General features: G+C 61.6%; 102 protein-coding genes and 1 tRNA gene (1 of these 103 only partly in view). 66 read left to right on the forward strand and 37 right to left on the reverse strand.

Going from position 1 to position 113,574, the window contains the following annotated elements; translation table 11 throughout:
* On the forward strand, nt 1–291 hold a 291-nt coding region (locus CHEJ32_RS27395; protein ID WP_034658278.1), incomplete at its 5' end, for a hypothetical protein.
* A 94-nt stretch (nt 292–385) separates the two neighbouring features.
* Here CHEJ32_RS27395 and CHEJ32_RS24500 read toward each other — a convergent pair.
* Both CHEJ32_RS24500 and CHEJ32_RS24505 read right to left on the reverse strand, forming a co-directional pair.
* Nucleotides 386–2,245 carry an FUSC family protein gene (locus tag CHEJ32_RS24500; RefSeq protein WP_051469612.1) on the reverse strand — a complete coding sequence of 620 codons (1,860 nt, stop codon included), beginning with the start codon at nt 2,243–2,245 and terminating at the stop codon, nt 386–388.
* 478 nt (nt 2,246–2,723) lie between these two features.
* Complete coding sequence (locus CHEJ32_RS24505) at nt 2,724–4,148, reverse strand: alpha/beta hydrolase (protein ID WP_084032775.1); 1,425 nt, start codon at nt 4,146–4,148, stop codon at nt 2,724–2,726.
* A 411-nt stretch (nt 4,149–4,559) separates the two neighbouring features.
* On the opposite strand from CHEJ32_RS24505, the gene CHEJ32_RS0111300 reads away from it, so the two are divergent.
* Nucleotides 4,560–6,068, forward strand: a complete 1,509-nt coding sequence (locus tag CHEJ32_RS0111300) for a catalase (protein ID WP_028033973.1) — start codon at nt 4,560–4,562, stop codon at nt 6,066–6,068.
* Nucleotides 6,069–6,200: 132 nt separating this feature from the next.
* On the opposite strand, the gene CHEJ32_RS27710 is transcribed toward CHEJ32_RS0111300, so the two are convergent.
* The gene (locus CHEJ32_RS27710) at nt 6,201–10,718 is read right to left on the reverse strand and encodes an ATP-binding protein (RefSeq protein WP_028033974.1); all 4,518 of its coding nucleotides are present in this window, start codon (nt 10,716–10,718) and stop codon (nt 6,201–6,203) included.
* Between the two features lie 2,833 nt (nt 10,719–13,551).
* Between CHEJ32_RS27710 and CHEJ32_RS27715 the strand changes: the two genes are divergently transcribed.
* From CHEJ32_RS27715 to CHEJ32_RS0111370, 8 genes are all read left to right on the forward strand, one after another.
* Complete coding sequence (locus tag CHEJ32_RS27715) at nt 13,552–13,923, forward strand: hypothetical protein (RefSeq protein ID WP_028033976.1); 372 nt, start codon at nt 13,552–13,554, stop codon at nt 13,921–13,923.
* 349 nt (nt 13,924–14,272) lie between these two features.
* A complete protein-coding gene (locus CHEJ32_RS0111335) occupies nt 14,273–15,049 on the forward strand; it encodes a sulfite exporter TauE/SafE family protein (RefSeq protein ID WP_028033978.1) in 777 nt (258 codons plus the stop codon).
* 117 nt (nt 15,050–15,166) lie between these two features.
* Nucleotides 15,167–16,558 carry a class II fumarate hydratase gene (gene fumC, locus CHEJ32_RS0111340; protein ID WP_028033979.1) on the forward strand — a complete coding sequence of 464 codons (1,392 nt, stop codon included), beginning with the start codon at nt 15,167–15,169 and terminating at the stop codon, nt 16,556–16,558.
* A 119-nt stretch (nt 16,559–16,677) separates the two neighbouring features.
* Complete coding sequence (locus CHEJ32_RS0111345) at nt 16,678–17,061, forward strand: DoxX family protein (RefSeq protein ID WP_028033980.1); 384 nt, start codon at nt 16,678–16,680, stop codon at nt 17,059–17,061.
* Between the two features lie 209 nt (nt 17,062–17,270).
* The gene (locus CHEJ32_RS24520) at nt 17,271–17,996 is read left to right on the forward strand and encodes a TVP38/TMEM64 family protein (RefSeq protein ID WP_051469615.1); all 726 of its coding nucleotides are present in this window, start codon (nt 17,271–17,273) and stop codon (nt 17,994–17,996) included.
* Nucleotides 17,993–19,420, forward strand: a complete 1,428-nt coding sequence (locus tag CHEJ32_RS0111360; RefSeq protein WP_028033981.1) for an NAD(P)/FAD-dependent oxidoreductase — start codon at nt 17,993–17,995, stop codon at nt 19,418–19,420. Before CHEJ32_RS24520 ends, CHEJ32_RS0111360 begins: the two co-directional genes overlap by 4 nt.
* A 48-nt stretch (nt 19,421–19,468) precedes the next feature.
* Complete coding sequence (locus CHEJ32_RS24525) at nt 19,469–20,992, forward strand: ATP-binding protein (protein ID WP_051469616.1); 1,524 nt, start codon at nt 19,469–19,471, stop codon at nt 20,990–20,992.
* Between the two features lie 240 nt (nt 20,993–21,232).
* Nucleotides 21,233–21,309 (forward strand) — tRNA-Arg (locus CHEJ32_RS0111370).
* Between the two features lie 515 nt (nt 21,310–21,824).
* On the opposite strand, the gene groL is transcribed toward CHEJ32_RS0111370, so the two are convergent.
* From groL to CHEJ32_RS0111390, 3 genes are all read right to left on the reverse strand, one after another.
* Complete coding sequence (groL, locus tag CHEJ32_RS0111380; RefSeq protein WP_028033982.1) at nt 21,825–23,459, reverse strand: chaperonin GroEL; 1,635 nt, start codon at nt 23,457–23,459, stop codon at nt 21,825–21,827.
* 59 nt (nt 23,460–23,518) lie between these two features.
* Nucleotides 23,519–23,815, reverse strand: coding sequence for a co-chaperone GroES (gene groES, locus CHEJ32_RS0111385; RefSeq protein WP_028033983.1), 297 nt, complete (start codon nt 23,813–23,815; stop codon nt 23,519–23,521).
* A gap of 155 nt (nt 23,816–23,970) precedes the next feature.
* Nucleotides 23,971–24,609, reverse strand: coding sequence for a DNA-3-methyladenine glycosylase I (locus CHEJ32_RS0111390; protein WP_028033984.1), 639 nt, complete (start codon nt 24,607–24,609; stop codon nt 23,971–23,973).
* A gap of 237 nt (nt 24,610–24,846) precedes the next feature.
* On the opposite strand from CHEJ32_RS0111390, the gene CHEJ32_RS0111395 reads away from it, so the two are divergent.
* Nucleotides 24,847–25,653 (forward strand): L,D-transpeptidase, encoded by an 807-nt coding sequence (locus CHEJ32_RS0111395; protein ID WP_028033985.1) that lies wholly within the window; start codon nt 24,847–24,849, stop codon nt 25,651–25,653.
* Between the two features lie 92 nt (nt 25,654–25,745).
* Here CHEJ32_RS0111395 and glcF read toward each other — a convergent pair whose 3' ends face one another.
* From glcF to CHEJ32_RS24530, 5 genes are all read right to left on the reverse strand, one after another.
* A complete protein-coding gene (glcF, locus tag CHEJ32_RS0111400) occupies nt 25,746–27,077 on the reverse strand; it encodes a glycolate oxidase subunit GlcF (RefSeq protein WP_028033986.1) in 1,332 nt (443 codons plus the stop codon).
* Nucleotides 27,078–27,083: 6 nt separating this feature from the next.
* The gene (locus CHEJ32_RS0111405) at nt 27,084–27,458 is read right to left on the reverse strand and encodes a DUF4870 domain-containing protein (protein WP_028033987.1); all 375 of its coding nucleotides are present in this window, start codon (nt 27,456–27,458) and stop codon (nt 27,084–27,086) included.
* A gap of 39 nt (nt 27,459–27,497) precedes the next feature.
* Complete coding sequence (locus CHEJ32_RS0111410) at nt 27,498–28,706, reverse strand: FAD-binding protein (RefSeq protein ID WP_028033988.1); 1,209 nt, start codon at nt 28,704–28,706, stop codon at nt 27,498–27,500.
* A 2-nt stretch (nt 28,707–28,708) separates the two neighbouring features.
* Nucleotides 28,709–30,205, reverse strand: coding sequence for an FAD-linked oxidase C-terminal domain-containing protein (locus CHEJ32_RS0111415; protein ID WP_028033989.1), 1,497 nt, complete (start codon nt 30,203–30,205; stop codon nt 28,709–28,711).
* A gap of 123 nt (nt 30,206–30,328) precedes the next feature.
* Nucleotides 30,329–31,681, reverse strand: coding sequence for a DUF3422 family protein (locus CHEJ32_RS24530; protein WP_034658281.1), 1,353 nt, complete (start codon nt 31,679–31,681; stop codon nt 30,329–30,331).
* Nucleotides 31,682–31,857: 176 nt separating this feature from the next.
* On the opposite strand from CHEJ32_RS24530, the gene CHEJ32_RS0111425 reads away from it, so the two are divergent.
* Genes CHEJ32_RS0111425 through CHEJ32_RS0111445 form a run of 5 tightly spaced genes read left to right on the forward strand, consistent with a single transcriptional unit; the run spans nt 31,858 to nt 36,351 of the window.
* Nucleotides 31,858–32,703: a FadR/GntR family transcriptional regulator gene (locus tag CHEJ32_RS0111425; protein ID WP_028033990.1), complete on the forward strand. Its 846-nt coding sequence runs from the start codon at nt 31,858–31,860 to the stop codon at nt 32,701–32,703.
* Between the two features lie 4 nt (nt 32,704–32,707).
* Complete coding sequence (locus tag CHEJ32_RS0111430; protein WP_028033991.1) at nt 32,708–33,487, forward strand: (Fe-S)-binding protein; 780 nt, start codon at nt 32,708–32,710, stop codon at nt 33,485–33,487.
* Entirely contained in the window at nt 33,487–34,923 is a 1,437-nt protein-coding gene (locus tag CHEJ32_RS0111435; RefSeq protein ID WP_028033992.1) for a LutB/LldF family L-lactate oxidation iron-sulfur protein, read from the forward strand. Before CHEJ32_RS0111430 ends, CHEJ32_RS0111435 begins: the two co-directional genes overlap by 1 nt.
* A complete protein-coding gene (locus tag CHEJ32_RS0111440; protein WP_028033993.1) occupies nt 34,920–35,597 on the forward strand; it encodes a lactate utilization protein in 678 nt (225 codons plus the stop codon). Before CHEJ32_RS0111435 ends, CHEJ32_RS0111440 begins: the two co-directional genes overlap by 4 nt.
* Nucleotides 35,587–36,351: a metallophosphoesterase family protein gene (locus CHEJ32_RS0111445; protein WP_028033994.1), complete on the forward strand. Its 765-nt coding sequence runs from the start codon at nt 35,587–35,589 to the stop codon at nt 36,349–36,351. Before CHEJ32_RS0111440 ends, CHEJ32_RS0111445 begins: the two co-directional genes overlap by 11 nt.
* On the opposite strand, the gene CHEJ32_RS24535 is transcribed toward CHEJ32_RS0111445, so the two are convergent.
* A complete protein-coding gene (locus tag CHEJ32_RS24535) occupies nt 36,332–36,514 on the reverse strand; it encodes a hypothetical protein (protein ID WP_156936679.1) in 183 nt (60 codons plus the stop codon). The genes CHEJ32_RS0111445 and CHEJ32_RS24535 overlap by 20 nt on opposite strands.
* 207 nt (nt 36,515–36,721) lie before the next feature.
* On the opposite strand from CHEJ32_RS24535, the gene CHEJ32_RS0111455 reads away from it, so the two are divergent.
* From CHEJ32_RS0111455 to yihA, 7 genes are all read left to right on the forward strand, one after another.
* Nucleotides 36,722–37,360 carry a hypothetical protein gene (locus tag CHEJ32_RS0111455; RefSeq protein ID WP_028033995.1) on the forward strand — a complete coding sequence of 213 codons (639 nt, stop codon included), beginning with the start codon at nt 36,722–36,724 and terminating at the stop codon, nt 37,358–37,360.
* A gap of 31 nt (nt 37,361–37,391) precedes the next feature.
* Entirely contained in the window at nt 37,392–38,138 is a 747-nt protein-coding gene (locus CHEJ32_RS0111460) for a 16S rRNA (uracil(1498)-N(3))-methyltransferase (protein WP_028033996.1), read from the forward strand.
* An 83-nt stretch (nt 38,139–38,221) separates the two neighbouring features.
* Nucleotides 38,222–39,595, forward strand: a complete 1,374-nt coding sequence (locus tag CHEJ32_RS0111465; protein WP_028033997.1) for a glutamate--cysteine ligase — start codon at nt 38,222–38,224, stop codon at nt 39,593–39,595.
* Between the two features lie 297 nt (nt 39,596–39,892).
* Complete coding sequence (gene rpmH, locus CHEJ32_RS0111470; RefSeq protein ID WP_028033998.1) at nt 39,893–40,027, forward strand: 50S ribosomal protein L34; 135 nt, start codon at nt 39,893–39,895, stop codon at nt 40,025–40,027.
* Between the two features lie 24 nt (nt 40,028–40,051).
* Entirely contained in the window at nt 40,052–40,414 is a 363-nt protein-coding gene (gene rnpA, locus CHEJ32_RS0111475) for a ribonuclease P protein component (RefSeq protein ID WP_028033999.1), read from the forward strand.
* Between the two features lie 8 nt (nt 40,415–40,422).
* Entirely contained in the window at nt 40,423–42,249 is a 1,827-nt protein-coding gene (gene yidC, locus CHEJ32_RS0111480) for a membrane protein insertase YidC (RefSeq protein ID WP_028034000.1), read from the forward strand.
* 47 nt (nt 42,250–42,296) lie between these two features.
* Complete coding sequence (yihA, locus tag CHEJ32_RS0111485; RefSeq protein ID WP_034658287.1) at nt 42,297–42,971, forward strand: ribosome biogenesis GTP-binding protein YihA/YsxC; 675 nt, start codon at nt 42,297–42,299, stop codon at nt 42,969–42,971.
* Between the two features lie 82 nt (nt 42,972–43,053).
* Here the strand turns inward: yihA and msrB are convergent, their stop codons facing one another.
* Nucleotides 43,054–43,563 (reverse strand): peptide-methionine (R)-S-oxide reductase MsrB, encoded by a 510-nt coding sequence (msrB, locus tag CHEJ32_RS0111490; protein WP_028034002.1) that lies wholly within the window; start codon nt 43,561–43,563, stop codon nt 43,054–43,056.
* A gap of 148 nt (nt 43,564–43,711) precedes the next feature.
* Here msrB and argB point away from each other — a divergent pair, with 148 nt between their 5' ends.
* Entirely contained in the window at nt 43,712–44,605 is an 894-nt protein-coding gene (gene argB / locus CHEJ32_RS0111495; protein ID WP_028034003.1) for an acetylglutamate kinase, read from the forward strand.
* Between the two features lie 45 nt (nt 44,606–44,650).
* Here argB and CHEJ32_RS0111500 read toward each other — a convergent pair whose 3' ends face one another.
* Nucleotides 44,651–45,406, reverse strand: a complete 756-nt coding sequence (locus tag CHEJ32_RS0111500; protein WP_028034004.1) for a GGDEF domain-containing protein — start codon at nt 45,404–45,406, stop codon at nt 44,651–44,653.
* Between the two features lie 93 nt (nt 45,407–45,499).
* On the opposite strand from CHEJ32_RS0111500, the gene CHEJ32_RS0111505 reads away from it, so the two are divergent.
* Nucleotides 45,500–46,201, forward strand: a complete 702-nt coding sequence (locus tag CHEJ32_RS0111505) for a pyrimidine 5'-nucleotidase (RefSeq protein ID WP_028034005.1) — start codon at nt 45,500–45,502, stop codon at nt 46,199–46,201.
* A 3-nt stretch (nt 46,202–46,204) separates the two neighbouring features.
* Here the strand turns inward: CHEJ32_RS0111505 and CHEJ32_RS0111510 are convergent, their stop codons facing one another.
* From CHEJ32_RS0111510 to CHEJ32_RS0111530, 4 genes are all read right to left on the reverse strand, one after another.
* Nucleotides 46,205–46,411: a hypothetical protein gene (locus tag CHEJ32_RS0111510; protein WP_028034006.1), complete on the reverse strand. Its 207-nt coding sequence runs from the start codon at nt 46,409–46,411 to the stop codon at nt 46,205–46,207.
* An 85-nt stretch (nt 46,412–46,496) separates the two neighbouring features.
* Nucleotides 46,497–47,456, reverse strand: coding sequence for a copper chaperone PCu(A)C (locus CHEJ32_RS0111515; protein WP_028034007.1), 960 nt, complete (start codon nt 47,454–47,456; stop codon nt 46,497–46,499).
* Nucleotides 47,457–47,510: 54 nt separating this feature from the next.
* Nucleotides 47,511–47,903: a hypothetical protein gene (locus tag CHEJ32_RS27125; protein WP_156936680.1), complete on the reverse strand. Its 393-nt coding sequence runs from the start codon at nt 47,901–47,903 to the stop codon at nt 47,511–47,513.
* Nucleotides 47,904–47,968: 65 nt separating this feature from the next.
* Nucleotides 47,969–48,826 (reverse strand): LOG family protein, encoded by an 858-nt coding sequence (locus CHEJ32_RS0111530; protein ID WP_028034009.1) that lies wholly within the window; start codon nt 48,824–48,826, stop codon nt 47,969–47,971.
* Between the two features lie 166 nt (nt 48,827–48,992).
* Here CHEJ32_RS0111530 and dapD point away from each other — a divergent pair, with 166 nt between their 5' ends.
* The 4 genes from dapD to CHEJ32_RS0111550 all read left to right on the forward strand — a co-directional run bounded on the left by dapD (nt 48,993) and on the right by CHEJ32_RS0111550 (nt 52,113).
* Nucleotides 48,993–49,847 carry a 2,3,4,5-tetrahydropyridine-2,6-dicarboxylate N-succinyltransferase gene (dapD, locus tag CHEJ32_RS0111535; protein WP_028034010.1) on the forward strand — a complete coding sequence of 285 codons (855 nt, stop codon included), beginning with the start codon at nt 48,993–48,995 and terminating at the stop codon, nt 49,845–49,847.
* Nucleotides 49,848–49,853: 6 nt separating this feature from the next.
* Complete coding sequence (locus tag CHEJ32_RS0111540) at nt 49,854–50,222, forward strand: DUF805 domain-containing protein (RefSeq protein WP_028034011.1); 369 nt, start codon at nt 49,854–49,856, stop codon at nt 50,220–50,222.
* A 101-nt stretch (nt 50,223–50,323) separates the two neighbouring features.
* Nucleotides 50,324–51,511 carry a succinyl-diaminopimelate desuccinylase gene (dapE, locus tag CHEJ32_RS0111545; protein ID WP_028034012.1) on the forward strand — a complete coding sequence of 396 codons (1,188 nt, stop codon included), beginning with the start codon at nt 50,324–50,326 and terminating at the stop codon, nt 51,509–51,511.
* Nucleotides 51,511–52,113: a hypothetical protein gene (locus CHEJ32_RS0111550; protein WP_028034013.1), complete on the forward strand. Its 603-nt coding sequence runs from the start codon at nt 51,511–51,513 to the stop codon at nt 52,111–52,113. Before dapE ends, CHEJ32_RS0111550 begins: the two co-directional genes overlap by 1 nt.
* A gap of 33 nt (nt 52,114–52,146) precedes the next feature.
* On the opposite strand, the gene truA is transcribed toward CHEJ32_RS0111550, so the two are convergent.
* From truA to def, 4 genes are read right to left on the reverse strand one after another with little or no spacing between them, the layout of a single operon-like run.
* A complete protein-coding gene (truA, locus tag CHEJ32_RS0111555) occupies nt 52,147–52,914 on the reverse strand; it encodes a tRNA pseudouridine(38-40) synthase TruA (protein WP_028034014.1) in 768 nt (255 codons plus the stop codon).
* Nucleotides 52,915–52,916: 2 nt separating this feature from the next.
* Nucleotides 52,917–53,423, reverse strand: coding sequence for a GNAT family N-acetyltransferase (locus CHEJ32_RS0111560; RefSeq protein ID WP_028034015.1), 507 nt, complete (start codon nt 53,421–53,423; stop codon nt 52,917–52,919).
* Entirely contained in the window at nt 53,420–54,358 is a 939-nt protein-coding gene (gene fmt, locus CHEJ32_RS0111565; protein ID WP_028034016.1) for a methionyl-tRNA formyltransferase, read from the reverse strand. The genes CHEJ32_RS0111560 and fmt overlap by 4 nt, the downstream gene beginning before the upstream one ends.
* Nucleotides 54,359–54,385: 27 nt before the next feature.
* Complete coding sequence (gene def / locus CHEJ32_RS0111570; RefSeq protein WP_028034017.1) at nt 54,386–54,916, reverse strand: peptide deformylase; 531 nt, start codon at nt 54,914–54,916, stop codon at nt 54,386–54,388.
* Between the two features lie 113 nt (nt 54,917–55,029).
* Here def and CHEJ32_RS0111575 point away from each other — a divergent pair, with 113 nt between their 5' ends.
* Complete coding sequence (locus CHEJ32_RS0111575; RefSeq protein WP_028034018.1) at nt 55,030–56,295, forward strand: DNA recombination protein RmuC; 1,266 nt, start codon at nt 55,030–55,032, stop codon at nt 56,293–56,295.
* A gap of 262 nt (nt 56,296–56,557) precedes the next feature.
* On the opposite strand, the gene hisG is transcribed toward CHEJ32_RS0111575, so the two are convergent.
* The 3 genes from hisG to hisS form a co-directional block, all read right to left on the reverse strand.
* Nucleotides 56,558–57,250 (reverse strand): ATP phosphoribosyltransferase, encoded by a 693-nt coding sequence (gene hisG / locus CHEJ32_RS0111580; RefSeq protein WP_028034019.1) that lies wholly within the window; start codon nt 57,248–57,250, stop codon nt 56,558–56,560.
* Entirely contained in the window at nt 57,247–58,368 is a 1,122-nt protein-coding gene (locus CHEJ32_RS0111585; RefSeq protein ID WP_028034020.1) for an ATP phosphoribosyltransferase regulatory subunit, read from the reverse strand. The genes hisG and CHEJ32_RS0111585 overlap by 4 nt, the downstream gene beginning before the upstream one ends.
* 214 nt (nt 58,369–58,582) lie before the next feature.
* On the reverse strand, nt 58,583–60,061 hold the full coding sequence (gene hisS / locus CHEJ32_RS0111590; protein ID WP_028034021.1) for a histidine--tRNA ligase: 1,479 nt from the start codon (nt 60,059–60,061) through the stop codon (nt 58,583–58,585).
* A 187-nt stretch (nt 60,062–60,248) separates the two neighbouring features.
* Here hisS and CHEJ32_RS0111595 point away from each other — a divergent pair, with 187 nt between their 5' ends.
* The 4 genes from CHEJ32_RS0111595 (at nt 60,249) to CHEJ32_RS0111610 (ending at nt 66,178) form a co-directional block, all read left to right on the forward strand.
* On the forward strand, nt 60,249–61,109 hold the full coding sequence (locus CHEJ32_RS0111595; RefSeq protein WP_028034022.1) for a TIGR01459 family HAD-type hydrolase: 861 nt from the start codon (nt 60,249–60,251) through the stop codon (nt 61,107–61,109).
* An 8-nt stretch (nt 61,110–61,117) separates the two neighbouring features.
* Nucleotides 61,118–62,107 (forward strand): bifunctional riboflavin kinase/FAD synthetase, encoded by a 990-nt coding sequence (locus CHEJ32_RS0111600; RefSeq protein ID WP_084032776.1) that lies wholly within the window; start codon nt 61,118–61,120, stop codon nt 62,105–62,107.
* Between the two features lie 297 nt (nt 62,108–62,404).
* On the forward strand, nt 62,405–65,362 hold the full coding sequence (gene ileS / locus CHEJ32_RS0111605) for an isoleucine--tRNA ligase (RefSeq protein ID WP_028034024.1): 2,958 nt from the start codon (nt 62,405–62,407) through the stop codon (nt 65,360–65,362).
* Nucleotides 65,363–65,494: 132 nt separating this feature from the next.
* The gene (locus CHEJ32_RS0111610; RefSeq protein ID WP_084032777.1) at nt 65,495–66,178 is read left to right on the forward strand and encodes a hypothetical protein; all 684 of its coding nucleotides are present in this window, start codon (nt 65,495–65,497) and stop codon (nt 66,176–66,178) included.
* Between the two features lie 27 nt (nt 66,179–66,205).
* Here CHEJ32_RS0111610 and CHEJ32_RS0111615 read toward each other — a convergent pair whose 3' ends face one another.
* Nucleotides 66,206–66,637, reverse strand: coding sequence for a nucleoside deaminase (locus CHEJ32_RS0111615; RefSeq protein ID WP_051469617.1), 432 nt, complete (start codon nt 66,635–66,637; stop codon nt 66,206–66,208).
* Between the two features lie 196 nt (nt 66,638–66,833).
* On the opposite strand from CHEJ32_RS0111615, the gene CHEJ32_RS0111620 reads away from it, so the two are divergent.
* The 5 genes from CHEJ32_RS0111620 to CHEJ32_RS0111640 all read left to right on the forward strand — a co-directional run bounded on the left by CHEJ32_RS0111620 (nt 66,834) and on the right by CHEJ32_RS0111640 (nt 72,988).
* Nucleotides 66,834–68,492 (forward strand): pseudouridine synthase, encoded by a 1,659-nt coding sequence (locus tag CHEJ32_RS0111620; RefSeq protein WP_028034027.1) that lies wholly within the window; start codon nt 66,834–66,836, stop codon nt 68,490–68,492.
* A gap of 147 nt (nt 68,493–68,639) precedes the next feature.
* Nucleotides 68,640–69,200, forward strand: coding sequence for a 16S rRNA (guanine(966)-N(2))-methyltransferase RsmD (gene rsmD / locus CHEJ32_RS0111625; protein ID WP_028034028.1), 561 nt, complete (start codon nt 68,640–68,642; stop codon nt 69,198–69,200).
* Nucleotides 69,201–69,289: 89 nt separating this feature from the next.
* The gene (locus CHEJ32_RS0111630; protein WP_028034029.1) at nt 69,290–70,651 is read left to right on the forward strand and encodes a pitrilysin family protein; all 1,362 of its coding nucleotides are present in this window, start codon (nt 69,290–69,292) and stop codon (nt 70,649–70,651) included.
* Nucleotides 70,648–72,003, forward strand: coding sequence for a pitrilysin family protein (locus tag CHEJ32_RS0111635; RefSeq protein ID WP_245261070.1), 1,356 nt, complete (start codon nt 70,648–70,650; stop codon nt 72,001–72,003). Before CHEJ32_RS0111630 ends, CHEJ32_RS0111635 begins: the two co-directional genes overlap by 4 nt.
* 97 nt (nt 72,004–72,100) lie before the next feature.
* Nucleotides 72,101–72,988, forward strand: a complete 888-nt coding sequence (locus CHEJ32_RS0111640) for a patatin-like phospholipase family protein (RefSeq protein WP_028034031.1) — start codon at nt 72,101–72,103, stop codon at nt 72,986–72,988.
* 296 nt (nt 72,989–73,284) lie between these two features.
* Here CHEJ32_RS0111640 and CHEJ32_RS0111650 read toward each other — a convergent pair whose 3' ends face one another.
* Entirely contained in the window at nt 73,285–75,084 is a 1,800-nt protein-coding gene (locus CHEJ32_RS0111650; RefSeq protein WP_028034032.1) for a monovalent cation:proton antiporter-2 (CPA2) family protein, read from the reverse strand.
* Between the two features lie 265 nt (nt 75,085–75,349).
* On the opposite strand from CHEJ32_RS0111650, the gene CHEJ32_RS0111655 reads away from it, so the two are divergent.
* The 6 genes from CHEJ32_RS0111655 (at nt 75,350) to lpxK (ending at nt 81,009) form a co-directional block, all read left to right on the forward strand.
* Entirely contained in the window at nt 75,350–76,687 is a 1,338-nt protein-coding gene (locus CHEJ32_RS0111655; protein WP_028034033.1) for a TldD/PmbA family protein, read from the forward strand.
* A complete protein-coding gene (locus tag CHEJ32_RS0111660) occupies nt 76,674–77,474 on the forward strand; it encodes a 3'(2'),5'-bisphosphate nucleotidase CysQ (RefSeq protein ID WP_028034034.1) in 801 nt (266 codons plus the stop codon). Before CHEJ32_RS0111655 ends, CHEJ32_RS0111660 begins: the two co-directional genes overlap by 14 nt.
* 127 nt (nt 77,475–77,601) lie before the next feature.
* Complete coding sequence (locus CHEJ32_RS0111665; RefSeq protein WP_028034035.1) at nt 77,602–77,853, forward strand: DUF4170 domain-containing protein; 252 nt, start codon at nt 77,602–77,604, stop codon at nt 77,851–77,853.
* A 60-nt stretch (nt 77,854–77,913) separates the two neighbouring features.
* Entirely contained in the window at nt 77,914–78,657 is a 744-nt protein-coding gene (locus CHEJ32_RS0111670) for a lysophospholipid acyltransferase family protein (protein ID WP_084032778.1), read from the forward strand.
* Nucleotides 78,654–79,973 (forward strand): lipid IV(A) 3-deoxy-D-manno-octulosonic acid transferase, encoded by a 1,320-nt coding sequence (gene waaA / locus CHEJ32_RS0111675; protein WP_028034037.1) that lies wholly within the window; start codon nt 78,654–78,656, stop codon nt 79,971–79,973. The genes CHEJ32_RS0111670 and waaA overlap by 4 nt, the downstream gene beginning before the upstream one ends.
* Nucleotides 79,974–79,977: 4 nt before the next feature.
* Entirely contained in the window at nt 79,978–81,009 is a 1,032-nt protein-coding gene (gene lpxK / locus CHEJ32_RS0111680; RefSeq protein ID WP_028034038.1) for a tetraacyldisaccharide 4'-kinase, read from the forward strand.
* Nucleotides 81,010–81,031: 22 nt separating this feature from the next.
* Here lpxK and CHEJ32_RS24540 read toward each other — a convergent pair whose 3' ends face one another.
* The 4 genes from CHEJ32_RS24540 to queF form a co-directional block, all read right to left on the reverse strand.
* Nucleotides 81,032–82,189, reverse strand: a complete 1,158-nt coding sequence (locus CHEJ32_RS24540; RefSeq protein ID WP_051469618.1) for a diguanylate cyclase — start codon at nt 82,187–82,189, stop codon at nt 81,032–81,034.
* A 177-nt stretch (nt 82,190–82,366) separates the two neighbouring features.
* A complete protein-coding gene (locus CHEJ32_RS0111690; RefSeq protein ID WP_028034039.1) occupies nt 82,367–82,594 on the reverse strand; it encodes a DUF2093 domain-containing protein in 228 nt (75 codons plus the stop codon).
* A gap of 63 nt (nt 82,595–82,657) precedes the next feature.
* Nucleotides 82,658–84,517 (reverse strand): DNA mismatch repair endonuclease MutL, encoded by a 1,860-nt coding sequence (gene mutL / locus CHEJ32_RS0111695; RefSeq protein ID WP_028034040.1) that lies wholly within the window; start codon nt 84,515–84,517, stop codon nt 82,658–82,660.
* 50 nt (nt 84,518–84,567) lie between these two features.
* Nucleotides 84,568–85,029 (reverse strand): preQ(1) synthase, encoded by a 462-nt coding sequence (queF, locus tag CHEJ32_RS0111700; protein ID WP_028034041.1) that lies wholly within the window; start codon nt 85,027–85,029, stop codon nt 84,568–84,570.
* 174 nt (nt 85,030–85,203) lie between these two features.
* On the opposite strand from queF, the gene CHEJ32_RS0111705 reads away from it, so the two are divergent.
* Nucleotides 85,204–86,391, forward strand: coding sequence for a glycine C-acetyltransferase (locus CHEJ32_RS0111705; RefSeq protein ID WP_028034042.1), 1,188 nt, complete (start codon nt 85,204–85,206; stop codon nt 86,389–86,391).
* Nucleotides 86,392–86,412: 21 nt separating this feature from the next.
* The gene (tdh, locus tag CHEJ32_RS0111710) at nt 86,413–87,447 is read left to right on the forward strand and encodes an L-threonine 3-dehydrogenase (RefSeq protein ID WP_028034043.1); all 1,035 of its coding nucleotides are present in this window, start codon (nt 86,413–86,415) and stop codon (nt 87,445–87,447) included.
* A 124-nt stretch (nt 87,448–87,571) separates the two neighbouring features.
* Here the strand turns inward: tdh and CHEJ32_RS0111715 are convergent, their stop codons facing one another.
* Nucleotides 87,572–87,907, reverse strand: a complete 336-nt coding sequence (locus CHEJ32_RS0111715) for a TIGR01244 family sulfur transferase (RefSeq protein WP_028034044.1) — start codon at nt 87,905–87,907, stop codon at nt 87,572–87,574.
* Nucleotides 87,908–87,936: 29 nt separating this feature from the next.
* Nucleotides 87,937–88,731 (reverse strand): 3-oxoadipate enol-lactonase, encoded by a 795-nt coding sequence (gene pcaD / locus CHEJ32_RS0111720; RefSeq protein WP_028034045.1) that lies wholly within the window; start codon nt 88,729–88,731, stop codon nt 87,937–87,939.
* Between the two features lie 630 nt (nt 88,732–89,361).
* Here pcaD and CHEJ32_RS0111725 point away from each other — a divergent pair.
* The 6 genes from CHEJ32_RS0111725 to CHEJ32_RS0111750 all read left to right on the forward strand — a co-directional run bounded on the left by CHEJ32_RS0111725 (nt 89,362) and on the right by CHEJ32_RS0111750 (nt 95,810).
* Nucleotides 89,362–90,123 (forward strand): sugar phosphate isomerase/epimerase, encoded by a 762-nt coding sequence (locus CHEJ32_RS0111725; RefSeq protein ID WP_028034046.1) that lies wholly within the window; start codon nt 89,362–89,364, stop codon nt 90,121–90,123.
* Entirely contained in the window at nt 90,123–91,271 is a 1,149-nt protein-coding gene (locus CHEJ32_RS0111730; protein WP_028034047.1) for a Gfo/Idh/MocA family protein, read from the forward strand. The genes CHEJ32_RS0111725 and CHEJ32_RS0111730 overlap by 1 nt, the downstream gene beginning before the upstream one ends.
* Nucleotides 91,268–92,311 carry an L-glyceraldehyde 3-phosphate reductase gene (mgrA, locus tag CHEJ32_RS0111735; protein WP_028034048.1) on the forward strand — a complete coding sequence of 348 codons (1,044 nt, stop codon included), beginning with the start codon at nt 91,268–91,270 and terminating at the stop codon, nt 92,309–92,311. Before CHEJ32_RS0111730 ends, mgrA begins: the two co-directional genes overlap by 4 nt.
* 101 nt (nt 92,312–92,412) lie before the next feature.
* On the forward strand, nt 92,413–93,471 hold the full coding sequence (locus tag CHEJ32_RS0111740; protein WP_028034049.1) for a sugar phosphate isomerase/epimerase: 1,059 nt from the start codon (nt 92,413–92,415) through the stop codon (nt 93,469–93,471).
* 14 nt (nt 93,472–93,485) lie between these two features.
* Nucleotides 93,486–94,676, forward strand: a complete 1,191-nt coding sequence (locus CHEJ32_RS0111745) for a Gfo/Idh/MocA family protein (RefSeq protein WP_028034050.1) — start codon at nt 93,486–93,488, stop codon at nt 94,674–94,676.
* Nucleotides 94,677–94,802: 126 nt separating this feature from the next.
* Nucleotides 94,803–95,810: an aldose epimerase family protein gene (locus CHEJ32_RS0111750; protein WP_028034051.1), complete on the forward strand. Its 1,008-nt coding sequence runs from the start codon at nt 94,803–94,805 to the stop codon at nt 95,808–95,810.
* Between the two features lie 8 nt (nt 95,811–95,818).
* Here the strand turns inward: CHEJ32_RS0111750 and purU are convergent, their stop codons facing one another.
* A complete protein-coding gene (gene purU, locus CHEJ32_RS0111755; RefSeq protein WP_028034052.1) occupies nt 95,819–96,679 on the reverse strand; it encodes a formyltetrahydrofolate deformylase in 861 nt (286 codons plus the stop codon).
* Nucleotides 96,680–97,135: 456 nt separating this feature from the next.
* On the opposite strand from purU, the gene CHEJ32_RS0111760 reads away from it, so the two are divergent.
* The 5 genes from CHEJ32_RS0111760 to CHEJ32_RS0111780 all read left to right on the forward strand — a co-directional run bounded on the left by CHEJ32_RS0111760 (nt 97,136) and on the right by CHEJ32_RS0111780 (nt 101,471).
* Nucleotides 97,136–98,074, forward strand: a complete 939-nt coding sequence (locus CHEJ32_RS0111760; RefSeq protein ID WP_028034053.1) for a sugar ABC transporter substrate-binding protein — start codon at nt 97,136–97,138, stop codon at nt 98,072–98,074.
* Nucleotides 98,075–98,186: 112 nt separating this feature from the next.
* A complete protein-coding gene (locus CHEJ32_RS0111765; protein ID WP_028034054.1) occupies nt 98,187–99,203 on the forward strand; it encodes an ABC transporter permease in 1,017 nt (338 codons plus the stop codon).
* Nucleotides 99,204–99,212: 9 nt separating this feature from the next.
* Nucleotides 99,213–99,989, forward strand: coding sequence for an ATP-binding cassette domain-containing protein (locus CHEJ32_RS0111770; protein ID WP_028034055.1), 777 nt, complete (start codon nt 99,213–99,215; stop codon nt 99,987–99,989).
* Between the two features lie 56 nt (nt 99,990–100,045).
* Nucleotides 100,046–101,050 carry an inositol 2-dehydrogenase gene (iolG, locus tag CHEJ32_RS0111775; protein WP_028034056.1) on the forward strand — a complete coding sequence of 335 codons (1,005 nt, stop codon included), beginning with the start codon at nt 100,046–100,048 and terminating at the stop codon, nt 101,048–101,050.
* Nucleotides 101,051–101,210: 160 nt separating this feature from the next.
* Nucleotides 101,211–101,471, forward strand: coding sequence for a DUF1344 domain-containing protein (locus CHEJ32_RS0111780; RefSeq protein ID WP_028034057.1), 261 nt, complete (start codon nt 101,211–101,213; stop codon nt 101,469–101,471).
* Between the two features lie 53 nt (nt 101,472–101,524).
* Here CHEJ32_RS0111780 and CHEJ32_RS0111785 read toward each other — a convergent pair whose 3' ends face one another.
* Nucleotides 101,525–102,646 carry a Gfo/Idh/MocA family protein gene (locus CHEJ32_RS0111785; RefSeq protein WP_028034058.1) on the reverse strand — a complete coding sequence of 374 codons (1,122 nt, stop codon included), beginning with the start codon at nt 102,644–102,646 and terminating at the stop codon, nt 101,525–101,527.
* An 89-nt stretch (nt 102,647–102,735) separates the two neighbouring features.
* Here CHEJ32_RS0111785 and CHEJ32_RS0111790 point away from each other — a divergent pair, with 89 nt between their 5' ends.
* From CHEJ32_RS0111790 to iolB, 6 genes are all read left to right on the forward strand, one after another.
* Nucleotides 102,736–103,572: a MurR/RpiR family transcriptional regulator gene (locus CHEJ32_RS0111790; RefSeq protein WP_028034059.1), complete on the forward strand. Its 837-nt coding sequence runs from the start codon at nt 102,736–102,738 to the stop codon at nt 103,570–103,572.
* A gap of 115 nt (nt 103,573–103,687) precedes the next feature.
* A complete protein-coding gene (gene iolC / locus CHEJ32_RS0111795; RefSeq protein WP_028034060.1) occupies nt 103,688–105,607 on the forward strand; it encodes a 5-dehydro-2-deoxygluconokinase in 1,920 nt (639 codons plus the stop codon).
* On the forward strand, nt 105,604–107,427 hold the full coding sequence (gene iolD / locus CHEJ32_RS0111800; RefSeq protein WP_028034061.1) for a 3D-(3,5/4)-trihydroxycyclohexane-1,2-dione acylhydrolase (decyclizing): 1,824 nt from the start codon (nt 105,604–105,606) through the stop codon (nt 107,425–107,427). The genes iolC and iolD overlap by 4 nt, the downstream gene beginning before the upstream one ends.
* Nucleotides 107,428–108,327 carry a myo-inosose-2 dehydratase gene (iolE, locus tag CHEJ32_RS0111805; RefSeq protein WP_028034062.1) on the forward strand — a complete coding sequence of 300 codons (900 nt, stop codon included), beginning with the start codon at nt 107,428–107,430 and terminating at the stop codon, nt 108,325–108,327. It begins immediately after the preceding gene.
* A gap of 20 nt (nt 108,328–108,347) precedes the next feature.
* A complete protein-coding gene (locus CHEJ32_RS0111810; RefSeq protein WP_028034063.1) occupies nt 108,348–108,554 on the forward strand; it encodes a hypothetical protein in 207 nt (68 codons plus the stop codon).
* A 10-nt stretch (nt 108,555–108,564) separates the two neighbouring features.
* Complete coding sequence (gene iolB / locus CHEJ32_RS0111815; RefSeq protein WP_028034064.1) at nt 108,565–109,380, forward strand: 5-deoxy-glucuronate isomerase; 816 nt, start codon at nt 108,565–108,567, stop codon at nt 109,378–109,380.
* 17 nt (nt 109,381–109,397) lie between these two features.
* Here iolB and CHEJ32_RS0111820 read toward each other — a convergent pair whose 3' ends face one another.
* Nucleotides 109,398–110,813 carry a mannose-1-phosphate guanylyltransferase/mannose-6-phosphate isomerase gene (locus CHEJ32_RS0111820; protein WP_028034065.1) on the reverse strand — a complete coding sequence of 472 codons (1,416 nt, stop codon included), beginning with the start codon at nt 110,811–110,813 and terminating at the stop codon, nt 109,398–109,400.
* A 352-nt stretch (nt 110,814–111,165) separates the two neighbouring features.
* On the opposite strand from CHEJ32_RS0111820, the gene CHEJ32_RS0111825 reads away from it, so the two are divergent.
* The gene (locus CHEJ32_RS0111825) at nt 111,166–111,783 is read left to right on the forward strand and encodes a DUF2161 family putative PD-(D/E)XK-type phosphodiesterase (protein WP_084032779.1); all 618 of its coding nucleotides are present in this window, start codon (nt 111,166–111,168) and stop codon (nt 111,781–111,783) included.
* Here CHEJ32_RS0111825 and CHEJ32_RS24545 read toward each other — a convergent pair whose 3' ends face one another.
* Entirely contained in the window at nt 111,784–112,254 is a 471-nt protein-coding gene (locus CHEJ32_RS24545; protein ID WP_051469619.1) for an OsmC family protein, read from the reverse strand.
* Nucleotides 112,255–112,597: 343 nt separating this feature from the next.
* Here CHEJ32_RS24545 and CHEJ32_RS0111840 point away from each other — a divergent pair, with 343 nt between their 5' ends.
* Nucleotides 112,598–113,574, forward strand: partial view of an ABC transporter substrate-binding protein gene (locus tag CHEJ32_RS0111840; protein ID WP_028034067.1) — the 5' portion only. 541 nt of this gene lie beyond the right edge of the window; only the first 977 of its 1,518 coding nucleotides appear in the window; it begins with the start codon at nt 112,598–112,600; the stop codon falls past the right edge of the window.

Below are 113,574 nucleotides of genomic sequence, written 5' to 3' on the forward strand. Positions count from 1 at the left end.
GGCACCGGCTCCGCCTTCGCCGAGGAATGGCAGACCTCCTCGGCGCATCTGGGCATCCTGCGCGCCGACCTGCACCTGATCAAGAGCTGGGACCTGCTCCTGGAAGGCCGCGTCCTGCACATGCCGGAGGCCGAGACCACCGACTATGGCGCGCTCGCCGCGCTCTACCGCCATGTCGGCAACAATTTCAAGGTCGGCGTCGGCTACAATTTCGGCCGCTTCTCCGACGACTTGCGCGACCTAACCCTCGACGACGAAGGCGTCTTCCTGAACATCGTCGGGAAATTCTGAAGCAAAACCGCCCTTCGCCACTGCGCGGAGGGCGGCCTTTTTCGCCGCCTCCGAATGGATGTGGTGTAAGCGCAAATGCCTGATCGTGTTCGCACTATCTTGCGGCAGGTACCAGCGAGTTGCCCAGATTTCGGATCTCGGTTTCCAGAAATCCCGGAAGCGGGCCGATCTCTGCGGGTTTGCTCCCCCGCCGAATGGCGGTTTCGATGTCATCCACTGCCCGCCGGACCTGGCGTTCTCCATCAGGCCCGAAAAGCCTGCGCGCAACCTCTTCCCGGGAGCGTTCGTCACCAGCGCCCTCGATTGACCAACAGGCCGAGAGCACGCGATAGGCGAGCCGCTGTGCCGCGGCCACCGCAGGCCACATCTGCTCGGCGATCCTGCGATGCGCCGGAGTGGCGCCGACACCTGCATCATAGGCCTGGAGCAGCGCGATGGTGCGGTGCTGGAGGTCACGGCGTGCGCGCCGGGCGGCCGTGGATGTGACGCGTCCTTCGGCGGCATAACCGATCGTCGCTTTGAGCACGGTCAACAGGGAGACGAGTTCCTGTGGTATGCGTACGGCGACAGAGCGCGGCGTCGTCAGCACCAGGACCAAAAGCCCGATGGCGCAGCCAATGGCGGTATCGACACCGCGCACCCAAAGGACATGCGATATATCCGGAAGCTGGTGCCCGCCCGATGCGATCGTCAGGGCTGCCGCTGTGATGAACACGACGGCAAGGGCGTAGTTGCGGATCACGCAGATCTCGATGACGAATTGCAGGAGCATCAAGGTGAGCACCAGCCACAGTCCTTCAGGATGGATCGCGAGGATCGCGCCTGCCAGAAGGAGACCGACGATGGTCCCGCTCATCCTTTCTATTCCACGCTGCAGGGTTCGCATCCAGTCGAGCCCCTGGTGCAACATCAGGACGGCAGCCGCCATCGTCCAGTAGGCGCGTTCCAGCCCCATCGCCTCGCCGACGAGGCCTGCCATTGCCGTTGCCACGCCGACCCGTGCCGCCACCAACATGGAGGGGGAGGATGGATGCAGCTCCTTGAGAAGAGAGCTTAGAAGCCCATGGTGGCCGAGCGGAACATGGTTGGGATCGGTGCGCTCCAACTCAACTCTCGTGTCCCTCGCCTGGATGGCGAGCAGGCGCGCCCTGCCGGCTATGTCGGCAAGCAAGGTTTTGTCCGCGGGGGCGGTAGCGATAACGCCGGCGAAGAGCAGATGCAATTCCCGATTGATCGAACGCAGGCGGCTTAAGGTGCCGCTTGGACGCGGCTGTGCGGGTTGATGCGTCACCAGCATCGTCCAGGAATTGTGCATGGCAAGCGCCGCCGCGTGCCGGGCGGCATCCTCGGCAGGCTGCCCGACGGTCTCCACATAGGCTGCGATTGCTTCGGCCGCCGCCGCGACGGCCGCCCGTTCCGGTCCCCTGGGGGAGACGAGGGCGCCCACCATATGGGCCAACCATGCAAAAGTGCCGCCGGCCAACACGAGCAGGCCGATCTGGATGACGGATAGGTGTTCCACCGGCATGGCCGTTCCCGCCGCGCAGGCGACCGCAAACATATAGGCTCCAGGGGGACCAATCCGCAGGGCGTTGCACAGGAACGTTGCCGCCATCGCAATGAAGACAATGGCCGGTATGACCAGAAGCCGTATTTCCGCCGCGAGGCCGAGAGCCACCGCCAGGGCAAAGGACAGGGCGATCGCAGCAAGATAGACGGCGCGGTTCAGATAGGGGCGGTCGTTGCCGTAAAGGGCCGTGAACGAGCCGATCGTGGCCATCAGCCCCGCGGTAATGTCGCCGAAAACCCATCCTGCCAGCACAGGCGCACCCATGCAAATGGCGGCGCGTATCGCAAACGGCCAGCGACGGGCGGCGGGGCGCCATTGGAACAGCGTGCCGAGGTGAAAGGAAGGCGAGGGCGGTGCCGGTGGTACTGGCGCGATTCGGTTCATTCCCCGACTGCTTTCATGGTCCGGATCCTCATAGGTGATGGTGCCTATTGCACAAAATATCGCTGCGCTGGCCGAGGACCAAGTCGTGTCCGACTTCACCTTATTCGGCAAGCCCCCCCACCATGGATGCCGCCTGCCAAATAACTGCGCCTGCAGTCCAGAGTAAATTTCGAGAGTTTTTGTCGCATATTATTGAATATCTGGATTAATATCATAGATATGCAGAGTAATTAAAGAATGTGGTGGAGAGAATGTCAGAGACAAGAAAAGAAAGTCGGCAGGACCGTACGGATCGGATCGCGAGAGAGCTTATCAGTTCCGAGCGACGCGCGCGAGAGAACAAGACGGCCCGGCTTCGTGCGTTACGCAAAGAAATGGAAGAGAGGGCCGCCAAGACGCCGTGAGCCGTGTCGCTGTGTTACTGTTGGCGGGCAGGTGGACCGTGCCGCCATCGCAATCGGCAAGCGAATTCCAATGATCATCTACAATAGAGATCGCCAAGCGGAATATTCGGATATCGAATATAGTCGACCACCTTATCGTCCACGCAAGGCACGTCTTCAATCAAGACAAAAGAATGCCCGTTCCCGTCTCTCGTGATCAAGGGGCTCTCGAACGCCGCCGACATTTTGACAGCATTGCCATAGGGTGTCGTGGGGTCGCCTGTCTGACTGACGAATAGGAGCGGTGGCAGGCTCTTGTCTCGCCGCGGTATATGGGGGGTGAACTGGGCTTCGAACGGCCATGCCGAGCAGGGATCGTCGTTCGAAGGATCAGGATCATCTTCAAGCGCGGCGAATGTACCAGCAAGGAAAGGAAGCGCCGGCGTAGAAGACAATCGCCCATAATCTGCGCAGGTGATCACCATCTGCGCCTTGGTTGCTTCCTCCGCGCCAAGACTATCCATCAGCTCTTCGGCTGTTTCGTCGATGACGGATCCGTCTCCAAGCTGCGACAGGAACTGCGCAAGCTCGCTCCAATTGGCTTCAGAATATAAAGCGCTCATGGTGTAAGTGTAGATTTCAGCTGCCGTGACGGTTGTGCCGTCTGAACGAAGGATATCCCCCCGCTCGGCGCTCGCTAGGATGGAGCGATAGGTGGCGGTCGCGTCTGCAGGAGATGCCGATAACGGGCAATTGCCAGTGTTGGCGCAGTATTGAGCGAAGCGGTAAAAGGACAAATTGAAACCGCGAAGCTGGTTCGTGAACATCGTCGCATAATTTTCTGAAAGGTCGACGACACCGTCCAGAACCATTGCGCGAACATAAAAAGGATAGCGCTCCGCATAGAGTTGGGCGACCATCGTGCCATAGGAGTAAGCGACTAGGGTAATCTTCTCGTCACCGAGCGCCGCGCGGATGTCATTCAGGTCATCCACTGCGTCGAGCGTCGAAAGCTCGGCCAGGAAGGCTTTGTCCATGGACGTCAGACACGCTTCCATCGATTGCCGCGAATAGCTGGGCACGTCCGGCTTGGTATTGCAGACGATTTTAGGCTCGGAGCGACCAATGCCGCGTGGATCGTACCCGATGATATCGAAGCTCGCACGCAACCGCGTCATTGCATCGGATTGGGTCAAAGAAAAGTCCAGGCCGGACTGGCCGGGGCCACCCGCCACCAGTATTACCGAGCCTTTCGCCTCCCCAGTGGCAGGAAGTTTGCTCAAAGCCAGCCTGACGGATTCTCGCGACCGCTGATTGCCATAGCGTTGCATGGGAACATCCAAAGTACCGCAGACGACATCCTGTGATGCGGCCTCGGGAAACCAGTCGGCGGGGCATTCGCTCCAAGCGATGGAGCGAACGGCGGTCGGTGGAGATTCGCCGGCATAGGCTCCCGGTAGAAGCGCCGTACTGGATATAATTAAAATAGTGGCTATATAAGAATAAGTGCAATTCTTCATGGGTGCGCTCTGATGTAATCGAAACTAATATACTTATAGAATTAGAAATACCAGATGAATAACAGAGCGGTGAATATCGATAAATATAGTGAGATCTTGAACGAATTCACTCAAGAGCCCCTGCCTCCGCTGTCGAGCGCCCGCATCGACGGTTAGGGCTTCGGAGATTTCCGGAGCGGGCACTCGGGAGGCCGGGCATCAACGTCTTCATCATCTCGCAGGAACAGGTTGCCTGGAACGAGGGGAGGGCAGCAGACGGCGGATCCTGCGTCATTCGCCGGAAGATGTGGGCATGCCACTCCTTGTGCTCTATGGTCTTCCCTATGGAATGGGAGGAGCATCGGCGCCCAAATTCAAGCGCAACCGGCCGAACCATGGCCGTTTCTTCCTTAACTTGTCAGGAGGTATTCCATGTCAGATCCACATAATTCCAAGGACATCCGGGCGATGGCCTCCACCACCGGCTCGGGAGCTCCAGCGCCAAGCGATCGCAATTCGCTCACCATCGGCCCGGACGGTCCAATCCTGTTGCACGACGTGCACTTCCTCGAGCAGATGGCGCATTTCAACAGGGAAAAGGTTCCCGAGCGTCAGCCCCATGCGAAGGGTGCCGGCGCTTTCGGCGTGTTCGAAACGACGGAAGACGTATCAGCCTATACCAAAGCGGCGCTGTTCCAGAAGGGTGTTTCGACCGAGATGCTGGCGCGCTTCTCGACCGTTGCCGGTGAGATGGGCAGCCCCGATACGTGGCGCGATGTCCGTGGCTTTTCGTTGAAATTCTATACCAGTGAAGGCAATTACGATCTGGTCGGCAACAACACGCCGATCTTCTTCGTCCGCGATCCGATGAAGTTTCCTCACTTCATCCGCAGCCAGAAGCGGCTCCCTGACTCCGGCCTGCGCGACAATCACATGCAATGGGACTTCTGGACGAGCAATCCCGAAACCGCCCACCAGGTGACCTATCTGATGGGTGAACGTGGCCTGCCGCGCACCTGGCGGCACATGAACGGCTATGGTTCACACACCTATATGTGGGTCAATGCGAGAGGTGAGAGGTTCTGGGTCAAGTACCATTTCCACACCAATCAGGGCATGGAATTCTTCAGCAATGAAGAGGCCGCCGCCATGGCCGGCATCGATGCGGATTTCCATCGCCGGGACCTGTTCGATGCGATTACGCGCGGTGAACATCCGAGCTGGACGCTCTCGGTGCAGATCATGCCCTATGCCGAAGCCAAGACCTATCGAATCAATCCCTTCGATCTGACCAAGACCTGGCCCCATGCAGATTATCCGCTGATCAAGGTGGGCACGATGACGCTCAACCGAAATCCGGAAAACTTCTTCGCTCAGATCGAGCAGGCGGCGTTCTCGCCGGGCAATACGGTTCCCGGTATAGGCCTTTCCCCGGACAAAATGCTGCTCGGCCGTGCCTTCGCCTATAATGACGCCCAGCGTAACCGGATCGGCACCAATTTCCACCAGTTGCCGGTGAACCAGCCCAAGGTTCCGGTGAACACCTACATGTTCGACGGCCAGATGGCTTATCACCATAGCGGCAACGCGCCGGTCTATGCTCCCAACAGCGGGGGCCGCAGCTGGGCGGATGCAAGCGGACCGATGGCCGATGGGTGGGAGGCCGATGGCGAGATGGTGCGCAGCGCCTATACCCTGCGCAGCAATGACGATGACTTCACACAGCCGGGCATTCTCGTTCGCGAAGTCTTCAACGACGAACAACGTGCAAAGCTTGTCGACCAGGTCGCTGGAAGCCTGCTGGGCGGCGTGCGTGAACCGGTGCTGGGTCGCGCGTTCGACTATTGGAAGAGGATCGACGCCGAGGTCGGCAGCCGCATTGAGGAGAAGGTCCGCAGGGGAAGCGCGGCGAGACCAGCCGAGGGCATGGGCGAAGGCTGATAGTCAGACCGACCGGTGAGGGTGGGGGATTTGCTCCCACCCCGCCCTTTTTCTCTGACGGGCATACCGAAAGATGCTGTGGTCTTATGTTGCTGTTTCGGTAGCTACAACCCCCGGCCCAGAAAAGTCTCGTCAAGCGTTCCGGTCCAACAGATCTCTGACGCGCGTTGCCAGCTGTTCAAACGTGAAGGGCTTGGAAATGAGTTGTACACCGGCATCAAGGCGGCCTTGGTGTACGATCGCGTTGCGCGAATAGCCTGTCGTGAACAGAACCTTCAAACCGGGTCGTAATTCCGCGGCCGCATCGGCAAGCACGCGGCCGCTCTTCCCGGGCAGCACGACATCGGTAAACAGCAGGTCCACGCGCTGCTTGGATCGCAGGATGGCAAGCGCGGTATCGGCTTCAGGTGCTTCGAGGACGGTATAGCCGAGCTCCGAAAGGATCATGGTGCTGTAAGCGCGCACCTCGTCATTGTCTTCGACGACGAGGACAACCTCACCCTCACTGCTCGTCGGCACCCCGAGTTCGGTTGAGCCGGTCTGGCCATGGCTATCGCCCGTATAACGGGGAAAGTAGAGCTTGACCGTCGTGCCTTGGCCGACCTCGCTGTAGATCGTCACATGGCCGCCGGACTGCTTTACGAAGCCATAGACCATGCTGAGCCCAAGCCCGGTGCCGCGGCCGGGTTCCTTGGTGGTGAAGAAGGGCTCGAAGGCGCGGGCAAGAACATCCTTCGGCATGCCCATACCCGTATCGCTGACCGCGATCATCACATATTGGCCGGGTATGACCTCCGCATCCGTGGCGGTGTAGGTCTCGTCGAGTGCGGTGTTGGCGGTCTCGATCGTCAGCTTGCCGCCTTCCGGCATGGCATCGCGGGCGTTGACCGCAAGATTGAGGATCGCGCTTTCGAGCTGGTTCTGGTCTACCTCCACCGTCCACAACCGCGGCGCCAACACTCCTTCGAGCTCGATCTGCTCTCCCAAGGTCCGGTGCAGGAGCTCGGTCATCTCGCGAACCAAGAGATTGAGATCGAGAGCCTTGGGCTCGAGCGGCTGACGTCGCGAGAAGGCGAGCAGCCGTCCGGTCAGGTTTGCCGCCCGCTGGGCACCCTGTAGGGCCATTTCCACGGCCCGAGCAATGCGTACATGGTCGCCAGGTTTGCTGCGCCTTATCGTATCGAGCCCGCCGATGATCACCGTGAGCAGATTGTTGAAGTCGTGAGCGACGCCGCCCGTGAGCTGGCCGACGGCTTCCATCTTTTGCGATTGCCGGAGCGCTTCTTCCGCCGCCGCACGGCGCGCCACTTCCTCGGCGACACGTTCCTCCAGGTTGGCATTGAGCGCCTGCAGCTGGGCTTCCGCCCGCCGGCGCTGCTGAAGTTCGCGCTCCGCAGCCTGAAACAGGCGGGCATTGTCCAGAGCTATGGCCGCTTGGCTGGCGAGAGCGACGACACGCTCCTCAGCCACTTCGTCGAATATGTCGGGCTTGGAGTGCCCGAAAAACAACCCTCCAAGAACCTCGCCCGTCCGGGATTTGACGGGAACGGCGAGATAGCTGCAAACCGGAAGGTGGCCTTTCGGCATGCCGTAGTGAGGGGCCATCCGGCCATATCGAGGATCTTTGGTAATATCGGGGGAGCGTACGACCGCTGCTCCTGTGAATGTGGGGGCGAAGATGTCGGTGTTGCGCGGCATCGGATATTTTGCGAATGCCTCGCGCGGGGCTCCGGACAGGGTATAGAGCGTATATCGCTCCCCTTGCTCGTCGATGACATTGTAGAAGAAGGCGCCAAACTCGGCGCCGGTGATTTCCACCGCCGCATCGGTGATCGTCTGCACCAGCCTGTTCTGATCCAGATCTCCGGAGATGGAGGTGGCAGCGCGATTGAGGATCGCGAGGGCGTTTGTCTGCTCTTTAAGGGCCGCGCTCGCTGCCTTTTCCTCGGTCACGTCGATGACCACGCCGGCCATCCTCTTGCTGCCATTGTCGTCGGTTTCCACACGGCCCCGCGCAATGACGACACGCTCGGCGCCGGAGCCATGAACCCGGTATTCAGCCTCATAGGGTTCGCCGGTTTCGACCGAGCGCCCGAGGATTGACAGAACCCGGTCCACATCCCTCCGGTCGATCGCTTGTAGAAAAACATCGAGCGGAAGGCCGGCCTCGGCATCCGCCTTGGCTACCCCGAATACTTCCACCAGCGGTCCCTGGATCGCGAGCCGGTCACTGTCCACTGACCATTCGAACACCGCGACGCGTCCAGTGGAGAGCGCCAGCGACAAACGATCCTGTGTCATCAGGTACCGCTGCTCGCTTCTAAATACCGCGCGGTTCGCCTCCCGCCGGATCTCGGCCATTTGGATGTTGGAATGCACACGGGCCAAGAGCTCGCGTGCGGCGAAGGGCTTGATCAGGTAGTCGTCGGCTCCCGCTTCCAGCCCTTCCACCTTCGCTTCTTCGCCCGCGCGAGCCGAGAGCATGAGTATGGGCACGTCTGCGAGCGCCGGGTTGCTGCGAGCCCGTTTGAGCAATCCAAAGCCATCGAGCTTGGGCATCATGACATCGGTCAGGATCAGGTCCGGCTTTCTCTGCTGCGCGATTTCAAGCGCAGCCTCGCCGTCGCCAGCCAGTTCGACCGTGTAGCCTTGTGCCTGCAGCAGGCGGGAGACATAGGCCTGCATGTCGGCATTGTCATCGGCGAGCAGCACGCGCTTGCCTGCGCCCGGCGTGGTGGGATCCTGGCCTGCGATCGCTCCCAGTCCTGCCGTTGAAAGCTCGCCCTGCATCTCCATCGTGGGCGCGGTATCAGGCAGCCACCGCAGCGCCTCTTCAACAAATTCGTGTGCCTTTACAATGTCGATTTGCTCAGAGCCCTCAAGCTGCACACGCTCCGGCGGCAGGTGCTTGTGGCCGAACGGCAAGGAGATGATAAAGGTCGTACCGGCGCCCGGCGCGCTTTCGGCGGCGATCTGACCGCCATGCAGCTTGACGAGCTCCTGGACCAGTGCCAGGCCGATGCCGCTGCCCTCGAAGCTTCGGCCTTGCGCGCCCTCGATCCTCTGAAAGCGCTCGAAAAGCTTGGGCATTTCGCTTTCGGGAATCCCGATGCCCGTGTCGCGCACTTTCACCACCGCGAAGCCGCCGTCGCTTGACGGTTCCACCGAGACGCGGATTTCGCCCTCGAGCGTGAACTTGAAAGCATTCGAGAGGAGGTTCAGCAAAACCTTCTCCCACATCTCGCGATCGACAAAAACAGGCTCGGGCAGCGACTGACACTCCAAGGTGAGCGTCATCCCGGCCTTCTCGATCGCCGACCGGAAGCTGGAGGCGATTTCGGCGCTGAATTTCGCCAGATCGGTCGCCTGATAAGTCGCTCGTACCCTGCCGGCTTCGATCCGGGCAAAATCGAGGAGGCTGTTCACAAGACGGAGCAGGCGGGTTCCGTTCCGATGGGCAAGCTCCGCCTGCTTGCGCATCTCCTCGGCCGAGGCGTCACTCGCCAGGAGTTCCTCAAGCGGGCCCAGCATGAGCGTCAGCGGTGTGCGGAATTCGTGGCTGACATTGGAAAAGAATGCGGTTTTGGCGCGGTCGAGCTCGGCCAGGGCCTCGGCACGACGCCTTTCCTCTTCGTAGGCGTCGGCATTGGCCACGGCTGCCGCTATCTGGCCGGCGGCCAGTCCGAGAAACCCGCGGTAGCTCTCGTCGAACATGCGGTAGGGATTGAGGCCGACGATGAGAATGCCCGACCGGCCGGATTCGCCGGAAGCCGGAACGGCAAGAGCGACCGCCGTTGTCGTTGCACGGTCCCAAGCGCCGCCGGGGGCCGCCCCACCAAAGATGCCGCCGATGTCATCAACCAGGACGGGTTCGTGCTTCTGCAGAACTTCCGCTATCGGCCAGGGAGATGAGCTGTCGATGGACAGCGTGCTCGGCGCGGCCGAATGACATGCGGCCAACCCGCAGGAGGCGGTCAGCTCCGCGGTGTCCCCGTTCGGCGCGACCATGTAGAGCAAGGCAAAAGTAAGGTCATGCGGATTTGTATTCAGTGCCGCGATACCGCGCTGGCAGGCCTCTTTCCATGAACGAGCGTCCGCGGTCTGCGCCGCGAGTTCACGGAGGAGCTTGAGCTGGCGTTCGCCGATCACCCGCTGGGTGTCATCCGTATTCGCGCATATGATGCCGCCAGGCGTGCCGTCGTCATCCGGGATGGGGCTGTAGGAGAAGGTATAATATGTCTCTTCCGGGTAACCGTGGCGCTCCATGATCAGGAGCTGCTCTTCCACATAGGTGCCTTCTGCGCCGCCCATGGCGGTGCTGAGCATGGGCTCGATGTCCGGCCAGATTTCCCGCCAGACCTCGGCCGTCGGTCTGCCGAGCGCCCAAGGGTGCTTTCCGCCGATGATGGATCGATATGGATCGTTATAGAGGTAGATCAGCTCCTTACCCCAACCGATCCAGATCGGCTGCCGCGACGTCAGCATGATCCGGACAGCGGTTTTCAGACTTTGCGGCCACGTTTCGGGGTGCCCGAGCGGGTTTCTTGTCCAGTCATAAGCGCGAATAAGAGCGCCCATCTCGCCGCCGCCGGACAGAAAACCGGGCGCGTCCATCCGAGGGCCGGCAGCAAGAAGCTCAGGGTCTCTCATGCTCATCTTGTCTCACGTTCGCTGCGGGATTCGCGATCGACATGCAGCACGCATTGCAAGCAAAGCCGGAAGAAGGGGGCGAAATTTCCTCCGTCTGAAAGAGGTTTTGATATGCCCGGTCTGCCCCCAAACGACGCTGCCGCCATAACCGCTTTGAGGCTGAGGATGTACCTCGCTCGTGCAGATTTCTGCAACGGGAAAGGCCTTCTGCCCACGCAAATGGATGCCGGGAATTGCACGCTTGGCTCTCTCATCGATTGCTTTGGCTATTCTGCCTGGCGTTCGCCTTGGCCCCACCGCCTAGCACCGCGAGCAGGTCTCTTGGACACGAACTCGCTTTCGTCCTCAGCAAATAGAAAGCGCACCCTTCCAACCCCATTGCCACCTCCCGATATGGTGCCATTGGGCGGCACCTGCAGCTTGACCGCTGCCTAACTCAAACTCGCTCACCCTCGACTCGACGTCGCGTCCGGCAGCGCTCTGGCTTCCCGTTCGCAAAGAGCAGGATCCTTGCCGACCAGCAGATCGAATTTCGCCCACGCCACAGCGTTTACGAACGCTCAAGCTTTCAAATCGTTCCAACGCGCAAGATGCAAAGACGCCGCCGAGGAGCTGTCGTGCGACAGGGAAATCTCCATGACGGCGCGGAAACGGCCGCAGCAAGGATCTATAACTATGGCTTAAGGCCCGACTGATTCCAGAGAAATGCGCAAACCGCTCCAAGCCGCAGGGGGTATAAACACAAATAGAACCGAGACCATGCTGCTCGCAGGTAGTGAAGGGCCCTCGAAACACCAACTTGGGCGCGAGTTATTTTATATTAGCCCCCTGGAAGTCGGACGCCGAGGACATTGGTGATGACCATGCAGTCACATCGGCGGGGAATGCCCAAGCGGCTTATCTTGCTATACGCCTCGGCTGGAGTTTTGACTTGTGGCGGAACGCTTGCCCAGCAGGGGGAGGATCCACCCTTATCTATAGCGAAAACGGTCTCAACGCGCGATGGCACCTCCAGTTGGGTCTCAACGCAGTAAGCGAGCGCGACCTATTCTGGATCTTTCGGAGACGATCGCTCGGGCGTCCGGTTTCGATCCCGGTGCTGACTGGCTGGAAAGCTACATAAAGCCCGGCCTCAGCTTTGACCAAACGCTCGGCAATGGCTCTGTCCTATACGGCAAGATCTCCGGTGTGGCTCCCTACACCGCGGGGGACCGCTGCGTTCGACGCTGCGGACACTGGCAGGATCACGCTTGAGGAAGGCTATTTCGGCTACCGTACCTCAGCGACCGAACCTCCCACCTTCGACTTTTCCATCGGGCCTCGCGAATTGCGGCTTGGAAGCGGGATGCTGATAGCGAACGGTGGCGCCAGCGGTTTTGAACGAGGTGCTCTCAAATTCGGACCGAGAAAAGCTTGGGAGAATGCGCTTATCGGGCGCATATCCGGGCGGGGGAGTGAGCGGAACGGCCTTTTACCTCGGTCCGAACGAGCTTCCTTCGAGCGACGGGGCGAATGAGATCGCCGGGGTGGATCTCCGTTACGATGATCCTGGCGGTGGTTAACTCGCGGGCACCTACCTCAAAGTTCTGCGCTCCACATCCGTATATCCGCAGGCAGCACCAGGCGGTATCCGGCCACCATCCATCCTGCCAGACGGGCGAGAGGGTACAAGTGCAGTGAACTTCCATGCGAAGACCAGCCCGTTCAAGGCGTCTTCAAAAATTGGTTTGTGACGGGAGATTTCGCCTACCAATGGAACGATGACATTGACATGAACGCATGGGCCGGTCGTATCCAGATTGGGCACAGCTTCGAGGCGAAGGCTTGGTCGCCAGTGCTCACCTATTCGTATGAGACCTTTTCGGCGACGATCCCGACACGGCCGCCTTAGAGCGGTTCGACCCGCTATATGATGAAGGATCACCGGGGGCTTGGGCGACCGGATCAAAGTCGTCCATGGTGTTCATCAACTCGAACGTCCAGGCGCATGAGCTCGCCTTGCGTCTACGCCCGACGGATCGCGATACCGTCACATTGCGGTATGCTCACCGGGCCAACGAGCTAAGCAGTCCTGTGCAATTTTGGCCAAGCGACCCGCGTGGAAACGTCCGGAAGCACCGTGAACGTCGTATCAGGCGTAGTGGACGCGCATCTCGCGGACGACATCTTCCTTGAATACAACCGGATCATAAATCCGAACACGTTCCTCATCGCAGGGGTGAGCGTATCTTTCCCTGGGAAGGCATCAGGGAGATCATCGATGGAGAAGCTCCCCGCTGGCTAGGAGGATTCGTGAATGTCGTCGTCAGCTTCTAAGATCGCCATTCTGGCCGGAGGAATCATGATGTCCGTTTGCGCAGGATCGGGGGGCACTCTCTCAATCAAATCCCCTTTCCGCTAAAGAATCGGATCCGAAGGTCTTAGGATGGATGCACGGGTTTCCGCCGCCAGAAGACAAGATTATCACTCATGACTCCGTTTTTTCAGCTTTCCGCGGCTGCGTTGGTCGGTCTGCCACATTCGCGAACTGCTGCCGACACAGGAAATCAGCAGGGGGCTCGGTGCTCCTGCGCCGCTCGATTATCTAGCGGCGCAGTTTGCTGACGAACGGGAAGCGATAGATGCGCTCACTTTCACTCCGCTAGAGAGCGATGTGAAAATGACGTGGAGGGAATCCCTTGATGCGAATTACACGGATGGCATTCTCATCCTGCATCGAGGGCAGGGCAGGCTTTGACCGAACTTGCGTCGGAACGTCTGTGGCGTCCGATGGGGCGGAACAGGACGCCTATATGACCGTAGACGCCAAAGGGGTTCCATTTGCAGGAGGGGGTTGAGCGCGGGTCTCAGAGATCTGAGACGGCTGGGCCTTGCTCTGCTCAACGAAGGCGTAATCAATGGTAAGCGGTTGTTTCCCGCAGAAGTGGTTCGCAAAATCCGAAAAGGCGGCGATCCGGAGAAATTCGGGACGGCTTACCCGGCACTGGTCGGCGGAAGTTATGCGAGGATGTGGTGGAAATATCCAGGCGAGGACGGGATATTTGCCGCGGGGGGCGTGCATGGGCAGACCATTTATGTGGACCCCAGTACCGAAATGGTCATTGTCCGTTTTGCTTCATTCCCCCGGGCCGAGAACTCGCTGATCGATCCGACCTCGCTCCCGGCCTTCCGCGCGGTTGCCGACTATCTCAAAGCAAAGGGTTGAACCGCCTGCCGCAGGTCACCGGATCAGACTGCTGATCGGGTAACCGCGCCGCGAGCTTTCCAGCACAGCAACTGCTTGTGTTCGAGACTCAATCCGGCGCCGTTGACGGTGACTTGGCCCCAGTTTGCTTGCGCACGAAGGCGGCCTGCGACGAGATCGACCATGGTGCTGCTAAACCGAAGGCCAGGTTCAGCGACTACAAAGGGTGGCTCGAGAGGCTGCGGCTTTGTCTTCGGATGGTGCGAAAGGAAAAATGATTCCGCAGTTGAGTTGCGCGAGGAAAAATCAGAGCCTTACGTAGGACATGTCCTCCGACTAGTTTACACCGCTTCGCCAGAGGGGGAACTTTGTGCAGGATTTTCTTCTGTTCGCTGCCGTTGGCTTTCTAGCCCAGATCATCGACGGCGCATTGGGCATGGCCTATGGCGTGGTGTGCTCAACCGTTCTCTTAAGTTTTGGTGTTCCGCCGGCCCATGCTTCGGCTTCGGTTCATGCGGCTGAACTTTTCACTACGGCTGCTTCCGGCTCGGCTCATCTTTATCATCGCAACATCGACTGGCGTCTCTTTGCCAGGCTTGCCCCTTTCGGGATCATCGGCGGTTGTCTTGGCGCCTATGTGCTCACTTCCTTCGAAGGAAATGCCATAAAGCCCTTCGTGACGACCTATCTGGCGCTTGTGGGCTGCTGGCTCATCTTCCGGTCGTTTCGCAAGATCCCCTCCAACCCCGTTCCGACCAAGGTGGTCGCTCCCCTCGGAGCGGTTGGCGGATTTCTCGACGCCGCCGGCGGCGGCGGATGGGGACCGATCGTGACCACCGGCCTTTTGGGAGCCGGCGCGCCGCCCCGCTATGTTATCGGAACAGTGAATGCGAGCGAGTTCCTGGTCGCCACCGCAGTCTCCCTGAGCTTCCTCATCGCGCTTCTCACCGGGCACTGGGAAGCTGCCGGATCCTATCTCGAGCACGCGGCCACAATTGCTGGATTGATCTTCGGCGGCATCGTCGCTGCCCCCTTTGCGGGCTGGATCATAAAATCGGTCAAGGAACGCCTGCTTCTGCGCGCGATCGGCTGCCTCATTGTGCTTCTGGCCAGCTGGCAGACCGCCCAAATCCTCGGATTGGCGTGACGAACGCCAGTTCCCTTCGAGTTTAATCGATCCAATAGACTTGCGGCCTGTCTTAGGGGTTTGCAAAAGCGGCACCGCTGGCGCATATGGCCTCAGCATGGATGGGAGCGATACCGCATGACGAAGACCCGCATCGAAACAGACACCTTTGGCCCGATCGAAGTGCCCGCCGATCGCTATTGGGGAGCGCAAACGCAACGCTCGCTCACGAATTTCCGCATCGGCGTGGAAAAGATGCCGGTTCCTCTCGTGCGCGCCCTCGGTATCGTCAAGCTCGCGGCTGCGGAAGTGAATATGAGCCTCGGCAAGCTCGATCCCAAGCTGGGCGAGACGATCGTCGCCGCCGCGCGCGAGGTCGTCGACGGAAAGCATGACGCCGAGTTTCCTCTGGCGGTGTGGCAGACCGGTTCCGGCACGCAGTCGAACATGAATGCCAACGAGGTGATCTCCAATCGCGCGATCGAGATGCTCGGCGGCGAAATGGGCTCCAAAAAGCCCGTGCATCCGAACGATCACGTCAATATGAGCCAGTCCTCAAACGACAGCTTCCCGACGGCTATGCACATTGCAGCCGCCCGCGAAGCCGCCGGGGAACTGCTGCCTGCGCTCGACTATCTCACCGCCGCGCTGGAAGAAAAAGAGCGGGCGTTCGGTGACATCGTGAAGATCGGCCGCACTCATACGCAGGACGCGACGCCGCTGACGCTGGGCCAGGAGTTTTCCGGCTATGTGGCCGCGCTGAAGCTTGGACGCAAGCGCATCGAGGAGGCGCTGCAGGACGTTCACGCACTTGCCCAGGGCGGCACTGCGGTGGGAACCGGGCTCAACGCGCCGAAAGGTTTCGACAAAGCTTTCGCGGAACGGGTCGCCGCCCTTACCGGCCTGCCCTTCCGCACCGCAGACAACAAATTCGAGGCGCTGGCGAGTCACGGTGCGCTCAACGCCTTCCACGGCACGCTCAATGCGCTTGCGGCCGATCTCTTCAAGATCGCCAACGATATTCGCTTCCTAGGATCCGGCCCCCGTTCCGGGTTGGGTGAACTCAAGCTGCCCGAAAACGAGCCCGGCTCCTCCATCATGCCCGGCAAGGTGAACCCGACGCAGGCGGAAGCGCTCACAATGGTGGCCACGCAGATCATGGGCAACCAGACAACGGTCAGCGTGGCCGCAAGCCAAGGTCATTTCGAGCTCAACGTCTTCAAACCCGTCATCGCCAACGCCGTGCTGCAGTCGATCCGCCTCCTTTCGGATGCGATGCGCTCGTTCACGGACAATTGCGTGAAGGGCATCGAAGCGGACGAGGTTCGGATCGCCGAGCTGATGCAGCGCTCGCTGATGCTGGTGACGGCACTGGCCCCCGTGATCGGATACGACAATGCGGCGAAGATCGCCAAGAGCGCCCACAAGAACGGAACGACGCTGCGTGAGGAGGCCTTGAAGACCGGGCTTGTGACCGAGGAGGATTACGACCGCATCGTCCGTCCGGAGAACATGATCTCGCCGGGCTAGGATGGGCGGGTTTGGCCGGCTGGACTTACGAAACACAGTGTCAATGACACGACGGTAGCTCTGACCAGATGGCCATCTTATCTACCCGTCATGATTCCTTGCTAACGGGCTAACATCACATGTCAGACAGCGCACTCGTCCTTCTCGGCCGCATCTTCCTGGCGGTCATCTTCATCTTCTCCGGTTTTGGGAAGCTCACAGCGATCGGAGGAACGGCCGGCTATTTCGGTAGCCTTGGCCTTCCCGTCCCGACGCTCACGGCGATTGTCGTCGGGCTTGTCGAACTCCTCGGCGGCCTTGCCATTCTCATCGGCTACCAGACGCGTATCGCCGCCATTGTTCTGGCGGTATTCACACTGGCCGCCACCCTGGTGGCGCATATGAACCTCGCCGACCAGATGCAGCTTCTGATGGCGCTGAAGAACCTTGCCATCGTCGGTGGCTTCCTGGCGCTCGCCTCCCGCGGCGCCGGACGTCTCTCGCTCGATGGACGCGGCGCATAAGCAAAAGCCGCATCAACAGTTCTTGGCCCGCCTCAGGCGGGCCTTTTGTTAACAGTGGCTCCAAAGCTCAACTAGCGGCGACCAACGGCGGTCCCATCATCAAAACGCGGTGATCCGAACCGAAAGCCGGTTGCCGCCTGCAAGCCAAAAGGCCGATACCAGGGCACCAGAAATCAAACCGGCGGAGACGCGGTAAGGAGGAAGGCTGAATGCCATGGCGTTTCGTGCCTCTCGGGCTCATCGTCCTGGTGCTGATACTGGGCTATGTCCTTGGCTGGCATGAGCACGTCACGCTTTCAGCCCTGATAGACAGCCGCGCCGCACTCCAGGCCAAGATCGAAGCGCATCCGCTTCTCTCCGCTGTCGGCTTGATAATGGGCTACGCGTTCGCGACGGCAATTGCATTTCCCGCGGCAGCTTTGCTGACCATCGCCGCAGGTTTCCTTTTCGGATGGCTTGTCGGGGGAACGCTTGTGATCATCGGGGCCACGGCCGGTGCCACGGCCTTGTTCCTGGCGGCTCGCACTGCCTTCGGCACCTTGCTGCGCAAGAGAGTAGGCGGGCGCGCCGCCGAATTCGCCAAAGGCTTTGAGGAAGGCGCTTTCGGATATCTTCTCGTGTTGCGGCTGGCGCCGATATTTCCCTTCTGGCTGGTCAACATCGTTCCAGCTTTCTTTCGTGTCCCTCTCAGGATCTTCGTCGCCGCCACAACGCTGGGCATCATTCCGGCCACCTACGCCTATGCCTATCTGGGGCAAGGCCTCGAAAGCGCTCTCCTTTCGGCATCGGCTGCTGGACGGCAGGTCGAACTGCATGATCTTATCACCCGGGAACTCACCCTCTCCCTGGGTGGACTTGCAGTTGTCGCAGCGCTTGCGCTCATCATAAAGCGAAGGGTCGCGGAGGCGAGCCACACACCGAATGAAGGAAGATGACCTCAGTCCTTAAGCCGGACATATGCGTGATCGGAGGCGGCCCCGGCGGTCTCACTGTGGCGGCCGCTGCGGCGTCGTTCGGCGTTCCTGTCGTTTTGGTCGAACGTGGGAAAATGGGCGGTGATTGTCTGAACTATGGCTGCGTCCCATCGAAGGCCCTTATCGCTGCGGCAAGGCATGCGCACGACCTTTCCCACGGAGAAGCGTTGGGCATTGCCAATCTACGCCCAGCAACCGATTTCGGCCGGGTAGCCGCGCATGTCGAGCGCGCGATCGCGGCCATCGCGCCAAACGACTCCAAGGAACGCTTCACCGCGCTCGGCGTGAAGGTCATTTCAGCGGAAGGCCGCTTCAAGGACCCGCGAACGCTCGTCGCCGGGGATCACGAAATCCTCGCCCGTCGTTTCGTGATCGCGACGGGTTCTTCTCCAGCCATCCCCTCGATCCCCGGCATCGAAGGCGTGCCTTTTCTCACCAATGAGACGGTCTTCGAATTGAAGCAGACGCCGGAGCGGCTGATCATTATCGGTGGCGGCCCGGTGGGCCTGGAGCTTGCGCAGGCGCATCGCCGCCTTGGCGCAGAGGTCACGGTAATCGAGGCCGGCGCAGTGCTCGGCAGAGAGGACCCAGAACTCACAGCCGCGGTGAAGCAACAGCTTCTCGACGACGGGGTCAATATCCTCGAGCATGCCGAGGTCACGCGGCTGGAGAGGCTTGGCTCATCCCATATACGCGCCTTTGTGAGTGACGGGAAAGACATCCGCGGCATCGAAGGCTCGCATCTCCTGGTCGCCGTTGGGCGAAAACCGAATATCGATGCGCTGGACCTTCAAAATGCGTCTGTCGCCCATGACGAGAGCGGCATAAAGGTGTCCGGCAAGCTGCGCACGACGAATCCCCGCATCTATGCTATCGGCGACGTGGCCGGGGGGCCGCAATTCACGAATGTCGCAAACCACCATGCGGGGATCGTCATCCGCTCCGCCCTGTTCCGGCTGCCGGCGAATGCGACGCATGACCTGGTTCCAAGAGTGACCTTCACCGACCCCGAACTCGCCCATATCGGCTTGACGGAAGCGCAAGCTCGGGAAGAGGGCATGCGGGTAACGGTGCTGCGGTCAGCCTTTTCCGACAACGATCGCGCAGAGGCCGAGGGACAGACCAACGGGTTCATCAAACTCGTCATCGGCAGGAATGGGCGCATCCGGGGCGTATCGATCGTTGGCCGGGGCGCAGGCGAGATGATGAACTTCTGGTCCCTGGCGCTGTCGAAACGCATGACGCTTCGCGACATCACAGCCTATATCGCTCCCTACCCCACATTGGGGGAGATTGGGAAACGTGCCGCCTACTCCTATTTTACGCCAGCAACACAAAACTCTATCCTGCGTGGAATAATACGGTTTTTACGCCTATTTGGATAATGATCGGCGCGTGGCGGGAAGCGCCATCCGCATGACACGGAAAAAAGAATGGCCGAGGAGAAGCGTCAGGAGGGGGATAGGACCGAACTGGACGCGGGCCGCTCGGTGCCGCTGACGCGCGGACTTTCCACCAAGCTTCTCCTTCTAACGATCCTCTTCGTGATGGCGGCGGAAGTGCTGATCTTCATTCCTTCGGTCGCCAATTTCGGTCGGCAGTGGATGGAACAGCGCTTGCGGGAAGCGGCCATCGTCGGTCGTGTCCTTCTGGACGGAAAAGCGGATGGCCTCAGCCGTGAAGCAAGCAATGACGTCCTCGTGACCGCAGGCGTGAGCGCGATCGCGGTGCGTGACGGGGACACCGCCCGCCTGCTGGTGGTCTCTCACATGCCGCCCGCCGTCGATGCGCATATCAATTTCGATGAATTCGACGCTTTGCGGGCGGTCCGGAGAGCATTTGACACGCTGTTTTTCGGCGGAGACCGGATACTGAGAATCTACGGCCATGTGGGGCAGAGCACGGCGCAATACGAGGTCATCCTCCCAGACCGGCAACTCCGTTCGGCAATGCTGATCTATGCGCGGAACGTGGCGGCGATCTCGCTCCTCATCTCGCTCTTCACGGCCACGCTCGTCTTCTATGCGATCGACAGGATCATGATCGGGCCCGTCAGAGCCATGACCCGCTCCATGCTGGCCTTCGGCGCAGCACCCGACAATGCCCAACACATCATCGAACCGGAAGATCGCGGCGATGAAATCGGCATTGCGGAGAGGGAGCTTGCGGAAATGCAGAAGGCGCTGCACAGGACGCTTGGTGAGCGAAAGCGGCTTGCGGAACTCGGCTTGGCGGTTTCCAAGATCAATCATGACATGCGCAATATGCTGGCATCGGCCCAGCTTATTTCCGACCGCCTCGCGATGAGCGCCGACCCGACCGTGCAATCCCTCGTGCCCAAGCTGGTCCGCATGCTTGACCGGGCCGTTTCCTACTCACAAGGCGTCATCGCCTATGGCCGGGCGCAGGAGGCTCCACCGTCCCGCCGTCGCCTCCGCCTCGCACAGCTCATCGACGATGTCCACGCGAGCCTTGCGATCGATCCCTTAAGCGGCATCGAATTCATCAACGAAATCGATCCGCTGCTGGAAATCGACGCGGATGCCGACCAGCTCTTCCGGGTTCTCTCCAATCTTTGCAGAAACGCCGTCCAGGCGATGGCTGGAGAGGCGGATGCCGCGCTGGTGCGGCGGCTGACCATCTCTGGAGTGCGGGAAGAGCGAGCCGTTCGCATTTACATCGCCGATACCGGTCCGGGCCTGCCGCCGAAAGCCCGGGAAAACCTATTCACAGCCTTCCGCGGTTCGGCGCGAATCGGCGGCACGGGTCTTGGGCTCGCAATCGCACAGGAACTGGTGCGTGCGCATGGTGGAGAGATCGAGCTTGTGGAAACAGGCAGCGGGCGCACGGTGTTTTGCATCTCCATACCGGATGGCCAGACCCTTGAAGATTCCCGCAGTGCAGCGCGAGTGGGCGATGCAGAAGGAAGCGTTCCCGACAGGCAGACCGCTCACTAGAACTCCATTTAAGCGCGGCAATTGCGCCTTCCTTCTCGCTCGAGCCTGTTTGCCGGATCACTTTCCTTCCCAGCAGGCTGCTCTCGTCGACCCATTCCGGACTTCAACCACAGGCAATTGATCCAAACCGAGAAAAATCGAATTTGAGCGCTTGCTTTTGCGTTTCTCAGTCGTTAGGTAAGCGGCGTTCCGCCGTTGGGGCTTGTCCCCTTGGGGGTATCCCGCCACTTGATGGCATGCGCGCCCGTAGCTCAGCTGGATAGAGCACCAGACTACGAATCTGGGGGTCAGAGGTTCGAATCCTTTCGGGCGCGCCATTTCAGTACAGAACTCTGAACGCCGAACGCGGCCAATTGCCCACTCCAACCGGCGATCGGCATATCTCTCTCCCAGCACTACAAGCATGTTATCCGGACTCGGAGATCTGTAGGTCGGCCGGATGTTCGCGGTCGCATTTCGTCAAGTTCGCGGCGATCGGTGACATTGGCGAACAGTCTCCAGCCGCTCTCCAGTGGAGCAAACCTTCCGTATGGATCGGGGGTCCCTGCCGCTGTACTTGCTCTGCCGGCCTGCGCCGAGCAGTGGCGATAGGTCCCGCCTCGCTGCCCCTTCAATGCGGAGCGTCATTGCGCCCAGCACTTCGAGCAAAGCAGGGCTTCTGGTCAGTCGCGTAGGACCCAGCCTGAAGTAGCCCGATCTGCGGTGAGCACTGGAGCGGCTGGGGTGGCGAGCATTCCCGCGGGAAAGGCTTCCGGAGCTTGGCGCGATTGCGTCGCTCAAAGAAAAAGGGCGGCATTTCTGCCGCCCTTCCGTATTCAAACAATCTGGCTTCTTAGAAGTCCATGCCGCCCATGCCGCCGCCCGGCATGGCAGGAACCGGGGACTCCTTCTTGGGGAGCTCGGCGATCATGGCTTCCGTGGTGATCAAGAGGCCGGCAACCGACGCTGCATCCTGCAAGGCGGTGCGGACGACCTTCATCGGGTCGACGACGCCCATGGAGATCATGTCGCCATACTCGCCCGTCTGGGCGTTGTAGCCGAAGGTGGCGGAGTTGTCCTCGAGGATCTTGCCTGCAACGATGGACGCTTCCGCGCCGGCATTCGAAGCGATCTGACGGCAGGGGGCCTGGATGGCGCGGCGAATGATGTTGATGCCGGCTTCCTGGTCCGCATTCTCGCCCTTGGCCTTGATCTCCTTGGAGGCGCGCAGCAGAGCCGTGCCGCCACCCGGGACGATGCCTTCCTCGACCGCGGCGCGGGTAGCGTTGAGCGCGTCGTCGACGCGGTCTTTCTTCTCCTTCACCTCAACCTCGGTCGCACCACCGACGCGGATCACCGCGACGCCGCCAGCGAGCTTGGCAAGACGCTCCTGCAGCTTCTCGCGGTCGTAATCGGAGGTGGTCTCCTCGATCTGCGACTTGATCTGGGCGACGCGGCCCTCGATCTCGGACTTCTGACCAGCGCCGTCGACGATGGTGGTCGTCTCCTTGGCGATGGAAACGCGCTTGGCGCGGCCCAGCATGTCGAGCGTGACGTTCTCGAGCTTGATGCCGAGGTCCTCGGAGATCACCTGGCCGCCGGTCAGGATCGCGATGTCCTCGAGCATGGCCTTGCGGCGGTCGCCGAAGCCGGGAGCCTTCACGGCGGCGATCTTCAGGCCACCACGCAGCTTGTTGACGACGAGCGTGGCGAGAGCTTCGCCCTCGACGTCCTCGGCGATGATGAGGAGCGGACGACCCGACTGGACGACAGCTTCAAGCACCGGCAGCATGGCCTGCAGGTTGGAAAGCTTCTTCTCGTGCAGGAGGATGTAGGCCTCCTCGAGTTCGGCCACCATCTTCTCGGGATTGGTGATGAAGTAGGGCGAAAGATAGCCGCGGTCGAACTGCATGCCCTCGACCACTTCGAGTTCGGTCTCGGCGGTCTTGGCTTCCTCGACCGTGATCACGCCCTCGTTGCCGACCTTCTGCATGGCCTCGGCGATCATGTCGCCGATTTCCTTCTCGCCATTGGCCGAGATCGTGCCCACCTGGGCGACTTCCTCGGAAGTCTTGATCTTCTTGGCGGCCTTGGTGAGGTACTCGACCACATCAGCAACGGCGAGGTCGACGCCGCGCTTCAGGTCCATCGGGTTCATGCCGGCGGCAACCGCTTTGGCGCCTTCCTGCACGATGGCCTGAGCGAGAACGGTGGCCGTGGTGGTGCCGTCACCGGCGATGTCGTTGGTCTTCGAGGCGACCTCGCGGACCATCTGGGCGCCCATGTTCTCGAACTTGTCCTCAAGCTCGATTTCCTTGGCGACCGTCACGCCGTCCTTCGTAATGCGCGGGGCGCCGAAGGACTTGTCTAGCACGACATTGCGGCCCTTCGGGCCGAGGGTCACCTTCACCGCATCGGCGAGGATGTTGACGCCGCGCAGCATGCGCTCGCGGGCATCACGGGAAAATTTTACGTCTTTTGCAGCCATGTTGATTACTCCTGGCTTCGGGCGAAGCCCTTGTTTCTGTCAGTGGGTGACGGCTTCGATCAGCCGATGATGCCCATGATGTCGGACTCCTTCATGATCAGGAGGTCCTGGCCGTTGAGCTTTACTTCCGTGCCCGACCACTTGCCGAACAGCACGCGGTCGCCCGCCTTGACATCGAGCGGAACGAGCTTGCCGCTCTCATCACGCGCACCGGGGCCGACGGCGACGACTTCGCCTTCTTGCGGCTTCTCCTTTGCGGTGTCGGGGATGATGATCCCGCCGGCCGTCTTTTCCTCGGATTCGACCCGGCGAACGACCACGCGGTCATGAAGCGGGCGAAAATTCGTGCTGGCCATGTTACTCAACCCTTGATTAGGATAATGAATTAGGCTTCCCTCCGTCCCTGAGGCCGGAGAATTCATTTAGCACTCATTGCTCGAGAGTGCTAACAGCAATCGAGATAGTCAGGATGGGTGCTTGAGTCAAGCGCAGGGGATTTCTTCCCGTGGCGCTAGACGGGGCGGCGAAAACGCTTCCGTTCGCTTTCCACCTCCTCGCGGAAATGACAGCCTTCGATATGATCATTGACCAGGCCCATCGCCTGCATGAAGGCGTAGACGGTGGTGGGACCCACGAAAGTCCACCCGCGCTTCTTGAGATCTTTGGAGATACGGGTCGAGATATCGGTCTTGCCGAGCGTCCGAAGCGTCGCATAATCGAGCGCTTGCGGTCGCTCTTCGGGGCTTGGCTCATGCCGCCAGAAATAGCTGGCTAGAGAGCCCTCCTTCTCGCACAATTCGATTGCCCGGCGCGCATTGTTGATCGTGGAACGGATCTTGCCGCCGTGGCGGATGATGCCCGGATTGGTCAGAAGCCGATCAACGTCCTCTTCCGTGAACCGAGCGACCCGTTTGAAATCGAAGCCGTCGAACGCCTCGCGGAAATTCTCCCTCTTCCTCAGGATCGTGAGCCAGGACAGGCCCGATTGGAATCCTTCAAGGCAAAGCTTCTCGAAGAGGCGCCGATCGTCGCTCACCGGCCGGCCCCATTCACGATCGTGATACGTCATGTAGTCGGGCAGGTTCGCGTGCCAGAAGCAGCGGGTCTTTCCATCGGCACCCTCGATCAGCCCCGTCTTTTCTTCGCTCATCAAGCCTCGCTGTTCTCCAATGTCACTAAGGATCTGTTCACCAGTTTTTTGAACCGGGCACTAACCACCGCAATCGATTTCGTCGGCAATATCGCACTTTCCATAGGCGGATTCATCATTCGCTTGGCCCTCTTGCAGCAGCATCCTGACAGAAACGTCCACAGAAGCTGGATTGAGCGGCTGCCACAATGGCGGCGTGACACATGAACCCGATCGGTGACCAGTGAGAGTTAGTCGATGAAGTTCGTTTTGTATGCGGCCGGATTTGCCGCCATCTTGTTGTTTCCCGGTGCCTCCAACGCTCAGGGCCGTTACGCGGAACCTCCACCGGTCCTGGTGAGCCCGGATCTTTCCGCTCCTTGGGTAATGCAGCTTCGCCAACCACCGGCTCAAGCCAGGCCGCGCCAGCGGCAGGTCTACAGGGTGCCGCCATATCCTCGCGAAACGAGGGCTGCCCCACGGCAGGTGGAACGCCGGTATGTCCTGCGCCGGCAACCGCAGCACCGGATCCAGGCGCCGATCCGCAGTGCTGCGGCAGTGGCTGCCGTGCCGAGAGCCGTACCGGCACCCGCACCCAAACATCAGCTCGACCCGAAATTCCTGCCGCAGGTAGTTCAATATGATGGCCGCGAAGCGCCGGGGACCATCGTGGTCGACACGCGACAGCGCTTCCTCTATCTGGTCATGAAGGACGGAAAGGCGCGCCGTTACGGCGTTGGTGTCGGCAAAGACGGTTTCGGCTGGACCGGCAGCCACAAGGTCACCGCCAAACGCGAATGGCCCGACTGGCGGCCGCCCGCGCAGATGATCGAGCGGGAAAAGAGGAAGGGAAATATCTTGCCGACCCTGGTCAACGGCGGCCCCCATAACCCGCTTGGCGCGCGCGCTCTCTATCTCGGCTCGACCCTATACCGTATCCATGGAACCAACGCACCATGGACCATCGGGCAGGCGGTCTCCTCTGGCTGTATCCGGATGCGCAACGAAGATGTGATAGATTTGTACGAACGTGTTCCCGTCGGTGCCAACGTCGTGGTAATCTGATTCTCATCAAGCGGGGGACGAGCCGGCCGGAGGGGTCTTGCCGGTATCGTCTTCGAAAAAGCAGCGCTTCAGCGATGGAGCGCTGCTTTTCGTTATGCGGCGACGGTTGCGGGCTCCGCCTGGCGGTCCGGCATTGGGATGCCGGCGGGCTTCGGGCCGCCATAAGCCCAGTCCAGTAGCTCGATCGTGTGGACGATGGGCAGAGCCGACCCCGAGGCGATCTGGGTGATGCAACCAATATTACCTGCGGCGACGGCGACAGCGCCGGTGGCTTCGATGTTCTTCACCTTCCGGTCACGCAGGCGCCGGGATATTTCCGGCTGCAGGATATTGTAAGTGCCTGCCGAGCCGCAGCAGAGGTGAGCTTCACGCGGCTCCTTAACCACAAAGCCGGCGCGCGTGAGTAGCGCCTTGGGCTGACGCGTTATCTTCTGCCCGTGTTGCAGGGAGCATGCGGAATGATAGGCGATCGTCAGGCCGGGAGCGAATGACGGCTCGGGTAGATCAAGCGTCGCAAGATATTCGGTAACGTCCTTCGCAAGCGCAGAAACCCGCGCTGCCTTTTCGGCATAGAGCGGGTCCAATCGAAGCATATGGCCATAATCCTTGATTGTGGTGCCACAGCCCGAGGTGGTGATGATGATGGCGTCGAGCCCGCCATTTTCGATCACCCGCGTCCAGGCGTCGACATTGTGCCGGGCGAACTCGAGTGCTTTTTCTTCGCGTCCCATATGGTGCACCAGCGCACCGCAGCATCCTTCTCCCGCGGGCTGCACCACCTCGACGTTCAAACGCGCGAGCAGCCGGGCGGCGGCGGCGTTGATGCCGGGATCGAGCACCGATTGCGCGCAACCGGCCAGCAGCGCGACCCGGCCACGCGGCATCTCTTTCGGCCGGGGAAGGGGAGCGGCGTTTGCGGATGGCCGGTGCTGCGGTGCAAGCTCCAGCATCGAGGCGACCGGCTTCAGGCCCGGAATGGCGCGGAAAATCGAGGCGAAGGGTCGCCCGACCTTTGCCAGTCCCAATGCGAGCCGGAACCGCCCCGGATAAGGGAGCACCTGGGCAAGCATTGTGCGGATCATCCGGTCGAGAATTGGCCGGCGATAGGTCTTTTCGATATGTACCCGCGCATGGTCGACCAGATGCATGTAATTCACGCCTGAGGGACAGGTGCTCATGCAGGAGAGGCAGGAGAGACAGCGGTCGATATGCGTAACCGTCTCGCGGTCGGCGGGACGGCCTTTCTCCAGCATATCCTTGATGAGATAGATGCGCCCGCGCGGTGAATCGAGCTCGTTGCCCAGTTCCACATAGGTCGGGCAAGTCGCCGTGCAGAAGCCGCAATGAACGCATTTGCGCAGGATCGCTTCCGATTCTGCTGTCTGCGGGTTGGCAAGTTGCTCGGGCGTAAAATTGGTTTGCATATTCTGTTAGAGCATCCAGCTTTGGGGATTTCTGATCGGCTCTCCACGGCTCACCAGCTGCAGCCCAATCACGATCCGCACCACGATCCATACGGCAACGGCGAGAAGAAGAAGAAAGCCGATGCCCACCACCATCAGCACCATCGAGATGATCGCATAGAGGATTGCGATCCAGAAGGTGCGGATCGCCCAAGTGTAGTGCGTCTCAATCCAGGCTTCCGATTTCCCGCGATTCATATAGGCGAGCACGATGCCCACCAGAGCGGAGATGCCGATGACGAAGCCGACGAGATAGAGAACATAGATCACCTGGACATTGGTCGGCCCAGGTTCCAGCCATCGATCTGTCTTGCGTGGTTCAGGCGGTTTGATATCGCTCATCGTTCCCTCCGGTCCGGTTTCGGCCACTCTAACACGCGCTTAACTCGTCGCCATCCGGCCCGGATTGAGGATGTTTCTCGGATCGAACTGCTTCTTCAGCCGCTGTGTAAGCGCTGCCAGCGCCTGTGGTTGAGGCTGGAATGTCGGGACGGCGGATCTCACCGAGGGTGCAGCTCGCACCAGCGTGGCGTGGCCACCGCCGAAATGGGCGATGAGGCCGCGGAGGATCTCGGCTTCAGGATCGGCTTCCATTCGCAACCAGATAAGGCCGCCTTGCCAGTCATAGAAGGCGTTGGCACCTGCAGCCCTGCGGAATGCATCGACGAGCTTGTGCCCCACCGTCGGCGCGACGGAAACGCGCCACACGGGAGCCGATGTGCCGTCCGCAAAGGGCTTGCAGTCGCGGATTTCTTGCCAAAGCGTGCGGGACAGGGGAGGCTCGATGATCTCCACAGTCCCATAGGGCCTCATCAACCCCGCCAGAAGGTCGATCCGATAGTCGACCGAAGGGCCAACGCCCTCCACGCGCAGAAGGGTCCTTGCCTCACTGGAAAACGCTCCATCGAGAAAGCGCCCGCCGACGCTCACCGGTAAATGGGCAGCGCCCGACAGCTCTGCGCTGCTGCCCATGGCATCCGCCATGGCTGCAGCAGCCTCTCCATCGTCCAGACCGACGATCGCAAGGGTCTTCTCGGTTTCCGCCGCGGGAAGCACTTTGAAGGTGACGTCCGTCACCACCGCGAGCGTGCCCCAGGAGCCGGCAAGCCCCTTGGAGAGATCGTATCCCGTGACGTTCTTGACCACCCGGCCGCCGGACTTGAACGCCTCGCCCCGACCGGAGACGGCATGCACGCCCAGCACATGATCGCGGGCAGCGCCGGCCTTGATCCGCCGCGGACCGGAAAGATTGGCCCCGAGCGCTCCGCCCACGGTTCCGCGCCCAACAGTGCCGCCGAGCAGCGGGCCATAATCCATAGGTTCGAAGGCAAACTGCTGGCTGTTGTCCGCCAGCAGCTGTTCGATCTCGGCAAGCGGCGTGCCGGCCTTGGCGGAAAGCACCAGCTCCTCCGGCTCGTAGAGCGTAACGCCCGTGAGCCCGGACAGATCGAGCGTGTGCTCCGTCTGCGCCGGCCTGCCGATGCCGCGCTTTGAGCCATGCCCCACCACTTCCAGCGGCATTTCTTCGCCCACTGCCCAGCGGACGATGTTCAGCACCTCGGCTGCGGTTTCGGGGGTAAAGGTCGTCACCCTCAGAACCTCGGTATGTCCGGAAAAGGCATCTGCCCGCGATGGATATGCATGCGGCCTAGTTCGGCGCAGCGGTGAAGCTGCGGGAACACCTTGCCGGGGTTGAGCAGATGATTGGGGTCAAAGGCACATTTGACCCTGATCTGCTGGTTCAGATCCTCCTCCGAGAACATCTCGGGCATCAGGTCGCGTTTTTCCACGCCCACGCCATGCTCGCCGGTAAGCACGCCCCCCACGTTCACGCAAAGGCGAAGGATGTCGGCTCCGAAAGCCTCGGCCCTTTCCAGTTCACCGGGCTTGTTCGCGTCGTAGAGGATCAGCGGGTGAAGATTGCCGTCGCCGGCGTGGAAGACATTTGCGACTCCCAGCCCGTACTTCTCTGACAGCTCGCGCATGCCGGAGAGGACGCGCGGCAGCTCTTTGCGCGGGATGGTCCCATCCATGCAATAATAATCGGGCGAGATGCGGCCGACGGCCGGGAAGGCTGCCTTGCGCCCCGCCCAGAAGGAAAGCCGCTCTTCATCCGAGTTGGAGATGCGGTTCGTCGTGCACCCGTTCTTATGCGCGATAGCCTCCACGCGTTCGATCAGGTGGTGCACCTCGGCCTGCGGCCCGTCGAGTTCCACGATGAGCAGAGCTTCCACGTCGAGCGGGTACCCCGCATGCACGAAAGCTTCGGCCGCGTGGATCGCCGGACGGTCCATCATCTCCATGCCGCCCGGAATGATGCCGGCGCCGATGATGTCGGCGACGCATTGGCCGGCCTGCTCGCTGGACGGGAAGCCGATCAGAAGCGCCCGCGCCGTTTCCGGCTTTTTGAGAATGCGAACGGTCACCTCCGTGACCACGCCCAGCAGACCTTCCGATCCCGTCATCAGGCCCAGGAGGTCATAGCCTTCCGAATCCAGATGCTTGCCGCCCAGCCGGATCACCTCGCCATTCATCAGCACCATCTGGATGCCGAGAATATTGTTGGCGGTCAGTCCATATTTGAGGCAGTGCACCCCGCCCGAATTCTCCGCCACATTGCCGCCGATGGAGCAGGCGATCTGGGAGGAGGGGTCGGGGGCATAGTAGAACCCCTCATGCTCGACCGCCTGGGTGATGCCGAGATTGGTGACGCCGGGCTGCGCGACTACGGCCCTGTTTGCGAGATCGATCTCGAGAATGCGGTTGAAGCGGCTCATGACGAGCAGAACGGCATCCTCCAGCGGCAGCGCGCCGCCCGAAAGCGAAGTCCCTGAGCCGCGCGGAACGACACGGATGTTGCGTTCGTGGCAATATTTCAGGACCCGTGAGACCTGCGCCACGGTTTCCGGCAACACCACGACGAGCGGAAGCTGGCGATAAGCCGTAAGCCCGTCGCTTTCGAAAGCACGCATCCCGCTCTCGGCTTCGACGATGCCTTCGCCGGGTACGATGATACGCATGTCCGCGATGATTTCCTCGCGCTTTGCGAGCGTCGCGGCGTCGGGCTTTGGCAGGAGGAGACCGGACATGGAACCTTTCTCAACTGGTCCAATCTATTTACCAGTAGGGGTCCCGTCCTGTAAATGGCCGTCCGCCCGCGGCAAATCCGCCGAAGACGGATCGATGGGAGACGTGGGACAGAAGGCAGTCCGCTATCCGCCACGCCCGCTGTGATGAGCGTGCTTTCGCCTGATCCTGCGCACGAGAAGCCACATCAAGAGCACCGCAACCGGAACCGCTGCCGCCGTGATCGTCTCCGGGGGTATGCCTGGAAAGAGGTGCACGCCCTTTACCAGATAGGCGATCAGGCCCACCACGTAATAGGAGATTGCAGCGACGGAAAGGCCCTCCACGGTCTGTTGCAGGCGCAACTGCAGCTCCGCGCGGCGGTTCATCGAGGCGAGCAGGTCGCGGTTCTGCCGTTCCATCTCCACGTCGACCCAGCTTCGCAGCAGGTCTGCGGCGCGTGACAGCTTGCGGGAGAGACTGGCCTGCCGCTCTTCCACCGACCGGCAGGTGCGCATGGCGGGTGCCATCCGGCGCTGCAGGAACGTGGCCCAGGTCTCGTAACCGGGGACGGGGCTTTCATTCAGCATTTCCAGCCGTTCCTGCACGATCCCGTCATAGGCGCGGCTCGCACCGAAGCGGTAAAGGCTCGCCGCCGCTTCCGCTTCCAGTTCTGCGGCAAGCTCCGTCAGTTCGGAGAGCAGCGCCTGGCTGTCGTGCCGCTCGCGTCGCCGCATCTTGTCGGTGAGAATAGCGAGCCGGTCTTCCATTCGCCGGAGCCGCGGCGAGAGCGACTGGGCGAGGGGAAGGCCTAGCATGGCCAGCGTCCGGTACGTCTCGATGTCGATGAGCCGCTGCGTGAGCGCGCCGATACGCGCCGGTGACAGATCCCGTTCCAGAATCAGGATGCGCGTGAGCCCGTCTCCATCCTGCCGGAAGTCGGTGGCCACCGCAGCGCGACCACCTTCGACGATGGAGTAACCCAGGCTGGTCGGGTCGAATGTGCCGATCAGCTTCTCTGTCGCCGGCGACCATTTGCGTATTTCGACCCGGGTGCCGGAAATGACGGTGCCGGGTGGGTTGAAACCGTTTCCAAACGGGGATTCCTGCAACGGCTTGCCGCTGCGCGGCGAAATCGGGCAATCCCACTGATAGCTGGAGAACTCGGTGTGCCTCTCCCATCGCAGGGTGCCTTGGCCCCATCGCATCGCATGGTGCCGCGCAACGGCGTCCGGGGGCACCACACCAAGCCGCCGTGACAGCTCTGCGATGACCGCCTGGTCTACCGCCGATCCTCCTTCCGTCATGAAGGAGAGCTGTAAGATGAGGCACGGCGCCTCCAGCAGCGGATGCGGCCGTGCATGAACTTCGCCCAGCGCGCTGGCGCGGCCCCCATGTGCCGGAAAACCGAGCACGCTACCCGTCACCAGCCTTTCAAGCGGTGGGGCAAGCTCGTCATCGGTTGTTATCTTCAGCTCTTCTGCGCGGCCGTCGCTCATGACAATTGCTGTCGTACCCAATGTTCGAGCAGGGAGTATGCTCTCCTCGCGTGGGAGAGCGCAATGCGCTGATCTGAAGCACACGTGTATTTGAATTGGATAAAGAAGTTGACCAGTTCCGCGAACGCGCGTTACGCTACGCGTCTGCCGAGGGCGCTGTTGAACGGCAGGGGCCTGTGACGACCGTTTTTTCCAGGGTTGAGCATACGCGCACCGCCGATACGGTCGTGCATCAGATCGAGGCTTTGATCCTCGAGGGAATCCTGCGCGACGGCGACCGCCTGCCGGGAGAGCGCGAGCTTGCAACCCAGATGGATGTCTCGCGGCCGATTCTGCGCGATGCTCTGAAGGCGCTGGAGGCGAGGGGGCTTCTGGTGACCCGCCCCGGCGGCGGAACGCAGGTCGCCAATGTCGTGGGCGAGGTCTTCGCAAAGCCCATGCGGGAGCTGATCGCAAACCATCCCAAGGCCACCTCCGACTATCTGGAATATAGACGCGAGATCGAGGCAGTGGCGGCGGAAATGGCGGCCCGGCGCGCGACCGAAGCCGACAAGGCGCTGCTGTCCGAAATCGTCAGTCGCATGGATGAGGCGCATACCTTCGCGGATCCCGAGAAGGAAGCGGAGATCGACGTCGAGTTTCACAATGCCGTTGGTGAGTGCGTGCACAATTTTGTGCTGCTCCACACTCTCCGCTCCTGTTATCGCCTGCTGGCGGAAGGGGTATTCTACAACCGCGCCCGCATCTATCACCTGCCCGGCGCGCGGGAGGAACTGCTCGCGCAGCACAGGGCGATCTTCGTCGCCATCCGCGATGGGAACCCCGTGGCTGCCAGGGAAGCCGCGACGGCGCATATTTCCTATGTCCAAACGGCGAGTGCCGAGGCCGAGCGCACCTATGAAAGGGAGCGCGTGGCCAGCTTGCGGCTGCTTCATCGCTCGGATGCACCCGCTGCCATGCAGGCGAAATCCAAAGCTTCCCGCACGGGACGGTCTTCGCGGCCGGCCCACGAAACAGGATGATCCATTGAAAAGTGAACGCGTTGAAGAGTCCCGCCGCGTAGGCCTGTTTGTAACGTGTCTGGTCGACCTCTTCAGGCCGACGGTCGGCTTTGCGTCCGTCAAGCTCCTGGAGAATGCGGGCTGCCAGGTAGACGTGCCGATGGCGCAGACCTGCTGTGGGCAACCCGCCTACAATTCCGGCGATCGTGCCGACGCGATCGCCATCGCGAGGAACACAATCGAGGCTTTCGAAGACTACGATTATGTCGTGACCCCTTCCGGTTCCTGTGCGGGCATGCTGAAAAAGCATTATCCGAGCCTCTTCAAGGGCGATCCCCGATGGGAAGCTCGTGCCGAGGCCTTTGCCGCGAAGGTTCATGAGCTCGTGAGCTTTTTGGTCGATGTGCTGGGCGTGAGAAGCGTCGGAGCAGCCCATGCGGGCACGGTCACCTATCACGATTCCTGCTCTGGGTTGCGCGAGCTCGGCATCCGCGAGCAACCGCGCAACCTGCTCGCCTCGGTATCGGGACTCGAGCTCAAGGAAATGCGCGATTCGGATGTCTGCTGCGGTTTCGGGGGCACCTTCTGCGTCAAATATCCGGAGATCTCGAACAGGATCGTCGAAGAAAAGACGGCCAATATCCGGGCCGCTGGTGCGGAGACGCTGCTTGCCGGCGATCTCGGCTGCCTAATGAACATGGCGGGTAAGCTGGAACGTCAGGGCATCGACGTAAAGGTGCGCCACGTGGCCGAAGTGCTTGCCGGAATGGATGATGGCCCTGCCATCGGGAGGGGGAAGGGCTGATGCAGATCACGTCACCTGCATTCAAGGAAAACGCGCGCCGCGCGCTCTCGGACGCGCAGCTGCAAAAGGCGCTCGGTCATGTGCGCTCGGGCTTCATAGACAAGCGCCAATATGCGGTGGAAGCTTTGCCGGAGTTCGATGCTCTGCGCGATTCCGCACGTGCCATCAAGGACCATACCCTCGCGCATCTCGACCTCTATCTGGAAGCCTACGAGGAGAAGGTGAAGAAGGCCGGGGGCTATGTTCATTGGGCCGAAACGGCCGCGGACGCCCGCAACGTTATCCTTGAGATCTGCCGCGCCGCGGGTGCCCGTACGGTGACCAAGGGCAAGTCCATGATCACCGAGGAGATCGGGCTGAACGAGTTCCTCGAGAAGGAAGGCGTGCGCCCCGTCGAAACGGATCTCGGCGAATATATCATCCAGCTTCGCGGCGAGCATCCGAGCCACATCATCGCCCCGGCTGTGCACCTTACCAGGGATCAGGTGGAGGCGGACTTCCGCCGCGCTCATGATCACCTCCCGGTGGCGCGCGATCTTTCCGAGCCCGAATCGCTTTTGGGCGAGGCCCGGCGTGTACTCCGCTATCAATATTTCCAGGCAGATGTCGGCATCACCGGCGCCAATTTCCTGGTTGCGGAGACTGGTAGCTCCATCATCGTGACCAATGAAGGCAATGGCGACCTGACCCAAATCCTGCCCCGCGTTCATGTGGTGGTGGCTTCGATCGAGAAGATCGTGCCGACCTTGGAAGATGTGAGCCAAATCCTCCGGCTGCTCGCCCGCTCGGCCACCGGACAGGACATGAGTGTCTACACCACCCTATCCACTGGTCCGCGCCGCCCGGGTGATCCCGACGGTCCGGATGAGTACCATGTCGTTCTGGTCGATAATGGCCGCTCTTCCATGCTCGGTACGGAATTTCAGGACATGCTGCGCTGCATCCGGTGTGGTGCCTGCATGAACCATTGCCCGGTCTACCACGCTGTCGGTGGGCACGCCTATGGCTGGGTCTATCCGGGGCCCATGGGCGCTGTCCTCACCCCATCCCTGGTGGGCGTGGACAAGGCAGGGCATTTGCCGAACGCTTCCACCTTCTGCGGGCGGTGCGAAGCGGTGTGCCCGATGCGCATCCCGCTGCCGAAGATGATGCGCCATTGGCGTGAGCGCGAATTTTCGCGCGGTCTCAACCCCGCCACCCAGCGCTATGGCCTGCGTGCCTGGGCCATGTTCGCCAGGCGCCCAAAACTTTACCGGCTGGCATCGTCCTTCGGCATCCCTCTTCTCTCTTTTTTCAAAGGCAGGAAAGGGAGCTTCCGCTATCTGCCGCTTGCCGGCGGATGGACCAGGCACCGCGAAATGCCGGCGCCGGAAGGCCGAACCTTCATGCAGCAATGGCGCGATCGCGATGCGCAGAAGCAGGAGGCGCGGGCATGAGCGGCAGGGAAGCCATTCTGAACAAGGTCCGGGCGGCTATCGGTACCGCTCCTGAAGACGCGGCGCGAGCAAAGATCGTGAAAAAACGCCTGGCCAATCCGCCGGTAGGCGTGATCCCTGCGCGCGGCCAGTTGCCGGAAGAGGAGCGTGTGGCGCTGTTTTGCCTAATGGCCGCAAAGGTTTCGGCCACCGTGGAGCGCGTCAGGAAACCCGGTGACGTGCCCAAGACCGTTGCCGCCTATCTGCGCTCCCGGAACCTGCCTGCCTCCGTTCGGATGGGGGCGGATGAACGGCTGGAAACGATGCCTTGGAAGGCGTTGAAGTCGCTGGAAGTAAAGCACGGGCCCGCTACGGCTGACGACGAAGTCGGCGTCAGCCATGCAATTGCCGGCGTGGCGGAGACAGGCACGGTGGTACTCCATTCGGGTGGAGCCAATCCGACGACTGTGAATTTCCTTCCCGAGCACCATATCGTGGTGGTTGATGCAAAGGAGATCGCCGGAGATCTGGAATCGGTGTTCGCCAGGCTCCGACAGACATTCGGGAAGGGCAAGATGCCGCGCACCGTGAACCTGATCACAGGACCGTCCCGTTCGGGCGACATCGAGCAGAAATTGCTGCTCGGTGCTCACGGGCCGCGCGCGCTGCACCTCATTGTGGTCGATGGCGGCTGAAGGAATTCATTTCGACGACGCAGAAACGCCTTCTGGCCTGCGCATTTATGCGGTGGGCGACATCCATGGCCGTCATGATCTCATGACGGAGATGCATCGCCGCATCATGGCCGAGATCATCGAGGAGAAACCGGCGGACTGGCGCATCATCTATCTGGGCGATTACGTGGATCGCGGCCCCGCCTCTTGCCAAGTGCTGGAGTTCCTGTCCCGATCCATGAAGGCCGATCCCCGTGTGATGGCGCTTGCCGGAAACCACGACCTCGGCTTCCTCGCCTTTTTGGCGCAGCCACGCGCTCAGGGGCTTTTCGCCAACAATGGCGGAGATGCAACGGCCCGATCCTACGGCGTGGATCTGGATTTCACATCACGGGAGAACCTGCTCCGCGGACATGCGGCGCTTATGGAGGCGATCCCACAGGAACATCTCGATTTCCTGCAGGGCTTAAAACTGTCGGCAAGTTTCGGCGATTTGTTCTTCTGCCATGCCGGCATCCGGCCCGGTGTCCCGCTCAATGCACAGGACCCGGAAGACCTGATCTGGATCCGCGAGCGCTTCCGCCATGACCTTACGCTGCATCCCAAACTCGTGGTGCATGGCCACACGCCTATGCCGGAACCCGAAATCAGGCCTAACCGGGTCAATCTGGATACCGGCGCCTGGTATTCAGGCCGACTGACGGCGATGATGTTTGAGGGGAGGCGGAAGCGGCTGCTGGAGGTGTTGGGGGAGGCTAACGGGCAAAGTCGCTGATGCCGTAGCCATCCGACGAGTGGTAGGATCCGGAGGCGGTCGCTGCATAAATACCCGCTCCACTCACCATAACCGCGGTAAGCAACATCAGCGAGAGGATCGTAGCACGCATCAGGCTCATCTCTTTTCCGATCTGGTAAGGATAGAAGGCCCAGGTTACCAATTGGTTCCCCTTCTGAGCCTCGGTTGACTGCGGTGAAATCTCGGCGGGCCAAATGAGCTTTCCGCCGAAAAGTTGCAATAGGCTGCTTATGATCCCATCACGGTTTTATGTGAATGTTGCTCTTTTGCAGCGATCCCTCTGGACGCTGGAATCGGGTTGATTGCTCTTGGACGCGGGTGCAATTTCGCGTGGCTTGCCGAGAACAAAATGCCGCTGCAGAACCGCGTCACTCCCTTTGGAACCATCGAAGCAGTCTCCGCGCGAGGGCTGTTCACGGGCAATCGCGGCGTCATTCACGATCCTGAAACGAAGAGGCTTCTGGGAAGACGATGGTCGACTAAGGCGTGGATCATCTGCGAATGCGATTTCCAGGGTCGGCATCGCGAGGTGATGGGCCGCAACAGCCCAAACGGAACGGCTGGCTGGACCGAACTCTTCTTCCTCGATGAAGTGACGGCCCTGGCGGCCGGTCATCGCCCCTGCTTTTATTGCCGGCGCAACCGCGCTCAAGCTTTTGCTCGCGCTTTCGCCGAAGGGCAGGGCAGGGCGCAAATTTCCGCACCTGACATGGATGCAATCCTCCACAAGCAACGTCGGGCGTCGGGCGGTACGACGATTGCGGCTTCGGAAGGCGACGCGTTGCCGGACGGAGCCATGGTGGAAGCGCAAGGTCGAGCCTTTGCCGTGCGTCGGGGTAAGCTCCTGCCTTGGGATTTTGCCGGTTACGGGCAGTCCCGTCCGCTTCGCGAGGTAGGAGCGCGCTTTTCCTTGATCACGCCCCCCGCTACCGTTGCCGCTATGCGCGCCGGTTATCTTCCGGTCTGGCACCCTTCTTCGGCCTCTTGACCCGTGAAATGCCTCAGCGCATCAAGCACCCATGCGGGCAAACTACAAAATGCAGCGGCTTTACCTTTCGGCGGACCTGTCGCGGGACGCGGAGGTCGAGACCACGCGCGAACAAGCGCACTATCTGGGCAATGTCCTGCGGATGCGAGAAGGGAGCCAATTGCTCCTCTTCAACGGGCGCGATGGTGAATGGCTCGCCGAGGTCGCCGGTCTTTCGAAGAAATCTGCAAGGCTCCTCCTTCGCGAGCGGACACGTGAGCAGACGCCGCAGCCCGATCTTATGTATTGTTTCGCACCGCTGAAACAGGGCAGGCTCGATTACCTCGTTCAGAAAGCGGTGGAAATGGGGGCGGGCATTCTCCAACCCGTCATCACCCAGCACACACAGGTGCCCAAGCTGGGTATGGACCGCCTTCAAGCAAATGTGATCGAGGCGGCCGAGCAGTGCGGAATCCTCTCCATTCCCGCGGTCAGAGAGCCAGTCAGGCTTGATGCTCTGCTTTCCAATTGGGAAGAGGGAAGGCGCCTCGTTTTCTGTGATGAGGACGCAGCCGGGCAGAATCCACTCGGTCTCGTTTCGGCTCTGGCGGGCGAAAGACTCGGGCTTCTCGTGGGTCCGGAGGGAGGATTTTCCGAAACGGAGCGGGTCACCCTCCGCCGCCTTCCTTTTGTCGTGGCGATTCCCCTTGGACCCCGTATCCTCAGGGCGGATACCGCGGCCGTGGCCGCGCTTGCCATCATCCAGGCCGGCGCAGGCGACTGGCGCGACGGGGCCTGATCTGTCGTTCAGAACTTTTCGCTTGCCTGCCGTTTCGGTCTTCGCCAATGAGGCGAAGCTTCGTATCAGGCACTGAGGTTAAGATGGCGAGAGACACGACCGACAACCGGCCGATCGAGACGGTCGATGAGCTCGTCTCCTATCTTGCCGCGGGCTGCAAGCCGAAACAGGCTTGGCAAATCGGCACCGAGCACGAGAAATTTCCTTTTTATGTAGATGATCATCGGCCGGTGCCTTACGAAGGCAGACGCGGCATCCGCGCCTTGCTGGAGGGCATGCAGAGGATTCTCGGTTGGAATCCGATTCTGGACGACGGGCGGATCATCGGCTTGGTCGAACCCACCGGGGAAGGCGCGATCTCGCTTGAGCCGGGCGGTCAGTTTGAACTTTCGGGCGCCCCCGTCGAGACGATCCATCAGACCTGCCGGGAGGGCAACGCTCACCTGGCGCAGCTGCGCGAGATCGCTGAACCTCTGGGAATCCGCTTCCTTGGCTTGGGCGCGAGCCCGAAATGGACGCTTGCGGAAACGCCCCGCATGCCGAAATCGCGCTACGAGATCATGACGAATTACATGCCGAAGGTCGGTAGCCACGGCCTCGACATGATGTATCGCACCTGCACGATCCAGGTGAATCTCGACTTCGCGTCGGAAGCAGATATGCGCCGGAAGATGCAGGTCGGCATGCGGTTGCAGCCGATCGCCACCGCGCTCTTTGCCAATTCACCTTTCACCGACGGTGCCGTCAACGGCTACCAGTCCTGGCGTGCGGAGATCTGGCGCGATACCGACAATCAGCGCTCCGGCTTGCTGCCCTTCGTGTTCTCGAACAGTTTCGGCTTTGCCGACTATGTCGAATGGGCGCTCGATGTGCCCATGTATTTCGTCATCCGTGACGGGCGCTATTATGACTGCACCCAGGTTACTTTCCGGCAATTCATGTCCGGCGCGCTGCGGCATGCCGTTCCAAATGGCATGCCGACCATGGGCGACTGGACGAACCACCTGTCCACACTGTTCCCCGACGTGCGCCTGAAGCGTTACCTCGAGATGCGCGGTGCCGATGGTGGTCCGTGGCGGCGCATATGCGCACTGCCCGCTTTCTGGGTCGGCTTGCTCTACGATGATGCGGCGCTCGATGCAGCAGAGGACCTTACCAAAGGGTGGAGCTTCGAGGATGTGCAGGCGCTGCGTGATGCTGTTCCCGTCGAGGGCCTTTCAGCCACATTCCGCAACCACCATCTGCGCGAGGCCGCCCGGGAGGTCCTTGCAATCTCCCGTATGGGCCTTGCCAACCGGGCCAGGAAAAACCGCGAGGGCTTTGACGAAACCGGCTTCCTGAGCCCGCTGGACGAGGTGGTGGCGCGGGGAACCACAAGCGCGCAGGAGATGGTCACCGCCTTCCACACGCGATGGGGCGGCTCGATCGAACCGGTGTTCCTGGAGCAGGCGTATTAAGGGAATAGGGCAGTGCGGTGCCGGGTTTTCTGGTCCCGGCGTTGCGACGACCGGCGCCGAAAATTAGCTGCAACCGGTAACGCATGGATTCTTGGCCTTGCCGCCCTTACTGCCCTACGGCCGCTACAATGAGCATCCTTGCTTCCGCCTTCGTTGACTTTTGTCGCCTCTCTTCATATAAGCCCGGCACGTTCGGGCCGGCCGCCCGGCGCGCTGCCGTGCGTCCTGCGGCCAAAACTGCTCCTGTTCGTAAATCGACAGAATGAAGAAGGGCCGCACTCCGCGGTATTAAAATAAATGAAGCGCACCTATCAGCCCTCGAAACTTGTTCGCAAGCGCCGCCATGGTTTTCGTGCACGTATGGCCACCAAGGGTGGACGCGGCGTGATCGCCGCACGCCGTGCACGCGGCCGTAAGCGGCTCTCTGCCTAATATTCCGGCGCGGGGCCGGGGGCATTGTCTGGCCGAGCGCAAAGGCGGTCCCCTGCGCGGCTCACCAAGCGTGCCGAATTTTTGGCCGTACAGCGCGGCCAGAAACTGCGGGGCCGGTTGTTTTTGCTGGAATTGTTGAAGCGCGGTGACGACGATCCGCCGCGCTTCGGCATCACCGTGACCAAGAAGGCTGGCAACGCGGTGGAACGAAATCGCATCCGTCGCCGATTACGGGAAGCGGTGCGCGTGCATGCCGCCGATGACATGGCGCCCGGCACGGATTATGTGATCGTCGGAAGGCGCGATATTTTGGATGCGCCATTCGGAGCGCTGAAGGACGAGCTTTCCCGGCGCATCCGCGGGAACAAACCCGCTCGCACGGGCTAAGGAATCTCATGGAAAACAATCGCAATCTCCTCATAACGATCGCGCTGTCGGTGCTTATCCTGACGCTTTGGCAGGTGTTCTATGTGAACCCGCGTGTCGAAGCCCAGCGCGAAGCGGCTCAAATCGAGGCGCAGCGTTCCGGGGAGACGGGCCAACAGGCAGGAGAAGCTTCTAATCTTCCCTCGGCAGGCGCAACGCAGCCGGGCTCCGTTCCAGGAAGTGCTGCTGCGCCGCAGGCGCCGTTATCGCGCGGGCAGGCCTTGGCCCAGGGGCAGCGCGTCCAGATCGATACGCCGCGTCTGTCTGGCTCGATCAACCTCGCCGGCGCGCGGCTCGATGATCTCCTGCTCAAGGACTATCACACCACCGTCGATAAAAATTCGCCCAATATCGAGCTCCTCAACCCGGCGGCGGTTAGCGAAGGCTATTATGTGGAGGTCGGTTATACCGGAAACGCCTTGACAGGCGCCGTGCCCGGGCCCGACACGGTTTGGCAGGTTCAGGAGGGCTCCACGCTCTCGCCTGGAAATCCGGTCAGCTTGAGCTTCACCAATGAGCGGGGGCTCACCTTCCTGCGCACCTTTGCGGTTGACGAGAACTATCTCTTCACGATCACCGATACGATCCGGAATGCTGCCGGCGAACCGGTCGAGATCCGCAACTACGGACGCACGACCCGCATGGGGCACCCCCAGACGGCCGGCATCTACATTCTCCATGAGGGCTTCATCGGCGTTCTCGGCGAGGAAGGCCTACAGGAGGTAAAGTATTCGGCAGCGCAGGAGGGTGGCCAGATCCTGCCCAACAAGTCGGCTGACGGCTGGCTGGGCATCACCGACAAATACTGGGCCGTCACGATGGTCCCGCGCGCGCAGAAGGATTTCCAGCCGCGCTATGCCTATTTCTCCGACGGACGTGAGCGGTTCCAGGCGGATTACCTGACCGATCCGGTGACGGTCGCCCCGGGCGGCGAGGCCAAGGTGGAGACCCTTGTTTTCGCCGGAGCCAAGGTGGTCGATGTCATCGACGCCTATGAGGCTCAGCACGATATTCGCCAGTTCGAGCTGCTGATCGATTGGGGCTGGTTCTATTTCATCACCAAGCCGATGTTCTACCTGATCGATTGGCTCTTCAAACTTTTCGGCAATTTCGGCGTCGCCATTCTGGCCACGACCGTTCTTGTCAAGCTCATCTTCTTCCCGCTTGCCAACAAGTCCTACAAATCCATGGCAAATATGAAGAAGGTACAGCCGGCGATGCTTGAGATCCGCGAGAAATACGCGGATGACAAGATGAAGCAGCAGCAGGCGATGATGGAGCTTTATAAGAAGGAGAAGATCAATCCGCTTGCGGGTTGCTGGCCGATCCTGATCCAGATCCCGGTCTTCTTCGCGCTCTACAAAGTGCTCTATGTGACGATCGAGATGCGGCACGCGCCCTTCTTCGGCTGGATCCGAGACCTTTCGGCGCCAGACCCGACGACGATCTTCAACCTGTTCGGATTGCTTTCCTTCGATCCCTCGCAGGTTCCGGTCATCGGTCATTTCCTGATGCTGGGCGTATGGCCGATCATCATGGGAATCACGATGTTCCTGCAGATGCGCATGAATCCCACGCCGCCGGATCCAACCCAGGCGATGATCTTCAACTGGATGCCGGTGATCTTCACCTTCATGCTGGCGACATTCCCGGCCGGACTGGTGATCTACTGGGCGTGGAACAACCTGCTCTCCATCATCCAGCAGGGCGTCATCATGAAGCGCCAAGGCGCCAAGATCGAGCTGTGGGACAATCTCGCCAACCTGTTCCGGCGAAAGCCGAAGCCGGCGGAATAGGGGACGCCTGTCGAAAGCAGCGATCTCGAAGCGACTGGAGCAGCGAAATGACGACGGGCGGAGAGATCGCGACCGAGGAACGAGACGGTGCGGGCAAGATTTTTGCCCGTCCCTGGGTCTTCATCCGCGGTGTTCCGGCCATGAAGTTCCTGCCGCCTGAGGGGCCCCCCGAGGTGGCCTTTGCCGGGAGGTCCAATGTCGGCAAATCTTCGCTCATCAATGCTCTTGTTGGCCAGAAAGGCCTTGCCCGCACGTCCAATACGCCTGGCCGGACGCAGGAGCTGAACTACTTCGTTCCCGAAGGCTATAGCGGTGAGGCGGGGGATCTTCCCCCGATGGCCCTTGTCGATATGCCGGGATACGGTTTCGCCAAGGCTCCCAAGGCACAGGTTGATGCCTGGACGAAGCTGGTCTTCGATTACCTGCGCGGTCGGGTCACGCTGAAGCGCGTCTATATCCTGATCGATGCTCGCCACGGGATAAAGAAGATCGACGAGGAGGTGCTGGACCTCCTCGATACAGCCGCCGTTTCCTATCAGATCGTGTTGACCAAGACGGACAAGATCAAGCCTCCGGCGGTGGAAAAGCTGGTTGCCGAGACAGGGCAGAAGATCGTCAAGCGCCCCGCGGCCTTCCCCGAGGTGATTGCCACCTCATCCGAAAAGGGCGGAGGCCTGGAGGAGCTGCGCGAGGCGATCCTGCGCACGATGAGAGGCAGCTAGAGGGAAGCTGTTCCTCGCGATGGATGCGCTTCGTACCTCTTAAGCTAATCGCGTGAACTTCGCCTGCTCCGGTGTTGCGCTCTCACCCGGTTTGGGTCTGTCCGGGCTTGAAGGTGAGCGCGATGCCGTTGAGGCAGTGTCGCTTGCCCGTCGGCGGCGGCCCATCGTCGAAGATATGGCCGAGATGACCGCCGCAGCGGCGGCAATGGCACTCGACGCGCGTCATGAAGAAGGTGTTGTCCTCCTTCGTGCCGATCGCGTTGGGCAGGGATTTCCAGAAGCTCGGCCAGCCCGTGCCGGATTCGTACTTTGCCTCCGAGGAGTAGACGGAAAGATCACAGCCAGCGCAATGGAATATGCCAGCACGTTTTTCTTCGTTGAGCGGGCTGCTGAAGGCGGGCTCGGTGTCTTCCTCCCGCAGCACCGCATATTGATGCGGGCTCAAAGCCCGGCGCCACTCCTCCTCCGTCTTCGTGATCTCGAACTCTTCCGCGGAAGCGTTCGGGCCGGCCCTTCCGCGCAGGATGAGCGAACCACCCGACAGGACGGCAAGCGCGCCTGCGGTGCTCAAGAGAAAGTTGCGACGTTTCATCGTTTTCTCCTCCGTGTTCCAAGGGTAGGGGAAGCATAGGCGTGCGGCAAATCAAGGGAGCGTGAGCGGGCAAGGCCACTTCGCCATTTGCGCGCTTGATCGAATGCGATATGAGACGTGCGGTCCTATCAAGCCCCGGGCAAAGAGCATGACGGAAATCACCGAAACCGCTGAAGCGCAGGCAGCCCTCCTCTCGGCGGCGCTGCCCTTCATGCAGCGTTACGAGAACAAGACCGTGGTCATCAAATATGGTGGCCATGCGATGGGCGATATCGCGCTCGGCCGTGCCTTTGCCCGCGATGTGGCGCTGTTGAAGCAATCAGGCGTGAATCCGATCGTCGTGCATGGTGGGGGTCCGCAGATCGGCGACATGCTGAAGCGGCTCGGCATCGAATCGAAGTTCGAGGGCGGCCTGCGGGTGACCGACCAGAAAACCGTCGAAATCGTCGAGATGGTCCTGGCGGGCTCCATCAACAAGGAGATCGTGGCCCTGATCAATGCCGAAGGCGAATGGGCCATCGGTCTTTGCGGCAAGGACGGCAACATGGTCTTCGCCGAGAAGGCGCGGAAAACCATGATCGATCCCGATTCGAACATAGAGCGCGTGCTCGATCTGGGCTTTGTCGGGGAGCCGGTCGAGGTCGATCGAACGCTGCTCGACCTTCTTGCCCGCTCCGAGATGATTCCGGTCATCGCCCCCGTGGCGCCGGGCCGCGACGGCCACACCTACAACATCAATGCCGATACGTTCGCGGGCGCCATCGCCGGTGCTGTAAAGGCGAGCCGCCTCCTGTTCCTCACGGATGTCCCCGGTGTGCTCGACCGTGACAAGAAGCTGATCGACGAACTGACGATTTCAGAAGCTCGTGCCCTGATCAAGGACGGCACGATCTCGGGCGGGATGATTCCCAAAGTGGAGACCTGCATCGAGGCGATCGAGCGGGGCGTGGAAGGCGTGGTCATCCTCAATGGGAAGACCGCGCATTCGGTGCTGCTGGAGCTTTTCACAGAGCATGGTGCCGGAACGCTGATCGTTCCGTAACCTGAGGTCCGGAACCGGCTGAGAGGATAACCAGCTGATCCGGGATCATGCCGCGGAGCGCGCTTCGATCACCACCGTGTTGCGGCCGCACTGCTTGGCCTCGTAGAGGCGCTTGTCGGCTTCGCTCATGATCTCGGAGAAGCTTGCGCCCTTTCGCGCCGGCGCCACACCGATGCTGACGGTGAGCGGAAGGAGCGCCGCTCCTTCCGGTGCAAAGCGGGCTCCCTCAACGGCCCGCCGAATCTCTTCCGCAAGCAGGCTCGCTTCGATGCGGGCTTCGGAGAGGAGGAACACGCCGAACTCTTCTCCACCGATACGGCCGATCGCGCGCGCTTTTCCTGCAGCCTCGCGGATCGCCTCGGCGATCTTGACCAGTGCCCGGTCTCCGGCGAGATGGCCGAACGTGTCGTTGATCTGTTTGAAGTTGTCGGCATCGATCAGGATGAGCGCGCCGCGATTTTCCAGGGCGCGGGTCTCATCGATGGCGGCAATGAAGGCACTCCGGTTGAGAAGCCCCGTCATGTCGTCCAGCCGGGCGCGTTCCGCCAATTTCTCGTGTAGGATCGCAAGCTCCCGGTGCGCGGCCTTCAGCGCGCCATGGGCCTCTGCGATCCTGCGCTTCTGATTATAGGTGTAGGCGCTTGCAGGAAAGGCGACGACTAGCGGGCAGATGACGCACATCGCGGCGGCAAAAAGGTCCAGATCGTCGCCCACCGCCCTCAGGGCCGCCCAGCAGATGGCCAGTGAAACGGCAATCGAGACGAGCGAGGCGATCGAGGCGTGGTAGATGACCTTCCTCATCGCAGCGACTCATCTGCATTCCGGCAGGCGGATTCTTCGATTTCCAACGATCGAGGGTTTGGAAACCTGCCCAGAAACCTGCCATAAGAGGTCATGACGAACCGCCCCGATCCCACCCGTTTTGCCCATGTCACCGATTGGGTATTCGATCTCGACAATACGCTCTACCCGAGACACACCAATCTGTTCTCGCAGGTCGATCTGAAGATGACGGCCTACGTCTCAGAGCTGCTTCAGATGCCTGCTGAGGAGGCGCGCAAGCTGCAGAAGGAGCTCTATCGAGAATATGGCACTACACTCAGAGGATTGATGGAACGTTATTCGGTCGATCCGGACGATTTCCTCGAGAGAGTGCATGACATCGACTATTCATGGATCGAACCGGATCCGGCCTTGGGCGAGGCAATCCGGCGATTGCCCGGCCGCAAATTCATCTTCACGAATGGCAACCGCGGCCATGCCGAGCGGGCAGCGCGGCAACTCGGGGTGCTCGATCAGTTCGAGGATATTTTCGATATCGTGGCGGCAGGGCTGGTGCCGAAGCCATCCAAGGAGACCTACGATCTTTTCCTATCGCTCTATACGGTGATAGGCCCGAATGCGGTGATGTTCGAGGACCTTGCTCGCAATCTCACGGTCCCCAAGGAACTCGGCATGACGACGGTCCTGATCGTGCCGCGGAACCTCGAGCCCATCTATTCCGAGATATGGGAACGCGATCTCGGGGACGAGGACCACGTGGATTACGTGACGGACGACCTGACAGGCTTCCTGAAGGCAGTCAGGGCCGAATAAAGATCACCGCTTCGACGGGTCGGTCGCTCTTTCGAGCGATTCCTTCGTCTCGTCCTTCTCGCGGGGCTCGGCGAGCGTGCCGAGACCGCGATTGGCCCGCATGTCGCGTGCGATGCGCTCGGCGGGGCTCTCTTCGTGTTTCGTCGGATGGCCGAGATCCTTGGTCTGCTGCTCGTCCATCATGTCGTCGTCGGGAACGCTGCGGGGCATGAGAAAACTCCTCTTTGCGATATCAACGCATGGAGCGTCGCGCCGTTCCCGGTGAAAAGGGCCGGCCGGAGCCGGCCCTCAGTGTTCAGTGTTGGTGCGTCCCACCGCCACGGCCGGTGCTGGCCGGGAGAACGGGGAGGCTTAGTTCAACCTTGCCGGCCTTCTCGAATTCGAGCGTGACAGGCACCTCGGCTCCCTCGGCGAATGGCGTTTTGACATCGAAGAACATGAGATGAAAGCCACCGGGCTCGAGCGAGACGCTTCCGCCGGCCGGGATTTCGAGACCGCCTTCCACGGGCCGCATCTCCATGACGTCCCCCTTCATCTCCATCGTGTGGATCTCCACCTTGCCAGCAGCGGTCGATGTGACACCCACGAGCCTGTCCGGCTCCTGGCCCTCGTTGCGGATCGTCATATAGGCGCCGCCGGTCGGCTGGCCTGGCAGCATGGCGCGTGCCCAGGGCTCCGCGATTCGCACGTCGCCTGCGGCAATTTCTGCGGCGCCGTAATGGTGTTCTTCCGCGGCGGCCGCTGCCGCTACCGTCACGAACGGCGCAGGGTAATCGAGCGCATGTGGATCCTGCCCTTCGGCCGGCTCCTCGACCCAGGCCTCCTGCTTGCCTGAGGGGCAGGTCTGGGTCGTCTTGAAATAAAGGCGCTGACCCTGGTCAACCCCGGCGATCGTGCCGCGCACCGTGAACTCGTCATAGTGCTCGTCAGCAAGGCTGCCGCCCGACCAGGTTATCGCGACGGGGCCGGAGGAGACCTTTTCTCCGTGCACGTCATAAGTGCGGGCGAAATCGCCCTGCTGGATTTCGATGTTCCAGGCGGATTTCGGCACCGGCTTGGCATCGACAAAGCCTTCCGGAAGCTCGACGCGGACGGCGGTTGTCGGCTCGCCGTCGCAGCCATGAGGGATTCCGATGACGGCCCTGTAGGTGCCGGGAGCGGCCTGGGTCTGCTGTAGCGAAACATGAGCCATGGACGGCATGGCCGAAGAAATGACGATGGTTGCCGCGCAAGCGGCGAGGCTGAAACTGCGCATGAAAAAATCCTTTCCAGATTGCAAGGGAGGTATCGGCCGCTCAGGGCCGCTTTCTCATGCGGAAAAGGGTGGTGCGCGGATCGAAGGCGGAGAGGCCTCGCTTCGGAAGCCGGGAAGCTGGCTCTGCCTTGGCCGCAGTTGCTGGCTGATAGCCGGCAGAAAGAAGCCCAGTGTCGGAATTTCCGCCGGAGTGGCGAGGCTCGCCGGGCTGGCGCAGAGGTGCCCGGTAGGACAGAGCGGGCAATCAGGGCCCTGCTTCTGGTAATCCCCTGGGCGGCTGGAGGAATGATCGCTGACGCAGAGAATGCCGAGGCCGGCGAACTCTGCATTTCTTGCCGCCGCAACCGGCTGCAGCATGCTTATCAGGATCGCCAGCGCGCCGACCAGCGCGAACAGCCCGCGGTCGCGCCTCAGCGTATCGAACCAGCTTGATGACGATCCTTGCATGAACGACGCCTAGCCGATTGGGTCAGGTCCCGCCAGCACTTCTTTCTGCGACATGGGCGCGCGATCTAGGACGAGGAACCCTCTTCGAGGTCATAGAACTTCGCAATATAGCTCCAGGCCTCCTCGGCCGTTTCGGCATAATTGATGAGCTCTTCGTCACCCGGAGAGATCGTCCCCTGTTCAGCGAGAAAGGGGAGATTGACGGCCTTCTGCCAGAACTCGCGTCCGAACAGGATGACGGGGACACGCTCCATGCGGCCTGTTTGGATCAAGGTCAACGCCTCGAACAGCTCGTCCATGGTGCCGAAGCCGCCGGGAAAGACGGCAATGGCCTTCGCCCGCATCATGAAATGCATCTTGCGGATCGCAAAATAATGGAAGTTGAAGCAGAGATCCGGCGTCACATAGAGGTTCGGCGCCTGCTCGTGGGGCAGGACGATATTGAGGCCGATGGTGGGCGCGCCGCGCTCTGCCGCGCCGCGATTGCCCGCCTCCATGACGCCCGGGCCGCCGCCCGTCACCACCACATACTCGCGGAACTGCCACTTTGCCGATTGCTCGGAGCACAGATGGGCGAATCGGCGTGCCTCGGCGTAGTAACGGCTGTTCTTTTCGAGATTCTTCTTCTGCGTCTCGTTCTTGGCCGCCCAAGCATCGCCGCCCGGCTCGGGAATACGCGCTCCGCCGAACAGGATCACCGTGGAGCGGATGCCGCGCTCTGCAAGCGCCATTTCCGGCTTGAGGAGTTCGAGCTGCAGGCGCACAGGGCGGAGCTCGCGCCTGGTCATGAACTTTTCATCGTCCCAGGCAAGCCGATAGGTCTCGGAACGCGTCTGTGGTGTGTCCGGCACGCTGCGCGCGCGTTTGAGATCCTCGTCGGAATGTGGAAGCGGTGTCCAGCCTGCCTTGTCGTGCGGATTCATAATCCCCGTTCCTGTCGTCCTGCGCTGCCCCGTCGCGCTTTGCTGCGATTGACCCACCCCGACGCTTCGCATAGGTTCCGCGCCGGTGCCGTTCCGGCACATCCCAATGGTGGTTCTAGCCTATTGGGCAGCTCTTAACACCTCATGTAGCGGAGGGATTTCGCTGATGAAGACTTCCGACATTGCCGCGCTCGAACAAACGGTCGAACAGGCCTTCGACAACCGTGATTCGATCAATACGGAGACGCGCGGCGAAGTCCGCGAGGCCGTGGAAACCGCACTCGACCTCCTCGACAGTGGTGCGATGCGAGTTGCCGAGCGGCAGGAAGACGGCCAGTGGACCGTGAACCAGTGGCTCAAGAAGGCGGTTCTCCTTTCCTTCCGCTTGAACCCTATGCAGATCGTCAAGGGTGGACCGGATGAGGCGGTCTGGTGGGACAAGGTGCCGTCCAAGTTCGATGGCTGGAGCTCCAACGAGTTCGAGAGGGCTGGGTTCCGCGCGGTGCCGAACTGCGTGGTGCGCCGCTCCGCCTATATCGCGCCGGGCGCGGTGTTGATGCCTTCCTTCGTGAATCTCGGTGCCTATGTGGGCCGCAACACCATGGTCGATACCTGGGCGACCGTCGGTTCCTGCGCCCAAATCGGAGAAAATGTGCATCTTTCCGGCGGCGTCGGCATTGGCGGCGTTCTCGAGCCTATGCAGGCGGGGCCGACAATCATCGAGGACAATTGCTTCATCGGCGCGCGCTCGGAAGTCGTGGAAGGCTGCATCGTGCGCGAGGGCGCGGTTCTCGGCATGGGCGTCTTCATCGGCAAGTCCACGAAGATCGTCGACCGCGAAACGGGCGAGATCTTCTATGGCGAAGTGCCGCCCTATTCGGTCGTCGTGGCAGGGACGATGCCCGGCAAGCCGATGGGCAATGGCGAACCTGGCCCTAGCCTCTATTGCGCGGTGATCGTGAAGCGGGTGGACGAAAAGACCCGGTCGAAGACCTCGATCAACGAACTGCTCAGGGACTGAGACCTCGTGAACCGCAACCAGTTCACATGGCTTTTCTTCGGCTTTTCTGGGCGCGTGAGTCGCGCGCCATATTTCCTGGCGGGTCTGCTCATCGCGATTTTCCAAGCGTTTCCGCTTTATCGGCTGACGCTGGCGCCAGAGGAAAGCAGCGCGACGGACATGTGGGCGATGATTTTCTGGGGCGTCTTTCTTCTCTCCATCTGGTCCTATGTGGCCCTAGGCGTGAAGCGGCTTCATGATTTCGGGAAACCGGGAATCCTGGCGATAGCCCTTTTCATCCCGGTGATCTCGATCGTCACATTTGTGATCCTGTGCCTCTATCCCGGTCATTCGGGTGCCAATCAATTTGGCGCACAGACGAATTCGCCGCGGTGAGGTGAGATCCCGGGGCGCTCGCGACAAGGGGCTTTCTCCTCTCGCGATTGCCTCCGGATCGCGGATGACAGGACGGTGCCATTCGAGTATCCATCGCCGTCATGACACTGCCCGTTGATCCAGCCCTGAATCTCGCCGCCCTCATTCGCTGCCCTTCGGTAACGCCTGCCGAAGGCGGGGCTCTTGCAGCACTACAATCGATGCTGGAACCGCTCGGCGCGCGCGTGGAGCGGCCGGTGTTCTCGGAAGAAGGTGAAGCGGATGTGGAGAACCTCTATGCCCGCATGGGAGAAGCCGGCCCGCATTTGATGTTTGCGGGGCATACGGATGTCGTGCCTCCGGGCGACGAAGCGGCCTGGACGCATCCACCCTTTGCCGCAGAGATCGCGAAGGGTGAAATGTTCGGCCGCGGCGCTGTGGACATGAAGGGCGGAATTGCTTGCTTCGTGGCAGCGCTTGCCCGTTTTGCCGAGCGCCATGGAATGCCGAAGGGTTCGGTCTCCTTGTTGATCACCGGAGATGAGGAAGGACCAGCGGTCAACGGTTCGGTGAAGCTTCTCGAATGGGCGGCGGCGCGCGGAGAGCGCTGGGATGCGGCAATCGTGGGCGAGCCCACGAATGTGGCGGCGCTTGGCGATATGGTGAAGATCGGCCGGCGGGGCTCTCTATCGGGTCGGATCACCGTCTTCGGAAAGCAGGGGCATGTAGCTTATCCGCATCTTGCGGATAACCCGGTGCGCGGGCTGCTTTCCTTACTGGAAGCCTTGACCGATCCTCCCCTCGATCAGGGCACCACCGATTTCCCGCCGACAAACCTGGAGATCACCACGATCGATATCGGCAATCCTTCCGTGAATGTCATCCCGGCGCGGGCGACGGCGGCTTTCAATATCCGCTTCAACGACACCTGGACCGTCGAGACGCTGCAAGCGGAGATCCACAACCGGCTAGACCGCGCGGCGGAGGAAAACAGATACCGCCCGGGTCGCACGGAGCCGGCCGCCTTCGAATTGGAATGGCGCGACCGGCCGAGCCCTGTGTTCCTGACCCGCGATGATCGGCTTGTCGCGACGCTCGCCACCTCCATCCAGGCGGTCACAGGTCTTAAGCCGCAGCTTTCGACGACGGGAGGCACGTCGGACGCGCGCTTTATCAAGGATTATTGCCCGGTGGTCGAGTTCGGGCTCGTCGGCCAGACAATGCATATGGTGGACGAGAGAGTTCCACTTGCCGATCTGGAGACGCTTACGCAGATCTATCTGCGTTTTCTCGAGGATTGGTTTGCGTGATGCCCACCGGTGCTGAAATCCAGCAGTATTTCACCGGCGTATGGCAGATGATGATGGGCCGCGCCGACGGTTTGAAGCTGCTCGATCTTTCGGCCGATGGCTTTTGGAACTCGTTTTTTGCCATCGTTGTCGCGCTGCCGCCGCTGATCGTGGGATGGGTCGCCTTCACCAACAGCATACCCGAGGCAGAATTATTCACGACAGGCGCGCGGTTCGGCCTGGTGTGTCGGCTCTTCCTGACCGATATTGGTTCCTGGGTGCTGCCGCTTGCTTTCCTGGCAGCCTTCGCCAAGCCGGTCGGGATCTCAGACCGGTTCGTGCATTATGTCGTGGCAAGCAACTGGGCCTCGGCGCTTTTTGCCTGGGTCATGCTGGTGCCCGGTTTTTTGCGGCTGTTCGTTCCCGATGCAGGAGAGCTGGCAAACGGCATTTCCCTGATCCTTTTTCTCGCCACTTTGGCGCTCTCCTGGCGACTCACGGTCGTCGCCCTTGGCAAAGGCGCAGCAATCGGGACGGCGGTTTTCTTTGGAATGCTCGTCGCCTCCATCACCACTTTGTTCGCTCTCCAGTCACTCCTGCAGCTCGACATCCCCGGCGGGTGAGTTCCGTAAGAACGCGGCAATGTCAGGACAGCATCAGAAATCGGCTCGCCGATCGGAGCAGTAGTCGACCTTGACGAGATAGAGGCCCTGCGGTGGGGCGACTGGGCCGCAGGCGGCGCGGTCGCGCGCTTCCAGGGCAACCTGCACATCATCGGCCGTCCAGCTGCCTTCGCCAACCTTCTTGAGGGTACCCACAAGCGAGCGCACCTGATTGTGAAGGAAGGACCGCGCCGAGGCCCGGATTTCGATCTCCTCGCCGAGTCGCGTGACGTCGAGCCGGTCGAGCGTCTTCACCGGGCTTTTCGCCTGGCATTGGACGGAGCGAAACGTCGTGAAATCGTGCTTTCCCACCAACCTTTGCGCGGCGTCGTGCATGGCCGAAGCGTCGAGCCTCTTCGCCACATGCCATGCCCGACCCCGCTCCAGAGCAAGCGGCGAGCGCCGGTTGGCGATCCGATACAGATAATGCCGCGCCGTGGCGGAGAAGCGGGCGTCGAAATCATCCGCAACTGGGGCGGCTCGGAGAATGGAAACAGCCTCGCTCGCCAGATTGAGATGGGCGTTGAGCGCGTCCCGCACCGTATCCGCCTTCCACACGCGTGAGAGTTCGAAATGGGCAACCTGCTCCAGCGCATGCACACCCGCGTCGGTGCGTCCTGCGCCTCTGATGGTTACCTCTTCGCCCGAAAAGGCGGCAATTGCATTCTCGATCGCTTCCTGGACGCTGTGCTGGCCCGCCTGGCGTTGCCAGCCGGCGTAAGGTCCGCCGTCATACTCGATGTCGATGCGATATCGGGGCATTCTCAACCAAGATCTGCGAAGGCTGGCGCATAGTCGAGCTTGCCAGTCGTGGGTGCTGCATCGTCCCAAGCAAGCGCCTGAAGATAATCGCCTTGATAAGTGCTTTCGAAGCCCGCCGCGCGCTCGGCGCGATAACCGAAGCGGCTATAGTAGGCGGGCTCCCCCAGGACGATCGACAGCTTTTCGCCCGCAGCATGAAGGCGGGTATGCGCATCCTCCACCAGGGCGCTGCCTATGCCCTCACGCTGATGGCCGGGGTGAGCTGCGAGCGGTGCCAAGGCGACTGCCGGAAAGCTCTGGCCATTGCTGCGCACCCAAAGGCGCGAGAAGAGGATATGGCCGCGGATCTCGCCGTCGCGCTCGGCCACCAGCGAGAGCACGATATCGCCCGCAGACCTGAGCTCGTCCACCAGTTTGGCTTCGGTCTCGCCGCCGAAGGCGTTGACGAGGAGCAGACGGATCGCTGTTTCGTCGCCCGCTTCCTCCGGGCGGATGATTACCGCGCTCATGTAAGCCTCATTCCCACGCCCAGCTTTGCCCCGCGCTGGAAGTCCTGGGCGGCCATCGGCTTGCCGCCGGCCCGCTGAAGTTCCCGAAGGCCCACCGCACCTTCGCCGCAAGCGACTGCAAGAGTCTCGGCGTCGGTGATCTCGCCAGGCGTGCCGCTGCCCTCCGAAAGCATGGAGCGCAGGAGCTTCACGCGCTCCGCTTTTCCACCGACATGCATCTCGCACCAGGCTCCGGGAAAGGGCGACAGACCGCGGATATGATTGTGCACATCCTCGGCCGGGCGGGACCAGTCGACCCGCGTCTCCTCCTTGCTGATCTTTTTGGCGTAGATTGCCCCTTCTGCCGGTTGAGGCGTAAGGGCCAGCTCGTCTCTTTCAAGCGCAGCCATGGCGGCCACCATGAGGCGGGCGCCGGTCTCCTTCATGATGTCGTGCAGCTCGCCGGCCGTCATATCTGGCCCGATCGGAACTCTCTCGGTCATGGCGACCGGGCCGGTATCGAGGCCCTCATCCATCTTCATCACCATCATTCCGGTCTCGCGGTCCCCCGCCATCACCGCGCGCTGGATAGGGGCTGCGCCACGCCAACGGGGCAGGAGCGAGGCATGGCCATTATAGGCGCCGAGCCGCGTGCCTTCCAGGATCGGCCTCGGCAACAAGAGGCCATAAGCAACAACCACAGCGGCGTCAGCCCTGAGGGCGCGGAATGCCTCCTGTTCCTCTAGACTTTTCAGGGACTGCGGTGTGTAAACGGTGAATCCCAACGCCTCTGCCGCTTGATGGACAGGCGATTTGGTAAGCTCCAACCCGCGCCGGCCTGCAGGACGCGGCGGCTGGGTATAGACAGCGGCAATCTCGTGCCCCGCCTCTGCGAGCGCATGCAGTGTCGGGACGGAAAAATCCGGCGTTCCCATGAAGATGAGGCGTAGGGGCATTGCGCCTCCCTTCGGCTGGCGACGTGCCTACCCCACCATGCGCGCGGGCGGGCGGTCCTTGGCAAGCTTCTTGAATTTGCGCACCACCATGTCCCGCTTGAGCTTCGATAGGTAGTCGATGAAGAGCACACCGTTCAGATGATCGATTTCGTGCTGCAGGCAGGTGGCGAGGATACCATCGGCCTCCACGACCTGTTCCTTGCCGTCGAGATCGAGATATTTCACCGTCACCTCGGCAGGGCGCTCCACTTCCGCGTAATAATCGGGGATGGAGAGGCAGCCTTCCTCGTGCACGTTCAGGGCCTCCGAACGCGCGACGATCTCCGGGTTGATGAAGACTTGCGGATTCTTCGGGTCATCCTTCTCGGCCACGTCAAGCACCAGCATGCGCAGCGGTTCGCCAACCTGGATGGCGGCAAGCCCGATGCCTGGTGCGTCATACATGGTTTCCAGCATGTCGCCCGCGAATTTGCGCAGGTCGTCATCCACGCGTTCGACGGGTTTGGAAACCTGGCGCAGAACTGGATCGGGAAGAATTACAATCGGGCGAATGGTCATGAGCGTCAGGTAATGGCTTGGCGTCGGAGCGTCAATACGGGACAAGTGGGGAACAGCAATTTTGTTCACGTTTTGATCTTATCGAGCGAGACAGAATCAATTAAGCTGTTCTCATGAATGATATGAGTCCCCTGTTTTCGCTTCCAATCCTTCGGCTTGGAGCAACGGTCATCACCCTAGGCGAGCTGTTGTTCGCGGCGGGTTGCCTCGTGATTCTGCTTATCGTCCTGCTTGCGGCGTCCGTTTGGCGCAGCAGCCGAATCCGATTGGCAAACGAGGCGGAAGCAGCCGCCCGGGCGAGGGAGGCGGAGGCACGCCTGGCGGAACTGGCGAGAACTCAAGCCGAACTCCAAGGCCGCATGGGCACGATCGCGGAAATCTTCGGCAATCGGCAGGCCGAGCTGACCAAAGCGATTTCCGAGCGGCTGGACGGAATGACGTCTCGGCTCGGGCAGTCCATCACGGAGCAGACGAAATCCACGCACGAAAACCTGGCGAGGCTTCAGGAGCGGCTCGCCGTGATCGATACGGCTCAGAACAACATCCAGTCGCTGGCGGGGCAGGTGGTTCAGCTGCAGCAGATCCTTTCCAACAAGCAGACACGCGGCGCTTTCGGGCAATCCCGCATGGAGGCGATCATCGCCGACGGGCTCCCGCCTTCTGCCTACGAATTCCAGGCAACTCTCTCCAATGGCAGCCGGCCGGACTGTCTGGTGAAGATGCCGAACAGCGCGCCCTCGCTCGTAATCGACGCGAAATTCCCGCTGGAAGCGTGGAACGCCATCCGCGCCGCTTCCGAAGGGGAGGGCGGGCCTGAGGCACGGCGCTTTGCCGAGACCGCCTTCCGGCGAGACGTGGAAGTACACGTCAAGGCGATCGCAGAGAAATACCTGATACCGGGCGAGACGCAGGACACGGCCTTCATGTTCGTGCCCTCGGAATCGATCTTCGCGGAAATCCACGAGAATTTCGAGGCGCTGGTGCAGCGCGCGCATCGCGCACGAATCGTGATCGTTTCGCCCTCGCTGCTGATGCTCTCCATCCAGGTGATCCAAGCGGTGCTCAAGGATGCGCGTATGCGTGAACAGGCCCATTTGATCCAGGCGGAGGTGGTCAAGCTGATGCAGGATGTCTCGCGGCTGGATGATCGCGTGCGCAAGCTGCAGGCGCATTTCCTGCAGGCCAACAAGGATATCGACCTGATCCTCACTTCGACCGATAAAGTCACGAAAAGAGGCGCCAAGATCGAAGCACTGGAACTGGGCTCTTTGGAGGGGAACGCCGCGGCGACGAACGCGCCTGAGGGCGATGAGGATGGCGGGAGGAGTGCGGCGATAGGCGGGCAAGGCTCCCTGCGGTTGAGGGTGGTGGAGGAGTAGGACTAGGCCGCTTGTTCGCTGCTTAGGGGGCAACCCTCCCTTGCATTGACACTTAGTTTTCGTGCACTCGGGTTGAGATTGATCGCTATCCACAGAGATAACCGCGCCTGCGACATCGGAAGTCATCGACGTTTGTATTTGGCACGAGTTGACGCTGTCGACATCTTCCGCTTTGCGGGAGATATAGCATTTTCCTAGCCTTGTGAGAGGACGTTCTTCCCGCAGGGACGCTTGGAAAAGCAAAAGACGGGTGATCGTCGGGCTACCGCCCCACCGCGTCAGCCAGTTCCGCGATCAGCTTCGTATCCTCAGCCGGTCTCTGCTTCTTCGCGGTCACCAGGCAGGCCTGCGAGCGCAGGATGACGCCGTCATCCAGTACCTTCAGGTGATTGGCCTTGAGGGTGGAGCCGGTCGAGGTGATGTCGACGATGACATCGGCCGAGCCGGCAGCCGGTGCACCCTCGGTGGCGCCGAGGCTTTCGACGATCCGGTAGACCTGAATGCCGTGCTTCTGCGAGAAGAACTGCTGGGTCAGACGCCAGTATTTGGTGGCGATCCGCAGCCGCCGTCCGTGCCTATGGCGGAAGTCCGCCGCCACATCGTCCAGATCAGCCATGGTCGAAACGTCGAACCAGACTTCGGGGACGGCGACCACGACGTCAGCGTGACCAAAACCAAGCCTCGCAGAAATCCCGACGCGGGATTCCCATTCCGGAATGGTCTCGCGCACCAGGTCCTCGCCGGTGACGCCAAGATCGATGCTGCCGCGATCGAGCTCGCGCGCGATTTCGGAAGCGGAGAGAAAGGTCACCTCCAGTTGCTCGTGACCCTCGACCGCTGCCCGATAGCGCCGGTCGTTCTCCGGCAGGCGGATGGGATAACCCGCTTTTAAAAGCCGCTCGATCGACTGGTCCTTAAGCCGCCCTTTTGAGGGAAGAGCCAGCGTGACGGTCATTGCTTCTCTCCTCTGAGAGCCGCCACACGGTCGAGCCAGATCGAAAAACCGACGCCGGGAATGGGCTTTTCCGCCCCGAGCAGTGTCAGCAGGCGGTCGTAGCGCCCGCCGCCCACCAGGGGCTGGCGCTGGTCTTGCATCCCGATCTCGAAGATGAAGCCGGTGTAATAGTCGAGCGGACGGCCGAAGCCCGCATCATAGCGGATGTAATCAAGCGGCAGATCGTAGGCCTTGATGCGCTCGACGCGCGCGCCGAATTCGCCGAGCGCGTCGTCCAGCACAATGCCGGCCTCTTCTGCAAAACTCGCCAATTGGTCGCCAGCGCGCTCCAGCGGCACGTTGATGGCCAGGAATGTCTTCATCGCATTAAGCGCTGTGTCGGAAAGGCGGACACTGCGCAGCGTTGCCTTTTCGAGGAGACGCTGCGCGATTTCGCCGGGCTCGCGGCCGGCTGTCGGCGAGAGCCCCATGGCCTGCATCGCCTCTTCGATGTGCTGAGTGAGGCGCTGCTCGTCCCCGCGCGTGACGAGGCTTGCGACTTCGCGTGGTAGGTTGGCAGCGCCTGGAGGATTGGTAAACTCCGCAATGGCCGCTTCGAGCAGGCTCGGCGAGCCGAAAGCGCGCGCAAGTCGCTTCTGCCAGCCGCGTGGAAGACCGAGGGCGGAGAGCACGGCTTCGAAGACGGCTTGATCCCCCAGCGTGACCTGAAAAGCCGCGTTTGGCAGAACGCGCGACAGGATGACATGGGCATCCGCCAGCGAACGGGCGTCGGCGTCGGGGTGATCCGCCGTCCCCAAATCCTCAATACCCGCCTGGAAGAACTCCGCGCCGCCCTCGCGGCGCTGGCGGAACACCTCGCCCAGATAAGCGTAACGGCGCGGCGTGGAAGCCCGCTTCTCGATATGGTCGAGGCAGACGGGGATGGTGAATTCCGGACGCAGGCAAAGCGTCTGGCCGGTTTCACTCTCGGTGAGGAAAATCCGCCGGCGCAGGTCCTCACCGGCCATGTCGAGAAAAGGATCGGCAGGCTGAATGATCGAGATATCCGTCAGCGCCGCCTCGCGCTCGGCAAAGAGGTCGAGGATCTCGGTCGCGAAGGAGGGATAGCGGGACGTCATGGCTGAGGCGCCTTGCTGGAGAGCCCTCCATCTGGACCGCCTACCATCTTCCGCGCAATGCAGGAGGCCTGCGGACGACCCGCCCGATTCCCGGCCCTCAGCGGTGTCCGCTCGGGTGCGGTCATTCTGGCGGCGTAATCTCCTCCTTTCAGCGGGAGATGCCCGGCAGTGCGGAGGGGGCTATGCCCCGCATTGGCGAGCAGGAACATGCGGCTTATGCGCTCCGCTCGCTCGCCTGTGCATCCAGCACGCGCCTTACGGCCGCTACCATTTCGCCTTCGGGCACGGAGAACTGCGCCGGACGGGATTCGCGCCAGGTCACATTGTCTTCGATCTCTTCGGAGAGACGTTTGCCCTCCACAAGATCCTTGATCTGCACCTCGCCCTTCTCGCGCTCGTCGCCACCCTGGATGATGACGCACGGACTGCCGCGGCGGTCGGCATATTTCATCTGCGCCTTCATGCCGGCGCCGCCGAGATACATTTCCGCGCGAATGCCGGCTTGGCGCAACCCGGAGACGAGCCGCTGGTAACGCCCGAGGCTTTCCGTGTCCTTGTCCATCACGAGCACCACCACCGGCGCAACCGCCTCGACCGTTTCGAGCTTGCCGAGATTCTTGAGGGCGGTCATGAGACGGGAGACGCCGATGGAGAAGCCCGTCGCAGGCACCGGCTCGCCGCGGAAACGCGAAACGAGCCCGTCGTAACGCCCGCCGCCGCCGACCGAGCCGAAGCGTACCGTCTCGCCATCTTCGTTGACGACCGGGAACGTCAGTTCCGCTTCGAAGACCGGGCCGGTGTAGTATTCCAGGCCACGTACGACAGAGGGGTCGATGCGGATGCGGTCCTCGTCGTAGCCCGCTGCGGATACCAGAGCAGCGATTTCCTGCAATTCGCTGATGCCTTGTTGCCAGATCTCGTTTCGAGCTGCACTATCCGAACCATCTTCTGTGCCGAGGCACATTGCGAGTACGGTGTTCTGTTGCTCCTCGTCGAGTTCGGCACCTTTCGTGAAATCGCCGCTCTCGTCCAGGCGGCCCTTGCCGAGCAACTGCTGCACGCCTTCCGGGCCGAACTTGTCCAGCTTGTCGATCGCGCGCAGCACTGTCAGCCTGCGTCCGGCATTCTCGTCGCCGCCGAGGCCGATCGCCTCCAGCACACCGTCGAGCACTTTCCGGTTGTTCACCCGGATCACGTAATCGCCGCGCTTGATGCCCAGTGCCTCCATCACATCCGCCATCATCATGCACATCTCGGCATCGGCCGAGACATGTGGTGCGCCCACCGTATCGGCGTCGAACTGCATGAACTGGCGGAAGCGGCCGGGGCCGGGCTTCTCGTTGCGGAAGACCCACCCTGCGCGGTAGCTACGATAGGGTTTCGGCAGGCGCTCGAAATTTTCAGCCACGAAGCGGGCGAGCGGCGCGGTTAAATCGTAGCGCAGCGACAGCCACTGCTCGTCGTCATCCTGGAAGGAGAAGACGCCCTCGTTGGGGCGATCCTGATCCGGCAGGAATTTTCCCAGCGCATCCGTGTATTCGATGAGCGGCGTCTCCACGGGCTCGAAGCCATAGAGTTCGTAGACGGAGCGGATTTTCGCCATCATCTCATCGACGGCGCGGATGTCGGCCGGATGGCGGTCGACAAGCCCGCGCGGGAGCCTTGCCTTTACCTTATCCGCCTTGTCAGCCATGCTGAAAATCCGTCTCTTCTTGAATGGAAACCGCGCCCGCATGCGAGCGCGGCTGTCCTAACCGATAAGCATGGGAGCGGCAAGGGCGCTCGGCTGAAAGCGGGTGACATGCGGCGGCACTTCGGCTAATTCCTCACGGCGTTCCAGGCCATGAGCCTGCCCATGCCGAATGTCCCAAGGAGAATTCATGCCGCAGCAGCCGGCCATGGTCGACAGCCTCGACGCGTTAGCGCAGCCCTACAGCGTGATCCTCTGCGATGTCTGGGGCGTCTTGCACAATGGTGTGGTGACCTTCCCGCCTGCCGCCGAGGCGCTCGTGCGGGCACGCCAGGCAGGCAAGGCAGTGGTGCTCGTCACTAACTCGCCCCGTCCGAGCAAGTTCGTGAAGGAGCAATTGCGCCAGATCGGTGTTCCAGACGAGGCCTGGGACGAGGTCGTGACCTCTGGCGACGTGACACGGGATTTGATCAGGAACGGGCCGCGCCGCGTGTTCCATCTGGGCCCAGACCGAGACCTGCCCATCTATGACGGCCTCGATGTCGAGCTGGTGGAAGAGTTCGAGGCGGCGGGCGTGGTCTGTACCGGGCTTTTCGACGATGAGACCGAAACGCCGGAGGATTACGCCGAAATGTTGCAGCGGATGCGCGCCCGCGACCTGCCTTTCATCTGTGCCAATCCGGATATCGTGGTCGAGCGGGGCGACCGGCTGATCTTCTGTGCCGGCGCGCTGGCGCGCGACTACGGCCAGCTTGGCGGCCGCACGCTGATCGCGGGCAAGCCGCACCGGCACATCTATGAAGCTGCGCTGGCGGCAGCGGCGCGGAAGCTTGGGCGGGAAGTGGCCCCGCACGAGACGCTCGCCATCGGGGACGGAATGTTGACCGACGTGAAGGGGGCGGCCGGCATGGGCGTGGACGTGCTATTCGTGACCGACGGCATTCATGTATCTGAGTACAAGCAGGATGGGGCACTGCATCAGGCGCGGCTGGCCGCTTTCCTGGAGAAGCATGGCCATCAGCCTGTGGCGGCGATCGAGCGGTTGAGGTAGGAGCGAGGGTGGAGCAGTTCCTGCGGCTTTCCGGATATCAGGACATGCCCGCGCATCTGCGCGGGGCTGTCATTGCCATCGGCAATTTCGACGGCGTGCATCGCGGGCACCAGGCGGTGCTTTGGCGCGCGCTGGAGATCGCGGATGAGCGGCGGGTCCCGGCGGTGGTGCTTACATTCGAGCCGCATCCGCGCACGATCTTCCGGCCGGAAATTCCTCTTTTCCGGTTGACGCCTGCTCCCATGAAGGCGCGGCTGCTTGCCGGCCTGGGCTTCGATGCCGTGGTGGAGCAGCCTTTCACGCGCGAATTCTCCTCCCTTTCGGCGGAGCGCTTCGTCGCCGAGGTGTTGGTGGGGGGCCTCGGGGCATCGCATGTGGTTACTGGCTTCGACTTCCACTACGGGAAGGGAAGGGGTGGCACACCGGAAACATTGATGGCTGCCGGAACGACCTATGGCTTCGGCGTGACGGTCCTGGATGCGTTTTCCGACGAGGGAGGTGATGTGGTCTCCTCAAGCCGCATCCGCGCCCTGCTTGCCGAAGGAGACGTGGCGGAGGCGGCCGGGCTTCTCGGCTATCGCTACACGGTGGAGGCCGAAGTCACTGGCGGCAAGAAGCTCGGGCGGACGCTCGGCTTTCCTACGGCCAATATGTCGCTGCCGCCGGAGACGGAGCTTCGCCACGGCATTTACGCCGTCCGTCTGCGCCGGGCAGACAGCACGCTCCATGACGGCGTGGCGAATTTCGGCCGCCGCCCGACTGTGGACGAGAACGGCGCGCCCCTCCTCGAAACGTTCGTGTTCGATTTCAGTGGCGACCTCTACGGCGAGACCTGCGCGGTGTCCCTCTTCGGCTTTCTGCGCGGAGAGGAGAAATTCGACAGCCTCGACGCGCTTGTCGTCCAGATGAAGCGGGATGAGGAGGAGGCGAAGGCGCTGCTCTCAGGTGTCCGGCCGTTTTCCGAGCTGGATCTCAGCATTGCGTTTGAGGGGAAGTAAAGCGCAATAGAAGATCGTCCGTGTTTCTCCTCACCGGCGGTTTCAGCGAAATTCGCTCGCTATTCACTATTCACCATTGACCTCTTTATTCCCAGGTCCGTCTCGGCTAAAAGCCCACACCATGAAGACGAGCGCCGGTTTCACGCCGTTTGCCATACGAATTATTGGCCCGGCTTTCCGCGCGGCCTGAGGGTCGCCGGAAGGTCCGGGTTTTCTGCGCTCGGCTGAGCGCCATATCCGTCACTTCAGATGGTCATCGGCGAGGCCAAAGGGTCCTCGCATTCTTACGGCGATACAATGAGCGAAACCACCGAAAAGCTGGATTATTCCAAGACCCTCTATCTGCCGCAGACGGATTTTCCGATGCGTGCCGGGCTGCCGCAGAAGGAGCCGGAGATCGTCGCCCGCTGGGAAGATATGGATCTCTACAGGCTTTTGCGCGAGGAAGCGAAGGGTCGCCCCCTCTTCGTGCTGCATGACGGTCCTCCTTACGCCAATGGGCATATCCATATCGGCCACGCCCTCAACAAGGTTCTGAAGGATGTCATCACCCGCTCGTTCCAGATGCGGGGCTATGACTCGAACTATGTTCCGGGTTGGGACTGCCACGGCCTGCCGATCGAATGGAAGATCGAGGAGCAGTATCGCGCCAAGGGCAAGAACAAGGACGAGGTGCCGATCAACGAATTCCGACAGGAATGCCGGGAATTCGCCACGCACTGGATCAAGGTACAGACCGAGGAGTTCCAGCGGCTCGGCGTGGTCGGCGATTTCAAGAACCCTTACACGACCATGGCCTATCATGCCGAGGCCCGCATAGCCGGCGAGCTTCTGAAATTCGCCATGTCCGGCCAGCTCTACCGCGGTTCGAAGCCGGTGATGTGGAGCGTGGTGGAGCGCACGGCGCTTGCTGAAGCCGAAGTCGAGTACCACGATTACGAGAGCGATACCGTCTGGGTAAAGTTTCCGGTGGTGGAGGGCGCTTCGGATCTGGTTGGGGCCTCCGTGGTCATCTGGACAACCACCCCGTGGACGCTGCCCGGTAACCGCGCGATCTCCTATTCTCCACGCGTCTCCTACGGTCTCTACCAGGTCACTTCAGCCGAGAACGATTTCGGCCCGCGTCCGGGTGAAAAGATGATCTTTGCTGATGCTTTGGCCGAGGAAGCTTTCGCCAAGGCGAAGCTTCAGTTCAAGCGCCTGCGGGATGTTGCGGCAGACGAACTTGCTTCCATGCTCTGCTCCCATCCTCTGGAGGGTCTCAACGGCGGCTACAATTTCCCCGTCCCGCTGCTGCCCGGCGAGCACGTCACTGATGACGCCGGTACCGGTTTCGTCCACACGGCGCCCGGCCATGGCCGGGAGGACTTTGACGTCTGGATGGACAATGCCCGGGCTCTCGAGGCACGCGGCATCGACACCGCGATCCCCTTCACGGTGGACGATGCCGGCTTCTTCACCAAGGACACGCCCGGTTTCGGCCCGGACCGCGAGGGCGGGGCCGCACGCGTCATCGACGATTCCGGCAAGAAAGGCGACGCAAACAAAGCCGTCATCGAGGCGCTGATCGCGAAGGACATGCTCTTTGCGCGGGGAAGGCTGAAGCACCAGTATCCGCATTCCTGGCGTTCGAAGAAGCCGGTGATCTTCCGCAACACGCCGCAATGGTTCGTCTATATGGACAAGGACCTGGGCGATGGCACGACACTTCGCAGCCGTGCCCTGAAGGCGATCGATGAAACGCGCTTCGTGCCGGCGGCTGGCCAGACCCGGCTGCGCTCGATGATCGAGGAACGGCCAGACTGGGTGTTGTCGCGCCAGCGCGCCTGGGGCGTGCCGATCGCCGTCTTCGTCGACGAGAACGGCGAGGTGCTGAAGGACGAGGCGGTCAATGCGCGCATCATGGAGGCCTTCGAGAAGGAGGGCGCGGATGCATGGTTCGCCGAAGGCGCAAAGGAGCGCTTTCTGGCCGGCCGCAACGACATGGAGCGCTGGACGCAGGTACGCGACATCCTCGACGTGTGGTTCGATTCGGGCTCCACGCATGTCTTCACGCTGGAGGATCGGCCGGACCTGAAATGGCCGGCGGATGTCTATCTGGAAGGCTCCGACCAGCACCGCGGCTGGTTCCATTCCTCGCTGCTCGAGTCCTGCGGCACGCGCGGTCGCGCGCCCTACAATGCCGTCATCACCCATGGCTTCACCATGGATGAGGAAGGCCGCAAGATGTCGAAGTCGCTGGGCAACACGGTGGTGCCCCAGGACGTCATGGCGAAATCGGGTGCCGACATCCTACGGCTATGGGTGGTGACGACCGACTACTGGGAAGACCAGCGGCTCGGGCAGAACATCCTGCAGACGAATATCGACGCCTACCGCAAGCTCAGGAACACGATCCGCTGGATGCTCGGCACGCTCGCCCATGACGATGGCGAGGTGGTGCCTCTCACCAAGATGCCCGAGCTTGAGCGGCTGATGCTGCATCGATTGTTCGAGCTCGACCAGATCGTGCGCAAGGGTTACGACAATTTCGATTTCAAGCGTGTCACCCGTGCCTTGCTCGACTTCATGGTCGTGGAGCTTTCCGCCTTCTATTTCGACGTGCGGAAGGATGTGCTCTACTGCGATGCGCCGTCGAGCGTCCGCCGCAAGGCCGCCCTTCAGGTCGTCCGTCAGCTCTTCGACTGCCTGGTGACGTGGCTTGCCCCCATGCTGCCCTTCACCACAGAGGAAGCCTGGCTGGAACGCTATCCTGATGCGAAGTCTGTGCATCTGGCACAGTTTCCGGATGTTCCCAGCGCTTGGCATGACGAAGCGCTGGCCGAGAAATGGCGCAAGATCCGCCAGGTGCGGCGCGTCGTCACCGGCGCGCTGGAGATCGAGCGCAGGGAGAAGACCATCGGCTCATCCCTTGAAGCTGCGCCTATCGTGTTCCTGGGCAGCGAGCTTGCCGGCCTGTTCGACGGGCTCGATGCAGACGAGATCTTCATCACTTCCGGTGCGGCGGTGAAAAGCGCGGATGCTGGATCCGCACTCGACCATGCCGAGGTCAAGGATCTTTCGGCCCTTTTCACCGATGAGGCCGTGGGGTCCCAGGTCGCCGTGAAATTCCGCCGGGCGGAGGAGCTTGGCTTGCGCAAATGTGCTCGTTCCTGGCGCTATACGGATGATGTGGGTTCCGATTCGGAATACCCGGATGTCTCGGCCCGCGATGCCGCTGCTTTGCGCGAGTTGAAGACTCTTGGGCGCATTTAACGGGCGGCGTTGCGTCAACCCTGGCCGTCCGCTAAAAGGCGGCCAAGGTTAACGCGCCATTATCTCGTCCGATTTTCCGGCGAAGAGGCGGGGAATGAGGGGCGGCAACAAGCGTGCCGAGGAGAGTTGACGTTGAAGCATCTTGATCAAGCGGCACGCCGCCCAGAACGAAGAGCAGTCTACAGGTTTGCCTCGGCGGCCACGGCGATATCCGCAATCGTGCTTTCCGGTTGTGCCGGCCCGACCTATGGGACGGGCAAGCCTGCCGACCAGCAGCTTCTGCAAGACGTGACCGGAATTCTTTCGGTCGGTCCCAAGGACAAAGAGGCGATCAATTACAACCCGCGTCCGGGAATCGTGAAGCCGCCCTCCACCACGATTCTTCCGCCGCCGCAGGAAAGCGTCGCTGCGAACAATCCGAATTGGCCGGAATCGCCGGAACAGCGCTTGGCACGCATCCGTGCTGAGGCGACCGCCAACCAGGACAATCCCTTCTATCGCTCGAACGTCATCCGCGATGTGAGCCCCAGCGGGGATGGCCCACGTCTACGGGATGATCTCACCGAGGGCGATAGGGTCAGGCCGGCGATATTGTCCCCCGGCGGCCAGCGCGCACAGCGCCAGGCGTTCCAGGAGCGCCGGCAGATCAGCCAGCAGGGCAGCCCGACGACGCGCCGGTATTTGAGCGAGCCGCCGACTGAATACCGTCAGCCTGCTGCGACAGCGCCGGCCGGGGATCTCGGTGTGGAGGAATACAAGAAGGAGCGCGCCGCCAAACGCGGTGAGGGCAGCCTGCGCCGGCTCTGGCCCTGGTAATGATGCTCCTGCGGACCAGCTGAAGGCCTAGTCCCGCCTCTCCGCGAAAAATGCCTTAAGCAGGGCCGCTGCCTCGCGCTCGCCGAGGCCCTCGTAGAGTTCCGGCGCGTGATGGCAGGTGGGCTGTGCGAAGAAGCGCCCGCCATGGATCACCCCGCCGCCCTTTGGATCGCTTGCGCCGAAATAGAGCCGGCGGATGCGCGCAAAGGAAATGGCCCCGGCGCACATCGCGCAGGGCTCCAGGGTTACATAGAGGTCGGCGCCGATAAGGCGTTCCGCCCCTTCCGTCTGGCAGGCGGCGCGGATGGCAAGCATCTCGGCATGGGCGGTGGGGTCATTGAGCTCGCGCGTGCGGTTTCCGGCACTTGCCACGATTCTTCCGTCCCGCACCACCACCGCCCCCACCGGCACCTCGCCGCGCGCGGCGGCGCGCTGCGCCTCCTGGAGGGCTGCATCCATGAAGCTCGCGTAAGCTTTTGGTTGTTGCTCTTCCAATCTTTTTGCTCGCAACGCAGATGACGAATTGATACCTAGGGCGAAACGCGCTCGCACCCGCTCGCGCTTCCGCTCTAAATAATTTGCCGCATTTTACGACGCCGGGTGATTTCACTCGGCCGCAAAAATGCTCTAGCCCGCCTGAGAGGCAGAGGCCATCATGAAGAACAACAGAAAAGACAAAACTGAAAGACCGGCCGCGCCGCAGAGGAAACCGACCGACAAGCCCGCTGCCAAGGGCGGCGCCCGCGAACCGGGTGGGAAGACACCCAAGGCGGAAGCGTTCAAGGGCGAGCGCATTGCCAAGCGCCTGGCGCGCGTTGGGGTCGCGTCCCGGCGCGACGCGGAGACGATGATCGAGGCGGGCCAGGTGAAGGTGAACGGACGCGTTTTGACGTCGCCCGCGTTCAATGTAGGTCCTTCCGACCGAATCGAGGTGAACGGGGAACCCCTTCCCGTTGCCGAGCGGACACGGCTTTTCCTTTTCCACAAGCCAGCCGGTCTCGTGACCACCACACGCGATCCAGAGGGTCGCAAGACGATCTTCGACACATTGCCGGAGGGCTTGCCTCGGCTGATCACCATTGGCCGCCTGGACATCAACACCGAAGGGCTGCTGCTGCTGACCAATGACGGCGGACTCGCGCGCGTGCTGGAACTGCCATCTACAGGCTGGCTGAGGCGTTACCGGGTGCGCGTGCACGGCAAGGTTGATCCTAAGGCTCTGGCGGAGCTGGAGCAGGGGATCGCCGTCGACGGTATATTCTACGGCGCAATCACGGCCACTCTCGATCGGCAGCAGGGCAGCAATGCGTGGCTGACTCTCGGACTTCGCGAGGGCAAGAACCGGGAGGTTAGGAATGTCCTCGGCGCGCTGGGGCTCGACGTTACGCGTCTGATCCGCATCTCCTACGGACCGTTCCAGCTCGCCGATCTGCCCGAGGGCGCCGTTCAGGAGGTGAAAGGCCGTACGCTGCGCGATCAGCTCGGTGAACGCCTGATCGAGCAGGCAGGCGCCAATTTCGAGGCGCCGATCGCCAAGCCTTTTGCGAACAAACCGGTGCGTGGCGATCGGAAGAGGCCCGATGAGGACACGCCGAGGATCAGCAAGGGGGAGGATTCGGGCAAGGAAAGAAAGCCGGCGGCCCGCAGGAAATCGCCAGAGGAGAAACGTGAGGAGGCTCGCGACAGGCTGCAGACGAAGCGGCCCGAGCGTTTCGAGCGAAAGGACGCGGCTGCTCGCAAACCGCAGCGAGATCGTCCAACGCGGTTTTCCGGCGACGCGCGACCGGAGAGACCCGAGCGCGAGCGTCCCCCGCGCGGGCCACGCCCGGAGCGTTTCGAGGGAAAGAGTGAGGCCGTTCGCGAAGGCAAGCGAGATCGTCCAACGCGGTTTTCCGGCGACGCGCGACCGGAGAGACCCGAGCGCGAGCGTCCCCCGCGCGGGCCACGCCCGGAGCGTTTCGAGGGAAAGAGTGAGGCCGTTCGCGAAGGCGAGCGAGATCGGCCGACACGGTTTTCCAAGGATGCGCGGCCTGAAAGAGCCGAGCGCGAGCGTCCCTCAGGCGGCTCCAAGCCGCGGCGGTCGGCGGACGCTTCCATCGAGCGACGCTCTCGCTCATCCAATGTCTGGATGGCGCCCGGCGCGCGCCCGGTGGGCAAAAAACGGGCCGAGGAAGCCATAGAAGAGGGTGCAAGGAAGAAGCCAAGGGCCGGCCGGTCAGAAGCGGGCGACAATGCCAAGGGCGGGCGCCCGCAGGGGAAGGGGCGTGCCGGTGACAGGCCCGCCAAGCCCGGCAAAGGGCGCCGGGAACGCTGAGCACCGCATGCGCAGGCTAGCTCCCGTTTATCTGCGATTCATCTCCTCACCCACCGCTTCGGGGAAGGTGAGGAGAGGGTGCTGGGCCATATGGCCGTTCCTCCCCCTCGGGGCTCCCCAGACACGTGATATGCGGGGGGCGGCTTGATGCGCGTCGTCGGCGGCAATTTGAGCGGGCGGCGTCTCGCTTCACCAAAAAGTGATGCGATTCGCCCGACCACGGATCGAGCCCGCGAGTCTCTGTTCAACATCCTCAAACATTCCTATCCGGGTGCCGTCGAAGGCGCACGCGTGCTTGATCTGTTTTCCGGCAGCGGGGCGCTCGGCATAGAGGCCGTTTCGCGCGGGGCGAGTTATTGCCTGTTCGTGGAGGAGGCGGCGGGGGCCCGTGCATTGATCCGTGAAAACGTCGAAAGCCTTGGTTTGCAAGGACGGACGCGAATCTTCCGGCGCGATGCGACTCATCTTGGCCCCATCGGCACGATGCAGCCGTTCAATCTTGTCTTCGCCGATCCGCCCTATGGGCGCGGTCTCGGTGAAAAGGCAGTCGCCTCTGCTCTTGTCGGCGGCTGGCTCACCGCTGACGCGCTTATTGTCGTGGAGGAAGCGGCGGCGACGCCGTTCAAACCGCCGGAAGGCGTGGTCATCCACGAGATGCGGACCTATTCTTCAAGCACGCTCGCTTTTTGTGGACTCGTCAGAGTTTAGCCACATCAGGCGTGGTACATCTCGCGCACCGCGAGACGGCCGGCGCATCGGGCCGGGCCGGTCTTATTGAGGCTGAATAGGGTATTTGGATGAGATTTTTATCCTTTCTCGCCGCGCTCCTGATTATGGCAGCGGCAACTCTTCCCCAGGCTTCCGCGCAAAGCCCTTCCGGAGCGTTCGAAGCCGATACGTTCATTCTCGAAAACGGACTTCAGGTCGTGGTCATCCCACAAAGGCGCGTGCCGGTGGTGACCCACATCCTGTTCTACAAGGCAGGGGGCGCGGACGAGGAGCCGGGCCAGTCCGGGATCGCTCATTTTTTCGAGCACCTGATGTTCAAGGCCACGAAGACGCATGAGGCCGGCACGTTCGAAGCGGCCGTCAAAGCGGTGGGTGGCAACCAGAACGCCTTCACGACCAACGATTTCACCGCCTATTTCGAGCAGGTTCCGCCGTCGGCTCTCGGCGAGATGATGGCTTTCGAAGCCGATCGCATGAGAAACCTCGTCCTGAGCGACGAAGCGATCGAGACGGAACGGCGTGTCGTGATGGAAGAGCGCCTAATGCGGGTGGATAATGATCCGTCCGGTATCTTGCAGGAAGCGATTGGCGCCGCGCTGTTCCACAACCATCCATACGGCACGCCGGTTATCGGTTGGATGCACGAGATCGAGCACTTGACGAAGGAACAGCTTCAGACCTTCTACGACGAGTATTACCGGCCCAACAATGCGGTACTGGTCGTGGCGGGCGACGTAGATGTGGAAACCGTCCGGAAGCTTGCCGAAGAGACCTACGGCAAGTTGGAACGCGGTCCCGACCTGCCGCCTCGCATCCGTCCGATGGAGCCCGAGCCGAAGGTCGAGCAGGCCCAAATCCTGCGCGACCCGCGCGTAACGCTACCCTCCTTTTCGCGAAACTGGTTCGGCCCGGCGCCCTTCGGCCAGAACCGCGATGACGCGGATGCGCTGGTGCTCCTTGCCACCATTTTGGGAGGCGGCGAGCGCAGCAGGCTCTACCAGGAACTGGTGGTGAAGAAGCAGATCGCCTCGTCGGCCGGCGCCTGGACTTCCATGAACTTCCGCGACTATTCGCGGATTGGCGTCTACGCCTCGCCTATCGATCCCGACAAGCTGCGCGAGGTGCAGCAGGCCGTCGATCAGGAACTGGAGAAGATGGCGTCCGAGAACGTGTCCGACCATGAACTTGAGACCGCCAAGAAGGTGCTGGCCAGCCAGCTTCTCCTCTCCTGGGAGAGGCAGATGTCGCGGGCGCTTGAAGTGGGAACGACGCTGATGGTGGGCGGAACGCTCGATGATGTCGCCTCGATCCGGGAGCGGATCGACGCCGTTACGGCGGACCGGATTCGGGACGTGGCTCAGCGCTATCTCACGATTCGGCGCAGCGTAGCGGGCTACCTCTTGCCCGTAGGTGCGGAGGACCCGGCATGAGGATGCAACAATCGATGTTGGCCATTACCATGAAAATGTCTCGCCGGATCTCTTTCCGGGCGTTCTCGCTCGGATTGGTCCTCTTCGCTCTCGTCATTCCCGCCCGGGCAGATCTCGACATCGTCGAGGTGACCTCGCCAAAAGGCATCAAGGCATGGCTGGTCGAGGACCAGACGGACCCGATCATTGCCATTTCCTTCGCATTCCTGGGTGGAACCAACGAGGATCCCAAGGGCAAGGAAGGTATGGTCGATCTGATGACCTCGCTGCTCGACAACGGCGCGGGCGACCTCGATTCCGACACGTTCCAGCAGCGGCTCTACGAAACCGGGGCCGATCTTTCCTTCCGTGCGAGCCCGGACATGGTGTCCGGCAGGCTGCGCGTCCTTGCGGGCGAGACCGAGGAGCCACTGGAGCTTCTTTCGCTCGCGATGAAATCGCCGCGCTTCGATGAACCGGAGTTCAACCGGGAGAAAGCAGTCGCGATTTCCGATGTCAGATCGGACAGCAATGATCCGGACACGAGGGGGCAGAAAGCCCTGATGGCCGCCCTTTATGGCGATCATCCTCTGGGAAGGCCGGTGACGGAGGAAACGCTTGCTGCGGTCACGCGCGAGGATCTCGCCAATTTTCACAAGAAGGTTTTCGCCCGCTCCAACCTGATCGTGGGCGTCGTCGGCGCGATCGACCCGGCGACGCTGGAACAGATGCTCGACCAGGTCTTCGGCGATCTCCCGGAGAAGGCCGAAGTGGCCGAGATCCCGCCGCCGCAGCTCAACTTCGGCAAGCAGGTGCGGGAGGTCTATGACCGGCCTCAGACGTCGATCAGCTTCGTTTATCCCGGCGTGGCGGCGACGAGCCCCGATATCTATTCGGCTACGCTGCTCGCCGAGGTGATGGGCGGCAGCGGCCTCAGCTCGCGTCTCTTCACGGAACTGCGCGAGAAGCGCGGCCTCACCTATGGCGCCTATGCCGGCCTCGATGCCAATATCGATTGGGGCGACCTCTCGATCGGTGTCTCCACCGGCGCTGATCGTGCTGCCGAGACGATGCGGACGACGCGGGAAGTCATCCGGCAGATGGTGGAGGAAGGTCCGACCGAGAAGGAACTGGCCGATGCCAAGAAATACGCGATCGGCTCTTACGCGATCTCGCAACTGAGCTCCACGAGCCAGATCGCAAATACCTTGGTGGGCCTGCAACGGCTCGGCCGCGGCCGGGATTATATCGAGCAGCGGGTAGGGCTCTTCGAAGCGGTGACGCTGGACGACGTGAAGGAAATGGCCAAACGGCTCCTTTCCGTCGAGCCCACCGTGCTTATCGTCGGCCCCGAACTCAAGGCCGAGAACTGAGCCTTACCGGCAGCCTGGAAGCCTCGGCTGCCGGTACAGAACCGGCTCTCCCGGAACTGTCGGCGCTCCATCTCCGTTCGTCCGGAAAGGTGAGATAATGGCTAACCAGGACCATGCGAAAAGAAAATCCGGTCCGGCCGCACGCAAAGCGTCCGGCCCGACCTTCGCTGTCGCGTTCGGCGGTGGTGGCGCGCGCGGGCTTGCGCATATCCATGTCATCGAGGCGCTGGACGAACTCGGCATCCGCCCGGTGGTGATCTCCGGCTCTTCTATCGGAGCGATCATGGGCGCAGGCATGGCTGCCGGCATGCCTGGGAAAGATATCCGGGCCTATGCGGCCTCGGTCCTCGCGCGCCGGTCGGAGATTGCCGCCCGCATATGGCGCGCCCGTCCGGCCAAGTTTGCGGAAATGGTCGAAACGGGCCTGCGTCTCGGCCAATTCAATGCGGAACGTATCCTGCGTGAGTTCCTGCCGCGAGGAATCCCCGATACGTTCGAGGAACTCCAAATTCCCCTGCGCGTCACGGCTACGGATTATTACGGCCACTGCCTCACGGTATTCGACCGCGGGGAACTATGGTCTGCGCTTGCGGCTTCCGCGGCACTCCCTGCCGTCTTCCGTCCGGTCATGCGGGATGGCCGCATGCTGATCGACGGAGGAATCTACAATCCGGTCCCGTTCGATATCCTGGAAGGGGCTGCCGACATCCTGATCGCTGTGGACGTCGTTGGCGTGCCGAGCGTGCGCACCTCGAAGATTCCGAACACGATCGAGATGATGTTCGGTGCCACGCAGCTCATGATGCAGTCCATCATCGCGATGAAGCTGCAGAAGCAGCGCCCGGATATCCTTTTGCGGCCGGCCATCTCAGGCTTTCGCGTGCTCGATTTTATGAAGATGGACGCCATTATGGCAGAAACGGCTTCCATCAAGGATGAACTCAAGCATGCCGTCGAGGCGATCCTGAAGCGGGACGCCGCTTAAAGGATCGAACGTCTCCGTCCAGATCAGTTCATCCAGAACCACCCGGCCCCGAGGAAGGCGACGGTGATGATGATCAGGAATATCCAGCCTCGCACAGCCTCACGCATACCTGCACGATAATTCGGGTCACCTTCGTCGAGCACGTCAACCTCTCTTGCCGAGCTTCTATGGAACAGCCAATATCGGGCTTCTACTCCGCTATTCAAGGCCGGACGCAGCAGTTCACAGCATATCGCTCGGGCGGTGCATTCAGGCGGATGAAGAGTGCAGGGCACCGGGCATCGTCCTCGGGCGGATTAGCCGGGGTTCTCCTCCGGCACCCGGGGCAAATGGCGCGCTTCGCGAGCAGGTTTGACGAGAGGTTCGGGTGTGACGGGGCGGACATGCATCTTGTCGCCGCCAGCCTCGGGCCCCTCGACGGCCTGTATAGCCAACCGCTCTTCGTCACGCCTGCGCACGTCGTCGACGATGGCCTGGGCGATCTGTTCATCGGTACCGAGGGCTTCGAGCGAGCGCTGACCGAAAAGCAGTGCCGATTCGAATGTCTCGCGGATTTCATACTCCACGCCGCGAGCCCTGAGTGAAAGCGTGTGCGCCCTATCGTAGGAACGCACGAAGAGCTTAACATGCGGGAATTCGGACTTGATCATGTTGACGATCGCGTCCGTCGTGGTTCGTACATTGGTGCAGACCGCGACCACCTTCGCCTTGCGGATACCAGCAGCCTCGAGAACCTCTTTGCGTCTGCCATCGCCGAAATAGATTCGGAAGCCGAACTTCTCGACGGCCCGCACGCGCGTCGCGGAGTGATCGATGATCGTGACATCCGTCCCGCCGGCCAGCAGGATTTGTGAGGCGATCTGACCGAAGCGCGAGAAGCCGATCATCATGATATCCGCGCCGGCCCCATCGAATGTCTCGTCTATCTTCTCGGGCTCTTCCAGGCGGATCAGAAGCCCGCCGAGTCGTACCGCAAGGGGCGTCAGCGCCATTGAAAGGGTGACGATCGCGATGAGAAGCGACGCCGTTGCGGCGGAAAAGATCAGGGCGGAGGACGCTGCGGTGAAGAGCACGAAGCCGAATTCACCGCCCTGCGGAAGAACGGAGGCGACGTGCACCGCCTCGTTGTGATCGCAACTGAACAGCCGGCACACCCCATAGGCGAGCACCGCCTTTACGGCCATGAAGGCCGGGACCAGGCCGACGATAAGCAACCAATTCTGCAGGATGACGTCGAGATCGAGCGAGAGGCCGATGGCCATGAAGAAAAGACCAAGCAAAATACCTCGGAACGGCTCGATATCGGCGGTAAGCTCATGGCGATAGGAGGAGTCTGCGAGCAGCACCCCGGCTATGAAGGCGCCAAGCCCCATGGAGAGCCCGGCGAAATCCAGAAGCAGAGCCGAGCCCAGCACGACAAAGAGCGCAGCCGCGATCATCGCTTCGCGTGCACCCGTGCTCCCGATCAGCCGGAACAGGGGATTGAGGAGGTAGCGCCCGGCGACCACCAGTGCGGCGATGCAGAGGAGGGCGAGCGCGAACCGGCTCCATGTAATGTCGGCAGCGCCGTTTCCACCGGGGGATAAGAGGGGAATAAGGGCGAGCAGAGGCGCTATCGCAAGATCCTGCAGGAGCAGGATGGAGATTGCGGTTCGGCCATAAGGCAGGTTCACCGTGCCTTCCGTTTCCATGATCTGCACGCCGAACGCAGTGGAAGAAAGTGCAAGGCCGAAGCCGATCACAATGGCGGCAGCGGTCGGCAAACCGAAGAGCACCAGGCAGGCGAGCGCGAGCAACGGTCCCGTCACGATGACCTGGGCGACGCCCAAGCCAAAGATCTGCCGCCGCATGGCCCAGAGACGCGACGGGTTGAGATCGAGGCCGATGAGGAAGAGCAGGAAAACGACACCGAGCTCTGCGACGTGCAGGAGAAGTTCGCCGTCGGCGATAAGACGCGCGATGGGGCCGATCGCAATGCCCGCCGCGAGATAGCCGAGGATCGTGCCAAGCCCGAGCCGCTTGAAGAGCGGGGCTGCCACGACGGCAGCGCCCAGGAGGAGGAGCGGCTGATAATAGATTTGCGCGGCGTCTTCCATGCGCCCCATCCGGTTTTCGTCTGAAGGTCGCGCGTCCGGCCGGGCGCACGACGAACCACAATCAGTGAGTCTACGTGTCGGGCCCTGCGGAATCGACCCGAATTCCCGGTGGCCGATGCTGTAGAGGACCGGGGGTCATTGCGCTGCCCCTCCGGCCACCATAAATGGAAGTTCATGTCTATGTCTTGCCCACTGTTCCATCTCCTCCAAATTGTCACGAAGCCGCCGAGCGGCGGGTTGAACGAAATTCAGGCGCGGAGCAAACATGCCTCTTGATGAAAAAAGCCTCCTCGATCGCGTCGCCAGCCTCGTGGAGGCCGCAAAGCGCGCCGGGGCGGACGCGGCGGATGCTGTGGTGATGCGTTCCCGCTCCAGCAGCGTGTCGGTGCGGCTCGGCAAGGTCGAGGGCACCGAATCGGCTGAAAGCGACGACATGTCCCTGCGGGTCTTCGTCGGGCGGCGGGCGGCGAGCGTTTCGGCCACCACGAGCTCCGATCCCACCGCCCTTGCGGAGCGGGCGATCGCAATGGCCAAAGCCTCTCCGGAAGATCCCTATCAGGGGCTCGCCGATCCCGGCCGGCTCGCGCGCGAGATCGTTGACCTAGACCTCGTCGATTCGACCGAGGTCTCCGCGGAGCGCCTCAAGGAGGATGCGCTTGCGGCTGAAGAAGCAGCGCTTGCCGTGCCCGGTGTCACCAACTCGGCGGGAGCGGGCGCGAGCGCCGGAAGGGGCGGGCTGGTTCTTGCCACCTCGCACGGTTTCGTGGGCGAATATTCGGCTACGCGCTTCGGTCGGTCGGTCAGCGTCATTGCCGGCCAAAGCACGAAGATGGAGCGGGATTACGACTATTCTTCGCGTCTGCACTTCGCCGATCTCGAGACGCCCGAGAAACTCGGCCGCACCGCCGGCGAGCGAGCGGTGAAGCGGCTCAATCCGCGACGCGTAAAGACGGGCGTCTTTCCGGTAATCTATGATCCCCGAGTGGCGCGCGGAATTGCCGGACATATCGCCGCGGCCATCAATGGCGCTTCGGTAGCGCGAAAAACAAGTTTCCTGCGCGACATGATGGGGAAGAAGGTTGCTTCCGAAGGGATCACAGTGACGGACGATCCCTTCCGCCGGCGCGGTTCGAATTCCCGGCCGTTCGACGGTGAGGGTGTCGCAGGCACTCCGCTCGTTCCGGTGGAAAAGGGCGTCCTGACAAGCTGGCTGCTTTCCAGCTCGGTTGCAAAGGAATTGGGGCTTGAGACCAATGGGCGCGGCGTGCGCGCCTCCTCTGCGGTCAATCCGTCCTGTACGAACCTGGCCATCGAGCCGGGAGAAATCTCGCCCGAGGACATGCTGGCATCCGTCAAGAGCGGCTTCTATGTGACCGAATTGTTTGGCCATGGTGTGGATCTCGTCACCGGCGATTACAGCCGGGGTGTCTCAGGTTTCTGGATCGAGAACGGCGCCATCGCCTATCCGGTATCGGAGATAACGATAGCCTCGAACCTTCGCGACATGTTCCTGCACATGACGCCCGCGAGCGATCTCGACCGGAACTATGGCATCGCTGCGCCCACCCTGCTCATCGAAGGGATGACGATTGCCGGAGAGTGAGGCTGCTTTTACGCTCGAGCAGGAGCTTTCGCTGATTGCCGGCGCGGCGCGGGAGGCAGGTCGCATCGCGATGCGGCATTTCCGCCGCGACCCGGAAGTGTGGTGGAAGGAAGGAAAGTCCCCTGTCAGCCAGGCGGATCTCGATGTCGACCTGTTCCTGCGTGAGGTGCTTATGGCGAAGCGGCCGCACTATGGGTGGCTTTCGGAGGAGACGGTCGACAACCAGGAAAGGTTGAGTGCGCCACGCACTTTTGTGGTGGATCCGATCGATGGTACCCGCGCCTTTCTTGGAGGACAAAGCGCGTGGTGCGTGAGCATAGCCGTGGTCGAGAATGGCCGGGCAATTGCCGGCGTGCTCGATTGCCCAGCGCGCGGAGAGGTTTTCACAGCCTTTTCCGGTGGCGGGGCGCATCGCAACGGTGAGCCGATCGCCGTCAAGGTTGCCGGACGCGAGCTTACGCTTGCCGGGCCCAAAAGCATGATCAAGGCGTTGCCGCCCGAGATCTATGCTCGGGTGACGCCTTATCCCTATGTTCCCTCTCTCGCTTATCGGATCGCCCTTGTGGCGAGCGGAGTACTGGACGCTACCTTCGTGAAATCGCGTTCCCACGATTGGGATCTCGCAGCCGCGGATGTCATCCTGCAGGAAGCGGGGGGCATCATCATCGGCGAAGCGATGCAGCGCCCGCACTATGCAGGGCCGGACCCGCGACGCGGAGCGCTTGTGGCCGGGAGCGGCAGACTGTTGGAGGTCATGGCCGACGTGACGGCCGTTCTTGAGGAGTAAGGCTGGCGCAACGCGTTGTTAGCATTGAAGCCGAGCATAGGTTTTCAAAGAGCCCGAATTAATCTAGATCAGGCCGACTGCTTCGCGGGCTTGCCACAAAAGCTCCTAAAAGGGGAAGGATGAGCCAATGTCTGAGGATCAGGGCAAAAAGCAGCTTCTTCATCTTGTGTTCGGCGGCGAACTGAAATCGTTATCGAGCACCGAGTTTCGCGATCTTGAGGCGCTGGACATCGTGGGTATCTATGGGGATTACAAAAGCGCTGAGGTGGCCTGGCGGGCAAAGGCGCAGCAAACCGTTGACAATGCCCACATGCGCTATTTCATCGTCCATCTCCATCGCCTGCTCGACCCGAACTCGGATAAGGGCGGGCACGGCTAACTGATGGCGGATAGGGCGGTTGTTGCGTCAGTGGTGAAAGAGCCGCGCCGGGAGCGTCCGATGAAAGCGTTGTGGCGGCGGATTCGCAAGCCGCTGGCGCGTTCCCGTCTGGTCAAGAACATCCTGGCGTCTCTGATGGCGCTGGCGCTTCGCATCATCGACGGGACGAACAGGCGCGTGGAGGGCTCGGACGATGTGGAAAGCACCGTCGACAAGTTCTCGCCGCTCATCATAGCACTCTGGCACGGACAGCATCTGCTAGCGCCTGCTATCAAGCCCCGCCGACAGCCGCTGGTGGCGCTCTTTTCCAGAAGCGCGGATGCGGAGCTGAACGCGCTGGTCGCCGAAAAGATGGACATTCGGGTGGTTCGCGGCTCGGGCGGGCGGCAGCGCAAAAACAGCGTCCAGAAAGGTGGCGCGGCCGCGCTTATCCAGCTGAAGCGCGCCATCGAAGAGGGCTCCAATGTGGCGATGATCGCGGATATCCCGCATGGAACCCCGCGCGAGGCCGGGCTCGGCATCGTGACTCTGGCCAGGCTTTCGGGACGCCCCGTGGTGCCCATGGCGATAGCGACGAGCCGGCGCAAGGTGCTGGAGCGTACATGGGACAAGACGACGCTCAATCTTCCTTTCGGCCGGTGCGCCGTGATCATGGCCGATCCGATCTATGTGGCAGCGGATGCGGATGAGCAGGAAATGGAACGGAAGCGGCAAGAGGTAACCGAGGCGCTCAATCGCGTCACCCGGGACGCCTATGACCTCGTCGACGGGAATTCCTCCAACCGCAGTCGTGAGGCAGAATGAGCGAACGTTGGGCACGTGCCATGTTGACGACCTATCGTTGGGCGGGGGCCGCGGCCTTCCCGCTCATCGGCGGCTATGTCGCCTGGCGCGTCAGCAAGGGCAAGGAGGATCGGGCGCGGCGGCACGAGCGTTATGGCCGGTCGGATGTTCCCCGTCCCGAAGGTCCTCTGATCTGGATGCATGCGGCGAGCGTTGGCGAGACGATGGCCGTTATGGGGCTCATCGAGCATTTCCTGTCGAGCGGCATCAAGGTGGTGCTCACCACCGGCACGGTCACCTCGGCCAGCGTTGCGGCGGAACGGCTCGGGGACCGTATCATCCATCAATATGTGCCGCTCGATCTGAAGCCGGCGGTAAGCCGCTTCCTGAACCACTGGAAACCTGATCTCGCCGTCATGGCGGAGTCCGAGATATGGCCGCTGACCATTCTGGAACTGGGCGCGCGGCGGGTGCCCCAGGTTTTGGTGAACGGCCGCATGTCCGACCGCTCCTTTGCACGCTGGCAGCGTCGTCCCTCGCTTGCGGAAGCGCTCTTCGAAAATCTTGCGCATGTGGTTGCGCAGTCGGACCTTGACGGCGAGCGTTTCCGACAGCTTGGGGCCCGTCCTGTCACCGTCTCCGGCAACCTCAAGGTCGACACGCATGTGCCGCCGGTCGACCAGAACGCGCTCGAAATGCTTCGACGCACGATCAATGGCCGTAAGACCTGGGCGGCCGTCTCCACCCATGAGGGTGAGGAGATGATTGCAGCCGATGTCCACACGCTCGTCAAAAGGCGGCATCCGGATCTTTTGACCATTATCGTCCCCCGCCACCCGGAGCGTTGCGCTGCCTTGAAGGAGGAGCTCACCGCACGAGGGTTGAACGTCGCCCTGCGCAACGGAGGTCCGTTCGTTTCGCCCAAAACCGACATCCTGCTCGGCAACAGCATCGGAGAGATGGGCCTTTACCTGCGGCTGACCGAAATTGCCTTTGTCGGCCGCTCCTTGACCGGAAAAGGCGGCCAGAACCCGCTGGAGCCCGCTATGTTGGGGACCGCGGTCCTTTCGGGGGTCGATGTCCAGAATTTCCGCGACTCCTATCGCAAGCTCATCGAGCGCGGCGGGGCCAAGCTGGTGCGCGACGCGCAAATGCTGGCCGGTGCGGTCAACTTCCTGCTTAAGAACGACGAAATGCGCCAAGGGATGATCGCGGCAGGCAGGAAAACGGTGAAGGAGATGTCGGGCGCGCTCTCCCGCACATTGACGGCGCTCGAACCGTTTATTCACCCGCTGATCGTGAAGAGCCGCCTGCAAAACGGTGACGCGGGAGGGTAATTCCATGGCCGCAAGCGAGGCGCCCCCCTTCTGGTGGGAAAAGCCCGACTGGCGGGCCTGGACGCTCTGGCCTCTGTCCTCGGCCTATGGCTTGGCCGCCAGCGCGCGCCTCCGCTCGGCCAAGCGCGAGAAGGTTCCTGCGGCCGTCCTTTGCATCGGCAATCTCACCGTAGGAGGGGAGGGCAAGACACCGATCGCCATTGCTTTGGCGCGCCATGCAATCGCCAGGGGACTGAAGGTCGGGTTCTTAAGCCGCGGTTATGGCGGTACCGTTTCCAAACCGCATTTCGTAAACCCGGAGGAGGACTCCGCGCGCGCCGTTGGTGACGAGCCGTTGCTGCTTGCGCGCCATGCTCCCACCGTCGTCGCGCGCGACCGGATTGCCGGAGCGCACCGCCTCGTGCGTGCGGGCTGTGAGCTCATCATCATGGACGACGGCTTCCAGAGCGCACAGATCCACATCGATTATGCACTTATTGTCGTCGATTCCTGGCGCGGTCTGGGGAATGGTCACGTCCTTCCAGGCGGACCGTTGAGAGCGCCACTCACAGAGCAGATGCGGTTTGTCGACGGCGTCGTCACCATGGGAAAGGGAGATGCCGCCGAGATCGTGGTGCGCAGCGCCTCCCGGGCCGGGAGACCGGTCTTTTCTGCACGCGTCCGTCCGCGTTCCAGGCAAGGCTTCAAGGGTAAGCGCGTGCTTGCCTTTGCGGGGATCGGCAATCCGCAGAAATTCTACGCCTCCCTGCAGGAGAGCGGGGCCGATATCGTGAAGACGCACTCCTTCCCCGACCACCACCCGTTTACCGAGGAGGAGGTGGGGGAGCTTTCGGCGATTGCCGAGGCGGAGGATTTGTTGCTCGTAACCACGGAAAAGGATTTCGTGCGGCTCCAGCGGGGCCCTCTCGCCATGCGGGAGTTTGCCGCTTCCGTGCGAGTGCTGATGATTGAGGCCGTCTTCGACGGGGCGCGGGCGCCGGATCTCATCATCCAGCCAGCCCTCCAGGCCTGGCGGGAGCGTATGCTGGGGGCCTGAACTCCAATGCCGCGGTCAGGCTTTATGCTCGCGCATCTGCGTGGTTGCCGGCCTGCCACTCGGCCCGGGTCTGGTTGCGGCCGGACCGTTTTGCCTGATAGAGGGCCTTGTCCGCCCGCCTGACTGTGGTCCAGAATGGTTCACCCGGCAGGGCCCGGGCGAGGCCGAAGCTGCATGTCACCGGTTCCATTGCGCTGACTCCGGGAAAACGCCCCGTCTCGACTGCTCTGCGCACCCGCTCGGAAAAAGCAAAGGCCTCCTCTTCGCTGATGTGGTCGAGGACGAGGACGAATTCCTCTCCTCCTGTCCGGGCCACGATGTCCCCCTTGCGCACGTTCCGCCGGATGATTTCGGCAAAGGTGCTGAGGACCGCGTCGCCGGCATAGTGTCCGTACGTATCGTTGATGGCCTTGAAGCGGTCGAGATCGCATGCAGCGACCACGCGGATAAGGCCACGCTCTACCGCCTCCAACTTGCGGATGCTGCGCTCCAGGCCGCGGCGGTTCAGTACGCCCGTCAGCGGGTCGAGATCCCGTTCCTGCCTGAGCTTGGAGACAATATCGACCACGATAATGCCGAGCAGGCACAAGCCGCCCATAGCGCCCAGGAGAGAGGTGGAAAGCACCACCATATGCCAGAACTCGGTCTGGCCGAATTGCTGGGGGGTGGTCGGCATGCTTACGGAGCCGATGGTAAGAAGCGTGCGCGGAAAGAAATGGAGCCCTGACAGGAGGAGGAGCAGAAGGAGCGCCCTGTCGGTCCAAGAGCCTCTGATCAGGAAGCGCGCCCTCCAGGCCGCATGAAGCAGGATCGCTCCCATTCCGAAATTAAGCACGTAGATGCGCGCGATGAGATCACGGTCGATATAGGCGTAATACCAGAGCGCGCCGGTGATCCCCGTCAGATAGAGCAGCGCCAACCAGGCGGGGAACCGTTTTCCCGAGCGCTGCAGCATGCCATCGCCGATCAGAACCATGCTCGCCGCATAAAGGAAGCCGGATACCACGGCGTTTTGCCTGACTTCCGGCGGTATCCCACCGAAGTGGCTGAACATCGCGAGTGCGAGTACGCAGAAGCCTGCCGCCAGAATCCTTGCGAAACGAAGCTTCCGCTCCAGGCCCCACAGGCCGACCAACGCAATTCCGAACAGAAGAAACAAAACGGGCGGGACGAATTTCATGCGCCTGCCTGGCAAACATCGGAAGGCCGTGAGACCTTCCTGAAACAAGAGGGCGAGTCTGCTACGGCTTACTAGCCGTTACCTGATCCGTTGGCCAGACGGGAAGCGGAGTCCCAGTAGATTAGGAGACGATATCGGTCCCCCGCGCCGGAATCGGCCCCTTCGATCACGGCAGGGCTAACGTCGTCTGAGCTCCGGATGTAATTCCAGTTCTTTTTGCAGCGATATCTCTGCATTGAGATAAGGCTCCTGGCGCTCGACGCTCCAATATTTGAGCTCTTCCAGCGGGATATGCTCTCTGGTCACCGCGCAACTTACGAATGCGCCGGGGGTCAGGACCTGAAAGTCCCCATCGAGATAACGTATACGTGCTTCACGGGCGCCCGGGCCCTCGAAACGGTTCATGCGATAGCCTTTTATTTTCGATCCATGCGCCACATTTCGTCCGATCCGTCAAGCGCGCCTTGGTTAACGGCGGCCGAAGAGTCGCTCGATATCGGCAAGTTTGAGTTCGATATAGGTCGGACGGCCGTGATTGCACGTGCCGGAGCCCGGCGTCGCCTCCATCTGCCTCAACAGCGCGTTCATCTCTTCCGGCTTGAGCCTCCGGCCGGAGCGGACTGAGCCGTGGCAGGCCATGGTGGCGGCGATGCGATCGATCCGCTCTTTCAGACTGTTTGCGGTATCATTGTCGGCGATCTCATCTGCCAGATCGCGGATGAGGGAGACCACGTTCACCTCACCAAGCAGGGACGGGGTCTCCCGCACGCAGACCGCGCCCGGGCCGAAGCGCTCTACGCCAAGACCGAGCCGGGCAAGAAAATCCGCATGGGAGCAGAGCCGCTCGACGTCTTCGTCCGGCAGATCGACGATCTCCGGCATAAGCAGCATTTGGGCGGGAAGCGGCTTGGAATGGATTGCCTCTTTCAGCGCCTCGTAGACGAGCCTCTCATGGGCCGCATGCTGGTCGACAATGACGAGCGAGTCTTCCGTCTGCGCCACGATGTAATTCTCATGCACCTGCGCGCGGGCGGCGCCGAGCGGCCGCTTCGTCAAATCCGACGGAGCGTCGGAAATGGCAGCGCGCGCATCGGCGCTGATAACGGTGCCGATATCAAAGGCGGCCTGCCGCGCCTCGGCGAACCCCGCAGGAGCGAAGGCATCTTCAAGCGGGCGGCTTGGGGAGAGATCCATGCTCCATCCGCCGCGTGGGCGTTCGGCGCCGAAGGAGTGGCCGGCAGCAAAACCGACGGCCCGGTTGTCCTGGAGTGGGGCGCTCTCTGGAACACGAAAGGCCTGCAGCATGGCGGCGGCGCCCGTTGTGGCCGCGCGGACGCCGGCTCCTTCCAGCGCCTGGCGGATGGCACCCACGATCAATCCTCGCACCAGCCCCGGATCCCGGAAGCGGACATCCGCTTTTGCCGGATGCACATTGACATCGACCAATGCCGGATCGAGCGAAATGAAGAGAGCCGTCACGGCGTGCCGATCTCTCGGCAGAACGTCCATATAGGCACCGCGGATGGCGCTCGCGATCAGCTTGTCGCGCACCGGGCGCCCGTTCACATAGGCGAACTGGTTGAGCGCGTTGCCGCGGGTGAAGGAAGGGATGGAGACATAGCCGGCGAGGCTGACCCCCTCCCGTTCCGCGTCGATCGGCAGTGCGTTCTCGGGAAACTCCTTACCCATGATCTGGCCAAGGCGGCGCAGCAGCCCGTCACCGTCGGCGGAAACGGCCGGGAAATCGGTGAGCGTCCGATCGGTGCCGGAGAGCGTAAAGCGGACCTCGGGGAAGGCGAGCGCGATGCGCTTGACCACATCAGTGATCGCGGCGGCCTCCGCCCTCTCGCCCTTCATGAATTTGAGCCGTGCCGGCGTGGCGAAGAAGAGATCCCGGACCTCGACCGTGGTGCCGCGATTGGCGGCCACCGGCCGCACGACTCCCACGCGACCGCCATCCACTGTCATTTCTGCCCCGCTGTCGGCATCCGGCGTGCGCGAACGCAATGTCAGCCGGCCCACCGAGCCGATCGAAGGCAGCGCCTCGCCGCGAAAGCCCAGCGTACGGATATCGTGGATGTCGTCGGAAAGCTTGGAAGTGCAATGCCGGGCTACGGCCAGCGGCAATTCCTCTTGCGGGATCCCGCCGCCGTCATCGACGACACGGATAAGCGTGAGCCCGCCCCCCGCCGTTGCCACCTCGACGCGTTTCGCACCGGCGTCGAGCGCGTTTTCCACGAGCTCCTTCACAACGCTAGCGGGCCGCTCGATCACTTCGCCGGCGGCAATCTGATTAACGATATTGTCGGAGAGCGCGCGGATCGGCATGCCGGTTATATAGACGGATTCGGCAGGCGCGCGAAACGTCTATGCCGCCTTTATCCTCGTCCTCGATAGGGCGGTACGCCTGTCTCCGGCAGCCAGGCTCCTTCGGGCGGCGCGCCGGTCTGCCAGAAGACATCGATGGGGATGCCGCCGCGCGGATACCAGTAGCCGCCGATCCGAAGCCAGAGAGGTTTTGCCGCCTCCACCACGCGTCGGCCGATCATGATTGTGCATTCCTCATGAAATGCGCCATGATTGCGGAAGGAAGTGAGGAAGAGCTTCAGGGATTTGGATTCGACCAGAAGCTTGTCCGGCGCGTAGTCGATCACGATATGAGCAAAGTCGGGCTGACCCGTCACCGGGCAGAGTGACGTGAATTCCGGACAGGTGAAGCGGACGATCGCCGGCGGCCCGTCTCCGCGCGAGAACGGGACCGTTTCGAGCACGGCAGCCTCCGGCGAGGAGGGCGTAGCCGAATCGCGGCCCAGCTGGGTAAGGTTCTGGGTATCAGTCATGGGAATGGCTCCCTTCTTTCTGTTACGCTGGCTTATAGGCTTTCATGCCCTCCTGCGGAATGAAAATACCGCGACGCCCATCTGCCTGTTTGACGGCCCGCACATGGCGGGTCTAATCGAGGCGCTATAGATAGACGTAACAATCTCTGCGGCGATGTTTCTCATGAGGTTCCTATGACCGCTTCCTTTGTCCAGCACCTGTCCCGGGAGATCGAAGGCCTGAAGGACGCCGGGCTCTATAAAAGCGAACGCGTGATCACCTCGATGCAGTCCGCCGAGATCGAGAGCGGCGGCAAGAAGGTGCTCAATTTCTGCGCCAACAACTATCTGGGTCTCGCCGACAATGAGGAACTGCGGGAAGCGGCCAAGGCTGCGCTCGACCGCTATGGATACGGAATGGCCTCTGTTCGCTTCATCTGCGGCACGCAGGAGGAGCACAAAGCGCTGGAAAAGCGTATTTCCCAGTTCCTGGGATATGAAGACACGATCCTCTATTCCTCATGCTTCGACGCCAATACCGGCCTGTTCGAAACACTGCTGGGGCCCGAAGACGCGATCATCTCCGACGCGCTCAACCACGCCTCGATCATCGACGGCGTCCGCCTTTGCAAGGCGCGACGGCTGCGCTACGCCAACAATGACATGAAGGAACTCGAGGAGCGGCTCAAAGAGGCGCAGGACGCCCGCTTCCGGCTGATCGCCACCGACGGCGTCTTCTCCATGGACGGTATCATCGCCAACTTGCAGGCAATCTGCGACCTAGCCGAAAAATACGACGCCATGGTGATGGTGGACGACAGCCATGCGGTGGGCTTCGTCGGTGCTCATGGCCGCGGCACGCCGGAATATTGCGGCGTGGAAGGCCGGGTGGACATCGTCACCGGAACGCTAGGCAAAGCGCTGGGCGGAGCCTCCGGCGGCTACACCAGCGGGAAAAAAGAAGTGGTGGAGTGGCTCCGGCAGCGGTCGCGTCCCTATCTTTTCTCCAACACGCTGGCTCCGGTCATCGCCGCGGCTTCGCTTAAGGTATTCGACATCGTCGAGCAGGGAGACGATTTGCGCCGCAAGCTCTACGGCAATGCGGAACGCTTCCGCGACAAGATGACAAGGCTCGGCTTCACGCTCGCGGGCCAAGGGCACCCGATCATCCCCGTGATGATCGGAGACGCCGCATTGGCCGCGAAAATGGCCGAACGGCTGCTCGATCACGGGATTTACGTGATCGGCTTCTCCTTCCCCGTGGTTCCAAAGGGCGAAGCGCGTATCCGGACCCAGATGTCAGCCGCCCATTCGGACGAGGATATCGATCGCGCGGCGGAAGCCTTCGGGATGGTTGGCCGGGAACTGGGGCTGGTCTCCTGACCGCCAGATAAGGAACAGAAAATGTCGAACATGATGAAAGCCCTGGTGAAAGCCAAGCCCGAGCAGGGTCTCTGGATGGAGTGGGTGCCAGTTCCGGAAATCGGTCCGAACGACGTGCTGATCAAGGTGAAGAAGTCGGCTATCTGCGGCACGGATGTTCATATCTGGAACTGGGACGAGTGGGCGCAGAAGACCGTGCCCGTGCCACTTGTGACCGGCCATGAATTCGTGGGCGAGGTTGCCGATGTCGGTTCGGCGGTGACCGAATACCGCGTCGGCCAGCGTGTCTCGGGCGAGGGACATATCGTCTGTGGGCACTGCCGCAATTGCCGCGCGGGTCGCGGTCACCTCTGCCGCAACACGCTGGGTGTGGGTGTGCAGCGCCCGGGCGCCTTCGCCGAATATCTCGCCTTGCCGCAGCACAATGTAGTCGCGATCCCCGACGACGTGCCGGACGAGATCGCCGCGATCTTCGATCCGCTGGGAAATGCGGTGCACACGGCGCTCTCCTTCGATCTCGTGGGCGAGGACGTGCTGGTGACCGGTGCAGGGCCAATCGGCATCATGGGTGCGCTGGTGGCTCAGTGCGTCGGCGCGCGCAAGGTGGTCATCACCGACATCAATCCCGGCCGGCTGGACTTGGCAAAGAAGCTTGGCGTGCGGCACACAGTCAATGCGCGGGAAGAGAAGCTTGCGGATGTCATGAGAGATCTCGGCATGACCGAGGGCTTTGACGTTGGGCTTGAGATGTCAGGCTCTGCCTCCGCCTTCCGCGACATGATCGATGCCATGAACAATGGCGGAAAGATCGCCATCCTCGGCATCGCGCCCACCGGCTTCGAGATCGACTGGAACAAGGTGATCTTCAAGATGCTCCACCTGAAGGGCATCTATGGCCGCGAGATGTTCGAGACCTGGTACAAGATGATCGCCCTGGTGCAGGGGCCGCTCGATGTCTCAGGCCTTATCACGCACCGCATCTCAGCCGAAGATTACCGCGAGGGCTTCGATGCGATGCGCAGCGGTGAGGCCGGCAAGGTCGTCATGGATTGGTGACGACCAGAGGAAAAGCCAGGCAGAATGCACGACCGCGGGCGTCTTTCGCCCCGGTCCCGGACAAAGCACCGATTGTTCTAGGAAGGCGCTCTCGGAAAGCGCCTTAGCTGAGGCACGCCCAGGATTAGCCCTTCATCTCCTGCACCAGCCCGTAAAGATTGAGGCAGCGGGCACCGCTGCGGCAGTAGGCCAGCACCGGCCGCGGCAGGTCTTCCAGGATTGCCGCCATGTCCCGTACATTCTCCTCCGTAATGGCGCCGGAGACGACAGGCAGAAAGCGGAATTCGAGGCCGGCTTCGCGCGCGGCTTCCTCCACGGCATCGTGGGGGACTGCGCCATCTTCCGTATCCGGGCGATTGCAGACGATGCTCTTGAAGCCCGCGCCCGCGATCTCCGCGACCTGCACAGGGGCGATCTGCCCTGTAACAGCGAAATCCTCGTTGACCTTGCGAATATCCATCTGCTTTCCTTTCAAAGCGCCCGACGGTGTCAGCCTATTCCAACCTCTTTCAGGAAGGAACGGATGAGCGTTGCTGTTCTTTCCGGTTGCTCGATGCACGGAAGATGCCCGGCACCCTCGACGATCTCGAAGCGCGCGCCCTCGATGAGCGAGGCCAATTCCCGAACCAAGGCGGGTGGCGTCGAGCCATCCTGATCTCCAACGATGCAGAGCGTGGGCAGCTTCAGCGCGCGCGTGGATTCCGTCAGATCCGCATCGCGAAGGGCCGCGCAGGTTCCGGCATAGCCGTCGGGGCTCTGGCGCGTCAGCATGGCGAGATAGCCCACATAATCCGGGTTCTCGAGCGAGCGGAAACCCGGCGTGAACCAGCGCTGCATGATGCCCTCGGCCATGGGCGCAATGCCGCTCTCAATGGCCGTTTTGATGCGGGTATTCCAAAGATCGTCATTGCCGATCTTCTGGGCCGTGTCGCAAAGCACCAGGGCTTGAACCAGATCGGGCCTGAACGCGGCGAGCCCTTGGGCGATCATTCCACCAACCGATAGGCCGACAATCGTTGCGCTGGTAACCTTAAGATGGTCGAGCAGGGCGGCAACATCCTTCACGTGATCCGTCATCGCGTAAGGCTGAGGCGTGGCCTCCGAAAGCCCATGCCCGCGCTTGTCATAGAAGACGAGGCGAAACTCGCCCTCTAGCAGGGTGGCCATATCATCCCAGATCCGGAAGTCTGTGCCGAGCGAGTTGGAGAAGACGAGAACCGGGCGCCCCTCAGGCCCCCGTGTCCTGTAATGCAGGACAACTCCGTTCACGCGCGCAAATGGCATGTCACACCCCTCATCATCCGGCTTGGTGTCTAAGGGAAAAGCCGCGGGCGCGTCAATGTCGCCGCAGATCGGAATGTCTGCCGGCTCAGCCACACCGGCGGCGGAGCCAAAGGCCCGGGATAGTTTTTTCGATTTGCGAAAAAAACAGCGATCGCCGGACCAAATCGGTTGACACCTGAAAGGCGGTAAATCAATCTGCGATGTAATCGATTTCAGAGGGTTTCTCGCTCTCGTTCGATTGGGTGGAGGCCAAAAAAGGGGGACCGCTCAAAGCGGCTCCAAGGGAGGAAAAATGGCGGCGCAGGCGGGCGGCAGCCCGGGAGTCACCGCCGATATGCTGGCGAAATGCATGCGTCCGACGGCGGTCTCGGCCGAAGGGAGGCCCGTGGCTCGGCGCCGCGGCCGCGATGCCGCTCTACTCGTCATTGTCGATTTGCGGACGGCATCGCCTAAGGATGACATCGCGCGAAAGCTCGCTCGGCTTCTGAACGGATCGGCGCCGCCGGCCCGAACGGAACACCGGCAGGAGACGTCAATCGAGCCTGATCCAGAACATCCCTCCCGCTATGCGGTTTTGACTTGTCAGAGCTGCAGCCATCCATCTGGACCGCCATGCGTTGGGAGATCGACATGACCGAGTTTTCCTATCAGCTTTATTCCTCCCGCGAATTCGGGCCCCTCAGCGAGACGCTCAGTATGCTCAAAAGGTTGGGTTATACGCAGGTTGAAGGCACCGCCGGGAGCTACACGGATCTGCCGGCGCTGAAGGAAGCACTGTCAGAAGCGGGAATCACGATGACGTCCGGCCATTTCGGGCTGGATATGCTCGAAAGAGAGCCAGCCAAGGTTGTCCAGATCGCCAGGACAGTCGGGATGAAAGCAGCCTATTGCGCATTCCTTCCGCCGGACCAGCGTCCGGTGGATGCCGCCGGCTATGCCAGGTTTGGGGAAAGGCTTCAGAAAGCAGGCGAGCCGCTCAGCAGGGCGGGGATCGTTTTCGGATGGCACAACCACGACTTCGAGTTCCGACCGCTTTCAGATGGATCGATCCCGCTGGACGAAATTTTCCGTGGAGGTCCGGAGCTTTCCTGGCAGGCGGACGTTGCGTGGATCGTGCGAGGCGGAGCCGATCCGATCGAATGGATCGGGAAATATGCTGGCCGTGTTTCCTCTATCCACGTGAAGGACCTCGCGCCGGCGGGCGAGGCCGAGGATGAAGGCGGTTGGGCCGATGTCGGCACCGGCACGATCGACTGGGAGATGATTTTGAACTTTGTGCAGGACAGAACGGATGCACGTTTCTTCATCATGGAGCACGACAATCCGAGTGATGACGAACGTTTCGCGCGCCGTTCGATCGAGAACGCACGGACCTTTCTAAGGGTGCAGTAATGACCAACAAGCTGGGCGTAGGAGTGATCGGCTGCGGCCACATTTCGGCCGTCTATATGCGGCTTGCGCCGCTCTTTCGCGGCATAGAGATGCGCGCCTGCGCAGATGTCGATCCGGAGGCGGCAAGAAAGCGCGCCGACGAATTCAAGCTGCGCCAGGAAACGGTGGAGGGGCTGCTTCAGGCCGACGACATCGACATAGTCGTCAATCTCACCATCCCCGCCGCCCATTACGAAGTGTCCCGCCGGGCGATCGAAGCCGGCAAGCATGTCTATTCCGAGAAACCCTTCGTGCTGTCGGTCGAGGACGGAAAGGCGCTGATCGAACTGGCGAAGAGGAGGGGGGTGCGCGTCGGATCGGCCCCCGACACGTTCCTCGGCGGCTCGCATCAGCTTGCGCGTAGCGTGATCGACTCCGGCGCGGTCGGGAAGATCGTCAGCGGCACCTGCCATGTGATGAGCCATGGCATGGAACACTGGCATCCCAACCCGGACTTCTTCTTCAAGCCGGGCGCCGGGCCGGTGCTGGACCTAGGCCCCTATTACGTAACCAATCTCGTCCAGCTCTTGGGCCCGGTGAAGCGGGTGGGCGCACTCGCGTCCATCCCGGCAAAGGAACGGGTCATCCGTTCTCAGGCCCGATATGGAGAAAGGATCATTGTCGAAACGCCAACCACCATCCATGCTGTCATGGAATTTGTGAGCGGCGCAGTGGTGACGCTTGGTGCGTCCTGGGACGTTTGGCACCACAAGCACGCGAACATGGAGCTCTACGGTGAGAAAGGCTCCCTCCATCTTCCCGACCCGAATTTCTTCGGCGGCGATCTCATCGTCACCAACGAGGAGAAGGTGGTGGACATGCCCAAGTGGAATCACCCGCTGGGCGTTTTGAATCAACAGGCGAATGACGGGCAGATGCTGGCCAATTATCGCACGGCGGGCCTAGCCGACATGGCCTTGGCCATTCTGGAAGGCCGGCCCCATCGGTGCTCGCCGCAGATGGCCCTGCACACGATCGACGTCATGACCTCGATCCTCAAATCCGCACAGACGGGCAGCTTCGTCGATCTCACGACCACTTGTGAGCGGCCGGATATGCTCGACGAAAAGGCTGCGCGGCAATTGTTGGCGGAAAGGGAGTTTGCATGAGCTGGGAGCCTTCGCCGAGACGTTACGAGAAGATGCAATACCGGCGCTGTGGCCGTTCCGGGCTGAAGTTGCCCGCGATCTCGCTAGGGCTCTGGCACAATTTCGGCGAAGATCGTCCGTACGAGCTGAAGCAGGCGATTTGCCGAACCGCATTCGATCTCGGCATCACCCATTTCGATCTCGCCAACAATTACGGGCCGCCGCCGGGCGCGGCCGAGGAAGCCTTCGGCGAGATCCTGCGCACCGACTTTGCCGGGCATCGCGATGAGCTCATCATTTCCTCGAAGGCAGGCTATCTGATGTGGCCGGGCCCCTATGGGGAATGGGGAAGCCGCAAATATCTGATCGCCAGCTGCGACCAGAGTCTGAAGCGTATGGGTCTCGACTATGTCGATATCTTCTATTCCCACCGCTTCGATCCGGACACACCGCTGGAAGAAACGATGATGGCGCTCGATCACATCGTGCGATCGGGTAGGGCGCTTTATGTCGGCATCTCGTCCTACAACTCCCGTCGCACGCGCGAGGCGGTGGCCATCCTCGAAGAACTCGGCACGCCCTGCCTCATCCATCAGCCGAGCTATTCCATGCTCAATCGCTGGGTGGAAGACGATGGCCTTCTGGATACTCTCGAAGAGCTGGGCGTCGGCTGTATAGCGTTCTCCCCGCTCGCCCAAGGCATGCTCACGACCAAATATCTGGGCGGTATCCCGGCGGAGAGCCGTGCCGCGCAGGGCAAATCGCTCCGGAAGGAATTCATCAACGAGAACACGATCGGAAACATCCGACGTCTGAACGAGATCGCAGAGCGCCGCGGTCAAAGCCTGGCGCAGATGGCGGTCGCCTGGGTTCTGCGTGGAGGGCGGGTGACGACAGCCTTGATCGGTGCAAGCCGCCCGGAGCAGGTAGTGGAGATCGCCGCAGCGCTGGAGACTGCCGATTTTACGGTAGACGAACTGGCCGAGATCGATGCCTACGCCAGGGAAGCCGACATCAATCTCTGGGCCGCCTCTGCGGAAAGGCGGGGACCGCAGCGGTGATCGCCATGGCTGCGGGTTGATTTCGGCGTCCGATCAAGGACAAACGATCGCGATGGGCGGGGGTCCATTGTGTGTTCGCGGCATTCGAGGAGGCACGGTTCATGCCTAAGACAATGAAGGGGCCCGGAATTTTCCTGGCGCAATTCGCGGGGGACCATGCCCCGTTCGACACTTTGCCGAACATCGCCCGCTGGGCGGCGGGTCACGGTTACAAGGGAATCCAGATACCCAGCTGGGACAAGCGTCTGTTCGACCTGAAAAAGGCGTCCGAGTCCGCGGCCTATTGCGAGGAGGTGAAGGGTATCTGCAGGGACGCCGGCGTCGAGATCACTGAACTCTCAACCCATTTGATCGGGCAGCTTGTCGCGGTGCATCCTGCGTATGACATGCCCTTCGACGGGTTCGCGCCGGAAAGCGTCCACGGCAATCCGAAGGCGCGGCAGGAATGGGCGGTGGATCACATGCTTCATGCCGCCAAGGCCTCCCGCAATCTTGGGCTGGATGTCAGCGTCTCCTTTTCCGGCGCGCTTGCCTTCCCCTATCTTTATCCTTGGCCGCAGCGGCCGGAAGGGCTCATCGAAGAGGCGTTCACGGAGCTCGCGCGCCGGTGGAAACCGATCCTCGACGCCTATGAGGACGCCGGGGTGGATGTAGCCTTTGAGCTGCACCCCGGCGAGGATATCTTTGACGGCGCGACCTTCGAGATGTTCCTCGATAAGCTTGGCGGCCACAAGCGCTGCGCGATCAATTACGATCCCTCCCACTTCCTGTTGCAGCAACTCGATTATCTTGCCTTCATCGACCTTTACCACGAACGCATTTCGGCCTTCCACGTGAAGGATGCCGAATTCAATCCGGACGGTCGCCAGGGGGTCTACTCCGGTTATCAGCCTTGGGTGAAACGTGCCGGCCGCTTTCGCTCGCTCGGCGACGGACAGGTGGATTTCACGGGCATCTTCTCCAAGCTCGCCCAATATGGTTATGACAGCTGGGCCGTGCTCGAATGGGAGTGCGCGCTGAAAGATCCGGAACAGGGCGCAGCTGAAGGCGCGCCCTTCATCGAGCATCACATCATCCGCGTGACCGAGAAGGCATTCGATGATTTTGCCGCCGGCAAGCGTGACCGTTCGAGCCTGCGGGCCATGCTTGGTATCGGTTGAACAAGGAGGAAGACATGGTCTCCGCATCCACGACGACAGCCACTGGAAGACCGATCCGACTCGGTATGGTGGGTGGCGGGCAGGGCGCGTTCATTGGTGCCGTTCATCGCATGGCCGCTCGTCTCGATGGCCATTTCGCACTCGTCGCCGGAGCACTGTCCTCCGATCCGGAGCGTGCGAAGGCATCGGGAGCTGAATTGGGCATCGATCCTGACCGCTCCTATGGCAGTTTCTACGAAATGGCCGAGAAGGAGGCTGCAAGGCTGGACGGTATCGAGGCGGTGAGCATCGTCACCCCCAACTATATGCATTATCCGGCGGCAAAGACGTTCCTGGAAGCCGGAATTAACGTCATCTGCGACAAGCCGCTGACCTCAAGCCTGGATGACGCGAAGGCGCTGGTAGAGACGGTGAAGAAGAGCGGTAAGCTCTTCGTGCTCACCCACAATTATTCCGGCTATCCGATGATCCGTCAGGCGCGGCAGATGGTCGGCGAGGGTAGGCTCGGCGACATCATCCTTGTCCAGGCGGAATATCCGCAGGACTGGCTGGCCGAACCCGTGGAGCAGACCGGCAACAAGCAGGCATCCTGGCGCACGGACCCGACGCGTTCGGGAGCGGGGGGGGCAACGGGGGACATCGGCACCCACGCCTATCAGCTGGTCACCTTCGTCACCGGTCTGCGCGCTGAGAGCGTGGCGGCCGATCTCGATCGCTTCGTCGCTGGCCGGCAGCTCGATGACAATGCCCATGTGATGCTGCGCTTCGCCGAGCGCGATGGGAAACGCGCCAAGGGCATGATCTGGGTGAGCCAGGTAGCGCCAGGAAACGAAAACGGATTGAAACTCCGGGTTTACGGGACCAGGGGCGGGCTGGAATGGGTGCAGGCCGATCCCAATTATCTTTGGTTCACGCCACTAGGTGAGCCGAAGCGTCTGCTGACGCGCGGCGGCGCCGGGGCGGGGCCTGCGGCTGCCGCCGTCACCCGCATTCCGGGAGGTCACCCCGAAGGCTATCTGGAGGCCTTCGCCACGCTTTACACCGAGGCGGCCGGGGCCATACGCGCTCTTCAAAGCGGCGCGTCGGTTTCCGGCGAATTGATGCTGCCCACCGCCGAAGACGGGCTCGAAGGCATGCGCTTCATCCATGCCTGCGTGCGCTCCTCCCAGAATGACGCTGCCTGGACGAGATTGGACTCCCTTTAGAAAAGGCAAGTGCGCCTGAAGGGGGGCTGCCATGCGCTCTCGTCGTTGCACCCTTGCGTTTTTGGGAATTGACGATTGCCCGTTTGTCGCCGAAGTCTCTGATGCTTGAGGAAGAGGAGGAGACATATGGCGGCCGAGCCGAGGAAGATTGCCGTTCACGAGGGACGAGACGTCTTCGAGGCGACGCTTGCCAGTGAAGCTGGCGTCCGCATCTCCGTCATCAACTATGGCGCTATCGTCCGCGACTGGCAGGTACCGGTCGGCAGTGACATGCGAAGCGTCGTACTGGGGTTCGACCGTTTCGAGGATTACCTTGAGCACAGCCCCTATTTTGGGGCGATTGTCGGTCGGGTGGGAAACCGCATCTCCGATGCTCGCTTCGCATTGGACGGAAAAGAGTACCAGCTCCAGGCGAATGAAGGCACGCATCATCTCCATGGCGGAGAGAGGGGGCTGAGCAATCAGGTCTGGGAGATGGAGGCGTTGTCGGACGATGCCGTCCGCCTCACGCTGACGAGCCCCGCCGGAGAAATGGGCTACCCCGGAAAGCTGGATGTTTCGGTGATCTACAGGCTCAGGGGGAAGGCCCTGGAGATCGATATCGACGCGACGACTGACGCGCGTACCCCGGTCAACATCTTCCAGCATAACTATTTCAACCTCCTAGGCGAAGGTGATGTTCGAAACCACACATTGTGGCTCGCAGCCAACGCGTACACGGTGCGAAGCGCGGACCTGATACCGACGGGCCGGATCGAACCTGTGGCCGGGAGCCATTTCGACTTCCGGAAACCGCGTCCGCTCTGCGATCCGCAGGGCGAGCCAATCGCTTATGATAACAATCTCGTTCTCGATACCGGGCGCGATCTTTCCGACCCGGTGGCGATCCTGAGGGCACCGGACGATTCACTCACGCTCACGCTCAAGACCGACCAGCCGGGCCTGCAGCTCTATACGGGCAGCAAGATCAATCTTTCAGTTCCTGGCCTCGGCGGGCAGCATTATCCTCGCTTCGCGGGCGTCTGCCTCGAGGACCAGCATTTTCCGGATGCCATCAACCATCCCCATTTCCCATCCTGCCTTGTCACGCCCGACAGGCCGTACAGGCACTGGTGTGAAATCGAGATAGGGTAAGCCTCGGCTCACCCCTTCGCGAACACCACCGTCTTCATTCCGTTCAGCATCACGCGGCTTTCAAGATGAAGCTTGACGGCCCGCGCCAGCACCCGGCTCTCGATATCCCGACCGGCCGCTACGAAATCATCGGGGCTCATCGCGTGGGTTACGCGCTCCGTTTCCTGCTCGATGATCGGGCCCTCATCCAGGTCCGGTGTCACGTAGTGCGCCGTCGCGCCGATCAGCTTGACGCCGCGCTCATGCGCCTGATGGTAGGGCTTCGCGCCCTTGAAGCTCGGCAGGAAGGAATGATGGATATTGATGATCTTGCCGAACAGCCGGCTCGAAAGCCCGTCCGAAAGCACCTGCATGTAGCGGGCCAGGATGATCAGATCCGAGCCGGTTTCCCGGAACAGCGCAAGCAGCTTCTCCTCTTGCTCCGCCTTGTTCGCCTTCGTCACCGGCCAGCAGTGATAGGGAATGCCCTCGGCGTCGGCTGTGCGCCGGGAATCCTCATGGTTCGATACGATCGCCGCCACCTCTGCATCGAGCCAGCCCACCCGGATCTGATAGAGGAGATGGAGAAGCGCGTGGTCGAATTTTGAGACCATGATGATGATTCTGGGCTTCCGGGAGCGGTCGGCGAGCGCAGTTCGCATATCGAAGCGCGCAATTGCCGGCTCCAGCGCACGTGCGATCGTGTCGCGATCGATCGTCTCCGGCACCGTGAAGGAGATGCGCATGAAAAAGCGGTTCGTCCGCTGGTCCCAGAACTGATTGGATTCGGCGATGTTAGCGCCAAGCGCCGCGAGTTCCGTCGTCACCGTGGCCACGATACCTGGCCGGTCTTCGCAGGAGAGGGTGATGTCGAATGTCTTCTCGGTCATGGGCGTTCCAACTATGCTGGATGAGGCGCAGGAGACTGCTGCTCCAAAGGACGCCACGTCTTAATACCAGCCGGGCATGAAGCCAATGGCTAAGACCCGGCAATTCCTTGCAGGCTACGCCGCAGGGATGCGTTGACCGTGGCGGGCTGGCGGATCATTCTCGACGCTAAACCCTCGCGGAGCGGCCATGAACAGGCCATGTTCCCACTTGCGGTGTGTACTCAGGCGTCGGCGCTGCGCCTGGTTCGCTCCATCTGCCCCAGCCGCGGCTTATGGCTTGGCGCCATGCAAGGGGGATAGCTTGACCCCCTGGAAAGGAATGGAATAGAAATTTCATATTGACCCTTCGATGATGAGGGCGTTCTATTTTTTGTCAGGAGCGACATGGAAGGGTCGCGGAGGATTCCGGCAAGGGAGTGGTGCAGCCGGACACCGATCGTGAGGAGGAGCAAGGAAATGAAGAAGTTTCTGTTAGGAGTGGCATTCTCGGCCGTTCTGACATCGTCGGCTTTCGCACAGACGATCGGTGTCTCCATGTCGGAGCTCGACAACTTTCTCACAATCCTGCGCAACGGCATTGCCGATTATGCAAAGGAGAAGGGCGTCGAGGTGCAGATCGAGGTGGCTGAAAAGGATCCGGCCAAGCAGTTGAGCCAGATCCAGAATTTCATCGCTTCCGGCGTTGATGCGATTATCGTGAATCCGGTGGACACGGACGCCACGGCCGCCCAGTCGAAGATCGCAGCTGATGCGGGCATCCCTCTGGTCTATGTAAATCGGCAGCCTGCGAACCTGGACAGCCTGCCCGACAACCAGACCTTTGTCGGCTCGAACGAGGTGGATTCTGGCACCCTGGAGACGAAGGAAGTCTGTCGGCTCCTGAAAGAGAAAGGCAAAGGAGATGGCGCGAACATCGTGGTACTGATGGGCCAGCTCAACAATCAGGCAGCGCGACAGCGCACACAGGACATCCACGATGTGATCGCCACGGACGAATGCTCCTTCATGAAGATCGTCGAGGAGCAGACCGCCAATTGGTACCGCACGGAGGCGACCGACCTCATGAACAACTGGCTCTCCGCTGGCGTGGAATTCGATGCGGTCGTCTCCAACAATGACGAGATGGCTCTCGGTGCGATCCAAGCCATGAAGGCGGCCGGCATGTCCATGGAAGACGTCGTTGTGGGTGGCGTGGACGCGACCCCCGACGCGCTTGCGGCCATGAAAGCGGGAGATCTCGACGTGACGGTTTTCCAGAACGCCGCCGCACAGGGCAGCGGCGCCGTGGATGCAGCCCTGAAGCTCTCGCAAGGCGAGAAGCTCGGCAATGTGGTGTGGGTGCCCTTCGAGCTGGTGACGCCTGAAAACATGGACAAGTATATGGGTCAGAACTGATCACAGGCGATCGCTCCACGGGCGACAATAGCGGCGCCGAAGCGCGGCCGCTTGATGGGCGAAGCGGCCGGGCCCCAAGGGGGCCCGGATGGCACTGCTCCGGGAGGTAGTCATGGCCACGACAACAACGACGACCGCTGTGGGCGAGCCGAAGCGGCGCGTCCTGCCGCCCGAGTTCAATGTCTTCATCGGCCTCCTTGTTATCGCGGGGATATTCGAACTGCTCGGCTGGTTCGTGCGCGGCGACAGCTTCCTGTTCAACCTGCAGCGCGTCAGCATCATCATCCTTCAGGTTTCGGTGATCGGAATCATTGCCGTCGGCATGACGCAGGTGATCATCACTGGAGGTATCGATCTTTCGTCGGGCTCCGTGCTGGCCATGACGGCATTCATCGCCATGAGTTTCGCGCAGGTCTCCTCCAACGCCCGCGCGGTCTACCCCTCGCTCACCGACCTGCCGGTCATCGTTCCAGTCGCCATTGGTCTCGGAGTCGGTCTTTTGGCCGGACTGATCAATGGGGTTTTGATCGCCTACACCAAGATACCTCCCTTCATCGCCACACTCGGCATGATGGTGACGGCGCGCGGCGTGGCGAATTGGTACACACGCGGGCAGCCGGTTTCTTTTCCGACCGAGAGCTATGCCTCGATCGGGCAGGGCATGATGCCGGTGATCATTTTCGCCATCGTGGCGGTGCTCTTTCACATCCTGCTCAAATATACGCTTTATGGCCGGCGCACTTATGCGGTCGGCTCCAACGAGCAGGCTGCACGCGTGTCCGGCATCAATGTCGAGCGGCATCTGATGCTGGTCTATGCAATTGCCGGCGGCCTTTCTGCGCTCGCAGGCATCGTGCTCTCGGCGCGCGGGCAGACCGCCCAGGGCGGCATGGGCTTGATGTACGAACTACAGGCGATCGCCATGACCGTGATCGGCGGCACCTCCCTCACGGGCGGCCGTGGATCGATCATCGGCACCACGCTCGGCATGATCATCTTCGGCGTGATCACCTCCGGTTTCACCTTCATCCGGGTGAGCGCCTATTACCAGGAGATCATCATGGGCATCATCATTGTCGGCGCCGTGGTGCTCGACGTCTACCGCCAGCGCCTGCGCGGCCGGATCTAGGAGGCGAAGATGGACGGAAAGATCATCCTGCGCACGGAAGCCCTGACGAAACACTATGGCGGCGTGCGCGCGCTGGAGGAGGCCAATTTTGAGCTGCGCGAAGGCGAGCATGTCGCCGTGGTCGGCGATAACGGCGCTGGCAAATCCACCTTCGTGCGCCAGATCACGGGGGTGGAGCAGCCCACAAGCGGCACGATTTTCTTCGATGGGCAGGAGGTGCATTTCAAGAGCCCGATCGAGGCGCGGGATGCCGGCATTGAGACCGTGTTCCAGAACCTGGCGCTTGCGGACGATCTGGATGTGCCCGCTAATCTCTTTCTCGGCCGCGAAGAGATCTATTTCAATCTCGGCCCTTTCAGCTTTTTGAACGAACGCAAGATGATGGAGCGCACGGAGGAGGCGCTGCGGGCGACGGGGGTGAAGATCCCGGACCTCAGAAACAAAATCCGCAACATGTCGGGCGGACAGCGGCAATGCGTGGCGATCTCCCGATCGGCAAGCTTCGCGTCGAAGCTGATTATCATGGACGAGCCTACGGCAGCGCTCGGCGTGCAGGAGACAGCGCAGGTGGAGAACATCATCCGGGGCCTCAAGAGACGCGGAGTGCCCCTGATCCTCGTCAGCCACAATCTGCGGCAGGTTTTCGATCTGGTGGACCGCATCTGGATCTTCCGCCGCGGCCGTATCGTCGGCGCGGTGGATAGGAACAAGACGGACGGTAACGAGATCGTCTCCCTGATTACGGGCGTCAAGACAGGCGTGGGGGAGGAGGCAGCCTTCATCTGAGTTCGGCTCGAGACCGTATCACTCCATTTGCATCATGTTTCTCAGCGAGGAATTCCATGACAGTTAAATTCGGTCTGCTTGGCGCGGGTCGTATAGGCAAGGTTCACGCCAAGGCGATCACCTCAAACCCGGATGCAAGGCTCGTGGCCGTAGCGGATGCCGTGCAATCGGCAGCCGAGGACATAGCCGCCAGATATGGCTGCGAGGTCCGCACGATCGACGAGATCGAACGGGCGGTGGACATTGATGCGGTGGTGATCTGCACGCCGACCGACACCCATTCCGACTTGATCGAGCGCTTCGCGCGGGCCGGCAAGGCGATCTTCTGCGAGAAGCCGATCGACCTCGATCTGGGGCGCGTGAAAGCCTGCCTAAAGGTGGTGAAGGAAACCGGAGCCACCCTCATGGTGGGCTTCAATCGCCGTTTCGATCCGCATTTTGTAGCGGTGCGCGCGGCGATAGACGAGGGAAAGATCGGCAAAGTGGAGATGGTGCAGATCACCTCGCGCGATCCGGGAGCGCCGCCCGTGAGCTATATACGCTCCTCCGGCGGGATCCTTCGGGACATGACGATTCACGATTTCGACATGGCCCGCTTTCTCCTCGGGGAGGAGCCAGATACGGTGTTTGCGACGGCTTCTGTGTTGGTCGATCCGGAGATTGGAGAGGCGGGAGACCATGACAGCGTCTCCGTTGTCCTGACGACCCCTTCCGGAAAGCATTGCTCGATCTCCAACTCGCGCCGGGCGACTTACGGCTATGATCAGCGCATTGAGGTGCACGGCTCCAAGGGCGCCGTTGCGGCTGAAAACCAGCGGCCGGTCTCGATCGAAATCGCGACCAGTGCCGGTTACACCAGGCCGCCGCTCCACGATTTCTTCATGACGCGCTACACGGAGGCCTATGCGGCGGAGATCGCCGCCTTCATTGCCGCGCTCGCGGGCGGCAAACCCGCTTCACCTTCCGGGGAGGACGGACTGCGTGCGCTGGCGCTCGCCGAGGCGGCCTATCTCTCGCTGCGAGAGGGGCGAGCCGTGAAGGTGGCGGAAGTCCTGGGCTGACATTCTCAGCCGGGTTCCAGACAACATCTTGTTGGTTTTCGGGGTGGTCGGGTGGTGACCACCCCTAAAGCGCTGAACCTTTTTCCTCTCCGAAGGTTAGAAGATGGAGGCCGCCTACCGGACGCGGCGGCAATGTTCTTTTGAAGAGTAGGAGAGATCCATGAGGAAGCTTATCACTGCGATTGGCGCCGCGACACTGCTTGCTGTTTCCGCTCTGCCCGGTCTGGCAGAGGAGGTCACCGGTGTCGTTCAGGACATCAACGAACGCGGCAATACACTCAAGCTGCAGGATGGGAGCGAGTATGTCCTGCCCGAGACGTTCAGCCCCGATACCGTGAAGATCGGCGACACGGTTGTTATCACCTACGACCAGGGTGAAGGCGGCCAGAAGGTCGCGACGGAAGTCAAAGCTCAACGTTGATTCGCAACGCTCCATGCGGATCGGTCATCGCCCGATCCGCTGCGGAGCATTGGTCAAGCCAACTCCACCCTCCGCCGCTCCCGTGCCGAAAGTGCCATGGCGTGGATGACCTTCTCGAATTCGAGCGCCTCGGAAAAATCGGGTGAGGATTTCTCGCCGCCACCGACCCAACGTAGGAAGGCTCCGGTTTCGATCACTTTGAGATCATTGAAGCCGAGTTGGTGGCCGGGCGCAGGGCAGAACGAGCCGTAGGGCGGGTGTGCCGGGCTGGTCAGGATAGTCTTGAAACCCTGGGCCGCCGGATTGCCGTCATTCTGATAGATCTGCAATTCGTTCATGCGCTCTTGGTCGAAGACGAGCGTGCCTTTTGTGCCGTGAACCTCCCATCCCAGCCTGTTCTTGCGGCCCCAAGCAGTGCGTGAGGTGGAGATGGAGCCATGGGCACCGTTCCTGAATTGCAGGAGTGCGCTCGCGACATCTTCGTTTTCCACGGCTTTGCGCTCGCTGCTGCCGGGGAGGGCGCGGGTCTTGTGCACCGTCTGCATGTCGGCGACGAGGCTTTCGATTGGGCCGATCAAGCCGTAGGCCATGGAGACCAGATGGCAACCGAGATCGCCAAGCGCACCTAACCCCGCTTCTTCCGGACGCGCTCGCCAGGTCCAGGGTGCGTCCGGATCAGCCTGGTAATCCTCGTCCACCCAACCGCGGAAATGAATCGGCCGTCCGATGGCGCCGTCACGCACCAGCCTGCAGGCATGCTGGAAGGCAGGGTTCTTGATGTAGTTGTAGCCGACCATGGTCTTCACGCCGGCCTTTGCGGCAGCGGCGGCCATCTCTTCGGCATCGGCCAGCGTGAGCCCCATAGGCTTCTCACAATGGACGTGCTTGCCGGCAGCGATGGCGGCCAACGCCATCTCGCGATGCATCCTGTTCGGCGTTGTGATCGAAACGATGTCCACGCGCGGGTCGGACATGAGCTGCCGCCAGTCGTCAGTCGCGCGGGCAAAGCCGAACTGCTCGGCCATGGCTCGCGCCTTGTCGCCGGGAACGTCGCAAAGAAGCTCCAGCCGCGCTTCGGGCACGTCCCCGAACACGGGTCTGGCAGCCCGATAGGCCAGCGCATGCGCTTTACCCATAAAGCCGGTGCCGATGAGTCCAATCCCGACCCCTGGCATGCTACTCCTCCTTGCCGCCGCCGAAGTGGAATTTTTATTCCAAAACGGTTAGGATTGGGATGGTTGTTTTGTCAATATGCGAGGGATGCATGGACGCGGTTTCCGCACCGGCCAATATTGAGGAATTGCTCGATCGTGTTCACCAGGTTTCGGGCAATCTGCCCAAACGGCTGAAGCAGTGTGCCGATTATCTGGTCACGAATCCGGATCGGGTGGCGGTCTCGACGGTCGCGGAGATGGCGGACGGGGCGGGAGTGCAGCCGTCGGCCTTTATGCGCTTTTGCCAGGTGCTGGGTTTTTCCGGGTATTCGCAAATGCAGCGCCTCTTTCGCGAAACCTACACCCAAAGCTGGCCTGACTATTCGACACGGCTCCAGAAGCTGCGTGCGACGGGCGCCGGAAGCCCCTCGGCTCTTCTGGCGGAATTCATCGAGGCGGGCCGCCTCTCCTTGGAAAACCTCGCAAAAACGATCGACCCCCGCACGCTCGATACGGCGATCAAGACCCTTTCAGAGGCCAACATGGTGCATATCGTTGGAATGCGTCGCGCCTTTTCCGTCGCCTCCTATCTCGCTTACGCGTTCGAGAAGATGAATGTGCCGACCATGCTGCACGATAGTGTCGGCAAGCTCGACAGCCGTCATGCAATCCGCCCGGGCGATGCCGTGATCGCCATCACCTTCGCGCCCTATACGCACGAAACTGTCGAACTGGCGGAGGCAGGCCGTCGGGCGGGTGCACATGTCGTGGCGATCACGGATTCGCCAGCCAGTCCATTGCGACCGGTGACACCGCTCCTCCTGACGGTCCAGGAAGCGGATTTCGGAGATTTCCGCTCTCTTTCCGCTACTCTCTCTCTCGCAGTGGCGTTGGTGGTAGCAGTGGGGGCGGCAGGCGGCACGGGAGTAAATGGAATTTCTGATTGATATTCTGGATAATATAGAACATATTTTCCATTTCTTGAACCAAGTAGGTCAACAGTGGTAGACCGCTGGATGAGCGTTTCGGAGCCGGCAACCGGCCAACCAGGGAGGAGGGGACGTGGCAAAGAGGCTGGATGTCATCACCATCGGCCGCTCCTCGGTTGATCTTTATGGTGCGCAGGTGGGCGGTCGGCTGGAGGACATGGCCTCCTTCAACAAATATATCGGTGGCTCGCCGACGAATATAGCGGCGGGCGCTGCGCGGCTGGGGCTGAAATCGGCGCTGATCACGCGCGTGGGCGACGAGCATATGGGCCGCTTCATCCGCGAGGAGTTGCAGCGCGAGGGGGTGGATGTGCGGGGGGTGAAGACCGACCCCGAACGGCTCACCGCGCTGGTCCTCCTTGGTATCCGCGACCAGAACCAGTTTCCGCTCATATTCTATCGCGAGAACTGCGCCGATATGGCGCTCTGCGAGGAAGACATCGACCCAGCCTTCATCGCCGAGGCGAGGTGCGTCTGCGCGACAGGCACCCATCTGTCCCATCCGCGCACCGAGGCTGCCGTCCTGAAGGCGTTGAGGCTTGCGCGCGAGAATAGCGGGCTAACGGCGCTCGACATCGATTACCGGCCCAATCTCTGGGGGCTCGCAGGCCATGGCGCCGGCGAAAGCCGCTTCATCGAATCCGAGCGTGTGACGGCCAAGCTGCAGAAGACGCTGCCGCTCTTCGATCTGATCGTCGGCACGGAGGAGGAATTCCACATTGCCGGCGGCTCGACGAACACGATCGAAGCGCTGCGCACCGTGAGGAAGCTGACCAATGCGGTGCTTGTCTGCAAGCGCGGTCCAATGGGCGCCACCGCCTTCACGGGCGAAATCCCCGACACGCTCGACCAAGGCCAAATAGGCGAGCATTTCCCGATCGAGGTCTTCAACGTGCTGGGCGCAGGCGACGGCTTTATGGCCGGCCTGCTCAAAGGCTGGCTTTCCGGCGAAGACTGGCCGACCACGCTGAAATACGCGAATGCCTGCGGCGCCTTTGCGGTTTCGCGGCATGGCTGCACGCCGGCCTATCCTTCATGGGAAGAGCTGCAATATTTCTTTCGCACCGGGATCAGAAACCGTGCCCTGCGCAAGGACACGGCGCTTGAGCAGGTGCACTGGTCGACCAATCGCAACGGGTATTGGCCGGAACTGCGCGTCTTCGCTTTCGACCATCGCAAGCAGCTGGAGGAAATGGCGGATGCCGCGGGCGCGCCGCATGAGCGCATCGAGGGGTTCAAGGTGCTCTGCCTGGAGGCGGCCCTCGAGGTGGCGGCCGGCCAGCACGGCTACGGTATCCTCTGTGACAGCCGGTTCGGTCGGGAAGCGCTGTTCCGCGCTGCAGGCACCGACCTTTGGGTCGGCCGCCCGGTGGAGTGGCCGGGCTCGCGCCCGCTGAAGCTGGAGCCCGACCTGGGGCCGGACTTCGGCGGCCTTGTCGAATGGCCTCTGGAGCACGTGGTGAAGGTGCTCTGCTTCTATCACCCGGACGACGATCACGAAATAAAGGCCGAACAGGAAGATGTGGTGCGTCGCCTTTTTGCCGCCGCACGCCGCAACCGGTTGGAAATGCTTCTTGAGATCATCCCGTCCAAGGTGCGGCCGACCGACGACCAGACCGCTGCCGCCGTTATCGAGCGGTTCTACGAGATTGGCGTTTTTCCCGATTGGTGGAAGCTGGAGCCGATGACATCGACGGAAGCCTGGTCCAACGCCTGTGAGGCCGTCAGGCGCCACGATGCCCACGCCCGCGGCATTGTCGTGCTGGGGCTCGATGCTCCGGCGGAAGAGTTGGAAGAGAGTTTCCGCATTGCCGCCGGCTTCGATCTGGTGAAGGGTTTTGCCGTAGGCCGCACGATCTTTTCTGACGCGGCGCGGCGCTGGCTGAGAGGCGAGATGAGCGACCAGGAAGCAGTCGCCGCAATGGCGAAGAACTATCGCAGCCTGTGCGAGATTTGGGACCGCTCGCGGGCGAGGAGAGGGAGGGCTCCATGAAGACGATCCGGCTTACCGCCGCCCAGGCCGCGACGCGCTATATCGCGGCGCAGTTGAACGAGGATGGAAAGCCGTTCATCGCAGGTGTCTGGGCGATCTTCGGCCACGGAAACGTGGCCGCTCTGGGCGAAGCGCTCTATGCCGTTCGGGAAAAACTGCCCACATATCGCGGTCACAACGAGCAATCCATGGCGCATGCGGCCATCGCCTATGCCAAGCAGTTGGGCCGCAGGCGGGCCATGGCCGTGACCTCCTCCATCGGCCCGGGCGCTACCAATATGGTGACGGCCGCGGCCCTTGCGCATGTGAATCGCCTGCCGGTGCTGTTTCTCCCGGGGGACGTTTTCGCGGGGCGCGGACCGGACCCGGTCTTGCAGCAGATCGAGGATTTCGGGGACGGCACGGTGAGCGTCAACGACTGCTTCCGCCCGGTCTCGCGCTATTTCGACCGCATCACGCGGCCGGAGCAGCTCTTGACGGCGCTCCCCCGCGCCTTCCGAACGATGACGGACCCAGCGGATTGCGGACCGGTGACACTCGCCTTCTGCCAGGACGTTCAGGCTGAAGCCTATGACTGGCCGGAGAGCTTCTTCGAGCCTAAGGTTTGGCGGATGCGCCGGGTCCAGCCGGATCCGGTGGAGATCGAAGAGGCTGCAAGGATCATCGCGGCGGCGAAGGCGCCCGTCATCGTGGCCGGCGGCGGCGTGCACTATTCCCAGGCCTATGAGGCGTTCCAATTTTTCGTTGAGGCGCATCAGATCCCGGTGGTTGAAACCCAGGCCGGAAAATCGTCGCTGCCCTGGGATCACCCGCTCAATCTCGGCCCCGTGGGCGTCACCGGCTCCTCAAGCGCCAATATCCGCTGCGCCGAAGCCGACGTGATCATCGGGGTGGGCACCCGCTTCCAGGATTTTACCACCGGCTCCTGGTCGCTTTTCTCCCAGCCCGGGCGCAAGCTCATCAGCTTGAACGTAAACGCCTATGATGCGGTGAAGCACGGAGCGCTGCCGATCTGCGCGGATGCCTGTGTCGGGCTGGAGACGCTATGGCGGGCGCTCGGTGACAAGCGCTTCGAGCCACCGCCCATGTCACTGAAGGCGGAGTGGTTCGAAGCCGCCGATGCCGTGACCGCGGCCCCCACGGAAACCAATGCGCTTCCCACCGACATGCAGGTGATCGGAGCGGTCCAGCGTGCCGCAACAGATAACACTGTTGTGATGTGTGCCGCCGGCACCATGCCGGGCGAGCTCCACAAGCTCTGGAAGGCTCGCCGGCCGATGTCCTACCATATGGAATACGGCTATTCCTGCATGGGTTACGAGATTGCCGGCGGCATGGGCATCAAGATGGCCGATCCCGACCGTGACGTGGTCGTGATGCTAGGCGACGGCTCCTACATGATGATGAACTCGGAGCTCGCCACTGCGGTGATGATGGGCATCAAGATCACCGTTGTCATCACCGACAATCGCGGCTTCGGCTGCATTAACCGGCTGCAGCGTTCGACCGGCGGCGCCGAGTTCAACAATCTGCTCGACCACGCCCATCACGTGAATCCCTCCCAGATCGATTTCGTGGCGCACGCCGCGTCCATGGGGGCACATGCTGAGAAGGCCGGCTCCATCGCTGAGCTGGAGGATGCGCTGGTCCGGGCGCGGGAAGCAGAGAGGCCCTTCGTGATCGTTATCGACACCGATCCCTATCCTTCAACGGAAGCGGGCGGCCACTGGTGGGATGTGGCCGTGCCGGAGGTATCGGACCGCGAGCAAGTGAGGAGGGCGCGCGAGAAATACGAAGCCGCGCTCAAGGAGAGGAACTGAATGGTCCGCTACGGAACCAACCCCATTGCCTGGTCCAATGACGACGATCAGACCATCGGCGCGCACATACCGCTGGAGCAATGTCTGCGCGAAGCGGCAGAGATCGGCTTCCAGGGGATCGAGAAAGGCCACAAGATGCCCTCGGACGGCCAGGCGCTGAAGGAAGTATTGGCCGCGCACGGGCTCGTCTTCATTTCCGGCTGGCACTCGCTCAATCTCCTCGTGAACCACATCGAGGCGGAGAAGCGGGCAATCCAGCCGCATCTCGACATGCTGAAGGCGAATGGCTGCGAGGTCTGCATCGTTTGTGAGACCTCGAACGCAATCCACGGCAATGACGCGATTCCGCTCAGGAACAAGCCCGTGCTTGAGGAACATCGCTGGCCGGCTTTCTGCATGGGGGTCGAAGCGATCGCGCAATATTGCGCGGCGCAGGGTATCGACCTCGTCTACCACCATCACATGGGCACGATCGTGCAGACCCGCAATGAGATCGACCGCCTTATGGCCGGCACCGGCCCAGCCACCAAGCTTCTGCTTGATACTGGCCATGCCTGGTTCGGCGGCTCGGATCCCGTTGAACTTGCCCGCGCCTATATGCACCGCGTTCGCCATATCCATGCGAAGAACGTGCGGCCGATGGTTCGGAAGGAAGTGGAAGGTCTGGGCCTTTCGTTCCTCGAAGGGGTGAGGCGCGGCGTCTTCACGGTTCCCGGCGATCCCGAAGGCGCGCTCGCCTTCGAACCCGTGCTGGAGGTCGCTGCAAAGCATGGTTACGACGGCTGGCTGGTCATCGAGGCCGAGCAGGACCCGCTCAAGGCCGACCCGGTGACGTATCAGTCCATGGGACTGAAGGCGCTGCAAAAGGCGGCGCGGATGGCCGGGCTGGACCGGATCTGAACACCGTCTATATTCGCTCAATGCACAAGCTCTTCGATCTCAACCATCCATTCTTCCGCCCGCTTTGGCTCAGGCTGGCCATCATAGCGATCTGCCTAGGCTGGGGCATCTTCGAGTTCACGATGGGCGCGCCGTTCTGGGGCACGCTCTTTGTCGGTCTCGGCGTCTACTGCATCTGGGGCTTTCTCTTCGATTTCAAGCCCGACGCCGGGAACAAGACGGAATAGGAGAGACGAGATGGCAAAGCTGTTGGTGAAGCCCGTCGGCGCAGCTGGCAAGGTGCACGACATCACGCCCCGCTCTGCCGGCTGGAGCTATGTGGGTTTCGGCCTCTACCGCCTCAAAGCAGGCGAGTCGGCCCAGGAGGAGACCGGCGACCGGGAGGTTATCCTGGTGCTGGTGGAAGGCAAGGCGGAGATCGCAGCGGGCGGAAAGAGCCTCGGTGAATTGGGCGATCGGATGGACGTCTTCGAGCGCCGTCCGCCGCATGCAGTTTACATCCCGAACGCTTCACGCTGGTCGGCAACGGCGACAACGGATTGCATACTCGCCGTTTGCTCCGCCCCGGGAAAGGATGGGCACGATGCGCAGGTGATCGGGCCGGCCGGAATTTCGTTGCTGGAGCGCGGGAAAGGAGCAAACACCCGCTACATCCACAACATTGCCATGGAGGAGCGCGATGTCGCCGACAGCCTCCTGGTGACGGAGGTCTATACGCCCCAGGGCAACTGGTCGTCCTATCCGCCGCATCGCCACGACGAGGACGATTTCCCCAGAATGACATATCTGGAAGAGACCTATTACCACCGCCTCAACCCCCCGCAGGGCTTCGGCTTCCAGCGGGTCTTCACCGAGGATGGCAGCCTGGACGAAACCATGGCCGTGTCAAACCACGACGTGGTTCTCGTCCCGCGTGGCCATCACCCTTGTGGAGCGCCTTATGGTTACGAGATGTACTATCTCAACGTCATGGCCGGCCCGCGCCGTGCCTGGCGCTTCAAGAACCATCCGGACCACGATTGGATTTTCCAGCGCGACAGCAACGTAGATTAAGAGCCTTGCGGCCGGTCTTACGACCGGCCGTAAACGTCCTCGAAGCGGACGATGTCGTCCTCGCCAAGGTAGTCGCCGCTCTGCACCTCGATCAAGACGAGCGGCAGGATTCCCGGGTTTTCCAGCCGGTGCTTGAACCCGCAGGGAATATAGGTGGACTGGTTGGTGGCGAGCAGGATTTCCTGATCGCCGTTGACGATCTTGGCCGTGCCGCTGACCACCACCCAATGCTCGGAGCGATGGTGGTGCGCCTGCAGGCTGAGCCGGGCACCGGGCTTCACCTCTATCCGCTTGATCTTGAAGCGATCTCCCTCTTCGAGCACCGTGTAGGTGCCCCAGGGGCGGTGTGCCGTGCGGTGAAGCTTGGCGGCCTCATGGCCCTGCTCCTTGAGCCGGTTGAACAGGTGCTTCACCTCCTGTGCCTTTTCCTTGTGCGCGACGAGGAGGGCGTCAGGGGTGTCGACGACGAGGAGATCCGAGACGCCAACCAGCCCAACCAAGCGGTCTTCGGAGTGCACGAAGGAGTTCCGGGTGTCCTCAAGCACGGTTTCCCCGCGTGAGCGGTTGCCGTTCTCGTCGGCCGGCGTCAACTCCGCCACCGCGGCCCAGGACCCGATGTCGGACCAGCCGCAATCAAGCGCGATGCAGCCGACATTCTCCGCCTTCTCCATCACCGCATAGTCCAGCGAGATCGCAGGCGTGGTCCTAAAACGCTCGGGATCGATCTCGAACACTTCGCGATCGTCCGAATGGAGCTTGCGCGCGGCATCATAGGCGGCACGAGCACCTGCCAGGACTTCGGGACAATACTGTTCCATCGCCTGCAGCATTGCGCCCGCAGGAAAGCAGAACATCCCCGAATTCCAGTAGAAGCGGCCGCTGGCGACATATTCGGCAGCCTTCGCGGCATCAGGTTTTTCCACAAAGCGCAGCACCTTGCCACTCTTTGCTTCTATATAGCCATACCCGGTCTCCGGCCTTTCCGGTACGATTCCGAAGGTGACGATCCGGCCCGTGCCCGCCATTTCCGAGGCCTTGCCTACTGCTTGGGCGAACGCCTCCTCGTCAAGGATGAGATGGTCGGAAGGGAGGATGAGGAGGATCCCCTGCGGTCCATCCGCCTCATGCACATGCAGCGTGGCAAGTGCCACAGCCGCCGCCGTGTCCCGCCCGAAAGGCTCAAGGAGATAATTGTTCCGGCGCCGAGGTGCGGTGGAATCCGCATAAGCGTCGGCCGTGAGGAACAGGAGATCGCGATTGGTAACCGTCACGATCCTCTCCACGCCGTCGAGCCGTGCAGCGCGGCTATAGGTGCGGCCGATCAGGCTCGTGCCGTCCGGAAGCTCAATAAAGGGTTTCGGACGAGCATCTCTCGATAGCGGCCATAACCGTGAACCCGCTCCACCGCTGATGATGACTGGCGTAAGGGTCATTTCCCCCGTCTCCAAAAAACAATCATTCTATGCCTGCTATCGACGCAATCTGTCGATCGTGTGGTGGCAGGCCTATGACACAAGCATCTGCTTCAGACCATAGGCAAGTCAATCCATCATTGCCGGCAGGCTCCTGCGGCGAGCCTACCGCTTTCGGTCTGCCCCACTGATGACAGCCTGCGCAGAGCCCTGCGACGGCGAAGACAGGCGCGTCCTGGCGCACGGCGTCGGCGCGGATTGAGCTCGGGCTTGTCAATGGCCGCGCTACGGGCGAAACACGTCGCAGACGATTCGGTCGGAGGATGCGCTGGAAACCTCTCTCTACCGCCCGGTAAAGAAATTCCTCGAAGGAATGGGCTTCGCCGTCAAGGGGGAGGTGGGCGGCTGCGATCTTGTTGCCCTGAAGGACGGCGAGCCGCCGATCGTCGTCATCGGCGAACTGAAGATGAGCTTTAATCTGGAGCTGGTTCTTCAGGGTGTCGATCGTGCCGCCGCCTGCGACGAGGTGTGGCTTGCGGCGCGCCTGTCCATGCGCGGAAAGGGCAGGGAGAGCGACGCGCGCTTTCGCAATCTTTGCCGCCGGCTGGGCTTCGGTATGCTGGGCGTTGCCTCAAATGGAGAGGTGCACATTCTGGTGAGACCGGCCGCACCCATGCCGCGCCGTGATTCCCGCCGCCGCTCGCGGCTGGTGGATGAGCACCGACGCCGCCAGGGCGATCCCGTTGCCGGCGGGGGAACGAGAAGGCCCATCATGACTGCCTATCGTCAGCAGGCGCTCGCCTGCGCCTGCGCTTTGGCGGAAGGACCAAAACGACCGCGCGATCTCAAACCCGCGATCCCCGATGCGCCCAAGATCCTTCGCCACAACGTCTATGGTTGGTTTGACCGCGTGGAGCGTGGCATCTACGGGCTTACGGAAAAAGGTAGGCTAGCCGCATCCCAATGGTCGGCAGCTGAGGCCACGGTCTGATCATTCGCCATCGGGAATCTTGTCTACGTCGCGAATGAGCGCGCCTCGCTCCAACGTATTGCCGACGGTGCAGAGACGATGCGCCTCCGCGACCAATTTTTCGCGTTCTTCCGCTGAAAACTCTCCCTCGATCTCGAAGGCGCAGTCGAATGCGATAACCCGGGATGGAGCGTCAGGCGCTTTTTGATGCCGAACATCGGCCTTCACGGAGACGAGCCGTTCGTGCCAGCCGAAGCTGCGGGCGGCGATCCGCAGGCTCAACACAAGGCAGCCGGCCAAGGCAGCATCCATCATCTCGACCGGCGTCATGCCGCTTTCGGAGGCCAGGCCGGCGAGATCAAGGCTTGCACCTGAGCGCGCGGCGACGCTTCCCTGGCCCCTGCCGGGCAGCGAGGCGCCGACGACGGTGGAACGCTTGACGATATTGACCATGACTTGATTCTCGGGCGCTGTTGCAAGGCGTGCCTTCATACGTAGGCGATCCCGATGTGGAGCACCAGAGATCAGCTCGCCACCAGTCTCGGGGCGAGCCTGTTGGAAAATTAAACTCGCTCTTTGCTCTTGCGGCGATCAACATTGCGAAAATTGCGTGTGAGAGGGAACCTTATTGCCTCGCGAGGGAATTGGGCGGAGGCTAGAGTCCAGCCATGCTTCCGGCCTGGCCGAACGAGATCGTCGTGGTCCGGGGATCGCGCCTACAGCGCCGTGCGTCCATTCGGACGCACAAAGGACGCTGTAAGTTTTTGAATCGACGCATCGTGCTTTCCGAAGACCGATTCCGTTTTCGGACCGATGCTGTAGAAGGAGAGACGAAATGACAAGAACGCGGCATCGAAGGGATCATGGCCTTCAGCTTCTCGCTGCCACTGCCATGCTGGTCCTGGCGGCGTTTGGGCACGCCAAGGCGCAGGAGGGTGAGACGGACCCCTCCGCCGTCATCAGGATCGGTTCGCTTTACGAGCCGCAGAACCTGGACAATACGGCTGGAGCCGGCCAAGGCATCAACGAAGCTTTCAACGGCAATGTGTATGAAGGGCTTTTCCAGCTCGAAGACAGCGGTGAGGTCGTGCCCAAGCTCGCGCTGGATTACCAGATGAGCGACGACGGGCTGACCTACACCTTCACCCTTCAGCCCGACGTCACCTTTCATTCCGGCGACCCGCTCACTTCGGCGGACGTGAAATACAGCATCGAACGGGTTGTCGCCGAAAACTCCAAGAGCTCGCGCAAGAAGAGCCTTTCGACCATCGCCGGGATCGAAACCCCCGATGACAGAACGGTCGTGGTCAAGCTCTCCGAGCGCTCCATATCGCTGCCCTATAATCTTACCTATGTCTGGATCGTCAACGACAAGGCGACGGATCTTACCTCCGGCGAGGATGGCACGGGTCCTTACCGGTTAGACGCCTGGCGTCGCGGTTCGAGCATCAGCCTGGTGCCGTTCGATGATTATTGGGGCGATGCGCCAGCCAATAGTGGTGTAACCTTCAACTATTTCACCGAGGCGACCGCTCTCAACAACGCGTTGCTTACCGGCGCGGTGGATATCATCACCAGCGTGCAAAGCCCGGATTCACTTGCTCAATTCCAGGACAATCCGGCCTTCGTGGTGGAAGAAGGACAATCGACCACGAAGGAAGTCCTGGCATATAACGATCGGGTCGAGCCTTTCAGCAATGTGAAGGTGCGCAAGGCGATCGCGCGCGCAATCGATCGACAGAGGCTCCTTTCCTCGATCTGGGGCGATTACGGTACGCTGATCGGGTCCTTCGTCCCGCCGACGGACCCGTG

The sequence above is a fragment of the Chelativorans sp. J32 genome (assembly GCF_000518985.1).
Taxonomy (GTDB): domain Bacteria; phylum Pseudomonadota; class Alphaproteobacteria; order Rhizobiales; family Rhizobiaceae; genus Chelativorans.

What these genes read in the sequence shown, in the direction of transcription:
- fumC (WP_028033979.1), top strand. Translation starts at nt 15,167, where the DNA reads ATGACGAAGACCCGCATCGAAACAGACACCTTTGGCCCGATCGAAGTG.
- waaA (WP_028034037.1), top strand. Translation starts at nt 78,654, where the DNA reads ATGAGCGAACGTTGGGCACGTGCCATGTTGACGACCTATCGTTGGGCG.
- CHEJ32_RS24530 (WP_034658281.1), bottom strand. Translation starts at nt 31,681, where the DNA reads ATGAGCGACGGCCGCGCAGAAGAGCTGAAGATAACAACCGATGACGAG.
- CHEJ32_RS0111810 (WP_028034063.1), top strand. Translation starts at nt 108,348, where the DNA reads ATGCACAAGCTCTTCGATCTCAACCATCCATTCTTCCGCCCGCTTTGG.
- CHEJ32_RS24500 (WP_051469612.1), bottom strand. Translation starts at nt 2,245, where the DNA reads ATGAACCGAATCGCGCCAGTACCACCGGCACCGCCCTCGCCTTCCTTT.
- truA (WP_028034014.1), bottom strand. Translation starts at nt 52,914, where the DNA reads ATGCCCCGATATCGCATCGACATCGAGTATGACGGCGGACCTTACGCC.
- CHEJ32_RS0111780 (WP_028034057.1), top strand. Translation starts at nt 101,211, where the DNA reads ATGAGGAAGCTTATCACTGCGATTGGCGCCGCGACACTGCTTGCTGTT.
- CHEJ32_RS0111820 (WP_028034065.1), bottom strand. Translation starts at nt 110,813, where the DNA reads ATGACCCTTACGCCAGTCATCATCAGCGGTGGAGCGGGTTCACGGTTA.
- iolD (WP_028034061.1), top strand. Translation starts at nt 105,604, where the DNA reads ATGAAGACGATCCGGCTTACCGCCGCCCAGGCCGCGACGCGCTATATC.
- CHEJ32_RS0111585 (WP_028034020.1), bottom strand. Translation starts at nt 58,368, where the DNA reads ATGACGTCCCGCTATCCCTCCTTCGCGACCGAGATCCTCGACCTCTTT.
- CHEJ32_RS0111825 (WP_084032779.1), top strand. Translation starts at nt 111,166, where the DNA reads ATGGGCTTCGCCGTCAAGGGGGAGGTGGGCGGCTGCGATCTTGTTGCC.
- CHEJ32_RS0111770 (WP_028034055.1), top strand. Translation starts at nt 99,213, where the DNA reads ATGGACGGAAAGATCATCCTGCGCACGGAAGCCCTGACGAAACACTAT.
- CHEJ32_RS0111575 (WP_028034018.1), top strand. Translation starts at nt 55,030, where the DNA reads ATGAATGATATGAGTCCCCTGTTTTCGCTTCCAATCCTTCGGCTTGGA.
- CHEJ32_RS0111665 (WP_028034035.1), top strand. Translation starts at nt 77,602, where the DNA reads ATGTCTGAGGATCAGGGCAAAAAGCAGCTTCTTCATCTTGTGTTCGGC.
- groL (WP_028033982.1), bottom strand. Translation starts at nt 23,459, where the DNA reads ATGGCTGCAAAAGACGTAAAATTTTCCCGTGATGCCCGCGAGCGCATG.
- CHEJ32_RS0111715 (WP_028034044.1), bottom strand. Translation starts at nt 87,907, where the DNA reads ATGGATATTCGCAAGGTCAACGAGGATTTCGCTGTTACAGGGCAGATC.
- CHEJ32_RS0111785 (WP_028034058.1), bottom strand. Translation starts at nt 102,646, where the DNA reads ATGCCAGGGGTCGGGATTGGACTCATCGGCACCGGCTTTATGGGTAAA.
- CHEJ32_RS0111300 (WP_028033973.1), top strand. Translation starts at nt 4,560, where the DNA reads ATGTCAGATCCACATAATTCCAAGGACATCCGGGCGATGGCCTCCACC.
- CHEJ32_RS0111455 (WP_028033995.1), top strand. Translation starts at nt 36,722, where the DNA reads ATGCCGCTGCAGAACCGCGTCACTCCCTTTGGAACCATCGAAGCAGTC.
- dapD (WP_028034010.1), top strand. Translation starts at nt 48,993, where the DNA reads ATGAAGACTTCCGACATTGCCGCGCTCGAACAAACGGTCGAACAGGCC.
- CHEJ32_RS0111790 (WP_028034059.1), top strand. Translation starts at nt 102,736, where the DNA reads ATGGACGCGGTTTCCGCACCGGCCAATATTGAGGAATTGCTCGATCGT.
- CHEJ32_RS0111445 (WP_028033994.1), top strand. Translation starts at nt 35,587, where the DNA reads ATGGCGGCTGAAGGAATTCATTTCGACGACGCAGAAACGCCTTCTGGC.
- CHEJ32_RS0111505 (WP_028034005.1), top strand. Translation starts at nt 45,500, where the DNA reads ATGACGAACCGCCCCGATCCCACCCGTTTTGCCCATGTCACCGATTGG.
- rpmH (WP_028033998.1), top strand. Translation starts at nt 39,893, where the DNA reads ATGAAGCGCACCTATCAGCCCTCGAAACTTGTTCGCAAGCGCCGCCAT.
- CHEJ32_RS0111745 (WP_028034050.1), top strand. Translation starts at nt 93,486, where the DNA reads ATGGTCTCCGCATCCACGACGACAGCCACTGGAAGACCGATCCGACTC.
- argB (WP_028034003.1), top strand. Translation starts at nt 43,712, where the DNA reads ATGACGGAAATCACCGAAACCGCTGAAGCGCAGGCAGCCCTCCTCTCG.
- def (WP_028034017.1), bottom strand. Translation starts at nt 54,916, where the DNA reads ATGACCATTCGCCCGATTGTAATTCTTCCCGATCCAGTTCTGCGCCAG.
- CHEJ32_RS0111595 (WP_028034022.1), top strand. Translation starts at nt 60,249, where the DNA reads ATGCCGCAGCAGCCGGCCATGGTCGACAGCCTCGACGCGTTAGCGCAG.
- CHEJ32_RS24545 (WP_051469619.1), bottom strand. Translation starts at nt 112,254, where the DNA reads ATGAAGGCACGCCTTGCAACAGCGCCCGAGAATCAAGTCATGGTCAAT.
- CHEJ32_RS0111655 (WP_028034033.1), top strand. Translation starts at nt 75,350, where the DNA reads ATGCCTCTTGATGAAAAAAGCCTCCTCGATCGCGTCGCCAGCCTCGTG.
- iolB (WP_028034064.1), top strand. Translation starts at nt 108,565, where the DNA reads ATGGCAAAGCTGTTGGTGAAGCCCGTCGGCGCAGCTGGCAAGGTGCAC.
- purU (WP_028034052.1), bottom strand. Translation starts at nt 96,679, where the DNA reads ATGACCGAGAAGACATTCGACATCACCCTCTCCTGCGAAGACCGGCCA.
- pcaD (WP_028034045.1), bottom strand. Translation starts at nt 88,731, where the DNA reads ATGCCATTTGCGCGCGTGAACGGAGTTGTCCTGCATTACAGGACACGG.
- fmt (WP_028034016.1), bottom strand. Translation starts at nt 54,358, where the DNA reads ATGCCCCTACGCCTCATCTTCATGGGAACGCCGGATTTTTCCGTCCCG.
- CHEJ32_RS0111345 (WP_028033980.1), top strand. Translation starts at nt 16,678, where the DNA reads ATGTCAGACAGCGCACTCGTCCTTCTCGGCCGCATCTTCCTGGCGGTC.
- iolE (WP_028034062.1), top strand. Translation starts at nt 107,428, where the DNA reads ATGGTCCGCTACGGAACCAACCCCATTGCCTGGTCCAATGACGACGAT.
- CHEJ32_RS0111435 (WP_028033992.1), top strand. Translation starts at nt 33,487, where the DNA reads ATGCAGATCACGTCACCTGCATTCAAGGAAAACGCGCGCCGCGCGCTC.
- CHEJ32_RS0111730 (WP_028034047.1), top strand. Translation starts at nt 90,123, where the DNA reads ATGACCAACAAGCTGGGCGTAGGAGTGATCGGCTGCGGCCACATTTCG.
- CHEJ32_RS0111760 (WP_028034053.1), top strand. Translation starts at nt 97,136, where the DNA reads ATGAAGAAGTTTCTGTTAGGAGTGGCATTCTCGGCCGTTCTGACATCG.
- lpxK (WP_028034038.1), top strand. Translation starts at nt 79,978, where the DNA reads ATGGCCGCAAGCGAGGCGCCCCCCTTCTGGTGGGAAAAGCCCGACTGG.
- CHEJ32_RS0111440 (WP_028033993.1), top strand. Translation starts at nt 34,920, where the DNA reads ATGAGCGGCAGGGAAGCCATTCTGAACAAGGTCCGGGCGGCTATCGGT.
- CHEJ32_RS0111750 (WP_028034051.1), top strand. Translation starts at nt 94,803, where the DNA reads ATGGCGGCCGAGCCGAGGAAGATTGCCGTTCACGAGGGACGAGACGTC.
- CHEJ32_RS0111360 (WP_028033981.1), top strand. Translation starts at nt 17,993, where the DNA reads ATGACCTCAGTCCTTAAGCCGGACATATGCGTGATCGGAGGCGGCCCC.
- dapE (WP_028034012.1), top strand. Translation starts at nt 50,324, where the DNA reads ATGACACTGCCCGTTGATCCAGCCCTGAATCTCGCCGCCCTCATTCGC.
- CHEJ32_RS0111630 (WP_028034029.1), top strand. Translation starts at nt 69,290, where the DNA reads ATGAGATTTTTATCCTTTCTCGCCGCGCTCCTGATTATGGCAGCGGCA.
- mutL (WP_028034040.1), bottom strand. Translation starts at nt 84,517, where the DNA reads ATGCCGATCCGCGCGCTCTCCGACAATATCGTTAATCAGATTGCCGCC.
- CHEJ32_RS27125 (WP_156936680.1), bottom strand. Translation starts at nt 47,903, where the DNA reads ATGCAAGGATCGTCATCAAGCTGGTTCGATACGCTGAGGCGCGACCGC.
- hisG (WP_028034019.1), bottom strand. Translation starts at nt 57,250, where the DNA reads ATGACCGTCACGCTGGCTCTTCCCTCAAAAGGGCGGCTTAAGGACCAG.
- CHEJ32_RS0111615 (WP_051469617.1), bottom strand. Translation starts at nt 66,637, where the DNA reads ATGGATGCAGCCCTCCAGGAGGCGCAGCGCGCCGCCGCGCGCGGCGAG.
- CHEJ32_RS24520 (WP_051469615.1), top strand. Translation starts at nt 17,271, where the DNA reads ATGCCATGGCGTTTCGTGCCTCTCGGGCTCATCGTCCTGGTGCTGATA.
- CHEJ32_RS0111670 (WP_084032778.1), top strand. Translation starts at nt 77,914, where the DNA reads ATGAAAGCGTTGTGGCGGCGGATTCGCAAGCCGCTGGCGCGTTCCCGT.
- CHEJ32_RS0111465 (WP_028033997.1), top strand. Translation starts at nt 38,222, where the DNA reads ATGGCGAGAGACACGACCGACAACCGGCCGATCGAGACGGTCGATGAG.
- yihA (WP_034658287.1), top strand. Translation starts at nt 42,297, where the DNA reads ATGACGACGGGCGGAGAGATCGCGACCGAGGAACGAGACGGTGCGGGC.
- tdh (WP_028034043.1), top strand. Translation starts at nt 86,413, where the DNA reads ATGTCGAACATGATGAAAGCCCTGGTGAAAGCCAAGCCCGAGCAGGGT.
- CHEJ32_RS0111725 (WP_028034046.1), top strand. Translation starts at nt 89,362, where the DNA reads ATGACCGAGTTTTCCTATCAGCTTTATTCCTCCCGCGAATTCGGGCCC.
- iolG (WP_028034056.1), top strand. Translation starts at nt 100,046, where the DNA reads ATGACAGTTAAATTCGGTCTGCTTGGCGCGGGTCGTATAGGCAAGGTT.
- CHEJ32_RS24505 (WP_084032775.1), bottom strand. Translation starts at nt 4,148, where the DNA reads ATGAAGAATTGCACTTATTCTTATATAGCCACTATTTTAATTATATCC.
- CHEJ32_RS0111390 (WP_028033984.1), bottom strand. Translation starts at nt 24,609, where the DNA reads ATGAGCGAAGAAAAGACGGGGCTGATCGAGGGTGCCGATGGAAAGACC.
- yidC (WP_028034000.1), top strand. Translation starts at nt 40,423, where the DNA reads ATGGAAAACAATCGCAATCTCCTCATAACGATCGCGCTGTCGGTGCTT.
- CHEJ32_RS0111500 (WP_028034004.1), bottom strand. Translation starts at nt 45,406, where the DNA reads ATGAGGAAGGTCATCTACCACGCCTCGATCGCCTCGCTCGTCTCGATT.
- CHEJ32_RS0111620 (WP_028034027.1), top strand. Translation starts at nt 66,834, where the DNA reads ATGAAGAACAACAGAAAAGACAAAACTGAAAGACCGGCCGCGCCGCAG.
- CHEJ32_RS0111635 (WP_245261070.1), top strand. Translation starts at nt 70,648, where the DNA reads ATGAGGATGCAACAATCGATGTTGGCCATTACCATGAAAATGTCTCGC.
- CHEJ32_RS0111560 (WP_028034015.1), bottom strand. Translation starts at nt 53,423, where the DNA reads ATGAGCGCGGTAATCATCCGCCCGGAGGAAGCGGGCGACGAAACAGCG.
- CHEJ32_RS27710 (WP_028033974.1), bottom strand. Translation starts at nt 10,718, where the DNA reads ATGAGAGACCCTGAGCTTCTTGCTGCCGGCCCTCGGATGGACGCGCCC.
- CHEJ32_RS0111415 (WP_028033989.1), bottom strand. Translation starts at nt 30,205, where the DNA reads ATGTCCGGTCTCCTCCTGCCAAAGCCCGACGCCGCGACGCTCGCAAAG.
- CHEJ32_RS0111550 (WP_028034013.1), top strand. Translation starts at nt 51,511, where the DNA reads ATGCCCACCGGTGCTGAAATCCAGCAGTATTTCACCGGCGTATGGCAG.
- CHEJ32_RS0111690 (WP_028034039.1), bottom strand. Translation starts at nt 82,594, where the DNA reads ATGAACCGTTTCGAGGGCCCGGGCGCCCGTGAAGCACGTATACGTTAT.
- CHEJ32_RS0111705 (WP_028034042.1), top strand. Translation starts at nt 85,204, where the DNA reads ATGACCGCTTCCTTTGTCCAGCACCTGTCCCGGGAGATCGAAGGCCTG.
- CHEJ32_RS0111515 (WP_028034007.1), bottom strand. Translation starts at nt 47,456, where the DNA reads ATGCGCAGTTTCAGCCTCGCCGCTTGCGCGGCAACCATCGTCATTTCT.
- CHEJ32_RS0111460 (WP_028033996.1), top strand. Translation starts at nt 37,392, where the DNA reads ATGCGGGCAAACTACAAAATGCAGCGGCTTTACCTTTCGGCGGACCTG.
- CHEJ32_RS0111405 (WP_028033987.1), bottom strand. Translation starts at nt 27,458, where the DNA reads ATGAGCGATATCAAACCGCCTGAACCACGCAAGACAGATCGATGGCTG.
- glcF (WP_028033986.1), bottom strand. Translation starts at nt 27,077, where the DNA reads ATGCAAACCAATTTTACGCCCGAGCAACTTGCCAACCCGCAGACAGCA.
- CHEJ32_RS0111510 (WP_028034006.1), bottom strand. Translation starts at nt 46,411, where the DNA reads ATGCCCCGCAGCGTTCCCGACGACGACATGATGGACGAGCAGCAGACC.
- CHEJ32_RS0111530 (WP_028034009.1), bottom strand. Translation starts at nt 48,826, where the DNA reads ATGAATCCGCACGACAAGGCAGGCTGGACACCGCTTCCACATTCCGAC.
- CHEJ32_RS0111650 (WP_028034032.1), bottom strand. Translation starts at nt 75,084, where the DNA reads ATGGAAGACGCCGCGCAAATCTATTATCAGCCGCTCCTCCTCCTGGGC.
- CHEJ32_RS0111740 (WP_028034049.1), top strand. Translation starts at nt 92,413, where the DNA reads ATGCCTAAGACAATGAAGGGGCCCGGAATTTTCCTGGCGCAATTCGCG.
- ileS (WP_028034024.1), top strand. Translation starts at nt 62,405, where the DNA reads ATGAGCGAAACCACCGAAAAGCTGGATTATTCCAAGACCCTCTATCTG.
- rsmD (WP_028034028.1), top strand. Translation starts at nt 68,640, where the DNA reads ATGCGCGTCGTCGGCGGCAATTTGAGCGGGCGGCGTCTCGCTTCACCA.
- mgrA (WP_028034048.1), top strand. Translation starts at nt 91,268, where the DNA reads ATGAGCTGGGAGCCTTCGCCGAGACGTTACGAGAAGATGCAATACCGG.
- CHEJ32_RS0111395 (WP_028033985.1), top strand. Translation starts at nt 24,847, where the DNA reads ATGAAGTTCGTTTTGTATGCGGCCGGATTTGCCGCCATCTTGTTGTTT.
- groES (WP_028033983.1), bottom strand. Translation starts at nt 23,815, where the DNA reads ATGGCCAGCACGAATTTTCGCCCGCTTCATGACCGCGTGGTCGTTCGC.
- CHEJ32_RS24525 (WP_051469616.1), top strand. Translation starts at nt 19,469, where the DNA reads ATGGCCGAGGAGAAGCGTCAGGAGGGGGATAGGACCGAACTGGACGCG.
- queF (WP_028034041.1), bottom strand. Translation starts at nt 85,029, where the DNA reads ATGACTGATACCCAGAACCTTACCCAGCTGGGCCGCGATTCGGCTACG.
- CHEJ32_RS0111765 (WP_028034054.1), top strand. Translation starts at nt 98,187, where the DNA reads ATGGCCACGACAACAACGACGACCGCTGTGGGCGAGCCGAAGCGGCGC.
- msrB (WP_028034002.1), bottom strand. Translation starts at nt 43,563, where the DNA reads ATGAAACGTCGCAACTTTCTCTTGAGCACCGCAGGCGCGCTTGCCGTC.
- hisS (WP_028034021.1), bottom strand. Translation starts at nt 60,061, where the DNA reads ATGGCTGACAAGGCGGATAAGGTAAAGGCAAGGCTCCCGCGCGGGCTT.
- CHEJ32_RS24540 (WP_051469618.1), bottom strand. Translation starts at nt 82,189, where the DNA reads ATGAAATTCGTCCCGCCCGTTTTGTTTCTTCTGTTCGGAATTGCGTTG.
- CHEJ32_RS0111640 (WP_028034031.1), top strand. Translation starts at nt 72,101, where the DNA reads ATGGCTAACCAGGACCATGCGAAAAGAAAATCCGGTCCGGCCGCACGC.